General features: G+C 75.0%; 86 protein-coding genes, 3 tRNA genes, 1 other RNA gene and 1 pseudogene. 41 read left to right on the top strand and 50 right to left on the bottom strand.

The features are described from left to right. Positions 1 to 270 (bottom strand): annotated as a pseudogene (locus ACYVQV_RS14960) (MarR family transcriptional regulator); the annotation flags it as partial. Between the two features lie 145 nt (positions 271 to 415). Between ACYVQV_RS14960 and icmF the strand changes: the two are divergent. The 3 genes from icmF to ACYVQV_RS14945 all read left to right on the top strand — a co-directional run bounded on the left by icmF (position 416) and on the right by ACYVQV_RS14945 (position 6,597). Next, entirely contained in the window at positions 416 to 3,670 is a 3,255-nt protein-coding gene (icmF, locus tag ACYVQV_RS14955) for a fused isobutyryl-CoA mutase/GTPase IcmF (protein WP_461024102.1), read from the top strand. Between the two features lie 65 nt (positions 3,671 to 3,735). Beyond that, positions 3,736 to 5,727, top strand: a complete 1,992-nt coding sequence (locus ACYVQV_RS14950) for an acyl-CoA dehydrogenase family protein (RefSeq protein ID WP_461024101.1) — start codon at positions 3,736 to 3,738, stop codon at positions 5,725 to 5,727. 69 nt (positions 5,728 to 5,796) lie between these two features. Further along, positions 5,797 to 6,597 (top strand): lysophospholipid acyltransferase family protein, encoded by an 801-nt coding sequence (locus tag ACYVQV_RS14945; protein WP_461024100.1) that lies wholly within the window; start codon positions 5,797 to 5,799, stop codon positions 6,595 to 6,597. Positions 6,598 to 6,615: 18 nt separating this feature from the next. Here ACYVQV_RS14945 and ACYVQV_RS14940 read toward each other — a convergent pair whose 3' ends face one another. The 3 genes from ACYVQV_RS14940 to upp form a co-directional block, all read right to left on the bottom strand. Further along, positions 6,616 to 7,392, bottom strand: coding sequence for a PH domain-containing protein (locus tag ACYVQV_RS14940; protein WP_461024099.1), 777 nt, complete (start codon positions 7,390 to 7,392; stop codon positions 6,616 to 6,618). Positions 7,393 to 7,394: 2 nt separating this feature from the next. Beyond that, the gene (locus ACYVQV_RS14935; protein WP_461024098.1) at positions 7,395 to 7,562 is read right to left on the bottom strand and encodes a hypothetical protein; all 168 of its coding nucleotides are present in this window, start codon (positions 7,560 to 7,562) and stop codon (positions 7,395 to 7,397) included. 135 nt (positions 7,563 to 7,697) lie between these two features. After that, a complete protein-coding gene (gene upp, locus ACYVQV_RS14930) occupies positions 7,698 to 8,333 on the bottom strand; it encodes a uracil phosphoribosyltransferase (RefSeq protein WP_461024097.1) in 636 nt (211 codons plus the stop codon). A 106-nt stretch (positions 8,334 to 8,439) separates the two neighbouring features. Between upp and ACYVQV_RS14925 the strand changes: the two genes are divergently transcribed. The 3 genes from ACYVQV_RS14925 to ACYVQV_RS14915 all read left to right on the top strand — a co-directional run bounded on the left by ACYVQV_RS14925 (position 8,440) and on the right by ACYVQV_RS14915 (position 9,656). Beyond that, on the top strand, positions 8,440 to 9,018 hold the full coding sequence (locus tag ACYVQV_RS14925) for a tRNA adenosine deaminase-associated protein (RefSeq protein WP_461024096.1): 579 nt from the start codon (positions 8,440 to 8,442) through the stop codon (positions 9,016 to 9,018). 37 nt (positions 9,019 to 9,055) lie between these two features. Beyond that, positions 9,056 to 9,529 (top strand): tRNA adenosine(34) deaminase TadA, encoded by a 474-nt coding sequence (tadA, locus tag ACYVQV_RS14920; RefSeq protein WP_461024095.1) that lies wholly within the window; start codon positions 9,056 to 9,058, stop codon positions 9,527 to 9,529. Between the two features lie 37 nt (positions 9,530 to 9,566). Beyond that, positions 9,567 to 9,656, top strand: a tRNA-Ser gene (locus tag ACYVQV_RS14915). A gap of 204 nt (positions 9,657 to 9,860) precedes the next feature. Here ACYVQV_RS14915 and katG read toward each other — a convergent pair. The 3 genes from katG to ACYVQV_RS14900 form a co-directional block, all read right to left on the bottom strand. Continuing rightward, the gene (katG, locus tag ACYVQV_RS14910; RefSeq protein WP_461024094.1) at positions 9,861 to 12,056 is read right to left on the bottom strand and encodes a catalase/peroxidase HPI; all 2,196 of its coding nucleotides are present in this window, start codon (positions 12,054 to 12,056) and stop codon (positions 9,861 to 9,863) included. A 63-nt stretch (positions 12,057 to 12,119) separates the two neighbouring features. After that, positions 12,120 to 12,554, bottom strand: a complete 435-nt coding sequence (locus ACYVQV_RS14905; protein WP_461024093.1) for a Fur family transcriptional regulator — start codon at positions 12,552 to 12,554, stop codon at positions 12,120 to 12,122. Positions 12,555 to 12,585: 31 nt separating this feature from the next. Continuing rightward, a complete protein-coding gene (locus ACYVQV_RS14900; protein ID WP_461024092.1) occupies positions 12,586 to 14,088 on the bottom strand; it encodes a phosphatase PAP2 family protein in 1,503 nt (500 codons plus the stop codon). A 168-nt stretch (positions 14,089 to 14,256) separates the two neighbouring features. Between ACYVQV_RS14900 and ACYVQV_RS14895 the strand changes: the two genes are divergently transcribed. Next, the gene (locus ACYVQV_RS14895) at positions 14,257 to 14,862 is read left to right on the top strand and encodes a hypothetical protein (RefSeq protein WP_461024091.1); all 606 of its coding nucleotides are present in this window, start codon (positions 14,257 to 14,259) and stop codon (positions 14,860 to 14,862) included. 72 nt (positions 14,863 to 14,934) lie between these two features. On the opposite strand, the gene ACYVQV_RS14890 is transcribed toward ACYVQV_RS14895, so the two are convergent. Beyond that, a complete protein-coding gene (locus ACYVQV_RS14890) occupies positions 14,935 to 15,363 on the bottom strand; it encodes a TIGR03668 family PPOX class F420-dependent oxidoreductase (RefSeq protein WP_461024090.1) in 429 nt (142 codons plus the stop codon). A 94-nt stretch (positions 15,364 to 15,457) separates the two neighbouring features. Between ACYVQV_RS14890 and ACYVQV_RS14885 the strand changes: the two genes are divergently transcribed. Both ACYVQV_RS14885 and ACYVQV_RS14880 read left to right on the top strand, forming a co-directional pair. Beyond that, on the top strand, positions 15,458 to 16,585 hold the full coding sequence (locus ACYVQV_RS14885) for an alpha/beta hydrolase (RefSeq protein WP_461024089.1): 1,128 nt from the start codon (positions 15,458 to 15,460) through the stop codon (positions 16,583 to 16,585). Between the two features lie 52 nt (positions 16,586 to 16,637). Next, on the top strand, positions 16,638 to 16,853 hold the full coding sequence (locus tag ACYVQV_RS14880; RefSeq protein WP_461024088.1) for a hypothetical protein: 216 nt from the start codon (positions 16,638 to 16,640) through the stop codon (positions 16,851 to 16,853). Positions 16,854 to 16,866: 13 nt separating this feature from the next. Here ACYVQV_RS14880 and ACYVQV_RS14875 read toward each other — a convergent pair whose 3' ends face one another. The 4 genes from ACYVQV_RS14875 to ACYVQV_RS14860 all read right to left on the bottom strand — a co-directional run bounded on the left by ACYVQV_RS14875 (position 16,867) and on the right by ACYVQV_RS14860 (position 19,748). Continuing rightward, positions 16,867 to 17,559 carry a SemiSWEET transporter gene (locus ACYVQV_RS14875; RefSeq protein WP_461024087.1) on the bottom strand — a complete coding sequence of 231 codons (693 nt, stop codon included), beginning with the start codon at positions 17,557 to 17,559 and terminating at the stop codon, positions 16,867 to 16,869. 273 nt (positions 17,560 to 17,832) lie between these two features. Beyond that, on the bottom strand, positions 17,833 to 18,534 hold the full coding sequence (locus ACYVQV_RS14870; protein WP_461024086.1) for a hypothetical protein: 702 nt from the start codon (positions 18,532 to 18,534) through the stop codon (positions 17,833 to 17,835). A gap of 55 nt (positions 18,535 to 18,589) precedes the next feature. Then, positions 18,590 to 19,390 carry a LytR C-terminal domain-containing protein gene (locus ACYVQV_RS14865; RefSeq protein WP_461024085.1) on the bottom strand — a complete coding sequence of 267 codons (801 nt, stop codon included), beginning with the start codon at positions 19,388 to 19,390 and terminating at the stop codon, positions 18,590 to 18,592. Positions 19,391 to 19,448: 58 nt separating this feature from the next. Further along, a complete protein-coding gene (locus tag ACYVQV_RS14860; RefSeq protein ID WP_461024084.1) occupies positions 19,449 to 19,748 on the bottom strand; it encodes a type II toxin-antitoxin system VapB family antitoxin in 300 nt (99 codons plus the stop codon). 114 nt (positions 19,749 to 19,862) lie between these two features. Between ACYVQV_RS14860 and ACYVQV_RS14855 the strand changes: the two genes are divergently transcribed. Both ACYVQV_RS14855 and ACYVQV_RS14850 read left to right on the top strand, forming a co-directional pair. After that, a complete protein-coding gene (locus ACYVQV_RS14855) occupies positions 19,863 to 21,488 on the top strand; it encodes a helicase HerA-like domain-containing protein (RefSeq protein ID WP_461024083.1) in 1,626 nt (541 codons plus the stop codon). Between the two features lie 149 nt (positions 21,489 to 21,637). Beyond that, on the top strand, positions 21,638 to 23,203 hold the full coding sequence (locus ACYVQV_RS14850; protein WP_461024082.1) for a M20/M25/M40 family metallo-hydrolase: 1,566 nt from the start codon (positions 21,638 to 21,640) through the stop codon (positions 23,201 to 23,203). A 102-nt stretch (positions 23,204 to 23,305) separates the two neighbouring features. Here the strand turns inward: ACYVQV_RS14850 and ACYVQV_RS14845 are convergent, their stop codons facing one another. Further along, positions 23,306 to 23,524, bottom strand: a complete 219-nt coding sequence (locus tag ACYVQV_RS14845) for a hypothetical protein (protein ID WP_461024081.1) — start codon at positions 23,522 to 23,524, stop codon at positions 23,306 to 23,308. Positions 23,525 to 23,645: 121 nt separating this feature from the next. Then, positions 23,646 to 23,728 (bottom strand) — tRNA-Ser (locus ACYVQV_RS14840). A gap of 114 nt (positions 23,729 to 23,842) precedes the next feature. Here ACYVQV_RS14840 and ffs point away from each other — a divergent pair. Then, an RNA gene (gene ffs / locus ACYVQV_RS14835) (signal recognition particle sRNA small type) lies at positions 23,843 to 23,939 on the top strand. 26 nt (positions 23,940 to 23,965) lie between these two features. Here ffs and ACYVQV_RS14830 read toward each other — a convergent pair. Together ACYVQV_RS14830 and ACYVQV_RS14825 are read right to left on the bottom strand one after the other, a co-directional pair. Beyond that, entirely contained in the window at positions 23,966 to 24,523 is a 558-nt protein-coding gene (locus tag ACYVQV_RS14830) for a gluconokinase (RefSeq protein WP_461024108.1), read from the bottom strand. A gap of 50 nt (positions 24,524 to 24,573) precedes the next feature. After that, a complete protein-coding gene (locus ACYVQV_RS14825) occupies positions 24,574 to 25,941 on the bottom strand; it encodes a GntP family permease (protein ID WP_461024107.1) in 1,368 nt (455 codons plus the stop codon). 222 nt (positions 25,942 to 26,163) lie between these two features. Here ACYVQV_RS14825 and ACYVQV_RS14820 point away from each other — a divergent pair, with 222 nt between their 5' ends. From ACYVQV_RS14820 to ACYVQV_RS14805, 4 genes are all read left to right on the top strand, one after another. Further along, positions 26,164 to 28,545 (top strand): DNA polymerase III subunit gamma and tau, encoded by a 2,382-nt coding sequence (locus ACYVQV_RS14820; RefSeq protein WP_461024080.1) that lies wholly within the window; start codon positions 26,164 to 26,166, stop codon positions 28,543 to 28,545. A gap of 107 nt (positions 28,546 to 28,652) precedes the next feature. Further along, complete coding sequence (locus tag ACYVQV_RS14815; RefSeq protein WP_461024079.1) at positions 28,653 to 29,189, top strand: AMIN-like domain-containing (lipo)protein; 537 nt, start codon at positions 28,653 to 28,655, stop codon at positions 29,187 to 29,189. 94 nt (positions 29,190 to 29,283) lie between these two features. Beyond that, positions 29,284 to 29,883 (top strand): recombination mediator RecR, encoded by a 600-nt coding sequence (gene recR / locus ACYVQV_RS14810; RefSeq protein ID WP_461024078.1) that lies wholly within the window; start codon positions 29,284 to 29,286, stop codon positions 29,881 to 29,883. Further along, the gene (locus tag ACYVQV_RS14805) at positions 29,876 to 30,478 is read left to right on the top strand and encodes a DUF5063 domain-containing protein (RefSeq protein ID WP_461024077.1); all 603 of its coding nucleotides are present in this window, start codon (positions 29,876 to 29,878) and stop codon (positions 30,476 to 30,478) included. Before recR ends, ACYVQV_RS14805 begins: the two co-directional genes overlap by 8 nt. Before the next feature lie 47 nt (positions 30,479 to 30,525). On the opposite strand, the gene ACYVQV_RS14800 is transcribed toward ACYVQV_RS14805, so the two are convergent. Beyond that, positions 30,526 to 31,686, bottom strand: coding sequence for an ABC transporter permease (locus tag ACYVQV_RS14800; RefSeq protein ID WP_461024076.1), 1,161 nt, complete (start codon positions 31,684 to 31,686; stop codon positions 30,526 to 30,528). Then, positions 31,683 to 32,642 (bottom strand): ABC transporter ATP-binding protein, encoded by a 960-nt coding sequence (locus ACYVQV_RS14795; RefSeq protein ID WP_461024075.1) that lies wholly within the window; start codon positions 32,640 to 32,642, stop codon positions 31,683 to 31,685. The genes ACYVQV_RS14800 and ACYVQV_RS14795 overlap by 4 nt, the downstream gene beginning before the upstream one ends. A gap of 206 nt (positions 32,643 to 32,848) precedes the next feature. Here ACYVQV_RS14795 and ACYVQV_RS14790 point away from each other — a divergent pair, with 206 nt between their 5' ends. The 7 genes from ACYVQV_RS14790 to ACYVQV_RS14760 all read left to right on the top strand — a co-directional run bounded on the left by ACYVQV_RS14790 (position 32,849) and on the right by ACYVQV_RS14760 (position 41,603). After that, entirely contained in the window at positions 32,849 to 34,114 is a 1,266-nt protein-coding gene (locus ACYVQV_RS14790) for an aspartate kinase (protein WP_461024074.1), read from the top strand. Positions 34,115 to 34,161: 47 nt separating this feature from the next. Next, a complete protein-coding gene (locus tag ACYVQV_RS14785; RefSeq protein WP_461024073.1) occupies positions 34,162 to 35,220 on the top strand; it encodes an aspartate-semialdehyde dehydrogenase in 1,059 nt (352 codons plus the stop codon). 110 nt (positions 35,221 to 35,330) lie between these two features. Continuing rightward, complete coding sequence (locus ACYVQV_RS14780) at positions 35,331 to 36,059, top strand: hypothetical protein (RefSeq protein WP_461024072.1); 729 nt, start codon at positions 35,331 to 35,333, stop codon at positions 36,057 to 36,059. Positions 36,060 to 36,212: 153 nt separating this feature from the next. Further along, positions 36,213 to 37,103: a poly(ethylene terephthalate) hydrolase family protein gene (locus ACYVQV_RS14775; protein ID WP_461024071.1), complete on the top strand. Its 891-nt coding sequence runs from the start codon at positions 36,213 to 36,215 to the stop codon at positions 37,101 to 37,103. A gap of 304 nt (positions 37,104 to 37,407) precedes the next feature. Then, positions 37,408 to 38,607: a GGDEF domain-containing protein gene (locus ACYVQV_RS14770; protein WP_461024070.1), complete on the top strand. Its 1,200-nt coding sequence runs from the start codon at positions 37,408 to 37,410 to the stop codon at positions 38,605 to 38,607. A gap of 263 nt (positions 38,608 to 38,870) precedes the next feature. Next, positions 38,871 to 39,434, top strand: a complete 564-nt coding sequence (locus ACYVQV_RS14765) for a hypothetical protein (RefSeq protein ID WP_461024069.1) — start codon at positions 38,871 to 38,873, stop codon at positions 39,432 to 39,434. Positions 39,435 to 39,440: 6 nt separating this feature from the next. After that, positions 39,441 to 41,603, top strand: coding sequence for a hypothetical protein (locus ACYVQV_RS14760; protein ID WP_461024068.1), 2,163 nt, complete (start codon positions 39,441 to 39,443; stop codon positions 41,601 to 41,603). 174 nt (positions 41,604 to 41,777) lie between these two features. On the opposite strand, the gene ACYVQV_RS14755 is transcribed toward ACYVQV_RS14760, so the two are convergent. From ACYVQV_RS14755 to ACYVQV_RS14745, 3 genes are all read right to left on the bottom strand, one after another. Continuing rightward, positions 41,778 to 42,734, bottom strand: a complete 957-nt coding sequence (locus ACYVQV_RS14755) for an NAD(P)-dependent alcohol dehydrogenase (RefSeq protein WP_461024106.1) — start codon at positions 42,732 to 42,734, stop codon at positions 41,778 to 41,780. Between the two features lie 120 nt (positions 42,735 to 42,854). After that, positions 42,855 to 42,928: transfer RNA gene (locus ACYVQV_RS14750), tRNA-Pro, on the bottom strand. Positions 42,929 to 43,011: 83 nt separating this feature from the next. Next, positions 43,012 to 44,001 (bottom strand): metallophosphoesterase, encoded by a 990-nt coding sequence (locus ACYVQV_RS14745; protein WP_461024067.1) that lies wholly within the window; start codon positions 43,999 to 44,001, stop codon positions 43,012 to 43,014. Between ACYVQV_RS14745 and ACYVQV_RS14740 the strand changes: the two genes are divergently transcribed. Next, positions 44,000 to 44,479, top strand: coding sequence for a GatB/YqeY domain-containing protein (locus tag ACYVQV_RS14740; protein WP_461024066.1), 480 nt, complete (start codon positions 44,000 to 44,002; stop codon positions 44,477 to 44,479). The genes ACYVQV_RS14745 and ACYVQV_RS14740 overlap by 2 nt on opposite strands. Before the next feature lie 132 nt (positions 44,480 to 44,611). Here ACYVQV_RS14740 and ACYVQV_RS14735 read toward each other — a convergent pair whose 3' ends face one another. Further along, positions 44,612 to 47,068: a penicillin-binding protein gene (locus ACYVQV_RS14735; RefSeq protein ID WP_461024065.1), complete on the bottom strand. Its 2,457-nt coding sequence runs from the start codon at positions 47,066 to 47,068 to the stop codon at positions 44,612 to 44,614. 277 nt (positions 47,069 to 47,345) lie between these two features. On the opposite strand from ACYVQV_RS14735, the gene ACYVQV_RS14730 reads away from it, so the two are divergent. After that, positions 47,346 to 47,702 carry a WhiB family transcriptional regulator gene (locus ACYVQV_RS14730; protein ID WP_461024064.1) on the top strand — a complete coding sequence of 119 codons (357 nt, stop codon included), beginning with the start codon at positions 47,346 to 47,348 and terminating at the stop codon, positions 47,700 to 47,702. Positions 47,703 to 47,729: 27 nt separating this feature from the next. Here the strand turns inward: ACYVQV_RS14730 and ACYVQV_RS14725 are convergent, their stop codons facing one another. Together ACYVQV_RS14725 and ACYVQV_RS14720 are read right to left on the bottom strand one after the other, a co-directional pair. After that, positions 47,730 to 48,959: an ArsA family ATPase gene (locus ACYVQV_RS14725; RefSeq protein WP_461024063.1), complete on the bottom strand. Its 1,230-nt coding sequence runs from the start codon at positions 48,957 to 48,959 to the stop codon at positions 47,730 to 47,732. Beyond that, positions 48,956 to 49,981 carry an ArsA-related P-loop ATPase gene (locus ACYVQV_RS14720; protein WP_461024062.1) on the bottom strand — a complete coding sequence of 342 codons (1,026 nt, stop codon included), beginning with the start codon at positions 49,979 to 49,981 and terminating at the stop codon, positions 48,956 to 48,958. The genes ACYVQV_RS14725 and ACYVQV_RS14720 overlap by 4 nt, the downstream gene beginning before the upstream one ends. 73 nt (positions 49,982 to 50,054) lie before the next feature. Here ACYVQV_RS14720 and ACYVQV_RS14715 point away from each other — a divergent pair, with 73 nt between their 5' ends. Together ACYVQV_RS14715 and ACYVQV_RS14710 are read left to right on the top strand one after the other, a co-directional pair. Continuing rightward, the gene (locus tag ACYVQV_RS14715) at positions 50,055 to 50,210 is read left to right on the top strand and encodes a DUF4177 domain-containing protein (RefSeq protein WP_461024061.1); all 156 of its coding nucleotides are present in this window, start codon (positions 50,055 to 50,057) and stop codon (positions 50,208 to 50,210) included. A gap of 5 nt (positions 50,211 to 50,215) precedes the next feature. After that, positions 50,216 to 50,695, top strand: coding sequence for a RidA family protein (locus tag ACYVQV_RS14710; RefSeq protein ID WP_461024060.1), 480 nt, complete (start codon positions 50,216 to 50,218; stop codon positions 50,693 to 50,695). Here ACYVQV_RS14710 and ACYVQV_RS14705 read toward each other — a convergent pair. Next, a complete protein-coding gene (locus ACYVQV_RS14705; RefSeq protein WP_461024059.1) occupies positions 50,676 to 51,425 on the bottom strand; it encodes a helix-turn-helix domain-containing protein in 750 nt (249 codons plus the stop codon). The two genes, ACYVQV_RS14710 and ACYVQV_RS14705, sit on opposite strands and share 20 nt — an antisense overlap. A gap of 192 nt (positions 51,426 to 51,617) precedes the next feature. On the opposite strand from ACYVQV_RS14705, the gene ACYVQV_RS14700 reads away from it, so the two are divergent. Together ACYVQV_RS14700 and ACYVQV_RS14695 are read left to right on the top strand one after the other, a co-directional pair. Then, positions 51,618 to 52,520, top strand: a complete 903-nt coding sequence (locus ACYVQV_RS14700; RefSeq protein WP_461024058.1) for an NUDIX hydrolase — start codon at positions 51,618 to 51,620, stop codon at positions 52,518 to 52,520. 50 nt (positions 52,521 to 52,570) lie between these two features. Continuing rightward, on the top strand, positions 52,571 to 53,350 hold the full coding sequence (locus ACYVQV_RS14695) for an MBL fold metallo-hydrolase (RefSeq protein ID WP_461024105.1): 780 nt from the start codon (positions 52,571 to 52,573) through the stop codon (positions 53,348 to 53,350). Between the two features lie 301 nt (positions 53,351 to 53,651). On the opposite strand, the gene ACYVQV_RS14690 is transcribed toward ACYVQV_RS14695, so the two are convergent. Then, the gene (locus tag ACYVQV_RS14690) at positions 53,652 to 54,329 is read right to left on the bottom strand and encodes a Crp/Fnr family transcriptional regulator (RefSeq protein WP_461024057.1); all 678 of its coding nucleotides are present in this window, start codon (positions 54,327 to 54,329) and stop codon (positions 53,652 to 53,654) included. A 278-nt stretch (positions 54,330 to 54,607) separates the two neighbouring features. On the opposite strand from ACYVQV_RS14690, the gene nth reads away from it, so the two are divergent. From nth to ACYVQV_RS14675, 3 genes are read left to right on the top strand one after another with little or no spacing between them, the layout of a single operon-like run. Then, positions 54,608 to 55,312, top strand: coding sequence for an endonuclease III (nth, locus tag ACYVQV_RS14685; RefSeq protein WP_461024104.1), 705 nt, complete (start codon positions 54,608 to 54,610; stop codon positions 55,310 to 55,312). Further along, the gene (locus tag ACYVQV_RS14680) at positions 55,309 to 56,100 is read left to right on the top strand and encodes an NUDIX hydrolase (protein WP_461024056.1); all 792 of its coding nucleotides are present in this window, start codon (positions 55,309 to 55,311) and stop codon (positions 56,098 to 56,100) included. Before nth ends, ACYVQV_RS14680 begins: the two co-directional genes overlap by 4 nt. Then, positions 56,097 to 57,317, top strand: coding sequence for a MarP family serine protease (locus ACYVQV_RS14675; protein WP_461024055.1), 1,221 nt, complete (start codon positions 56,097 to 56,099; stop codon positions 57,315 to 57,317). Before ACYVQV_RS14680 ends, ACYVQV_RS14675 begins: the two co-directional genes overlap by 4 nt. Positions 57,318 to 57,377: 60 nt before the next feature. Here the strand turns inward: ACYVQV_RS14675 and ACYVQV_RS14670 are convergent, their stop codons facing one another. From ACYVQV_RS14670 to acs, 12 genes are all read right to left on the bottom strand, one after another. Beyond that, positions 57,378 to 58,157, bottom strand: a complete 780-nt coding sequence (locus ACYVQV_RS14670) for an SGNH/GDSL hydrolase family protein (protein ID WP_461024054.1) — start codon at positions 58,155 to 58,157, stop codon at positions 57,378 to 57,380. Between the two features lie 109 nt (positions 58,158 to 58,266). Further along, positions 58,267 to 58,809 (bottom strand): TetR/AcrR family transcriptional regulator, encoded by a 543-nt coding sequence (locus ACYVQV_RS14665; protein ID WP_461024053.1) that lies wholly within the window; start codon positions 58,807 to 58,809, stop codon positions 58,267 to 58,269. A 66-nt stretch (positions 58,810 to 58,875) separates the two neighbouring features. Next, on the bottom strand, positions 58,876 to 59,826 hold the full coding sequence (locus ACYVQV_RS14660) for an alpha/beta fold hydrolase (RefSeq protein WP_461024052.1): 951 nt from the start codon (positions 59,824 to 59,826) through the stop codon (positions 58,876 to 58,878). A gap of 49 nt (positions 59,827 to 59,875) precedes the next feature. After that, entirely contained in the window at positions 59,876 to 60,289 is a 414-nt protein-coding gene (locus ACYVQV_RS14655) for a phage holin family protein (RefSeq protein WP_461024051.1), read from the bottom strand. A gap of 43 nt (positions 60,290 to 60,332) precedes the next feature. Continuing rightward, on the bottom strand, positions 60,333 to 60,710 hold the full coding sequence (gene mnhG, locus ACYVQV_RS14650) for a monovalent cation/H(+) antiporter subunit G (RefSeq protein WP_461024050.1): 378 nt from the start codon (positions 60,708 to 60,710) through the stop codon (positions 60,333 to 60,335). Further along, complete coding sequence (locus ACYVQV_RS14645; RefSeq protein ID WP_461024049.1) at positions 60,710 to 60,970, bottom strand: monovalent cation/H+ antiporter complex subunit F; 261 nt, start codon at positions 60,968 to 60,970, stop codon at positions 60,710 to 60,712. The genes mnhG and ACYVQV_RS14645 overlap by 1 nt, the downstream gene beginning before the upstream one ends. Then, on the bottom strand, positions 60,967 to 61,515 hold the full coding sequence (locus tag ACYVQV_RS14640; protein ID WP_461024048.1) for a Na+/H+ antiporter subunit E: 549 nt from the start codon (positions 61,513 to 61,515) through the stop codon (positions 60,967 to 60,969). The genes ACYVQV_RS14645 and ACYVQV_RS14640 overlap by 4 nt, the downstream gene beginning before the upstream one ends. Before the next feature lie 71 nt (positions 61,516 to 61,586). Further along, the gene (locus tag ACYVQV_RS14635) at positions 61,587 to 63,158 is read right to left on the bottom strand and encodes a Na+/H+ antiporter subunit D (protein ID WP_461024047.1); all 1,572 of its coding nucleotides are present in this window, start codon (positions 63,156 to 63,158) and stop codon (positions 61,587 to 61,589) included. Further along, positions 63,155 to 63,610: a sodium:proton antiporter gene (locus ACYVQV_RS14630; protein ID WP_461024046.1), complete on the bottom strand. Its 456-nt coding sequence runs from the start codon at positions 63,608 to 63,610 to the stop codon at positions 63,155 to 63,157. Before ACYVQV_RS14630 ends, ACYVQV_RS14635 begins: the two co-directional genes overlap by 4 nt. After that, positions 63,607 to 64,095: an MnhB domain-containing protein gene (locus ACYVQV_RS14625; protein ID WP_461024045.1), complete on the bottom strand. Its 489-nt coding sequence runs from the start codon at positions 64,093 to 64,095 to the stop codon at positions 63,607 to 63,609. Before ACYVQV_RS14625 ends, ACYVQV_RS14630 begins: the two co-directional genes overlap by 4 nt. Continuing rightward, entirely contained in the window at positions 64,092 to 66,554 is a 2,463-nt protein-coding gene (gene mbhE / locus ACYVQV_RS14620; protein ID WP_461024044.1) for a hydrogen gas-evolving membrane-bound hydrogenase subunit E, read from the bottom strand. The genes ACYVQV_RS14625 and mbhE overlap by 4 nt, the downstream gene beginning before the upstream one ends. Before the next feature lie 246 nt (positions 66,555 to 66,800). After that, entirely contained in the window at positions 66,801 to 68,774 is a 1,974-nt protein-coding gene (gene acs, locus ACYVQV_RS14615; RefSeq protein ID WP_461024043.1) for an acetate--CoA ligase, read from the bottom strand. 252 nt (positions 68,775 to 69,026) lie between these two features. Between acs and ACYVQV_RS14610 the strand changes: the two genes are divergently transcribed. Beyond that, positions 69,027 to 69,740 carry a hypothetical protein gene (locus ACYVQV_RS14610; RefSeq protein WP_461024042.1) on the top strand — a complete coding sequence of 238 codons (714 nt, stop codon included), beginning with the start codon at positions 69,027 to 69,029 and terminating at the stop codon, positions 69,738 to 69,740. A 2-nt stretch (positions 69,741 to 69,742) separates the two neighbouring features. Here ACYVQV_RS14610 and ACYVQV_RS14605 read toward each other — a convergent pair whose 3' ends face one another. From ACYVQV_RS14605 to ACYVQV_RS14570, 8 genes are all read right to left on the bottom strand, one after another. Beyond that, positions 69,743 to 70,774: an OmpA family protein gene (locus ACYVQV_RS14605; protein ID WP_461024041.1), complete on the bottom strand. Its 1,032-nt coding sequence runs from the start codon at positions 70,772 to 70,774 to the stop codon at positions 69,743 to 69,745. Positions 70,775 to 70,987: 213 nt separating this feature from the next. Beyond that, positions 70,988 to 72,664, bottom strand: coding sequence for a solute symporter family protein (locus tag ACYVQV_RS14600; protein WP_461024040.1), 1,677 nt, complete (start codon positions 72,662 to 72,664; stop codon positions 70,988 to 70,990). Continuing rightward, the gene (locus tag ACYVQV_RS14595; protein WP_461024039.1) at positions 72,661 to 73,011 is read right to left on the bottom strand and encodes a DUF485 domain-containing protein; all 351 of its coding nucleotides are present in this window, start codon (positions 73,009 to 73,011) and stop codon (positions 72,661 to 72,663) included. The genes ACYVQV_RS14600 and ACYVQV_RS14595 overlap by 4 nt, the downstream gene beginning before the upstream one ends. A 185-nt stretch (positions 73,012 to 73,196) precedes the next feature. Next, entirely contained in the window at positions 73,197 to 74,963 is a 1,767-nt protein-coding gene (locus ACYVQV_RS14590) for a sodium/solute symporter (protein WP_461024103.1), read from the bottom strand. A gap of 23 nt (positions 74,964 to 74,986) precedes the next feature. Then, complete coding sequence (locus ACYVQV_RS14585; RefSeq protein WP_461024038.1) at positions 74,987 to 75,319, bottom strand: DUF485 domain-containing protein; 333 nt, start codon at positions 75,317 to 75,319, stop codon at positions 74,987 to 74,989. A 105-nt stretch (positions 75,320 to 75,424) separates the two neighbouring features. After that, positions 75,425 to 76,360 (bottom strand): endonuclease/exonuclease/phosphatase family protein, encoded by a 936-nt coding sequence (locus ACYVQV_RS14580; RefSeq protein ID WP_461024037.1) that lies wholly within the window; start codon positions 76,358 to 76,360, stop codon positions 75,425 to 75,427. Next, on the bottom strand, positions 76,357 to 77,112 hold the full coding sequence (locus ACYVQV_RS14575) for a LytR/AlgR family response regulator transcription factor (RefSeq protein ID WP_461024036.1): 756 nt from the start codon (positions 77,110 to 77,112) through the stop codon (positions 76,357 to 76,359). The genes ACYVQV_RS14580 and ACYVQV_RS14575 overlap by 4 nt, the downstream gene beginning before the upstream one ends. Positions 77,113 to 77,197: 85 nt before the next feature. Then, positions 77,198 to 78,382, bottom strand: a complete 1,185-nt coding sequence (locus ACYVQV_RS14570) for a sensor histidine kinase (protein WP_461024035.1) — start codon at positions 78,380 to 78,382, stop codon at positions 77,198 to 77,200. A 35-nt stretch (positions 78,383 to 78,417) separates the two neighbouring features. Between ACYVQV_RS14570 and ACYVQV_RS14565 the strand changes: the two genes are divergently transcribed. Then, complete coding sequence (locus ACYVQV_RS14565) at positions 78,418 to 79,344, top strand: Fic family protein (RefSeq protein WP_461024034.1); 927 nt, start codon at positions 78,418 to 78,420, stop codon at positions 79,342 to 79,344. Between the two features lie 45 nt (positions 79,345 to 79,389). Here the strand turns inward: ACYVQV_RS14565 and ACYVQV_RS14560 are convergent, their stop codons facing one another. Both ACYVQV_RS14560 and ACYVQV_RS14555 read right to left on the bottom strand, forming a co-directional pair. Further along, the gene (locus ACYVQV_RS14560) at positions 79,390 to 80,562 is read right to left on the bottom strand and encodes a hypothetical protein (RefSeq protein WP_461024033.1); all 1,173 of its coding nucleotides are present in this window, start codon (positions 80,560 to 80,562) and stop codon (positions 79,390 to 79,392) included. A gap of 239 nt (positions 80,563 to 80,801) precedes the next feature. Next, positions 80,802 to 81,653 carry an HAD family hydrolase gene (locus tag ACYVQV_RS14555; RefSeq protein ID WP_461024032.1) on the bottom strand — a complete coding sequence of 284 codons (852 nt, stop codon included), beginning with the start codon at positions 81,651 to 81,653 and terminating at the stop codon, positions 80,802 to 80,804. Between the two features lie 396 nt (positions 81,654 to 82,049). On the opposite strand from ACYVQV_RS14555, the gene ssd reads away from it, so the two are divergent. The 7 genes from ssd (at position 82,050) to ACYVQV_RS14520 (ending at position 87,090) form a co-directional block, all read left to right on the top strand. After that, complete coding sequence (ssd, locus tag ACYVQV_RS14550) at positions 82,050 to 83,111, top strand: septum site-determining protein Ssd (RefSeq protein ID WP_461024031.1); 1,062 nt, start codon at positions 82,050 to 82,052, stop codon at positions 83,109 to 83,111. After that, entirely contained in the window at positions 83,108 to 84,337 is a 1,230-nt protein-coding gene (locus tag ACYVQV_RS14545; protein ID WP_461024030.1) for a TadA family conjugal transfer-associated ATPase, read from the top strand. The genes ssd and ACYVQV_RS14545 overlap by 4 nt, the downstream gene beginning before the upstream one ends. 251 nt (positions 84,338 to 84,588) lie before the next feature. Further along, positions 84,589 to 85,125 (top strand): type II secretion system F family protein, encoded by a 537-nt coding sequence (locus ACYVQV_RS14540; RefSeq protein ID WP_461024029.1) that lies wholly within the window; start codon positions 84,589 to 84,591, stop codon positions 85,123 to 85,125. Beyond that, positions 85,122 to 85,757, top strand: coding sequence for a type II secretion system F family protein (locus ACYVQV_RS14535; RefSeq protein ID WP_461024028.1), 636 nt, complete (start codon positions 85,122 to 85,124; stop codon positions 85,755 to 85,757). The genes ACYVQV_RS14540 and ACYVQV_RS14535 overlap by 4 nt, the downstream gene beginning before the upstream one ends. Positions 85,758 to 85,991: 234 nt before the next feature. After that, entirely contained in the window at positions 85,992 to 86,327 is a 336-nt protein-coding gene (locus ACYVQV_RS14530; protein ID WP_461024027.1) for a DUF4244 domain-containing protein, read from the top strand. A gap of 5 nt (positions 86,328 to 86,332) precedes the next feature. Further along, the gene (locus tag ACYVQV_RS14525) at positions 86,333 to 86,710 is read left to right on the top strand and encodes a TadE family type IV pilus minor pilin (protein WP_461024026.1); all 378 of its coding nucleotides are present in this window, start codon (positions 86,333 to 86,335) and stop codon (positions 86,708 to 86,710) included. Beyond that, on the top strand, positions 86,707 to 87,090 hold the full coding sequence (locus ACYVQV_RS14520; protein WP_461024025.1) for an Rv3654c family TadE-like protein: 384 nt from the start codon (positions 86,707 to 86,709) through the stop codon (positions 87,088 to 87,090). Before ACYVQV_RS14525 ends, ACYVQV_RS14520 begins: the two co-directional genes overlap by 4 nt. Before the next feature lie 60 nt (positions 87,091 to 87,150). On the opposite strand, the gene ACYVQV_RS14515 is transcribed toward ACYVQV_RS14520, so the two are convergent. Together ACYVQV_RS14515 and ACYVQV_RS14510 are read right to left on the bottom strand one after the other, a co-directional pair. After that, positions 87,151 to 87,753 carry a hypothetical protein gene (locus ACYVQV_RS14515; RefSeq protein WP_461024024.1) on the bottom strand — a complete coding sequence of 201 codons (603 nt, stop codon included), beginning with the start codon at positions 87,751 to 87,753 and terminating at the stop codon, positions 87,151 to 87,153. A gap of 98 nt (positions 87,754 to 87,851) precedes the next feature. Then, the coding region (locus ACYVQV_RS14510) for a Zn-binding domain-containing protein (protein ID WP_461024023.1) at positions 87,852 to 88,036 on the bottom strand (185 nt) is incomplete at its 5' end.

Below are 88,036 nucleotides of genomic sequence, written 5' to 3'. Positions count from 1 at the left end.
CGAGGTCGGGTGCACCATGAGCCGCTCGCCGATCTTGCTCAGCGGCAGCGCCCCGGTCCGGCTGAACGTCAGCAGGACGAGCACCTCGTAGCGGGCGAAGGTGACGTCGAACGGCTTGAGCAGCGCGTCGAGCTCGGCGAGCAGCAGCTGCTGCACCCGCATCACGGAGGTGACGACGCGCATCGCGCCGGCGTCGCCGAAGTGCTCCTCCCAGAGCTCGCCAGCCCGGTCGATCGGGTCGAAGGCGAGCCGCACCTGCGGCGTCGGCATGCGGCGAGGCTAGCAACCGGCGGCTGGCCCCGACCGCCCGCCGGGTGATTCACTAGGACGTCCGAGTATCTGACGTCCGTCGATCCGCCAGGCCGCGACCCGGCCGCCCCGGACGGCGCGCACCCGGCGACCCGAGGAGCACTCGATGGCCACCCGCCAGGACCTGCACGTGCCGGTGAACCCGGTCCGCTTCGTCACCGCCGCGAGCCTGTTCGACGGCCACGACGCGTCGATCAACATCATGCGGCGGATCCTGCAGTCCCAGGGGGCGGAGGTCGTCCACCTCGGCCACAACCGGTCCGTCGAGGAGGTCGTCACCGCGGCGATCCAGGAGGACGTCCAGGGCGTGGCGATCAGCTCCTACCAGGGCGGCCACGTCGAGTACTTCAGCTACCTCGTCGAGCTGCTGCGCGAGCGCGGGTACGGGCACGTGCGCGTGTACGGCGGGGGTGGCGGCGTCATCGTCCCCGACGAGATCGCCCTGCTCCACGAGCGCGGCGTGGCCCGCATCTTCTCCCCGCACGACGGCCAGGAGCTCGGCCTGCCCGGGATGATCAACACGATGGTCGCGGAGTGCGACGCCGACCCCGCGTCGCTGCCCGCGCCGGCCGCCGCGGACGTCCTCGCCGGCGCGCACGCGGCGCTCGCCCGCCTGCTCACCCTCGTGGAGACCGGCGCGATCGACCGCCCCGAGCACGCCGGGCTCAAGGACGAGGTCGCGCAGGCCGCCGGTCGCCGTCGCGTCCCGGTCCTCGGCATCACCGGCACCGGCGGGTCGGGCAAGTCCTCCCTCACCGACGAGCTGGTCCGCCGGATCCGCCTGGACCAGGAGGACAAGCTGCGGGTCGCCGTCCTCGCGGTCGACCCGACGCGCCGCAAGGGCGGTGGGGCGCTGCTCGGCGACCGTATCCGGATGAACAGCCTCACCGGCGACACGGTGTTCTTCCGCAGCCTGGCCACCCGCGGCGCCGACCAGCAGCTGCCCGGCGGCCTGCCCGGCGCGATCGAGGCGTGCAAGGCCGCGGGGTTCGACCTCGTCGTCGTCGAGACGCCGGGCATCGGCCAGGGCGACGCGGCGATCGTGCCGTTCGTCGACGTCCCGCTGTACGTCATGACGCCGGAGTTCGGCGCGGCCAGCCAGCTCGAGAAGATCGACATGCTCGACTACGCCGAGGCCGTGGCGATCAACAAGTTCGAGCGTCGCGGTGCCGCGGACGCGCTGCGGGACGTCGCCCGCCAGCTCGTCCGGAACCGCGAGGCGTTCGGGGTCCCACCGGAGGAGATGCCCGTCTTCGGGACGAGCGCGGCGACGTTCAACGACGACGGCGTGACGGCGCTGTACCTGCACCTGCGGGACCTGCTCGCCGAGCACGGCCTGCCGGCGTCCGAGGGGCGCCTCGCTCCCGTCGGGACGAAGGTGTCGACGCGCACCGAGACGATCATCCCGCCGAACCGGGTCCGTTACCTGGCGGACGTCGCCGAGACGGTCCGCGGCTACCACCGGCGCACCCGCGACCAGGTGGCCGCGGCCCGCCGCCGTCAGCAGCTGCGGGCGGCCCGCGCCGCGCTCGTCGAGGCGGACGCCGACCTCGGCGGGCTGGACGACGTCCTCGCCGAGGCCGAGCGCGGGCTCGACCCGGACGCCGCCGCGCTGCTCGACCGCTGGCCGTCGGTCGTCGAGGACTACTCCGGTGACGAGTACGTCTTCACGGTGCGGGACAAGGAGATCCGCACCCCGCTCACGCGGACGACGCTGTCCGGCAACGACGTCCGGCGCGTCAGCCTGCCCAAGCACGAGGACGACGGCGAGCTGCTGCGCTTCCTGCGCAGCGAGAACCTGCCGGGCCACTTCCCGTTCACCGCAGGCGTGTTCCCGTTCAAGCGGGCGGGTGAGGACCCGGCCCGGATGTTCGCGGGGGAGGGCGACGCGTTCCGCACGAACCGGCGGTTCCGGTACCTGTCGAAGGAGTCCGACGCCAAGCGGCTGTCGACGGCGTTCGACTCGGTCACCCTGTACGGCCGCGACCCGGGCACCAGCCCGGACGTCTACGGCAAGGTCGGCACGTCGGGGGTGTCCATCGCGACGCTCGACGACATGAAGGCGCTGTACGACGGGTTCGACCTGACCAGCCCGACCACGTCGGTGTCGATGACGATCAACGGTCCGGCGCCGACGATCCTGGCGTTCTTCCTCAACACCGCGATCGACCAGCGGCTGGACGCCTTCCGGACCGAGCACGGTCGGGAGCCGACGCCCGACGAGGCGGCCGAGGTGCGGGCGCGGGCGCTGCGGGAGGTCCGCGGCACGGTGCAGGCCGACATCCTCAAGGAGGACCAGGGCCAGAACACGTGCATCTTCTCCACGGAGTTCAGCCTGAAGATGATGGCGGACATCCAGGAGTGGTTCATCGCCAACGAGGTCCGCAACTTCTACTCGGTGTCGATCTCCGGGTACCACATCGCCGAGGCCGGGGCGAACCCCATCAGCCAGCTCGCGTTCACGCTCGCCAACGGCTTCACGTACGTCGAGTCGTACCTGGCGCGCGGCATGTCGATCGACGACTTCGCGCCGAACCTGTCGTTCTTCTTCTCCAACGGGATGGACGCCGAGTACACGGTGATCGGCCGGGTGGCGCGTCGCATCTGGGCGGTCGCGATGCGGGAGCGGTACGGCGCGAACGAGCGGTCGCAGAAGCTGAAGTACCACGTGCAGACGTCGGGGCGGTCCCTGCACGCGCAGGAGATGGACTTCAACGACATCCGGACGACGCTGCAGGCGCTGTGCGCTTTGTACGACAACGCGAACAGCCTGCACACCAACGCCTACGACGAGGCGGTCACGACCCCCACCGAGGCGTCGGTGCGGCGGGCGCTGGCCATCCAGCTCATCATCAACCGCGAGTGGGGCCTGTCGATGAACGAGAACCCGTTGCAGGGCTCGTTCGTCGTGGAGGAGCTGACCGACCTGGTGGAGGAGGCGGTGCTCGCGGAGTTCGAGCGGATCTCCGACCGGGGAGGTGTCCTCGGGGCGATGGAGACCGGCTACCAGCGCGGCCGGATCCAGGACGAGTCGATGCTCTACGAGCAGCGCAAGCACGACGGCTCGCTCCCGCTGATCGGGGTCAACACGTTCCTCGCCGAGCACTCCACGGACGACGTGGAGGAGGTCGAGCTCGCCCGCGCCACCGAGGCGGAGAAGCAGTCCCAGCTCGACCGGCTGGAGCGGTTCCAGACCGAGCACCGCGACGAGGCGCAGGTCGCGCTGCGCCGGCTCCAGGACGCGGCGACGAGCGGCGAGAACGTCTTCGCCGTCCTCATGGACGCCGCGCGGGTCTGCTCGCTGGGCCAGGTCACCGAGGCGCTGTTCGAGGTCGGCGGCCAGTACCGGCGCAACGTCTGAGGCGCGCGGTCGCCCGACCGGCGGACGATGTGACCGTGATCCTCGGTAACGGGTAACCTCCGGGCATGTCGAGCGACACGAGCACCGACGTGACGACCGACAGGGCCGCCGAGGCGGGTCTGCGGACCGCGCTGCGGCGGCACCTGGACGGCCGGTGGGCGGACGTGCGGGACGACGTCCGGCGGCGCGCGGAGGGGACGACGCTGCCGGACCCGACCGCCGACCAGGCCACCTACCGGGCGCAGGTGCGTGACGGCGTCCACCAGCTCGCCGCCACCGGCCGTCCTCGTCTCGGGTTCTCCACCGCCCACGGCGGGCAGGGGGACGTCGGCGGGTCCGTCGTCAGCTTCGAGATGCTCGGGTTCGCCGACCTGTCCCTCGTCGTCCTGTCGGGGGTGCACTGGGGCCTGTTCGGCGGCGCCCTGCAGGCGCTCGGCACCGACCGGCACCACGACCGGCTGCTGGAGCAGGTCATGGACGCCGAGGTCCTCGGCTGCTTCGCGATGACCGAGACGGGCCACGGCTCCGACGTCCAGTCCCTGGGGACGACGGCCACGTACGACCCGTCCACGGGCGAGTTCGACCTGCACACCCCGGACGACCTGTCCCGCAAGGACTACATCGGCGGCGCCGCGCAGAACGCCACGTGGGCGGTCGTGTTCGCCCAGCTGGTCACGGCCGGCCCGGGGGAGGAGCCGCGCAGCCACGGCGTGCACGCCCTGCTGGTTCGGCTGCGCGACGACGACGGCACCGAGCGCGAGGGCATCACCATCACGGACTGCGGCCCCAAGGCGGGTCTGAACGGCGTGGACAACGGGCGGATCGCGTTCGACCACGTCCGGCTCCCGCGCGAGGCGCTGCTCAACCGGTACGGCGACGTCGCCCCCGACGGGTCGTACAGCAGCCCGATCCGCAGCGAGACGCGGCGCTTCTTCACGATGCTCGGCACCCTGGTGCGCGGGCGGATCAGCGTCGCCGGGAGCGCGGGGTCGGCCACGAAGAAGGCCCTGACGATCGCCGTCCGGTACGGGACGGTGCGCCGCCAGTTCCGCCAGCCCGGAGCCGCGGACGAGGTCGTCGTCCTGGACTACCTGGCCCACCAGCGCCGCCTGCTGCCCGCCCTGGCCCGCACGTACGCGCTGCACTTCGCCCAGTGCGACCTGGTCGAGACCCTGCACGAGGTGCACGGGGCGGGCGAGCCGGACGACGTCGCGCAGCGCGAGCTGGAGACCCGGGCCGCGGGGGTCAAGGCCCTGGCGACCTGGCACGCGTCCCGGACGATCCAGACCTGCCGGGAGGCGTGCGGGGGCGCCGGCTACCTGTCGGAGAACCAGCTCGACCGGCTGCGCGCCGACACCGACGTCTACACGACCTTCGAGGGCGACAACACGGTCCTGCTGCAGCTCGTCGCGAAGAGCCTGCTGACGGCGTACCGCGACCACGTCGGCGACCTCGACACCCTGGGGATGGTCCGGTTCGTCGCCGACCAGGTCGTGGAGACCGCGGTGGAGCGCACCGCCGTCCGGGGCCTGATCGGTCGGCTGCGGCGGGTGCGCGGCGGGACGCACGCCGGGATGCTCGACGCCGACTGGCACCTCGAGCTGCTCACCGACCGCGAGGAGCACGTGCTGGGGTCGGTCGCCCGCAGGCTGCGCCGGGCCGCGGGAGCGCAGGGCGCCGAGGCGTTCGACCTGTTCAACGCCGCCCAGGCGCACATGGTCGAGGCCGCGCGCTGCCACGTGGAGCGGGTGCTGCTGGAGGCGTTCACCGCAGCGGTGCGAGCCTGCCCGGACGCGCGGGCTCGGGACCTGCTGGAGAAGGTCCGGGCGCTGCACGCCCTGTCGGAGGTGGAGGAGCACCGGGCCTGGTTCCTCGAGCACGGCCGGATCACCCCTGCGCAGTCGAAGCAGGTCACCACGGCGGTCGACCGGCTGTGCGGGGAGCTGCGCCCGCACGCCCTCGACCTGGTCGAGGCGTTCGGCGTGCCCGAGCCGTGGCTGACCGCCCCCATCGCCACCGGCCGCCAGCCGGGGACGGAGCCGCTGGCGGACCTGTGACGGGGAGGTGACGCGCTCCACGGCGCGCTCGCCTGTCGCGCAGGCCCCGCCTCACCTACGCTCCCGTAGGTGGCCGAACTCGTGTACCCGCCGGTGATCGTCACCGCCAAGACCGCCTTCAAGGCCCTCGGCATGAGGTTCCAGATGTCGGGGTTGGAGAACGTCCCCGCCGAGGGTGGCGTGGTGCTGGCGAGCAACCACGTCAGCTACCTCGACTTCATCTTCGCCGGGCTGGCGCCGTGGGACGCCCACCACCGGCTGACCCGGTTCATGGCCAAGGACGTCGTGTTCGACCACAAGGTCTCCGGCCCGTTGATGCGCGGCATGCACCACATCCCCGTCGACCGCGAGGCCGGCTCGGCGTCGTTCCGCGCGGCGCTGAAGGCCCTGAAGTCCGGGGAGATCGTCGGGGTGTTCCCGGAGGCGACGATCAGCCGGTCGTTCACCGTCAAGGAGCTGAAGTCCGGCGCGGTGCGGATGTCCGCGGCGGCCCGGGTGCCGGTGCTGCCTGTCGCGGTGTGGGGCGGGCAGCGGTTTTGGACGAAGGGCCGGCCCAGGACCTTCCCGCGCGGCCAGACGATCTCCATCGCGGTCGGTGAGCCGTTCTCGGTCGGCACCCGCGACGACATGGACGCCGCGACCGCCGACCTGCGCACACGGCTGCAGGCGCTGCTGGACGGCGTCCAGGCCAGCCACCCGGCGACGGCCCGGCCGGGCCCGGAGGCGTGGTGGCTGCCCGCGCACCTCGGTGGCTCGGCCCCCACGCCGGAGGAGGCGCGGGTCGTGGAGGAGAGGGAGCGCACCGAGCGCGCCGCCCGCCGCGCCGCGCGAAGCGAGCCGGACGCCGGGACGGACGCGCCGCCGGCCTGACGGCCCCTGGTCGGGCCCTCAGTCGTCGCCGGGGTCGTAGTCGTGGTGCTCGGTGTACCGGCGCACGGTCCGTCGCGTCGTCGGCTCGTCCGGCGCGTCGTCGTCCCGGAGGTCTGAGACGTCGACCTCCTCGGTGAGCTGCTCGCCGGTGGAGCGCCGCGCCGGCCGCTCGGGTGGGGCGTCGGCCATCGCCCCGGCGCCGCCGGGACCCCTGGACACCCCCGGGCCGGGTCCGACGAGGACCGGCGTCCCGGTGCCGGGGATCCGGTGCTGCGCGGAGCCGAGGAAGATCTGCCCGCAGATCCGCCGGTACAGCTCGTCGGGGCTGGGCAGGAAGTTGACCGACCGCATCGCCTGGTCCTGGCCGGCGGACTCCAGCACGAACTCGCCGTACCCGAGCAGCCGGCCCGGCACCGACCGGTTGTAGGACAGGTCCGTCACCTTCGCCAGCGGCATCATCGCGACCTTCCGGGTGACGATCCCGTAGGTGAGGATCAGCCGCCGGTCCGTCCCGAGGAACCAGTCGTTGTGGTACTCGGCGAGCCGCCACAGGGCCCGGCCGACCAGGGCGAACCAGCCCCACCACAGCACGTCGACGACGTACGGCAGGTCCCGGGGCAGCGCGTCACCGACGACGGCGACGGCGAGCAGCCCGACGACGGCGGTCACGATGGGCTCGGCCACCACGACCGGGTGGCGGCGCACCGCGAGGACCACCTGCTCCTCGTCCAGCAGGTAGCGCTCGATGTGGCGCGGGGTGTCGAGCCGCTGCTGGCGCCCGGCGCGGCCGAGCACGGCTAACCGGCCAGGAGCGCGTCGAAGAACTCGCCGATGCCGCCGATGATGTCGGCCAGGCCGTTGAACGCCGACCGGACGATGTCAGCGGCCTGGTCGGGGCTCTTGAAGATCGCGTAGATGGCGAAGGCGATCAGGAACCACATGAGCACCTTGCGGGCGCGGTTCACGGGCCGCTCCTTCCAGCAGCAGGCGCACGGAGGGGAAGGTCCGCGCCGGGCCAGTGTGCCGTGCCCGGCGTTGGCCCGTTCGGGCGACGCGCCGCGCGGGCTCGATCGAGGGCCGACACGGATCCGTCGGAGCCCTCAGACGACCCCGTACAGCCGGTCCCCGGCGTCCCCGAGGCCCGGGACGATGTAGCCGAGCTCGTTGAGCCGCTCGTCCAGCGACGCGGTCACGACGGTGACCGGTGCCTCGGCGCCGAACCGGCCCTTGAGCACGTCCACACCCTCGGGAGCCGCGAGCAGGCAGATGGCGGTGACGTCGTCCGCGCCCCTCTCGAAGAGGAAGTCGCAGGCCGCGGCGAGCGTGCCGCCGGTGGCGAGCATCGGGTCCAGCACGTAGCACTGCCGACCGGACAGGTCCTCGGGCAGCCGGGTCGCGTACGTCTCCGCCTGGAGGGTCTGCTCGTCGCGGATCATGCCGAGGAAGCCGACCTCCGCCGTCGGCAGCAGCCGGACCATGCCGTCGAGCATGCCGAGCCCGGCGCGCAGGATCGGCACCACGAGCGGCTTCGGCGAGCTGAGCTTCACCCCGGTGGTCGGGCCCACGGGGGTGGTGATGTCGACGGGCTCGGTGCGCACGTCGCGGGTCGCCTCGTACGCCAGCAGCGTCACCAGCTCGTCCGCGAGCCGGCGGAACGTGGGGGAGTCGGTGCGCTCGTCCCGCAGGGCGGTGAGCTTGTGGGCGACGAGCGGGTGGTCCACGACGTGCAGGCGCATGGGCGCAACCTACCTCCCGGGGCGTGGTGGACGGGCGCGCGACGTGGGCGGGGCGGTGCGCCGGCGGGGGCTGGGCAACCGGGCCGGCATTTGCCACCATGCTGGCGTGTCCTACTTCACCGCGGTGATGGCCTCGGACGGCGACGGGTGGCGTACCCGCGACGTCGACGTCGAGGACGCGGCGAGCCTCGACGACCTCGCGGACTCGCTGCGCGGGCTGAGCCGGGAGGGCGAGCCGGTCCTGGCCGTCATCGAGCACGAGGACGAGTGGTTCGCCCTGGTGCGCGTCGACGGGGACGACGACCCGCGGGTCTTCGTGTCCGACGCGCTCGCGGCGTCCCGGGGGGCCTTCGCCGAGCTGCTGGCACCGGCCACCGACGTCGACGCGCCCTTCGCGGGGGCCGGCGACGACGAGGACGACGACGGGGTGGTCACGGTCGACGACGACGACCCGGACGGGACGGCAGCCGAGGCCGAGGAGGACGTCGACCTCGGGGACCTGGACGGCGACGACCCGGAGCCGCCGCCCCCGTGGGCGGGGCACACCGACCTGCTGGCCGACAAGGGGGTCGACCCCACCCACCTGGTGGACCTGTGCGAGAAGAACCCCGACGACCCGGCGGCCGTCCTGGCGGACATCGGCGAGCGGGCCGGCTTCGACGAGCTCCTGGAGGCGCTGCGGTGACCTCCGCCCGCCGTTCCGGGTGCGGCGGGCGGCGCCGGTGAGGGCGTCCACCTCGGACGACGCGCTGGTCGCCCTCGCCCTGGAGCGCGCCCGGTTGGCGGCGCTGACCGGCGACGTCCCGATCGGGGCCGTCGTCGTCACCGCCGACGGCGAGCTGGTCGGGGAGGGCGTCAACGCCCGGGAGGCCTGGGGCGACCCGACGGCCCACGCCGAGGTCGTCGCGATCCGCCAGGCCGCCCAGGCGCTCGGGTCGTGGCGGCTGGAGGGCTGCACCCTGGCGGTGACCCTGGAGCCGTGCACGATGTGCGCCGGCGCGATCGTCCTGGCCCGGGTGCCACGGCTGGTCCTCGGCGCGTGGGACCCGAAGGCGGGGGCGACGGGGTCGCTGTGGGACGTCGTCCGGGACCGCCGGCTCAACCACCGCGTCGAGGTCGTGGGCGGCGTCCGCGAGGCCGAGTGCGGGGCCCTGCTGCGGGACTTCTTCGCCACCCACCGGGACGCCGGCACCTGATTTCTGCTCCCGTCTGGGGACCGGTACCCTCGTCCGCGGTGGCGTGTCCGAGCGGCCTAAGGAGCGCGCCTCGAAAGCGCGTGTGGGTGCAAGCCCACCGTGGGTTCAAATCCCACCGCCACCGCCATGTGCGTCAGCCCCCGCCCCGGGTTCTGGGGCGGGGGCTGACGCACATCTCGCCGCTGGGGGATGTGGGAGAGCGAGCGTCAGCGAGCGACGGCTCGCACAGCCACCCGCCCGCCGGGCAACGCGAACGGCGCAGCTCCGGTGCCTGTGAGGCACCGGAACTGCGCCGTCGTTCGCGCTGCGCCCGGACCGGCCGGGCCGGTGGTCAGCGCAGGCCGGGGACGTCGAACCGGTCGAGGTTCATGACCTTGTCCCACGCCTGGACGAAGTCGCGCACGAACTTCTCCTGCGCGTCGTCCTGGGCGTAGACCTCGGCGATGGCCCGCAGCTGCGAGTTGGCACCGAAGACCAGGTCGACGGCGGTCGCCGTCCGGACGACCTCGCCGGTGGCGCGGTCGCGGCCCTCGAACACGTTCTCCTCGGCGGCGCCGTGCCACTCGACGCCCATGTCGAGCAGGGTGACGAAGAAGTCGTTCGTCAGGACGCCGGTGCGGTCGGTGAACACGCCGTGGGAGGTGCCACCGGTGTTCGCGCCGAGCGCCCGCATCCCGGCGACGAGCACGCTCATCTCCGGTGCGCTGAGCTCGAGCATGTTGGCGCGGTCGAGCAGCAGCGTCTCCGGCTGCAGCTTCTCGCCGGGCCTGAGGTAGTTGCGGAACCCGTCGGCCCGCGGCTCCATCACGGAGAACGACTCGACGTCCGTCTGGTCCTGGCTGGCGTCGGTGCGGCCGGGGGTGAACGGCACGGTGACGTCGACCCCGGCGTCGCGGGCGGCCTTCTCGACCGCTGCGCAGCCGCCGAGGACGATGAGGTCGGCCAGCGAGACCTTCGTGGCGCCCTGGGAGTCGAACTCGGTCTTGACGCCCTCGAGGGCGGCGACGACCGCGTCGATCTCGGCGGCGTCGTTGGACCCCCAGCTGCGCTGCGGCTCGAGCCGGATGCGGGCGCCGTTCGCTCCACCGCGCTTGTCGGTGGTGCGGTAGCTGGCGGCGGCGGCCCACGCGGTGCGGACCAGCGCCTGCGGGCTGACGCCGCTGGCGAGGACCTGCTCCTTGAGGCGGGCGACGTCCGCGTCGTCCACGAGCTCGTGGTCGACGGCCGGGACCGGGTCCTGCCAGATCTGCGGCTCGGGCACCCACGGTCCGAGGTAGCGGGAGACCGGGCCCATGTCGCGGTGCAGCAGCTTGAACCAGGCGCGGGCGAACGCGTCGCCGAAGGCGACGGGGTCGTCCTTGAAGCGCCGGGAGATCTTGTCGTACTCGGGGTCCATCCGCAGCGCCAGGTCGGACGTCAGCATCCGCGGCTCGCGGCGCGGGTCGCCCTCGTGCGCACCGGGCACCATGTCGGCGCCGGCCCCGTTCTTGGGCCGCCACTGCTTGGCGCCGGCGGGGGACTCCATGAGCTCCCACTCGTAGGCGTAGAGGATGTGGAAGAACTCGTTGTCCCAGCGGGTCGGGTGGTAGGTCCAGGTGACCTCGAGGCCGGAGGTGATCTGGTCCTTGCCCTTGCCGGTGCCGTAGCTGGACCGCCAGCCGAGGCCCTGCTCCTCCAGCGGGGCCGCCTCCGGCTCGGGGCCGACGTTCTCGGCCGGCCCGGCGCCGTGGGTCTTGCCGAAGGTGTGGCCGCCGGCGATGAGGGCGACGGTCTCCTCGTCGTTCATCGCCATCCGGCGGAACGTCTCGCGGATGTCGCGCGCGGACGCCAGCGGGTCGGGGTTGCCGTTGGGGCCCTCGGGGTTGACGTAGATCAGGCCCATCTGGACGGCGCCCAGCGGCCCGGAGAGCTCGCGGTCGCCGCTGTACCGCTCGTCGCCGAGCCAGGTGTCCTCGGGACCCCAGAAGATCTCCTCGGGCTCGAAGATGTCCTGGCGGCCGAAGCCGAAGCCGAAGGTGCGGAAGCCCATCGACTCCAGCGCCACGTTGCCGGCGAGGACGAGCAGGTCGGCCCACGAGATCTTGTTGCCGTACTTCTTCTTGACCGGCCACAGCAGGCGGCGGGCCTTGTCGAGGTTGACGTTGTCCGGCCAGCTGTTCAGCGGGGCGAACCGCTGGGAGCCGTCGCCGGCGCCGCCCCGGCCGTCCTCGATCCGGTAGGTGCCGGCGGCGTGCCAGCTGAGGCGGATCATCAGACCGCCGTAGTGGCCGAAGTCCGCCGGCCACCAGTCCTGCGAGTTCGTCATGACGGCCTCGACGTCGCGCTTGAGCTCCTCGACGTCGAGGGTGGCGAAGGCCGCCGCGTAGTCGAAGTCGTCACCGAGCGGGGTGGACCGCGGGGAGTGCTGGTGCAGCACCTTCAGGTCGAGCTGGTTGGGCCACCAGTCCCTGTTGGTGCGGGGGCGGTGCGCCTTCGGCTCGGGTGCCGGGATGGCTGGGTTCTCGCTCTCGCTGCCGTGCTCGGACACGTCGGCGGTCCTCTCTCGTGGGCTGGTGTGGAACTCGTGGTGCCGCCTGGGGGCGGCACCGGGTCAGGCGACGGTGTCGCCCGAGTCGCAGGTGGGGCACAGGCCCCAGTAGGTGACCTCGGCCTCGTCGACGCGGAAGCCGTTGCCGTCGGACGCCGTCAGGCAGGGTGCGTGCCCGACGGCGCAGTCCACGTCGGCGATCGCGCCGCAGGACCGGCACACGACGTGGTGGTGGTTGTCACCCACGCGGGTCTCGTAGCGTGCGACGGACCCGGCGGGCTGGATGCGGCGCAGCAGCCCGGCGGCGGTCAGTGCCCGCAGGACGTCGTACACGGCCTGGTGGGACACCTCCGGCAGGTTGCGCCGGACGGCGCCGATGACGGTGTCGGTGTCGGCGTGAGGCAGGTCGTGCACGACCTCCAGGACGGCCAGCCGCTGACGGGTGACGCGCAGGGACGCCTCCCGCAGCATCTGCTGGTAGTCGGTGGTGGTCGGCACGTGGCCACTATGGCCCAACATCTTGAACGAATCAAGATCGCGGGCTGCCTCCGACGTGCTCGCCGGTGTCCGCGGTCGGCAGGTGCCCGCGTGCGTCCCCGCGTGCCGTCCGGCCCGGACGGAGAACCGCCCACGTGACGGTCAGCCAGGCGCTGGCGTAGAGCAGGCTCCCCACGACGTCGGTCGGGTGGTGCACGCCCCGGTAGAGCCTCGACCAGGCCACGAGCACCACCGCGACCACCGCGACCACCGTCGCGACCCGTCCCACCGTGGAGCGGCCGAACGCCCGCACCAGGAGGGCGATGCCGCCGTAGGTCACCACCGCAGCGGCCACGTGCCCGGAGGGGAAGGAGGCCGTCGGGGGCAGGTCGGCGCTCAGGCGTTCGACGTCGGGACGGCTGCGGTCCACGATCGTCGACGCCGCGAGGAACAGGACGGTCTCCCCGACAGGCAGCAGCACCAGGAAGACGGAAGGGGTCCAACGCCGGGTCACGGCCAGGGCGATCGCCGTGGCGGCGACGGTGACCACGACGACCCCGCGAGTGCCTCCGAGGGCGCCCACGGCGACGGCCACGTCGTCGAGCACCGGCGTGCGGTGCTGCGCCAACCACGTGACCACCGTGTGGTCGAACGCCCCGAGCGTCGGCTGCAACGGCCCGGTGACGAGCAGCCCGACGCCGACCAGGGCACCCCAGACCAGGACCGCAGCCGCGACCAGCACGGCGGCGCTGCGCGCGCCGTGGGGCAGGACGTGCTCCCCGGCGGGCGCGGGGCGGAGCGTGGGCCGGGCCTCGACCTCCAGACCCTGGACGACGGCGGGCTGGTGCGCCTCGTCCGCGGGTTGCAGGTGGCGGAAGGCGGCCACGGTGACGGCGAGCCACACCACCCCCAGGCTCCAGCCACCGAGCACGTCGGAGGGGAAGTGCACGCCCAGCGCGATGCGCGTGAGGCCCACCGCGCCGACCATCGCGGCCGTGGCGGCGAAGGCCCATCCCCGGGCCCTGCGCGGCAGCAGCGGGAGGAAGACCAGGAGCAGGACCCCGTACGTCACCGTCGACCCGAGCGCGTGGCCGCTGGGGAAGCTCGGGTCGTGCGACATCGCGACGGGCTCGTCGACCACCGGTCGCACGCGCTCGACCAGGGCCTTGAGGCCGTTGCTCAGCACCGCGGCCCCCAGGCCGGTCCCGGCGACGTACAGCGCCAGCAGCGGGAGCCGGCGCAGCAGCAGCCACACCACCACCAGCGGCAGCACCAACCACGACGCCTCCGTGCCTCCCAGGTCGGTGACGAACCGCAGCGCGGTCACGAGCCACTCGCGACTGCTGACGACGGTGTTGAGCGCGTCGACGACGGCCTGGTCGAACCGGTACAGCGGCGCCCAGCCGGCGGCGACCAGAACCAGCAGCACGGTGAAGGTGACCGCAGCGAGGGCCACGGCGGCGCGCGCCGCGTGCACGCGCGGAGGCAGCGCCCCGGGTCCGCCCCGCCGGGGGGCGCCCTCGACGGCGGGTTCCGGTCGGTCCAGGCGGTCCACAGCTCCTCCACGCACCGGGTGGGGGTCGGTCCGACGGGCTCGATGGCCTCGCCAGCGTCGGCGGGCGGCTACCTCCACCCTGCCGGGCGACGCGCCGGGCCGCGATCCGGCCTGCTCCGTCGCGGTCGTGACGGTGCGACCGCTGCCACCGGTTGCTAGCGTCGAGGCATGACCCGACACGCGACCGGGGTGGTCGCGCTGGGTCTCGTCCTCGCCGCGTGCGGCGCGGAGGGCGACGGCGCACCCGCCCCCACCGAGACCACGACCACGGTGACGGCGACACCGACCGGGACCCCGACCACGACACCCACGCAGGACGGTCCGGAACTGACGCGGTGCGACAACCCCGAGGGGTTCAGCATCGCCTACCCCGAGGACTGGTCCACGAACAGCGGCGACGTGGTCGCGGCCTGCTCGCAGTTCCACCCCGAGCCGTTCGACGTCCCAGCGGGCACCGACGAACGCGTCGCCGCCGTGGTGGCCTACGTCGACCCCGTCCCCTTCGACGTCGCGACCGACCCCGGCGCCGCCACGGACGTCGACCGGACGCCGACCACCGTCGACGGCAGGCAGGCGGTGCGGCTGGAGTACACGGCCACGGGAGACGCCCTGTGGCCGGCGGGCACCCCCGTGACGCTGTACGCGGTCGACCTGACGACCGAGTCGCAGGATCGGACGCTGTTCCTCACGACGGTCGGGACGCCGGACATGCAGTACGAGCAGAACCAGGACGTCCTCGACCGCATGGTGGGGACGCTGGAGCTCGACGGCTGAGACCGGCCCCGGGGCGGTGGGCACAGCCGGTCCGCCGGAACGGCCACGACTCGCCGGTACCGCCCCGCAGTGTCATTGCGCGGACCACCCCACCCACCGCCGCACCGAGACGACGAGCACCGGTCCCTCGGGGCGACGAGCCCGGTACGGCGCGTGCCGGGCGACGAGGGCGTTCACGGCCGCAGCCGCCGTGGGGTCGTCGGGAGGCAGCACGACTCCCGTGCCGTCCGCGCGCACCCACCACAGGCGCGACCAGTCGTCGTCCCAGTGGTCGACCAGCAGGCTCACCCGGGGTTCGGCGGCGACGTTCCGCAGCCGCTGCAGGTCCGTCGCCCGCTTCGGCTTGTGGTCCACGGCGCTGACGACGACGTCGCGGCCCTCGGCGTCGACGTCCAGCGCGACGACGACGGGGACGGTGTGCGGTCCGCCGTCCGGCCGGACCGTCGCCAGCCGCGCGACCGGTGCCGCCCCGAAGCGTCGCCTCGCCTCCGCCTGCTCCACCCACTGATCGTCAGACCGTCCTGGGGGTGATCACCACCGGAACGGTCTGACGATCAGTCGCAGCAGGAGGGGACGGCGTGGTAGGAGAGTCGCCGTGCCCCTCTCCCAGACCGCCCTCGCCCTCGGCGTGCGCGCCCTGCTCGCCCTCCCGCCCCGCGTCCAGCTCGCGCTCGCGGGCGGCCGGCCACGCCGTGGGGACGACGGGGAGCTCGACCCCGGGCTGCAGCTCCTGCTCGCCGCCCAGTCCCGGCGCGGCCGCGAGGGCCTGACCCAGGCGGACGTCGCGCAGGCCCGCGCCGACCGCGCCGCGGACGGCGGGATGCTCGTACCGCGGCGCACCCCCGTCGGGTCGGTCCGCGACCTCACCGTGGACGGCGCGAGCGGGCCGCTGCCCGCCCGGCACTACCGGCCGCCCGTGGACGCCGCCCGTGAGCTCGTCGACGACCGGCCCGCTCCGCTGCTCGTCTACCTGCACGGCGGCGGCTTCGTCTTCGGCGACCTGGACGGCGTCGACGAGCCGTGCCGGCTGCTGTGCCGGCACGCCGGTGTGCACGTGCTGTCGGTCGACTACCGGCTGGCACCCGAGGACCCCTTCCCCGCCGGGCCGGACGACGCGGTCGCTGCCCTGCGCTGGGCACACGAGAACGCCGCCGCGCTCGGGGCCGACCCGTCGCGGGTCGGCGTCGGCGGTGACAGCGCGGGCGCCAACCTCGCCACCGTGGCCGCCCTCGACACCCGCGGCACGCCGTGGGCGCCGGTCGCGCAGGTGCTCGTCTACCCGGTGACGGACTCCTCCCGACGCCACCCGTCCCGGGAGCGGTTCGCCGAGGGCTTCCTGCTCACCGACGCCGACATGACGTGGTTCGAGGGGCACTACGAGGGCTCGTCGCAGGCCACCCACCCGCGGCGCTCGCCGCTGCTGACCGAGGACCTCGGGGGCGCCGCGCCGGCCGCGCTGGTCACGGCCGCGTTCGACCCGCTGCGGGACGAGGGCGAGGCGTACGCCGGCAGGCTGGCCGACGCCGGGGTCCCGGTGACCGCCTGGCGGGTGCCGTCGCTGGTGCACGGGTTCCTCGCGTTCGCCGCGGTCCACCGACCGTCGCGCGACGCGACGCTCCAGCTCGCCGGGGTGGTCCGGTCGCTGCTGCACGGTGGTGGTCGCGCCAGCACGGGAGCCGCCGGCACGGGCGCGGACGCCGCGCGTACCGGCGCAGCGGGGTGAGGGCGCCGGCCCGGGGCTGGTGCGGCGCCCGCCGCGCGACCAGGATGGGGCCATGACGACGCAGCCCGCCCACGAGAACCCGTTCGACGCCGTCGGGGTGGCCGACCCGGACCGGTTGTCCGCGGGGGGCAGCAACCAGTACGGCACGCTGCCGGCGTACTACCCGCTGGAGGAGACCGTCGCCGAGCACCCGGTCCCGGACCCGTCCGGTCCGGTGGGTGGGCCGGACGACGGCGGTGCCGGCGCCGCGGACGGGGACGGCGACTGACGGCGCGGCCGCGTCAGGCCGTGAGCGCGACGTCCTGCGCCGTGAGGCCGGCGTTCGGGACGACCAGCGCCGCCCCGACGCGGCGGCTGCGCGCGGTCACGAGCAGCACGCCGCAGACCACCAGCGCGGCGACGAGCGCGGTGGTCGCCGAGGTCCACACCGCCGGCTGCCCGGTGAGCACGCCGTAGACGAGCCAGGTGGTGTTCGCCGACGCACTGAGCACCCACCGCGCGGGGGACAGGCCCGATAGGTCCTGACCGGGGTCGCGCAGCAGCGCGAGCGGCTGCGGCACGCACGCGAGCGTGTTGACCGCCGAGATGACCAGACCGAACGTCAGCCCGACGGCGACCGGGTCGACACCCGGCAGCAGCGCGGCGACCAGCACGGCCGCTGCGCCGAGCAGCAGCAGCGCGGCACCCCCGCCGGAGAGCAGCAGCGAACGGGGCGAGCGCAGCGCCGGCTGCGTGACCAGCAGGGCGACGAGGATCGCCAGGCTCGCGACGAGCGCCGCCGCGTTCGTGGCGACCTGCGCGGTGTCCGAGAGCAGCACCCCGTACAGCAGCCAGCACGCGCTCAGCGCGACACCGAGCCAGCAGGCGGTCGCCGACAGGCCGGAGGTGCGGCGCTGCAGGCACGAGCGCCACACCTGGGGCCAGAGCAGGCTGATCGAGAGGGTGGTGGCGAGCCACCCGAGGAGCACGGTCACGACGGGTCCGTCCTGGGTCACGAGTCGGTGCGGGGAGGGGTGGTCGCCCCACGTCCCGGGGGCTCGGCGGCGGGCGCCCGGTGCGGCTGCGGACGCAGGCACGACGGACCCGCCGGAGCGTGCCGGCTCGAGATCGTGGGATGACCAGTCAGAGCATCGGCACACCGGCGTCGCAGTTCAGTGCAGGGCACTCTTTCGGCTCAGAGACGCCCGTCACACCGCGGGTGGGTGCCCGGACGTGAGCCGGGACGCCGGGCGGAACGTCGTGCCCCCTCAGTCCTTCTCGTCGCCCATCCGCTTGAGCAGCCCCACCCCGGGCAGGCCCAGGACGACGTCGCGCAGGTCGTCGACGACCTCGAGGATCGCGTGCACGTCCGGGCCCACCCGGTCGAGCTGGCGCAGCATCGGCAGGACGTCCTCGTCCAGGTGCGCCAGCAGGACGGGCAGCCGGTCCAGCAGCGCCACCGCGGCGTCCACCTCGTCGGGGCTCAGCGACTCCGCGACCCTGCGCAGGACGGGCAGCAGCTCCTCGCCCAGCGGCGTCAGGGTGCCGAGCAGGTGGTCGCCCCGGTGCAGCAGGCCGCTCCCGCCCTCGACGAGGCGGTCGGCCTTGGTCAGGACCGCGTCGCCGGTGCCGAGGAGGTCCGCGGCGCGACGGGCCGCGGCGTCGGACCGGCTGACCACCCCGCCGGCGTCCAGGGCCGTCTCCTGCGCCTGGTCCACCACGGCCTCGACACGCACCAGCAGCAGGTCCAGGGCGTCCAGGAGCCCATCGACCCGCGCCACCAGCGTCTCCGCCGTCGCCACCAGGGTCGCCGTCCGGGTCAGCAGGTCGGCGGTTCGTGGCACCAGGCCGGCAGCCGTGCTCACGGCGCCCAGGACGCCGCCGACCGTCGCGCCCGCCACCGTCGCGAGGGCGCCCACGGCACCGAGCGGGTCGCGGGCGACCGCGACGACGGACGGGACCGGCAGCATCCCGACAGTGTGGACCGGACCGCCCGTACCGGCCCGCCGAGCGGCGCCGTCACCCCTAACCGTCTGTGGGCTCCCCCTCCGCCGAGGGCTCGCCGGTCGCTGCCGGGTCGGTGGGTGCCGGGGCGGTCGCTGACGGTGTCCCGCAGCCCTCGGGCACGGGCGGCGCGGTGAGCCGCTCCGCCTCCTCGACCGGGGTCATCCCGGCGAACCCGGCGCCGATCGACAGCTCCACCACGGCGCCGCTGCGGCCGTCGTCCAGGAGCGTCGTACCCGACACGTGCGCCGCGACCGTGCGCGCGAAGGGCAGTCCCTGCGGGCCGTGCCGGACCTGCACGCCCGGGAAGACGCCGCTGCGGTCGTTGCCGATGTCGCGCACCGTCATCCCCCGGGCCTGCAGCTCCGCGGCCACCTGACCGGCGATCCCCGCGACGTCCGTGGCGTTGAGGACGACGACCGTGACGTCAGACTCCTGCGCCGCGGTCGGCGAGGGGGTCGGGCAGGGCTCCTCGGCCGTCGCCGCGTCCTGCCCACCGGGCCACTCCCAGCGCCCGGTCCAGACGCCGTACGCCCCGACCCCGACCGCCAGGACCGCCAGGACGACGACCCCGAAGGCGACCGCCTGCCTGCGCCGCCGGCGCAGCCGCACCCGCTCGGCCTCCCGGCGCGCCTGGTAGCGGCGCTCGTCCTCCTCGGTCCACTCGGCCTCGTCGTCCAGGCCGGGGTCGGGCACGCCCTCGACGTCGGTGTCCGGCCCGGGGCCGGTCAGGTCCCAGGGCCGGTCGACGTCCGGGTCGTCACCGGCACCCTCACCAGCACCGTCGTCGCTGCCGTCACGGCCCCATCCCCGTCCTGCCACGCGTCCCCTCCGTCCCGGACCCTGCCGGTCCCGCGTCCCGGACCGCCGTCGCGGTCCCTCAGCCGTCGACCACGAGCACCCTGGCGTGCAGGACCGGGCGCCCCCTCAGCGCCGCGCGCACCGCACGGTGCAGCCCGTCCTCCAGGTACATCACGCCGCGGAACTGGACGACGTGCGCGAACAGGTCCCCGAAGAAGGTCGAGTCCTCGGCGAGGAGCGTCTCGAGGTCCAGCATCCGCTTCGTCGTGACCAGCTCGTCCAGGCGCACCATCCGCGGTGGCACCTCGGCCCACTGCTTGGTCGTGGTCAGGCCGTGCTCCGGGTAGGGCCGGCCCTCACCCACTCCCTTGAAGATCACGCAGGCAGTCTAGGTGCGTCACGTCACGTCACGGCGGACGACGTGCGGCCCGTCCGCGACCGACACCAGTTCGTGACAGGGCGCCGGGACGCCCGCCGTCGCTACGGTGAGCGCGTGCCCGACGAACCCGCACCTGCCGGCGACGTGCCCGCGGCGGCGTCCGCGCTCGCCGCCGAGGTCCGCGCCGGGTACGCCACCGACGGCCCGGCCCTCGAGCTCGGCGCCCTGGTCGTCGACGGCACGACCGTCCCGGACGCCGGGGTCCGGCTGCCGCTGTCGGTCCTCAACCGCCACGGGCTGGTCGCCGGCGCCACCGGCACCGGCAAGACGCGCACCCTGCAGCTGCTCGCGGAGCAGCTCAGCGCGCACGGCGTCCCCGTCCTCGTGGCCGACGTCAAGGGCGACCTGTCCGGTCTGGCCGTCCCGGGTGAGCCCGGCGAGAAGCTGCTGCGCCGGGCGTCCGACGTGGGCCAGGACTGGCGTCCCGCCGCCTCCCCGGTCGACCTGCTGTCCCTCGGCGGCCGCGGCACCGGGGTCCCGGTGCGGGCGACCACCACGTCGTTCGGGCCGCAGCTGCTCAGCAAGGTCCTCGGCCTGACCCAGGTGCAGGCCTCGTCGCTGAACCTGGTGTTCCACTTCGCCGACCGGGCCGGTCTGCCGCTGCTCGACGTCAAGGACCTGCGCGCCGTCGTCCAGCACCTCGTGTCCGACGAGGGCGCCGAGGACCTCGAGGGACTCGGCGGCATCAGCCGGTCCACGGCCGGCGTGATCCTGCGCGAGCTCGTCGCGTTCAGTGACGCGGGGGCGGACGCGTTCTTCGGTGAGCCGGAGCTCGACCCGGCGGACCTCATGCGCACCACCGAGGACGGTCGCGGCGTGATCAGCTGCCTGGAGCTGCCCGAGGTCCAGGACCAGCCCCGGCTGTTCTCCACCTTCCTCGTGTGGCTGCTCGCCGAGCTGTTCCAGGAGCTGCCGGAGGTCGGGGACCTCGACCGGCCGAGGCTCGTGTTCTTCCTCGACGAGGCGCACCTGGTGTTCGACGACGCCCCGAAGGCGTTCGTCGACCAGGTGGCGCAGACCGTTCGGCTGATCCGGTCCAAGGGCGTCGGGGTGTTCTTCGTGACGCAGTCGCCCACCGACCTGCCGGCCGAGGTGCTCGGCCAGCTCGGCAGCCGCGTCCAGCACGCGCTGCGCGCGTTCACCCCGCAGGACGCGAAGGCGCTCCGGGCCACCGCGTCGACGTACCCCACGTCCGAGCACGTGGACGTCGCTGGGCTCCTGACCACCGTCGGGACCGGGGAGGCGGTCGTGACGGTGCTCGACGAGGAGGGCGTGCCCACCCCCGTCGCGTGGACGCGGCTGCGCGCGCCGCAGTCGTCGATGGCACCGGCGCCGGACGACGTCCAGGCCGAGCTCGTGCGGCGCTCGCCCCTGCTGGTCGAGTACGGGACGGCGGTCGACCGCGAGTCGGCGTACGAGCGGCTGGCCGCGAGGGTGCGGGAGGCCGAGGAGCAGGTCGCCGAGGAGGAGGCAGCCGAGGGGCGGGACGCCCTCGACCACGACGCCGGGGCGCCCGCGGGTCGTCGGCCGGTGCCTGAGGCGGAGCGGGCCGAGCCCTCCACGGCGCAGCGGGTGCTGTCCTCACCGGCGTTCCGCTCGTTCGTCCGGTCCGCGGCGACGGTGCTCGGCCGGGAGATCACCCGCGGCGTCCTGGGCACCGGACGTCGGCGCCGCCGCTGACGCCGGTCACGTCGCACCGGGCGAGCGTCGCGGGACCCCTTCCGGTAGCGGTCGGTTCGCCCTAGGTTGGCGGGCGCGCCGGCGTGGCTGACCGCGGTCACGTGGGTCGACGAGGACCCAGGCGCAGGCCCCCACGAGGAGGACAGTCCGTGAGAGCACGTCGCACTGCGCTGGCGCTCGCCACCGCCAGCACGCTCGCCGCCGGAGCGCTCGTCGCAGCGCCCGTGGCGGTCGCCAAGGGCAACCCGAACACCCCGGAGGGCTTCGCCGAGCGGATCCGCACCGAGGCGCTCGTCGACCACCTCGAGGCGTTCCAGAGGATCGCCGACGAGAACGACGGCAACCGCGCCGCCCTCACCGAGGGGTACGAGGAGAGCGCCCGGTACGTCGAGCGGACGCTCAAGCGCTCCGGCTACAAGACCGAGCGGGACTACTTCACGTTCGACCGGGAGATCGTCGAGGCCGCGTCCCTGACCGTCGCCGGCGGCGCCACCTACGAGGTGGACCAGATGGAGTACTCGCCGAGCACCCCGGTGGGTGGCGTGACGGCCGGTGCGGTGACACCCGGCACGAACGCCGAGGGCTGCGACGCGGCGGCCTGGGAGGGTTCCGACCCCACCGGCGGGATCGCCGTCGTCAGCCGCGGCAGCTGCTCGTTCGCGCAGAAGGCGCAGGTCGCCGAGGCCGCGGGTGCCGTCGGCGTCGTCGTCTACAACAACACCGAGGGCATGCTCTTCGGGACGCTCGGTGCCCCGGACGTGGTGTCGATCCCGGTGGCGGGCATGACCCAGGCCGACGGGCAGGCGCTCGCGGCGGCAGCCCAGGCGGGTGACGTGGAGGTCACCCTGGAGGTCCGCTTCCGCACCGAGGAGGTCGAGTCCTTCAACGTCATCGCCGAGACCCGCCGCGGCCGCGACGACAACGTCGTCATGCTCGGTGCGCACCTCGACGGCGTCGAGGACGGCGCCGGCATCAACGACAACGCGACCGGTTCCGCGGCGCTGCTCGAGGTCGCCGTCCAGCTCTCCCGCAGCAAGAACCACAACAACACCGTGCGGTTCGCCTGGTGGGGCGCCGAGGAGCTCGGCCTGATCGGGTCGACGGCGTACGTCGAGGAGCTGGCCGAGCAGGAGGGCGAGCTCGACCGGATCGCGACGTACCTGAACTTCGACATGATCGGCTCGCCGAACTACATCATCGGCGTGTACGACGCGGACCAGTCCACGTACCCGGCGCCGGTCCCCGTGCCGCCGGGCTCGGAGGAGACCGAGGACGTCTTCACCGAGTACTTCGACAGCATCGGCCAGCCGTGGGTGGACACCCAGTTCTCGGGGCGCTCCGACTACCAGGCCTTCATCGTCAACGGCGTCCCCGCCTCGGGTCTGTTCACGGGCGCGGACGGCGTGAAGACCGAGGAGGAGGTCGAGATGTTCGGCGGCACCGCCGGCATCACGTACGACCCGAACTACCACTCGCCCGAGGACGACATCGACAACGTCGACGTCGAGGCGCTGGGGATCATGAGCAAGGCCATCGGCTTCGCCACCCGAAGCCTGGCCGACGACACCTCCGCCATCAACGGGGTCTCGGGGCCGGGCAACGGCCGCCCGCTGCCGGGCCGTCCGGGCCTGCCGCGGGGTGACCACGGCAAGGGCCACCAGCTGAGCGAGGGCCTGCACGCCGGCCACGACCACGGCGAGGAGCTCGCCGCCTGACGTGACCGGGTGAGCCGGTCGACGCCGGCTCGCGAAGCGAGAGGACCCGGCACCCCCACGGGGGTGCCGGGTCCTCCGTCGTCCGGGGTGGGGCTGCGCCGGTCAGGCGCTGCGGGCCTCCAGCGGTGCGAGGCCCACGACCACGACGGTGCCGCAGCCCACGCAGATCCGGTCGGGGCAGTCGTCGTCGTGACCGTCGGCGCACGGCAGCGCCTCGAAGGGCATCGGCTCGCCGCAGGTGGAGCAGTCCCACGCCTCGACGGCGGCCCACAGCAGCGCGTCGTCCTCGCGGCGGGAGCGGGTCGTCCTGGTGGTGGCCATGACCCGAGGTTCGCACCCGTCACCGACACCGGCCAAGCAGCCGCGCCGCAGGTACCGCGGGACCCGGCCTGACCGGGTACGCGCGAGGGGCCCGCGACGACGTCACGGGCCCCTCGGCCGGCGGAGGATGGGGGATTCGAACCCCCGAGGGTTTCCCCAACCCGCTTTCCAAGCGAGCGCCCTAGGCCACTAGGCGAATCCTCCGCCGAGAAGGGTACCCGAGTCGCCGCGGTGCTCCGAGACCGGTGCGCGCCGCACGCTCGTCGCGACCGCGGGACGGCCGGTCGGGAGCACCCCGCGGTGGTTGTTACAGTGGTCGCAGACCCCTCGTGCGGCGTCAACCAGCTGAACTCCCCCAGGGCCGGAAGGCAGCAAGGGTAGGCAGGCTCTGTCGGGTGCACGAGGGGTCCTTCGCGTCCTGCGGCGGCGTCGGCACGGCCGTCAGCCCCCGGTCCGCTCCCCGCCGTCCGCGTCGTCGTCCTGGTCGTCGTCCTGGTCGTCGTCCTGGTCGTCGTCGAGTGGCAGCCCGAGCCGGTGGATCGCCTCCTCGACGAGCTCGTCCGGCGTCCGCGCGAGGTCAAGGACGACGCCGTCCTCGTCGTCCTGCAGCGGTTCGAGGGTGTCGAGCTGGGACTGCAGCAGGGACGCCGGCATGAAGTGCCCCTTCCGGCTGCCCATCCGCTGCCGGATCAGCTCGGGGTCGCCGTGCAGGTGGACGAACTGCAGGCCGGGCGGGCCGTCGCGCAGCACGTCGCGGTACGAGCGCTTGAGCGCCGAGCACGCGATCACCGTGGAGAACCCCTGGGCGGACTGCGCGGCCATCCACGCCGCGAGCTCGCGCAGCCACGGCCAGCGGTCGTCGTCCGTCAGTGGCGTGCCGCCCTCCATCTTCGCGATGTTCTCCGGCGGGTGGAACCGGTCCGCCTCGCCGTAGGGCAGGCCGGTGCGCTCGCTGATGCCCTGCGCGACGGTCGTCTTGCCGCAGCCGGACACGCCCATCACCACGACGTGCTGGGTGACGTGCTCGGCCGACGGCACGGGTGGTGGGGTCACAGCAGCAGGCTCCCGACGAGGGCGATGACGAACCCGATCGTGCCGAGCAGCGTCTCCATCACGGTCCACGTCCTGAAGGTGGTCTTCACGTCCATGTCCAGGAACCGGCCGACCAGCCAGAACCCGGAGTCGTTGACGTGCGACAGGACGGTCGCGCCGCAGGCGATCGCGATGACGATGAAGCACAGGTCCAGGCTGCTCAGCCCGGACGTCGCCTCCACCGTGGGGGCCATCAGCCCGGCCGTCGTGGTCAGCGCGACGGTCGCCGAGCCCTGCGCGACGCGCAGCGCGGTGGAGACGGCGAACGCCGCGACGATGACGGGCAGCCCCGTCTCCTCCAGGCTCCCGGCGAGGGCCTCGCCGATGCCGCTGGTCCGCAGGACGCCGCCGAACATGCCGCCGGCGCCGGTGATGAGGATGATCGCGCAGACCGGCCCGAGGGCGTCGTTGACGATCTTCTCGACGTCCGCCCGCGACCGGCGTCCGCGGCCGAGCAGCAGCATCGCGTAGATGACCGTGATGAGCAGGGCCACCGGCGTCTGGCCGATCATCCGCAGCACGTTGACCCAGTCGGCGTCCCCGTCGACGGCCCCGGCCGTGGCCAGGGTGTTCAGGCCCGTGTTGAGGAAGATCAGGACGAGCGGCAGCAGCAGCACCGACAGGACGAGCCCGAACGCGGGCGGCCGTCCCTCGTTCTCGTCGGCCTCGGACCCGAGCAGCGCCGGGATCGGCAGGTCGAACCTCTTCCCCGCCCACAGACCGAACAGGTACGCGCCGAGGAACCAGGTCGGCAGCCCGATGACGAGTCCGACGAAGACGAGCAGGCCGATGTCGGCGCCGAGCAGCTCGGCCGCGGCGACCGGCCCCGGGTGCGGTGGGACGAAGGAGTGCATCACCGCGAACGCGCCGGCGGCGGGCAGCGCGTACAGGAGCACCGACCCGCCGAACCGGCGGGCGACGCTGAAGATGATCGGCAGCATCACGACGAGGCCGGCGTCGAAGAAGATCGGGAAGCCGAAGAGCAGGGAGGCGACGCCGAGCGCGAGGGGGGCGCGCTTCTCACCGAAGCGGTTGATCAGGGTGTCGGCGAGGACCTGCGCGCCGCCGGTCACCTCGAGCAGGCGGCCGATCATGGCGCCGAGGCCGACGAGCAGCGCGACGGCGGCCAGGGTCGAGCCGAACCCCGCGAGCAGCGTGGGGACGACGTCGGCGTACGGGATCTGCGTCACCAGCGCCGTGAGCAGGCTGACCAGGATGAGCGCCACGAACGCGTGCAGCTTGAAGCGGATGATGAGGACGAGCAGCACCAGGACGGCGGCTGCCGCGATGGCCAGCAGCGTCCCCGTGCCGTAGGCGGGCTCCATGGTCTCCACAGGACCTCCTGGGGTCTCGACGCGCGCTCCACCACGTACCGGACACTGTGGTGCAGATCACCGTCGCTCGCACGGGATGTGATCACGGGGCCTGCCGCCGGCCCTGTCGTCGGCCCTGTCGTCGGCCCTGTCGCTGGGCCCGGTCGCGGCACCGGGCGAGGCGGTCGCCGGTCCCGTCCACCCGGGTCGGTGGGGAGGGTTACTGTCTCGTGCGTGCCCACCGCGCTGTACCGCCGCTACCGGCCGGAGACCTTCGCCGACGTCATCGGCCAGGAGCACGTCACCGCCCCCCTCATGCAGGCGCTGCGCAGCGACCGGGTCAACCACGCGTACCTGTTCTCCGGCCCGCGCGGCTGCGGCAAGACGACGTCCGCCCGGATCCTCGCGCGCATCCTCAACTGCGCGCGGTGGGAGCCCGCCGCGGACGGCACCCGTCCGGACGCCCCCTGCGGGGAGTGCGACTCCTGCGTGGAGATGGCCCGGGGAGGCGCCGGCAGCCTGGACGTCGTCGAGATCGACGCGGCCAGCCACGGCGGTGTGGACGACGCGCGCGAGCTGCGCGAGCGCGCCACCTTCGCCCCCGCCCGGGACCGCTTCAAGATCTTCGTCATCGACGAGGCGCACATGGTGTCCCCGGCGGGCTTCAACGCCCTGCTGAAGATCGTCGAGGAGCCGCCGCCGCACGTGCGGTTCATCTTCGCCACCACCGAGCCGGACAAGGTCCTGCAGACCATCCGGTCCAGGACCCACCACTACCCGTTCCACCTCGTCCCGTCCGACCGGTTGCTCGCGTACCTCCAGGAGCTCTGCGAGAAGGAGCGGGTCCCCGTCGGCAAGGGCGTCCTGCCGCTCGTCGTCCGCGCCGGCGGGGGGTCCGTGCGCGACTCCCTGTCCGTCCTCGACCAGCTGATGGCGGGGGCCGGGCCCGACGGCGTCGACTACGAGATGGCCGTGGCGCTGCTCGGGTACACGCACGCGTCCCTGCTCGACGGCGCGGTGGACGCGCTCGCCGCGGGGGACGGGGCGAGCGCCTTCCGCGTCGTCGACAAGGTGATCGAGTCGGGCCACGACCCCCGACGCTTCGTCGAGGACCTGCTCGAGCGCTACCGCGACCTCATCGTCGTCCGCGCGGTCGGCGAGAACGCCCGGGCCGTGCTGCGGACGCTGCCGGAGGACCAGCTGGCGCGGATGGCGGGGCAGGCCGAGCGGCAGGGGCAGGCGGAGCTGTCCCGCGCGGCGGACATCTGCAACGCCGCGCTGACCGAGATGACCGGGGCGACGTCGCCCCGGCTCCACCTCGAGCTGCTCGTCGCCCGGCTGCTGCTGCCCGCCGCGGAGGCGGGGGAGCGCGGGCTCGGCGCGCGCGTCGACCGGCTGGAGCGCCGCGTCGGGGTGCCGGGCAGCGGCCACGTGCCCGTGGTCGGCGCCGTGTCGCCGCCCGCGCCGGCCGTCGCGCCGGCACCAGCCTCTGCACCGGCACCGGCCACTGCACCAGCCTCTGCACCGGCCTCTGCCTCGGCACCGGCCCCTGGGCCCGCTGCTGGGGCACCGGTGGCGGCTGGTGCCGCGGGTGCGTCGGCTCACGGGACCGGCGAGGTGGCGCCGGAGCCCACCGACCGACGGCCCGAGTCCCCGTCCGCCCGGCCCGACGCCGTCGCGGGTGCGGCGTCCTCCGAGCTGGACGCCGTCCGCCGGATGTGGCCCGACGTCCTGGACGTGCTCAGGGGGCTCAAGCGCACCACCTGGTCCACCCTGAGCCACGCGCACGTGCAGGACCTGTCCGGTGGGGTGCTGAGGCTCGGCTTCACCAACGCCGGTGCGCTCGGCATGTTCAACCGCGGTGCGCACCCGGACTACGTCCGGCAGGCCCTCGTCCAGGTCATCGGCCTGGACGTCAAGGTCGAGGGCGTCCCCGCCCAGGACGGGCCGGTCGCCCAGCCCGCGACCGAACCCACGACCGTGCCGACGGACGCCGCGCCGACCGAGCCGTCGGAGGCCGCACCGGAGGCCGCACGGGAGGCCGCACCGCCGAGATCGCCCGCCGACCCGACACCGCCGGGGCGCGACAGCGCTGCGTCGTCGCAGGCGGTCTCGCGGGAGGCGGCCCGTCCCGCGGGTGCACGGGGTGGAGCCCCCGACACCGCAGGCGCCCAGCGCCCCGACGACTGGGACGACGTCCCGCCCCCGCTCGACCCCGGCCCCGACCCGTGGGACGAGCCGGCGGCGCGGCGGGCGCCGCGCGACGACCAGCCGCCGCGCACGGAGCAGCCGCCGCGCCCAGAGCAGACGCCGCGCCCAGAGCAGACGCCGAGTCAGGGGCAGACGCCGCGTCACGAGCAGGGACCCGGCGACCGGGGCGCCGTCGCGCGCGGGGGTGCGGCGGCAGCGCGCGAGGCGGCGCGGCGTCGCGGCCCCGCCGGGAGCCCGGTCCCCGAGGGCCCGGACGACCGCCCGAGCCGGCCGTCCGTCGTGGCTCCGGAGCACGACGTCCCGGACTACGACGACCCGGACGCGGAGGACTCCGGGCTCGTCGGCACGCGCGTCGTCGAGCAGCTCCTCGGTGGGCGCGTCATCGACGTCGAACCCGGGTCCTGACGCCCCGGCGGACCTGGCCCGGCCGAAGCCCCGGTGTCAACGCCGGCGGCCCGCAGGACGTCTCCAGGGTGGGCCGCGCGCGCGGCCCCCAGCCCTGGAGGTGCACGATGCGACGACTCCTGCTGACCGTGGCCGCGATCCTCGGCCTCGTCGTCCCGATGGCGGTGACCGCGACGTCCGCGACGGCCGCGCCGTACTGCGGGATCCGGTGGGGCTCCCTGCCCAAGACGGCCCCGCTCGGCTCCGGCGACCCGCTCTTCGACGTCCGCACGGGCCGCCACCCCTGCTTCGACCGGCTGGTCCTCGACGTGGCCGGGGACGTCCGCGGCTACTCGGTCCAGTACGTGGACCGGCTCGTCCAGGACGGCTCGGGCACCACGGTGCCGGTCTCCGGTGGTGCCCGGATCGAGGTGACCGCGCGAGTCCCCGTGGTGCCCACGGACTCGTTCTTCACCGGCCGCGGCCGCGACGTCTCCGACGTGGCCGGCTACCGCGCCTTCCGCCAGGTGGTGTGGGTGGGGAGCTTCGAGGGCCAGAGCACGGTCGGGCTGGGGGTGCGCGCCCGGCTGCCGTTCCGGGTGTTCCTGCTCGACGGTCCGGGGGACGGCTCCCGGATGGTGGTCGACGTCGCCCACCGGTGGTGAGCCGGACCGCCCGACGAGGCGCGTCGCCGACCGGCACCCGACGACGGTGCGGGACCGGTCGGCGACGGTCCGTGGCCGCGGCTAGGCTCGTCGTGTGTACGAGGGCGTGGTCCAGGACCTGATCGACGAGCTCGGGCGGCTGCCCGGCGTCGGTCCCAAGAGCGCCCAGCGGATCGCGTTCCACCTGCTCGCCGCGGACGAGGCCGACGTCCGGCGCCTCGTGCAGGCGCTCACCGAGGTCAAGCAGCGGGTCCGCTTCTGCGCCACGTGCGGCAACGTCGCCGAGGACGAGCAGTGCCGGGTCTGCCGGGACCCGCGGCGGGACGGCGCGGTGCTGTGCGTCGTCGAGGAGTCCAAGGACGTCGTCGCGATCGAGCGCACCCGCGAGTTCCGCGGCCGGTACCACGTGCTCGGCGGGGCGATCAGCCCGATCGACGGCATCGGTCCGGACGACCTGCGCGTCAAGGAGCTCATGACGCGGCTGGCCTCCGGCGAGGTCACCGAGATCATCATCGCCACCGACCCGAACCTGGAGGGGGAGGCCACCGCGGCCTACCTCGCCCGGCTGCTCAAGCCGATGGGGCTGAAGGTGACGAGGCTGGCGTCCGGGCTGCCGGTCGGCGGCGACCTGGAGTACGCGGACGAGGTCACCCTCGGCCGGGCTTTCGAGGGCAGGAGGTTGCTCGATGTCTGACCCGACGCACGGCAGCGACCCGGTCGGGGCGCACGACACCGCCGACCCCGGACTGCGTCCCATCGCGGACGCCACCGCGACGGAGGTCCGCGGCTACCTGGGCGCCCTCACCGAGGTCGCGTCCGGGGAGAACCCCGACACCGCGATCCCGGTGCTCCTGCTGGCCGTGTCGCAGGTGCTCGGGACGGGCGCCCGGCTGGGCGCCATCACCGACGTCCTGCCCTCGGAGCGGTTCGAGCCCGACCCGGGCCCGGACGCCGACATCGACCCCGTGCGGGCCGGTCTGGCCAACCTGTTCGAGGGGATCGACGAGTACGTCGACGTCGTCGACCCGCTGACGTCCGGCGAGATCGTCCGCGGGTCGCTGTCCAACGACCTGGCGTCGGTCGCGGCGCCGCTCGTGCACGGGCTGCGGCACTACGAGGCGGGCCGCGTCGACGAGGCCATGTGGTGGTGGCAGTTCTCCTACCTGTCGACCTGGGGCGACCGCGCCGCCAGCGCCCTGCGCGTCCTGCACTCGGTGCTCAGCCACCTGCGCCTGGACGCCGACGACGAGACGGTCGCCGACGCGGAGTTCGACGCGCTGCACCCCTGACCGGGCGTCCCTCTGACGGGGCGTCCCCCTCACCGGCCTCGTGCGCGTCACGCGATCCGGGTACCCCGCGCGAGCCGGCCGACGGGCGTGCTGAGACGTCGCACCGCCGCGCCCACACCCACGCCCCCGAGGGCGAGGTAGGCCGCCAACCCGAACGGCCACACCGGCGAGGTGTCGCGGGCGCCCTCGTAGGTCAGGCCCTCGTCCGGCCACGCCGCCCAGCACTCGTCGACGACCTCGTCCGGACCATCCCGCATCTCGCGGACGCCGGCCTGCACGAGATGGAGCAGGTCCTCGTCCTGCTCCATCTCGTCCGTCGGGTCGGGATCGGCCGCCCGGGGGGCCGCGTCGGCCACGACGACGTAGGGGTTCGCCGCGAGCAGCCACCACGTCCACTCGCTGTGCAGCACCGTGCGCTCCTCCACGACCTCGACGCAGTCGTCGCGGGTGAGCTCCATCTCGAACGGGTCGCCGGCGGGGTGGGTGAGGACCCTCGTCGGCTCGTCGACGGCGACGAGGGGGAGCGACAGACCGAAGAAGACGAGGGTGAAGACCGACAGCCCGGCCACCGAGAGGTAGGTGAGCACCGCCGACGAGGCGGTCCGCGCGCAGACGGCGGACCAGCCGAGCGCTATCCCGCAGACCGTCAGGAGCACGAGCGCGACCGTGCCCAGCGCCACCACCACGCGCAGCAGGGACGTGCCGGGCAGCACCAGGGACAGCAGCACGAACGGCGACGCGGTCGCCAGCAGGACGAGCGACGTCACCCACGCCGCCGCGAGCTTGCCCACGGCGATCTCCGCGGGTGACAGCAGCGTCATCTGCAGCGGTGCGAGGGTGCCCGCTCCCCGGTCGCCGTTCACCGACGTCGCGGTGAGGGACGGTGCGACGACGAGGCCGAGGGTGAGCACGAGCACGACGACCACGGAGAACAGGACCGGTCCGCTGCGGTCGGAGCCCATGGCGGCGAAGGTGAGCCCGGTGATGCCCGCGATGAGCGCGAACCACAGCACCAGGACGACGACCCAGCGGCTGGAGCGGACACGCTGCCTGAGCTCGAGGGCGGCGACGAGGCGCACCCCGTGCCAGGACAGGGACCACGCACCACGGTCCGTGCGCGCCGCCACGCCCACGGGCAAGTCGGTCACGACCAGGTCGCCGGTCGGTGCGGCACGTCGGCCGTCGCCGCCGGCTCCGTCGCTTCTCACCGTCGCTCCTCCTCGAGGCCCAGGTAGACCTGCTCCAGCTGCCCCGCGGCGGGGGCGAAGGACACCACCGGCACGCCGTCGGCGACCAGGTCCCGCAGCAGGTCGGCCGCCGCCTGGTCGGACGGCAGCAGCACGTGCACGTCGCGACCGGGCGCCGACGCGGGGTCCGCGACCTCCCGGACCCCCCGTGAGGCCAGGGCGGCGCGCAGCAGGTCGACGTCCAGGGAGCGCACCTCCCACCGGCGCCACGCGCCCGTCGCCGCCTGCACGGCGGCCTCGTCGACGGTCCGTCCGCGGCTGACGAACACCGCCCGGTCGGCCAGCTCGTCGAGCTCGGAGAGCACGTGGCTGGAGACCAGCACCGCCTTGCCCTGCGCCGCGAGCCGGCGCAGCAGCACCCGCAGGTCCACGCGGCTGCGGGGGTCGAGGCCGGACGCCGGTTCGTCCAGGAGCAGCACCTGGGGGTCGTGCACCAGCGCGCGGGCCAACCCCAGCCGCTGCTTCTGCCCGCGCGAGAGCACCCGGGCCGGCGCGTCGGCGAGCTCGCGCAGGTGCAGCTCAGCCAGCAGCCAGTCGATCCGGTCCCGGGCCTGCGCGTCGGGCACCCGGTACGCGGCCGCGAAGGTGCCCAGCACCTCGCGGCACGTCAGCGACTCCCAGGTGCCGAGCACGTCCGGCATCCACCCCACGCGGGCGTGGACGGCGGCCGGATGCCGGACCGGGTCGGCGCCCGCGACGGTGACCGTCCCGGCGTCCGGGCGCAGCAGGCCGGCCAGGACCAGCAGCAGCGTCGTCTTGCCCGAGCCGTTCGGGCCCACGAGCGCGGTGACCGCGCCGGCGGGCACGTCCACGTCGGCGTGGTCGACGGCGACCACCGAGCCGAACGTGCGGCGCACCCCACGCGCCTGGACCCCTGCGTGCCCGCCGGCCGGTACCGGCACCGCCTGCCCCGTCATGACGGAGGAACGTAACGGCACGGCCCCCGGGCCGGACCCGACCTTCGGCGGAGGGAACGTGGAGATCGTGTGCACGTCGCAGGTCTCGTCATCCGGATCCACGGCGGTGGCGGTCACGACGCTCGTTACCATCGACCCGCCCACCCGACCGCGGGTGGACGCGGCGCCGCACGGCGTCGTCCGGACGAGCCGCGCAGGGAGTCGACGTGAGCCTGGTCGTGCAGAAGTACGGGGGTTCCTCCGTCGCCGACGCCCAGGGCATCAAGCGGGTCGCCAAGCGGATCGTCGAGACCCGCAAGGCCGGTGACGACGTCGTCGTGGTCGTCTCGGCGATGGGTGACACGACCGACGAGCTGCTCGACCTCGCCCAGCAGGTCAGCCCGCTGCCCCCCGGCCGCGAGATGGACATGCTGCTGACCAGCGGCGAGCGCATCTCGATGGCCCTGCTCGCCATGGCGATCGCCAACCTCGGCCACGAGGCCCGGTCGTTCACCGGCAGCCAGGCCGGCGTCATCACCGACTCGGTGCACGGCAGGGCGCGGATCATCGACGTCACCCCCGGCCGGATCCAGCAGGCGCTCGGCGACGGCGCGATCGCGATCGTCGCCGGGTTCCAGGGCGTCAGCCAGGACAGCAAGGACATCACCACGCTCGGGCGCGGCGGGTCCGACACCACGGCCGTCGCGCTGGCCGCGGCGCTGGAGGCCGACGTCTGCGAGATCTACACCGACGTCGACGGGGTGTTCACCGCCGACCCGCGGATCGTGCCGTCCGCGCGCCGGCTCGACACCGTCACCTACGAGGAGATGCTCGAGCTCGCCGCGTCCGGGGCGAAGGTGCTCATGCTGCGCTGCGTCGAGTACGGCCGCCGGTACGGCGTCCCGATCCACGTGCGGTCCTCGTTCTCGCCCAAGCCCGGCACGATCGTCAGCGGTTCGATGGAGGACCTCAGCATGGAGCACGCGATCATCAGCGGTGTCGCCCACGACCGCAGCGAGGCCAAGCTCACCGTCGTCGGCGTGCCCGACGTCCCGGGCAAGGCCGCGCAGATCTTCGAGGCCGTCGCCGCCGCCGGGATCAACATCGACATGATCGTGCAGAACGTGTCGACCGCCGGGACGGGGCGCACCGACGTGTCGTTCACGCTGCCGATGGCAGACGGCGCCACCGCCGTGCAGACGCTGACCGCGCTGCAGGACGCCGCAGGGTTCGAGTCCATCGAGTACGACGACCAGATCGGCAAGCTCTCCCTCGTCGGCGCCGGCATGCGCAGCAACCCGGGGGTCTCGGCGCAGTTCTTCCAGGCGCTGTCCCAGGCAGGCATCAACATCGAGATGATCTCCACCTCGGAGATCCGGATCTCCGTGGTGACGCGCGCCGACTCCCTGGACGAGGCCGTGCGCGCCGTCCACACGGCGTTCGACCTGGACGCCGAGGGCGAGGCCGTCGTGTACGGCGGCACGGGCCGATGACCGACCGTCGGCCGGACGGCGGTGCGCCCCGGCCGACGCTCGCGGTGGTGGGCGCCACGGGCCTGGCCGGGACGACGCTGCTGTCCGTGCTGTCGACGCGGGCCGACGTCTGGGGGGAGATCCGGCTCGTCGCGTCGACCCGCTCCGCCGGACGGCGGATGAGCGTGCGCGGCGAGGAGCTGACCGTGCTGCCCCTGTCCGCCGAGGTGTTCGACGGGGTCGACGTGGCGATGTTCGACCTGCCCGACGCCGAGACGGCGCGGTGGGCGCCGGTCGCGGTCGAGCGCGGCGCGGTGGTCGTCGACAACTCCAGCGCCTACCGGATGGACCCGGACGTCCCGCTCGTCGCCCCCGACACCAACCCGGCGCAGGTCGCGAACCGGCCCAAGGGCATCGTGGCCAACCCCGGCAGCGTCACCCTCACCGTCCTGGACGCGCTGTGCACCCTGCACCGGCAGTGGGGGCTGACCGAGCTCGTCGTCACCGCCCACCTCGCCGCGTCGGGGGCCGGCGCCGGGCAGCGGGGGGTCGACCGGCTGCAGGCCGAGACGTCGGCCGTCGCCGGCCACGGCGGGCTCGGCCAGCGCCCGGGTGACGTGCGCAGCGCCGTCCGCGACCGGCTGGTGGACGCGCCGTCACCGTTCCCCGCGCCGCTCGCCCTCAACGTCGTCCCGTGGGTCGGGGAGGCCGAGGTCGGCGGGTGGTCCAGCGAGGAGCAGAAGGTGCGGCGGGAGCTGCGCAAGATCCTCGGCCTGCCGACCCTGCGGGTCACCGCCACCTGCGTGCGCGTCCCCGTCCTGACCGGCTACTCCGTGGCCGCGCACGCCCGGTTCCAGCGCGACCTGACGGTCGCCGAGGCGCGCCAGGCGCTCGTCGAGGCGCCCAGCGTCGTGGTGCTCGACGACGTCGACGGCCGCGAGTTCCCCACCCCCGCGGACGTCGTCGGGTCCGACCCGGTGTTCGCCGGCCGGTTCCGCCAGCCCGACGACGAGCCCGACGCGCTCGCGTTCTTCGTGTGCGGGGACAACCTGCGCCGCGGCGCGGCCCTGAACACGGCCCGGGTCGGGGAGCTGGTCGCGGCCGACCTCGCGCTGCCCGTCGCCTGACCGCTGCGGGGTCGCCGGCGCGGACGGCACCGTCCCGGGGGGTCGCCACGCGGGCGGATCAGGCGCACACTGGTCGGCGTCGGTCCCGGCGGAGCGGGCAGGTGATGGCGGTGCGGGTGCAGCGAGCACGTCGACGCAACGAGCCGGACGGCGTCCCCGACGGCGTCCCCGTGCTGTCCCGCGGGCGGCACCGGTCACCTCGCAAGGGCGCGTGCTTCATGGAGCTCGCCGGCTACCTGGCGGGTGAGCGGTGGAGCGACCACCCGGCGTGCACCCACCCGCTGCTCGCTGGCCTGGCCCGGTGCGTCAACGACGTGACCACGGACGCCGGCCGGTGGCGGCTGGGCGCGCTCGTGCCGGCCGTGATCGGCCTGACGAGCGACGACCCGCACGTCGACCCGCGGCTGGCGCTGCTGTGTGCGCGGACGGCCCTGCCGGTGGTGTCGGTCGAGCGGCAGCGCGCCCTGGCGGTCGGGCTGCTGTCCTGCGAGCGCCGGCTCGCCCACCTCGACGGGCGCGACCCGGGGCACCTGGAGCCCGCGAGCCGCGCGGCGCTGGACGCCGTCCCGGACGCCGCGGTGTGGGCGGCCCGGTTCAGCCGCGACGTCAGCCCGGGGACGGCCACGGGGTTCCACCGGCACGCGGCACCGCGGATCGTGCGGTGCGCCACCCAGGGGATCGCGCTGGCGTGCGTGCCCGACCCCGACGCGGTGCTGCGCGACCTGCTCGAGGCGGGGATCGCCGAGGTCCGGGCGTGGGCCGCCGGGCCGCCCGTCGCGGTGGACGAGGGGTCGTGGGCGGACGCCGTCCGGCTGACGCGGGAGCGCGTGGCCGGGTGAGCCGCTGACGCGGCGGCCGACCGCGTCGACGGCCGGTCCCCGCTGGGTCGGGGCGGCGGGAACGGGCTCGGACCCGTGGTTCCACCGATGCGTGGACCCTCGGCCGGGTGGTGGCATGACGCGTCCCGTCCACCTCACCCACCTGAGGACCTCATGAGCACGCTCACTGCCACCACCCGCCGCTCCACCCGCCGCCTCGCGCAGCTCGCGGCCGGTGCCGTCGTCGCCTCCACCGCCCTCGTCGGCGGGTCGCTGCCCGCGCACGCCGCCAACCCCTATGAGCGCGGCCCGGCGCCGACGGAGGGCAGCATCGAGGCGCGCACCGGCCCGTTCCGGGTCGCCACCGAGAGCGTGTCGTCGTGGACCGCCCGCGGCTTCGGCGGCGGCACCATCTACTACCCGACGGACACCAGCCAGGGCACCTTCGGCGTGGTCGCCGTCTCCCCGGGCTTCACCGCCGGGGAGTCCTCGATCGCCTGGCTCGGCGACCGGATCGCCTCGCAGGGCTTCGTCGTCATCACGTTCGACACGAACTCCCGGTACGACCAGCCGGGCAGCCGCGCCGACCAGCTCCAGGCCGCGCTCGACCACGTGACCCAGCGCAGCGGCGTCCGCAACCGCGTGGACGCCAACCGCCAGGCCGTGATGGGTCACTCGATGGGTGGTGGCGGCTCCCTGGAGGCGTCGACCGAGCGCCGCACCCTGCGGGCGTCGGTGCCACTCACGCCGTGGCACACCACGAAGCGGTTCACGGTGTCCACCCCCCAGCTGATCGTCGGCGCGGAGAACGACTCGGTCGCCTCGGTGCGCAGCCACGCCATCCCGTTCTACGAGAACCTGCCGTCCACCACGAGCCGGGCCTACCTGGAGCTGGACGGCGCCAGCCACTTCGCGCCCAACACCTCCAACACCACCATCGCGAAGTTCTCCATCAGCTGGCTGAAGCGGTTCGTCGACGACGACACCCGCTACTCGCAGTTCCTCACCGGTGGTCCCAACCGGGACGACGACACCTCCGACTGGCGCACGGGCGGCGCGCTCTGACACGCCGTCACTGATCCGTCGTCCTTGACGCGGGGTCCCTGACCTCGGCGGCCGGCTCCCGGACCCGCGACTCCGACGAACACGCCGTGCGGCGATCGAGCCGCACGGCGTGTTCGTCCGTCTTGCGGCGGAAGCGAGTGCGGTGTCTCACCTATGCCGGGCGCCGAGGAACGCTCCGCCGACGCGGGTACCTGCCGATGGGCAGTGGTAGCGGCCGGCCGGGGCCCGACGCCGGTGCCGACGAGACGGCCGAGGACAGGTGGCGACGCGGATGACGGCACGGAGGCAGCCCCCTGGCGCGCGTGTGGGCAGCGTTCGAGACGCGGCGTCGCGTCTGCTCAAGGTCAGGCACCCCGACCCGCGGACGCGCCGGCGCGGACGGGTCCTCATCATCGTCGCCGCCACCAGCGTCGCCGTGTTCGTCCTGACGTCCGTCGCGCTGGTCGCGGTGCTGCCGGACTGGCCGCTCGCGCTGGTCCTGCTCGCCGGCATGGGACTGGCCAACATCGGCTCGATCGCACTCGCCCGGGCCGGGAGGGTGACCGCGGCCGCCGTGGTGCTCGTGTCCCTGACGTTCCTCGGCCCGGTCGGTGGCGTGCTCGCCGAGGGCCACGCCTCCAACTCGCCGCTCTTCCTCGTCTCGCTGGTGCTCCTGGCCGGGATGACCCTGCCGCCACGGGCGCTACCGGTGGCGCTGTTCACCATGTTCCTGGGGACGCTCACCATCCCGCTCGTGGTGGGCGGCCGGACGGAACCGGTCGGGTACGTCGAGCTCCTGTCGCTGACGACGGTCATCGCGACGTTCGCCGCGCTCATCGCCTCCGTGAACAACTGGGTGATGAACCGGTCCTTCGACGAGGCGGAGGAGCTCACCGCCGCCCTGCGGCGGGCGAACTCCGACCTGGAGACCCGGGTCGACGAGCGCACTGCCGAGCTGGCCACGGCACTCGCGCGGGCGCGGCGCCTGGCCGACCAGCTCGCGGAGCTGTCTGCCCGCGACCCGCTGACCGGCCTGTACAACCGGCGCCGTCTCGACGCGGAGCTGGACGGCGTCGCCGCGGACGTCCCCGGAGGCTCGCACCTGTCGCTGGCGCTGGCCGACCTCGACGACTTCAAGCGCGTCAACGACACGCTCGGGCACCACGTCGGTGACGTCGTCCTGCAGCGCGTCGCGGCCGCCCTGCTGAACGGCTGCCGTGAGACCGACGTGGTCGCGCGCACGGGCGGCGAGGAGTTCGTGCTGCTCATGCCCAGCACGCACCTCGACGAGGCGGTCGCCTGCTGCGAGCGGCTGCGCGCCGAGGTCGCCCGGTTGTCCTTCGACGACGTCGCGCCCGGCCTGCGGATGACCGTGAGCATCGGGGTGACGAGCAGCAGCCCCGCCAGTGCCTCGGGTGAGCAGCGCCAGGCGCTGCTGTCGCGCGCGGACGAGATGCTGTACGCCGCGAAGCGCGCGGGCAAGGACCGGGTGCTGTCGTGCACGTGGGAGCCGGTCGACGCCTGACCCTCCCGGGGCCGCGAGTCCGACGGACACGCCGTGCGGCTCGATCGCCCCGCGGCGTGTCCGTCCGACTCGGCGGCGGGTGAGGGAGCGCGCCGGCGGCTGGGTGAGGTGCCCGAGACGCTGTCCGTTCGGGTAGCGGGCCCCCGCCGGAGGTGCCGAGCGGGGCGGGTGCGCTCCTACGGTGGTTCGGCGCCGCGAACGGAGCGCGGCGCGAGCTCACCACAGATCGGCGTGCTGCGATGCCACCCCCGACACGACGGCCCGTGGTCCGGGAGGGAGCGGACGCGGGGGCCCGTGAGGCGGCCCGTGGGCCGGCCGCGCCACGCGGGGGAGCACGGCCTGCGTCGGCCGTCGGCCCGGGTGGGGCGGGCAACCGCGCCCTGACCACGGCCCTGACCCCGGGGCTGACCTCGGGGCTGACCGCGGGGGTGGGCGCACCGGGACCCGGTGCCGTCCCCGCCGTCGCGGTGGCTGCGGTCGCGGGGGCGGCGGGCAACACCGCCGCGGCGGGCCTCGCCGCCCCCGGACGGCAGGAGCCGCCGCTCACCCTCCCCGACGGCCGGACGGTCCCGAGCGGAACCGAGGCGCAGCGGCTGCTCGTGCACGGGCTCGTCGTCGACGGCGGGCTCGCGGCCGCGGAACGCCTCGTGGACGACGTCCGGCGGCACGCCCGGTCCCTGCGCGACGAGGCCGACGCGGCCGAGGTCTTCGCCGACCAGGTCGCGAGGTACGGCGCGCCACCGGCCGGCGTGCCGTGGAGCCCGCAGATGGTCGAGGAGGCACAGCAGGAGCTGGTCCGGCTGGACGAGGCGGAGGCGGGCCTGTGAGCCCACGTGGAGGCGACCCGCGGTCGGCACGACGCCTTCCGGCAGCTGGTCGCGGACGCGACCGCCCTGCGTCTGGAGGGCAACAGGGAGGCGCTGGCGGCGTGGCGGTCGTACGTGCGCGACCAGCTCTCGCCACGCCAGCTGGAGGACCAGGTGGCCGTGGAGCGCGAGCGGTCCCTCATCGCCACCGCCGCGTCGGGGCCGCGGCCCGGCGTCGCCCTCCCGGCGCTGGAGCGACGCTCCCGGCAGACCAGCTGGGCGCTGCGCGGCGTGGAGGAGCGGGTGGCCGAGAACCTCATCGGTGGGGGCTGCCAGTACTGCCACGAGGTGCAGCGGGCGATCAGCTTCGAGTACGACCACCCGGAGCTCTCCCAGCCCACGAGCACCCCCGGGGAGATGCTCGAGCGGGTCCTCGCGGCCGAGCGGACGGACCCCACGCCGCTGCCCGACTTCCTCGACGCGGCTCCGAGCACGGGACTGGACCCCGCCGCGCTGACCGGCTACCCCGGGGTCAGCGCCCAGGCCGCCGCCGTCGAGGCCGTCCGGCCGGTGCTCCGTCAGCTCGGGGACGACGGGTTCAAGGTCCTCGGGCCGGAGATCACCCGCGGTCGGCTCTCGGGCCCCGAGCTGCTGGCCGCCGTCGAGGGGGCCATCGAGACCCGGCGCACCAACTTCGCGCTGCTCGCGGCCCGCACCCGCCTCCCCGGGTTCGACTACCTGCTCCCGCGTCCGGTCCTGCGCGAGCTGCTGCCGCTCGCCGGCCCGGACGTCCGTCGGATGGTGCAGGACGACCTCACCCGCGCGGCCGAGGACGCCGAGGCCGAGTCGCTGGTCGTCGGCGTCGCGAGCGTCGGTGCGCTGCTGCTGACGATCTTCCCGCCGACGTCCGCGCTCGGGCTCGCCCTGGACGTCGGCCTCGCCGCGTACGGGGTGGCGCAGGGGTTCGAGGCGTACGAGCAGGGCGCCACGCTCAGCCTCGGCGTCGGCTCCACGGTGCTCGACCCGGCGCAGCAGGAGGCGGCGCACGGGTTGATGGCGATGGGGGCGCTGAACGTCGTGCTCAGCGCGGTCGGGGGGACCGTGTCGGGGCTGCAGGCGGTGCGGATGGTGCGGGTCGGCAGGGGCGCCGACGCCGTCCTCGAGGCGGTCGAGGCCCGGACGTCGGCCCAGCGCATCACCGTCAGCGACCTCAACACGAGCCGGCCGCGGGCCACGGTCACGGACGCGGACGGTGACGTCGTGCTCACCGGGTACCTGGACGAGCTCGCGCTCGGAGGTCCTGGCGGTGCACCCCGGGCGGCAGGAGGCGGGGGCGGCGGTGGCGGCGGTGGTCCGGCGGCCCCCGGCGGGGGCGCCGCCGGGGGTGTCCCCGGCCGCGTCCCGGACCTCCTCGACCTGCAGCAGGCCTCCGCGCTGCGCCAGCAGGCCGGCCGCCTGCAGGCGAGGGCCGCGCAGTACGAGGCGGACGCGGTCGACGCCGTCCTCCGGGGTCGCCCGGACCGGGCCATGACCTTCCGCCGGCTGGCCGAGGAGGCCGACGAGCTGGCCCGGGCGCGGTCCGCCCTCGCCGAGGAGTACCGGTCCGGCCGCCGCTCCGCACGCGCCGAGCTGCCCGGACCCGAGGACCTCGACCGGCTCTGGGAGGGCGCGGAGGGCTCCCTGGGCCCGGCCGCGAGCAGCGGGAACCTCGCCCGGATACCCCTCAGCGCCGCGGAGCGGGACCCCTCGGCCCTCGTCCGGCTCTCCCGGGAGCTCATGACCAGCAGCAGCGGGAACCGGGTGGTCTACCGCGTCGACGGGGGAGGCAGCCGGGCGCTGCTGACCGTCGACGGGGCCGGGAACGTCTCCGTGGCGCACGGGCGCACCATCGACCTGAACTTCGGGTCCCCGGAACGCGCGTACGAGTTCCTCAGCAAGCCCACGAAGGGTGGTGAGGGCGCGCGGCTCGTCCGGTTCGAGGTCTCCGAGGAGTGGGTGCGGTCCCTGCGCTCCGGGGCGGTGCCGGAGGGCGCCGGGCGGCTCGGGCGCACCCACCCCCAGCTCGTGGACGTCAAGTACGCCGACGACCAGATCAAGGTGCCCGGGTCCCTCACCCACGAGCTCGAGGACTTCATCATCCCGGGCAGCGGACGGGAGGTCGTCGTGGACAGCCTCAAGCCCGGTCAGTGAGAGGTGACCGGCACGGGTCGTCGCCGCCTCCCGGCCCGCGAGTCCGGCGAACACGCCGTGCCGCTCGATGACCGCACGGCGTGTTCGTCCGTCTCGGCGGGGTGCTGCGACCGCGGGGCAGGAGGGGGCGGGGGGATCGGGGTGGGACGGGGCGGAGGGCGGACGGGGGGAGGGTCAGGAGGCGAGGACGACGACCTTGCCGAGGGCCCTGCCCTCGCCGACGTGGGCGAGCGCCTCGGGCACCTCGTCCAGGGTGTACGTCCGCTCGACGTGGACGGCGACCTCACCGGCAGCGCACAGGTCCGCGAGCGGCTCGAAGTGGGCGGGGCCCTCGCGGACGGCGAGGACGCCGATCGACCGCCCCGTCACCCGGCCCACCGCCCACCCCGCGGTGAGCACCCGCAGCAGCGTCGGCACCGAGCCGCCGACGCACCGGTACGTCCCCCCGGGTGCGAGCGCTCGCCGGTAGGCCAGGACGGACCGGTGCGCGACGAGGTCGAGGACCAGGTCGTACGGCCGCCCGCTGCGGGTGAAGTCGTACCGTCGGTAGTCGACGACCTCGTCCGCGCCGACCGAGCGCATGAAGTCGAGCTTGGACGCGTTGTCGACGCCGGTCACGTGGGCGCCTGCCCGCTTGGCCAGCTGGATCGCGAAGGACCCGGACCCACCTCCCGCGCCGTTGACCAGCACGCGGTGACCCGCGGTCGCGGACGCCGTGCCCTGCAGGGCGATCGCTCCGGCCTGCGGGACGGTGGACGCCTCGACGAACGACAGGCCGGCCGGCTTGGGGGCGAGAGCCGCCTCCGGCGCGACCGCGTACTCCGCGAACCCGCCCTTCAGTGCGAGGTTGTCGCCGTACACCTCGTCCCCCGGCCGGAAGCGGGTGACGCCCGCGCCGACCTCGTCGACGACGCCCGCGACGTCCGATCCGAGGACGTGGCGGGCCGGTGACCGCAGACCGCCGATCCGCGCGTACGCCGGGGAGCCGCGCAGGCCCTCCCAGTCGGACAGGTTCACCGAGGTGGCGACGACGCGCAGGCGCACCTGGCCGGGTCCGGGGACGGGGACCGGGACGTCCTCGACCGTCAGGACGTCCGGTGGCCCGTAGCGGTCGTAGGTGACGGCCTTCATGCGACTCGCTGCGGTCCCGGGCACCGCGGCAGCGTAGCCACGTGAGCGCGTCGGAGACGCAGGAACCCGGACCCACAGTCGTGGGTCCGGGTTCCTCGACGTCCTGCGGACGTCACGCGGTCGGGGTGACAGGATTTGAACCTGCGGCCTCTTCGTCCCGAACGAAGCGCGCTACCAAGCTGCGCCACACCCCGGTGGAGCGGGGACAGCCTAGCCGAGCACCCGGCCCGCCACGAAACCGGTAGCCGGCCGGGGGACGGGTCGCTGCGGCGGCGGGTCAGGACGTGGTGGCTGCGTCCCGCCCGACGAGGGTGAGCAGGGTGGCCTCCGGCGGGCACGCGAACCGGATCGGCGCGTACGGCGACGTGCCGAGACCTGCTGACACGTGCAGCCACGTCGACGTCCCGTCAGGGCCGGCGCCGGACCCGCGGCGCGCGGTGCGCTCGCCCCGGCGGTCCGGCACGTGCCAGCGGTGCAGGCCCTTGGCGTAGCGGCGCGGCAGGTCGCAGTTCGTGACGAGCGCCCCCACGCCGGGGACGGCGACCTGGCCGCCGTGCGTGTGCCCGGCGAGGACGAGGTCCGCCCGGTCGGCCGTCATGGCGTCGAGCACGCGCAGGTACGGCGCGTGGGTGACGCCGAGGGTGAGGTCCGCCGCCGGGTCGGCCGGCCCGGCGACGTCCAGGTACCGGTCGCGCCGCAGGTGCGGGTCGTCGACGCCGACGAGGTCGACCCGGCGGCCGTCCACGGTGAGGGTGGCGCGCGCGTTCGTCAGGTCCGCCCACCCGGCGGCGGTCAGCGCGCCCGTGAGCTCCTCCGTGGGCAGGCGGGGGGCGGTCGCACGCACCCGGGACGGTCCTCCGAGGTACCCGAGCGGGTTCTTCGCCAGGGGGCCGAAGTAGTCGTTGCTGCCGAGGACGAACGCGCCGGGCAGGTCGAGCAGCGGGCGCAGCGTCCGGACGACGGCCGGGACGGCGTGCAGGTGCGCGAGGTTGTCGCCGGTGTCGACGACCAGGTCGGGCTCCAGCGCCGCCAGCCCGGCGACCCACGCCACCTTCGACTCCTGGTGCGGGGTCATGTGCAGGTCGGACAGGTGCAGCACCCGCAGCGGCGCGGCCCCGGGGGCGAGCACGGGGGCGGTGACGCGGCGCAGCCGGAACGACCTCACCTCGTACCCGGCCGCCCAGGCCAGGGCGCCGGCGCCCGCCAGCGCGCACCCGGCGGTAACTCGGGTGAGGGCACGGCGGCGGGTGGAGGACACTGGCGGCATGGTGACCACCGAAGCACATCTGAAGGACCGCATGCGCGCCGACCTCACCGAGGCCATCCGCGGGCGCGACGAGCTCACCGCCGCCACGCTGCGGATGGTGCTGACCGCCGTCCAGGTCGCCGAGGTCGCCGGCAGCGAGGCGCGCCAGCTCAGCGACGACGAGGTGCAGGCCGTGCTGCGCAGCGAGGCCAAGAAGCGCCGCGAGGCCGCCGAGGCGTTCGCGGGGGCGGGGCGGGCCGAGTCGGCCGAGCGCGAGCGGGCCGAGGAGCAGGTGATCGAGCGCTACCTGCCGGCGCAGATGGACGACGGGACGCTGGCGGCCCTCGTCGCCGAGGAGGTCGCGAAGGCCGCGGAGGCCGGTCGGACCGGGATGGCGGCGATGGGCTCGGTGATGGGCGCCGTGAAGCCGCGCGTCGGCCAGCAGGCCGAGGGTGGCCGGGTCGCGGCCGAGGTCAGGCGGCAGCTCGCGAGCGGCTGACGGCGAGCCTCACCCCGGACGGGAACGGCCCGGTGACGTCCTCGCGGACGTCACCGGGCCGTTCCGTGTGTCCCACCGGACCGCTCGTCTCGTCGGGCCGGCCAGGGGGAGCGGGCCGACGGGCCGGTGCGGTCAGTCGTCACCGGGCGGGTCGATGGGGACGACGCCGGGCTGGCCCGGTCCGCCGCCCGGGCCACCCCCGCCACCACCGGGGCCTCCCGGCGGCTCGGGCTGGCCGCCGCCGCCACCGCCGCCGCCTCCACCGCCGCCTCCACCGCCGCCACCGCCGCTGACGAGCAGCGTGATGGTGCTGCCGGGGCTGACGGACGAGCCGGGGCCCGGTTCGGTCGCCGCCACGCGGCCGCGCGGGACCTGGGAGCCGATGGTGCCGCCGACCCGGACGCTGAACCCGGCGCCCTCGAGGCGCTGCTCGGCGTCCTCCAGGGAGCGGCCGACGACGTCGGGGACGCGGGTCCGCTCGCCGTACTGGACGCGGTCGCTCGGGTCGGCGAAGTCCTGCACCGGCACCCCGGCGTGGACCCGCTCCATGTAATCGCTCCAGATCGGCGCGGAGAGCGTGCCGCCGTACATCCGCCGGTAGGTCTGGCCGTTGATCGTCGCGCCGTTGAGCGACCGGCTCTCGTTCGAGTAGCCGAGCCACACGGCGGTGGCGACCTGCGGCGTGTACCCGACGAACCAGGTCGCCCAGCTGCTGTTGGTCGTGCCGGTCTTGCCGGCGGCCGGGCGGCCGATGCCCTGCCCGCGGGCGGTCCCGCGGATCAGGGTGTTCTCCAGGGCCGACGTCACGCCGTTAGCGACGTCGGGCGTCAGCGCCGCGGCGCAGTCGCTGGACGGGACCTCGAGGGCGGTACCGGCGGCGTCCGTCACGCTGACGATCGCGGTCGGCTTGCAGAACTGACCCTGCGCGGCGAAGGCGGCGAACGCGCCGGCCATCGACAGGGGGGCGACCTCCTGCGACCCGAGGACCATCGACGGGTACGGGTCGATCTCCGTGCCGTTCTCACCTTCGACCTGAGACCGGTAGACCCCGAGCGAGTGCGCGGTGTCCCGGATCTCGCACAGGTCGAGGTCTAGCGCCATGTTGGCGTAGGCCGAGTTCACCGACCGGTACGTTCCTTCGAGCACGGAGATGGACCCGGACGTGTCGCCGTCACCGGCGTTGCGGACGTTCCAGACCTTCCCCGGGGCGTTGATCTCCTGACCGCAGCGCCGAAAGTTGGACTCGGGGTAGGCGCCCTCCCGCGTGCCGACACGCTCGTTGAGGGACTTGCCGGCCTTCAGCCAGGTGGCGAGCACGATCGGCTTGAACGTCGAGCCGGGCTGGAACCCGCGCGAGCCGCCGTACTCGTAGCTCGTGTTGTAGTTGATCGACGTCGTGCCCGGTGTGCCGTCCTGGCGCGGGTTGTACCACCGGTTCTGGGCCATCGCGAGGATGTGACCCGTGCCCGGCTGGACCGACACGATCGACCCGGCGACGCCGGACCCCTCGTTCGGCGGCACCTCGGTGTGGATCTCCTGGTGCGCGGCCGCCTGCATCGTCGGGTTCAGCGTCGTGGTGATCGTCAGGCCACCGCGGTACAGCATCCGCAGCCGGTCCTCGCGGGTGTCGCCGAACGTGGCGTCGTTGAGCAGCACCTTGGTGACGTAGTCGCAGAAGAACGCCGCCGAGCCGGCCTGCTCGCAGCCGTTCTGCGTGTCCTGGACCTTGACGTGCGCCTCGAGGGGGACGGCGACCGCCTCGTCGTGCTCCGCCTGCGTGACCATCCCGAGCTCGAGCATCCGTGCCAGGACGACGTTGCGCCGCTCCAGTGCGTTCTGGGGGTTCTGGGCGGGGTCGTAGCGGGTGGGGGACTGCAGCATCCCGGCGAGCAGCGCGGCGTCCGGCAGGGTCAGCTCGGCCGCGCTCTTGGAGAAGAAGTGCCGCGCCGCGGTCTCGACCCCGTACTGCCCGTCGCCGAAGAGGGCGATGTTCAGGTAGTTCTGGAGGATCTCGTCCTTCGTCAGCCGCTGCTCGGCGGAGATCGCGAGCTTGATCTCCCGGAGCTTGCGGCCGGTGTCGGGGTTCTGCAGCGCCTGCTGGGCCTCGACGTCGCCGTCCTGGATGGCCTTCTCGAGCAGGACGTTCTTGACCCACTGCTGGGTGAGGGTGGAGGCGCCCTGGGTGTCACCGCCGGAGGCGTTGTTCACCACCGCGCGCATGATCCCCTTGGGGTCGGCGCCGTGGTGCTCGTAGAAGCGGGAGTCCTCGATCGCGAGCACCGCTTGCCGCATGACGGGGGAGACGCTGCTCAAGGGCACGGAGATGCGGTTCTCGTAGAAGAACGTCGCCATCGGCGTGCCGTCGGCGTACAGGATGCGAGACTGCTGCGACAGCGGGCCGGCCTCGAGCTCCTCCGGCAGCGAGTCGAAGAAGTCCACGCTGTTGCGGGCGAGCGTGCCGGAGACGCCGACGGCAGGCATCAGCAGGCCGGCGCCCAGCACCCCGGCGACGACGGCGGTCGCGACGAAGCCCGCGAGCAGCGAGAAGGCGCGCCCGACGTCGCGGACGCGGTCAGAGGATCCACCCATGTCGGTCAGCGTACGTGCTGGGTGCCGGACGGCTGGCTGCTCGACGCCGGATCGTCACGGATCTGCACATGCTGTTCACCCAGCGTGCTGAAGTGGGCCTCGGGTGGCGGTGACTAGTCACCGGTGACTACGCCCAAATGGTCCGATCGCCCCTTACCACCTCAGGACCGCGCCCGTAGCGTCGATGGGGCTACCAGGACCGTCCGGGTGCCTGGGGCGGGGGGTGGCCAGCAACCGCGGCCACGCGACGCAGGGGGGTGTGGTGATGGAGGGTCGCATGACCGCGACGTCGACGCAGTGGGCCGAGCGCGGAGCCTGTCGCGCGAGCGACCCGGACGCGCTGTTCGTCCAGGGGGCCGCGCAGAACCGGGCGAAGACCGTCTGCCTGGGTTGCCCGGTGCGCACCGAGTGCCTGGCCGACGCCCTGGACAACCGGGTCGAGTTCGGCGTGTGGGGCGGGATGACCGAGCGCGAGCGACGCGCCCTGCTCAAGCGCCGCCCGAACGTCCAGTCGTGGCGCCGTCTCCTGGAGACCGCGCGCCACGAGCACGAGCGCGCCGTGCTGCGGCAGGACGCCGCCGTCTCGCAGGTGCCGGCGCAGCGCACCTCCGTGGACGTCGTCCGCTCGGCCTGAGGGCGCGAGGCGTCCGGGCCGGTCGGCTCAGACGCCGGAGGCCAGGTCCGCCGCGACGGACCGCAGGCCCTCGAGGTCGTGCACGTCGCCCGGGCGTACGGGAACCTGCGCGACCGGGACACCGGGGTGGGCGGCGAAGAACCGGCCCGCGACGGACTGCTCGCGGGCGATCCGGTGCATCCGGTGGGCGTGCAGCCGCAGCAGCCCCGCGGTCACCGGGTGGCCGCCGCCGTCCTCGAGCTGCTCCTCCAGCTGCTCGGCGCCCGCCGTCGCCCGCTCGGCGGTCAGCGTCGGCACCGGGGTGGTCTGCACCCGGTTGAGCACCAGCCCGGCCAGCGGCATCTTCTCCGCCCCCAGCCGCTCGACGAAGTAGGACGCCTCGCGCAGTGCGTCGGGGTCGGGGGAGGCGACGACGAGGAACGCGGTGCCGTCGTCCTGCAGCATCGAGTACGTCGCCTCGGCGCGCTCGCGGAACCCGCCGAACATCGTGTCCATCGCCGCCACGAACGTCTGGACGTCGTTGAGCACCTGGGCGCCGAGCAGCTTCGTCATGATCCCGGTGACCCCGCCGACCACGGACGTGAACGTCCTCACGTACGCGCGGCCGCCGGCCTTCGCCGGGGCCATCAGCAGCCGGATGAACCGCCCGTCGAGGAAGGACCCGAGCCGCCGCGGCGCGTCGAGGAAGTCCAGGGCGGACCGGCTCGGCGGGGTGTCCACGACGACCAGGTCCCACGGGTGCGACCCGTCCCCGCCCGGCACGGACGCGGTCGCGCGCAGCTGCCCGAGCTTCTCCATCGCCATGTACTCGCTGGTGCCCGCGAACGACGAGGACATCGCCTCGTAGAACGGGTTCGCCATGATCTGCGCGGCCTTGTCGGGGGTGGCGTGCGCCTCCACCACCTCGTCGAAGGTGCGCTTCATGTCCAGCATCATCGCGTCGAGGCTGCCGCCGGCCGAGGTGTCGACCCCCGCCACCGGCCGGGGCGTGTTGTCCAGCGACTCCAGACCCATCGACTGCGCCAGCCGGCGGGCCGGGTCGATCGTCAGGACGACGACCCGCCGCCCGCGCTCGGCCGCCCGGACAGCCAGCGCCGCGGCGGTCGTGGTCTTGCCGACCCCGCCGGAGCCGCAGCACACGAGGATCGACGTGGCCCGGTCGTCGAGCAGGTCGTCCACGGCCAGCGCGTGCGAGCTGCGGGCGGTGCGGGTGCCCGTGCCCGGGGTGCCCGTGGGCCGGCTGCTCGGCGCGCTCACGCCATCCCCTGCTCGCACAGGGACTCCGCCAGCTCGTACAGGCCGCCGAGGTCCACCCCGCCGGACAGCAGCGGCAGCTCGTACAGCGGGGTGCCGAGCCCCTGCAGGGTGCCCCGCTCCTGCTGCTGCAGGGCGACCCGCTCGGCGTGCTCGGCGGCCTCGGTCAGCAGCCCGTCGACCATCCGGGTCCCCGGCTGCGACGCCTTCACCACGCCCGCCGCGACCAGCCCCTCGCGCACGCCGGCGGCGTCCAGCTCGCCGCGGCCGGCGGCCGCCAGGGCGTCCGCGGGCAGCAGCTCCTCACGCACCTGGTTGACGACGACGGCGCCGACCGGCAGACCCGCCCGCTCCAGCTCGGCGACGCCGTCGCAGGTCTCCTGCACCGGCATCTCCTCGAGCAGCGTGACGAGGTGGACGGCCGTCGCTGGGGAGCGCAGCACCCGCATGATCGAGTCCGCCTGGTTGCGGATCGGCCCCACCCGGGCGATCCCGGAGACCTCGGTGTTGACGTTGAGGAACCGCGTGATCCGGCCCGTCGGCGGCGCGTCGAGCACCACCGCGTCGTACACCGGCCGGCCGCGCTCGGTGCGCTTGACCGCCTCGTAGACCTTCCCCGTCAGCAGGACGTCGCGCAGGCCCGGTGCGACGGTCGTGGCGAAGTCGACCGCGCCGAGCTTGTCGAGGACCCGGCCCGCGCGCTTGCCGAGCGTGTAGAAGATCTCCAGGTACTCCATCAGCGCCGCGCGCGGCTCGACCGCCAGCGCGTACAGCTCGCCGCCGTCCGGCGCGACCGCCACCGACCGCTCCTCGTACGGCAGCGGCGGGACGTCGAACAGCCGGGCGATGCCCTGCCGGTCCTCCACCTCGCACAGCAGCGTGCGGCGTCCGTGGGAGGCCAGCGCGAGCGCCAGCGCCGCGGCGACCGTCGTCTTGCCCGTGCCGCCCTTGCCGGTCACCACGTGCAGCCGGACACCCTCGTACGGGGTGTCCGACAGGTCGGGACGGCGGCGGGACGGCGGCACGCTTGGAGCGTAGTGAGCGCCGCGGGCCGCTGCCCGTCGGAGCCGGTCGCCCACCGCGGCTAGGGTGGCGCGCATGACGAAGTGGGAGTACGCGACCGTCCCCCTGATCGTGCACGCGACCAAGCAGATCCTCGACCAGTGGGGCGAGGACGGCTGGGAGCTCGTGCAGGTCGTCCCCGGCCCCGACGGCTCCGGCCTCGTGGCCTACCTCAAGCGGCCGAGGGGCTGAGCGCGGTGAGCGAGACGAGCGGCCGCGTCGACGCCCGGCTGGCCGAGCTGGGCCTGGAGCTGCCGGAGGTCGCGGCGCCCGTCGCCGCGTACGTCCCGGCGGTGGCGTTCGGGGACCTGGTGATGACGTCGGGCCAGCTCCCGATGGTGTCCGGCAGCCTCGCCGAGACCGGCAAGGTCGGTGAGGGCGACGGGCTGGTCAGCCCCGAGCGCGCGAAGGAGCTCGCCGCGACGTGCGCCCTCAACGCCCTGGCGGCGGTCAAGGCGCAGGTCGGCGACCTCGACCGGGTCCGCGTCGTCAAGGTCGTCGGGTTCGTCGCCAGCGTCCCCGAGTTCACCGGTCAGCCGCAGGTGGTCAACGGCGCGTCGGAGCTGCTCGGCCAGGTCCTCGGCGAGGACGGCGTGCACGCCCGCAGCGCCGTCGGCGTCGCGGTCCTGCCGTTGGACGCCCCCGTCGAGGTGGAGATCACCGTCCAGGTGCGCTGACCTCGTCGCGGCCCAGCAGGCGCCGCGACAGCGCGTCGGAGAACGCCACCGAGGCGAGCTGGACGGCGAGGCGGCGCAGCTCCTCCTGCGCCTCCGGGTCGTCGGCCAGCGGCTCGAGGCAGCCCTCGACCAGGTCGGCCAGCTCGTCCCGGCAGGCGCGCCCGGCCCGCGAGGCGATCGCTCCCACCCGGGCGCAGGTGACGTAGTCGCCCCCGCGGGCGGCGATCGCGCTGGTCAGGCCCATCGCGACGGCGTTGCCGACGTACGCGCCGTCGCGGCGCTCCAGCAGCTCGGACTCGACGAGGACCTGCAGCGCCTCCGGCTGCTCGCGGCTGAAGCGGGCCATGTCCGCGCTGTCCACCGGGACGCTCCCGGTGCTGCCGAACCCCTGGGTCAGGTCCTCGCGGGCGAGCCGCGCGAGCTCCTCGTCGGCCGTGCCCCGGGCCACGAGGTCCGCGATGACGCGCAGCGTGAGCCCCTGGGCGGCCAGCGCCTGCACCAGCCGCAGCCGGGCGACGTGCTCGCGGCCGTAGAGCGACCGCCGCCCCGCCCGCTCGGGCGCCGGCAGCAGGCCGCGGGCCTGGTACGCCCGGACGTTGCGCACGGTCATCCCCGTCGCCCGGGCCAGCTCCTCCAGCGTGAGCGGGGGCTGCTCCCGGGCGTCGACCGTCGCGGCGGGGCCGTCCGGGAGCGGCGCGCGGCCGGTGCGTCGTGAGCCGTGGCTGTCCACCCTGCGCCTCTCTCGTCGTCCCACCCTGCTCGCCGAGCTGCCACCCGAGCTGCCACCCGAGCTGCCACCCGAGCTGCCACCCGAGCTGCCACCCGGGCGGTCCCCGGGTCGCGTCCCGACGGGTCCGGTGCCTGCGACGTTACCCGCCGGCGCCGGCACGGCACCTCGACGCCGCACACGTACGCTGCTCGGGTGATCAGGGAGTTCGCCATGAACCAGGCGCTCGGCGGACGGGCGGCCGCGTGGCTCGACGGCGCCGTCGGCCCCGGGCCCGCCCCGCGCCCGTCGTCCACGGTGCTGCTCGTCCGTGACGCGGACGCGCCCCGCGACGGCGTCGAGCTGTTCATGATGCGCCGGCAGCCGACGATGGCGTTCGCCGCCGGGATGCACGTGTTCCCCGGCGGAGGGGTCGACCCGCGGGACGCCGACCACGACGTGCCGTGGGCCGGGCCGGAGCCCGCGGAGTGGGCACGGCTGCTGGGTGCCTCGACCGACGAAGCCCGTGAGCTCGTGTGCGCCGCCGTCCGCGAGACGTTCGAGGAGTCCGGCGTGCTGCTCGCCGGACCGGACGGCGACCGGGTCGTGGACGACGTGTCCGACGACGGCTGGGAGGCGGACCGGCAGGCGCTGCTCAGCCGCGACGTCGCCCTCTCCGAGCTGCTCGCCCGCCGCCGCCTGGTCCTGCGCAGCGACCTGCTGCGGCCGTGGGCGCACTGGGTCACCCCGGAGTTCGAGCCGCGTCGCTACGACACCCGGTTCTTCCTGGCCGCCGTCCCCCGCGGGCAGCGGGCCCGGCACGTCGAGGGGGGGGAGGCGACCGAGTCCGGCTGGTGGCCCGCCCGGGACGTGCTGTCCGGTCACGCCGACGGGCGCGTGGTCCTGCTGCCGCCGACCCTCGTCGGGGTCGAGGACGTCGCCGCGGCGTCGTCCGTCGCGGAGCTGCTGGCGGCCCGCAGGCAGGTGCGTCCCGTCCTGCCGTGGATCGAGCGGGCCGACGGGGTGGGCGACGGCACGGCGGTGGGCGGCACGGCGGTGGGCGGCACGGCGGCTGACGACGGCACGGTGGTCGCCCGGCTGCTGGCGGACCTGCCGTGAGCGGCCCGTCGCTCGGGGGCGGCCCCTGGCCCACGTCCTGGTCGACGCGCCTGGTCGGCTCGTGGGCGCACTGCGTGCTCGCGCCGAACCCCGGCCCGATGACGCTCGACGGCACGAACACGTGGGTCCTGCACGAGCCGGGCACCCCCGACGCCGTGGTCGTCGACCCCGGGCCGGAGCACGCCGGGCACCAGGGTGCCGTGCTGGACGCCGTCCGGGCCCGCGGCGCCCGCGTGCGGCAGGTGCTGCTCACCCACGGGCACGCCGACCACTCCGAGGGCGCGGCGTCGTTCGCTCAGCGCGCCGGCGCCGACGGCGTGCGGGCCCTCGACCCGCGTCACCGGCTGGGCTCGGAGGGACTGGCCGACGGTGACGTCGTCCCGGTCGGCGGGGGCGAGCTGCACGTCGTGGCCACGCCGGGCCACACGTCGGACTCGCTGTCCTTCCGGCTGGTCGGCCCGCCGGAGGTGCCGGCCGCCCTGCTCACCGGCGACACCGTCCTGGGTCGCGGGACGACGGTCGTCGCGCACCCCGACGGCCGCCTCGGGCCGTACCTGGACTCGCTGCGCCGGCTGCGCGACCTCGCCTCGTCGGCGGGGGCGACGGCCGTCTGGCCGGGGCACGGTCCCGTGCTGGACGACGCGCTCGCCGCGGTCGAGGGCTACCTCGCCCACCGCGAGCAGCGGCTCGAGCAGGTGCGCGACGCCGTCGACGCGGGCTGCGTGACGCCGCGCGCCGTCGTCGAGCGGGTGTACGCCGACGTCGACCCGGTGCTGTGGCCGGCGGCGGAGCTCAGCGTCCGGGCCCAGCTGGAGTACCTCGGCGTCTGAACCCGCACCTTTCCACCGACGTGCGGTCCCGGACGGCCGGAAACCCGCACCTTTCCACCAAGGTGCGGGTCCAGGCGCGCCGGATGGCGCACCTTTCCACCAAGGTGCGGGTCCAGGGGCGCCGGATGGCGCACCTTTCCACCAACGTGCGGGTCCGGGGGTGCCGGATGGGGCACCTTTCCACCAACGTGCGGTTCTGGACGGTCAGGAGACCGCACCTTTCCACCAACGTGCGGTCCCGGACGGTCAGGAGACCGCACCTTTCCACCAACGTGCGGGTCGAGGGGCCTCGGCGGCCGGGTCAGCGGGCGCGGCGGTGCAGGCGCTCGACGTCCAGCAGGACGACGGCGCGCGCCTCGAGCCGCAGCCAGCCGCGGGAGGCGAAGTCGGCCAGGGCCTTGTTCACCGTCTCCCGGGAGGCGCCGACGAGCTGGGCGAGCTCCTCCTGCGTCAGCTCGTGCGCGACGAGGACGCCCTGGTCGGTCTGCCGGCCGAACCGGCGGGACAGGTCCAGCAGCGCCTTCGCGACCCGGCCCGGCACGTCGGAGAAGACGAGGTCGGCCAGGTTCTCGTTGGTGCGCCGCAGCCGCTGGGTGAGCGCCTGGAGGAGGTGCTTGGCGACCTCGGGGCGGCCGGTCAGCCACGTCTGCAGGTCGGCGTTGCCGAGCCCGACGAGCCGGACGTCGGACACCGCGGTGGCGGTCATCGTCCGAGGGCCCGGGTCGAACAGCGACAGCTCGCCGAACATCTCGCCGGGACCGAGGACGGCGACGAGGTTCTCCCGGCCGTCGGGTGCGGTGCGACCGAGCTTGATCTTGCCGCTGGTGATGACGTAGAGCCGGTCACCGGGCTCGCCCTCGTGGAAGAGCACGTCGCCGCGGCCGATGGTGACCTCCTCCATGGAGGCCAGCAGGGCGGACGCGGCGTCGTCGTCCAGGGCGGCGAACAGGGGTGCGCGACGCACGACCTCGTCGTCCACGTCTCCTCCTCGTGACGGGGCCCGCGACGGGCCGGAGCAGCATCGACCGGGCCGCCGTGCGGCGACCGCCGGGGGCAGTCTGCCACTGCCGGGCGCTCGACCCGAGCCCGTCCGCCCTGCGGTACCCCGTCGGGGTGCACGTCCGCGGCCACGGGGCGGTCGTCGGGGCCGCTGGTTAGGCTTCCCGCGTGGTCGACAGCAACGGTGCCCCCCGTCCCCGGCGGCGCGCGCCGCGCCGTCCGGAGACCGTGATCGGGCTCAAGCGCCGCGCCCGCCGGATGCACCGCGAGCTGGCGGGGCGCTACCCGGACGCCCACTGCGAGCTCGACTTCCGCACCCCGCTGGAGCTGCTCGTCGCGACCATCCTGTCGGCCCAGAGCACGGACGTGCGGGTCAACCTCGTCACCCCGGCGCTGTTCGAGCGCTACCCGGACGCCGCCGCGTACGCCGCCGCCGACCGGGCCGAGCTCGAGGAGCTGATCCGGTCCACCGGGTTCTTCCGCGCCAAGTCCGACGCCCTGATGAAGCTGGGTGCGCGGCTCGTCGAGGAGTTCGGCGGGCAGGTGCCCGGCCGGTTGCAGGACCTCGTCACGCTGCCCGGCGTCGGGCGCAAGACCGCCAACGTCGTGCTCGGCAACGCCTTCGGCGTCCCCGGGATCACCGTCGACACCCACTTCGGCCGGCTCGTCCGACGGTTCGGGTGGACCGACGAGGAGGACCCGGTGAAGGTGGAGCACGCCGTCGGCGAGCTGTTCGACAAGCGCGACTGGACGATGCTGTCGCACCGCGTGATCTTCCACGGGCGGCGCACCTGCCACGCGCGCAAGCCGGCGTGCGGTGCCTGCCCGGTGGCCTCGGACTGCCCCTCCTACGGCGTCGGCGAGACGGACCCGGCCAGGGCGGCCCGGCTGCTGAGGTTCGAGCTGGCGCCCGCCGCCACGCGAGCCGACGGCGCGGACGTCGCCGCGGCGGCCTCACCGTGAGCAGCGGACCCGGTGGGCGGGACGGGCACCTGCCGTCGTGGATGCGACAGGTCGCGGACGTCGTCCCGCGGGTCCGGATGGAGGACCTCACCCGGATGCGCCCACCGGCGGGCGCGACGACCCGGCCCGCGGCCGTCCTGATGCAGTTCAGCGGCACCGACGCCTCCGACGCCGACGTGCTGCTCATCGAGCGCGCGTCGACCCTGCGGTCCCACCCCGGCCAGGCCGCCTTCCCGGGCGGCGCCGTCGACCCGGGCGACGACGGGCCGGTCGGTGCGGCGCTGCGCGAGGCGCACGAGGAGACCGGGCTGCCGCCGGACGGAGTCCGGGTCGTCGGCACGCTGCCGGCCCTGTGGCTGCCGCCGTCGGGCTTCGAGGTCACGCCGGTCGTGGGCTGGATGCCCGAGCCCGCGCCGGTGCGGGTCAACGACGTCGGCGAGGTCGCCCGTGTCCAGTGGCTGCGGCTCGAGGCGCTGCTGGACCCGCGGCACCGGTTCACCACCCGCCACCCGAGCGGGTACGTGGGTCCCGCCTTCGACGTGGACGGGCTGTTCGTCTGGGGTTTCACCGCCGGTCTGCTGTCGCGGCTGCTGGACGCAGCGGGCCTGACCGTCCCCTGGGACACCGCGCGCGTCGAGCCGCTGCCGGAGCGCTACGCCCGTCCGGACCGGCCCGGTGCGCCTCGACCGACCGGTTCCGGGGTGGGTGCCGCCGAGGGGTACGCCGACGGGGCGGGCGCGTCGGCCGCGGGGGGAGGGTCCGAGGACGAGACGGGCGTGGAGCCGTGAGCGGCGCCCTGCTGCTCGACGCCGTCCTCGTCCTGACCCTCGTCGCCTACGCCGTCACCGGCGCCCGGCACGGCCTGGTGCACGGCCTGCTGTCCCTCGGCGGCTTCGTCGTCGGCGGCCTCGTCGGCATCCGGCTGCTCCCGGTCGTGGTGGAGAACGTGTGGGACGGCGAGCCAGGGTCCGTGCTGGCTCCCGGGACGGGCCGCGTCGTCGTGGTGGTGATCGGCGTCCTGGTCCTGGCGTGGGCCGGCCAGCTGCTCGGCTCGCTGCTCGGCCGGGCCGTCCGCGACCGGCTGACGTGGGCACCCGCGCAGGTGGTCGACCGTGCGCTCGGCGCCGTCGCCGCCGTGGTGGCGGTGGCCCTCCTGTCCTGGTTCGTCGCCGGGGCGCTGCGCGCCAGCCCCGCCCCGTCGCTGTCGCGGGCGGTCGCCGAGTCGCGGGTCGTGCAGGCCCTCGACCGGGTCGTCCCGCCCGGCACCGGGGGGTTGGCCGGGGACCTGCGGGCGCTGCTGGAGTCCAGCGGGTTCCCCCGCGTGTTCGACCGGATCGGCCCGGAGATCATCCTGCCGGTCGACCCACCGGACCCCACGGCGGCGGCCGGGCCCGCCGGCGTCGCCGCGGGCGGCGTCGTCAAGGTCACCGGGATCGCCGACAGCTGCGCCCGCGGCCAGGAGGGCACCGGGTTCGTCGTCGCGGACGAACGGGTCGTCACCAACGCCCACGTCGTCGCGGGGGTCGAGGAGCCGGCCGTGCAGGTCACGGGCGAGGGCCGGCGGTGGCCGGCGCGGGTCGTCGTGATGGACGCGGACCGGGACCTGGCCGTGCTGGCCGTCGACGGCCTGCCCACCGCGCCGCTGCCGCTCGGCGAGGACCTGGAGCGGGGGGACGCCGCCGTGGTCGCGGGGTTCCCGCTGGACGGGCCGTACACGGCCGAGGCGGCGCGCGTGCGGCAGGTGCTCACCGCCCGGGGGGAGGACATCTACGGCAACCCCGGCGTGGAGCGTCGCGTGTACTCGCTGCACGCGCGGGTCGAGCCGGGCAACTCCGGGGGGCCCCTGCTGGACGCCGCGGGGCGGGTCGTGGGCGTCGTGTTCGCCAAGTCCCTGGACGACCCGAGCACGGGGTACGCCCTGACGCTCGCCGAGTCGGCCCCGGTGCTGTCGGCCGCGGCGACGGCGGAGCAGCCGGTGGACGTGGGGGCCTGCACCGTCGGCTGACGGTCCGGCTGACGCGTCGGCCGACGGTGCAGGTGGGGACGTGCCCGCGTTCCTGCTCGGTCAGCCGGTGACCGAGTTGAGCATCGTCAGGTAGCCGCGCGAGTAGCCGGCGGCGTTCGGGTGGAACGTCTCGACCAGCCCGTTGTAGATCGGGCCGTTCACCCAGGGCGACCACCCGCAGGCACCGTGCCCGGCGAACGTCTGCCGGGCGTCGACGTACGTGGCCCCGGCCGCGGCGGCGCGGTCGGCGATGATCCCGGCGAGCTCGTCGGCGCCGCGGTTCAGCGCCGCCCGCTTGGTGCTGCTCAGGCACCAGCCCCGCTGCTCGACCAGGCGCGGGTAGCCGAGGACGACGAGGCGGGCCCCCGGCGCGCGCGCGGCGACCGACGCGTACGTGCGGTCGAGCTTGCCGGGCAGCTCGGTGCGCGCCCGGACCGCCGCGCGGTCGACGGCGTCGGTGCAGCTGCGATCCGACCCGAGGATGCAGGTGAGCACGACGTCGAAGAACCCGACGTCGTTGCCGCCGATGGTGATGGTCACCAGGTCGGTCTCCGGGCGCAGCGCGTCGAGCTGGGGCCCGAGGTCGTCGGTGGTGGCGCCCCCGCACGCGACGAAGGCGAACGAGGACACGGCGTGGGTGTCCGCCCACAGCTGGGCGTAGCTGCGGGAGCTGCGGTAGCACGAGCCGCTCTGGTACGGCGGGGCCCCGGTCCCCGAGGAGTAGGAGTCGCCGAGGGCGACGTAGTCGACGGGTTCGGCGGCCTGCGCCGGTGCGGCTGCGAGGGAGACGGCGGCCGCGACGGCGGCCAGGACGAACGCGAGACGACGCTGTCTGCGCATGGTGTGCCTTCCGACGGTCGGGCGGGCCCGACGGTTCGCCCGCGGGACCCACGGGCCGGGTGTCCGGAGGCTAGGAAGGCGTTGCGAGACAAGGAAGGGGGTCGTCGTCTCACACGCCGGTGGCGCCCGGGTGGAACAGGCCGTCGAGGACGACGTCCACGAGCCGCTGGCCGGCCGGGTCGGGATGCGGTGCGGCGGGACGCGAGTGCAGCATCTCCAGCACCACCAGCACGACGTCGGGAGCGACGTCCGGTCGCAGCTGCCCCGCGGACTGGGCCGCGCGGAACGCGGGCGCCAGCAGCGTCACGAGCAGCCGTTCGTGCCGTCGCTGCTCGGACTCGGGCATCTCGCGCAGCAGGCAGAACAGCGAGCGCATCGTCAGGCTCGTCGACAGCGTCGCGCGCAGAACGTCCCGCAGCGGAGGCGCCGGCTGCGAGCGCAGGGCCCGTTCGAGCCGGCCGAGGGCGCGGGTCGCGACGGCGGCCGCCAGGGCGTGCCGGTGGGGGAAGTAGCGGTAGACGGTGGCCCGGCCGACACCGGCGCAGCGCGCGACCTCGTGCAGCGGGGGCGGGGTCGGGCGGGCGGCGAAGAGCTGGTCGGCGACCCGCAGGATCGTCTCCCTGGTCCGCAGCCCGTCCTCCTGCCGGGTCACGTCCCGGATCGTGACACGCGTCACATGCTCCGGCAAGCAGCGGGGACGTGACGTCAGGTGGTGACGTCAGGCTGTGACGTCGTCCAGCCAGTCCAGCAGGACCGCGGTCAGCCGCTCGGGGGCCTCCTCCGCGGGGTAGTGCCCCACGCCGTCCAGGAGCTCCCACCGGTACGGCCCGGCCACCCACCGCGAGGACGTCCTCGCCCGACCGGGCAGCGTGCAGCGGTCCGCGCTCCCGTGCACCTGCAGGACGGGCACGCCCACCCGCCGGCGGACCGCCGAGACGAACCGGCGGCCGTCCCGGCGGGGCAGGGAGCGCACCCCCCAGCGGTAGTACTCCAGGCTGCTGTGGGCGACCGACGGCACCCGCATCGCGTCGGCGTACAGCGAGGACTCGTGCGCCGACGGCCACCCGGGTCCGGCCCACCGGCCCAGCAGCTCCGGCACCGTCGCCGGGTCCTGCAGCCGCCGTTCGGGCAGCACGGGCACCTGGAAGCCCAGGACGTACGACAGCGACGGCACCTGCCGTGGGTCCGCGGCCGCCCGGTACGTCTGCAGCGGGTGGGCGGCGGACACCGCGGCGACGGCCCGGACCGTGCGCGGCTGCAGGGCGGGGCACGACCAGGCGATCCAGCCCCCCAGGTCGTGGCCGACCAGGACGGCGTCACGCTCGCCGAGGCTGCGGACGACGCCGGCGACGTCCGCGGCCGACGTCATCGTGTCGTAGCCGCGCGGCGGCTTGTCGGAGGCGCCGAAGCCGCGCAGGTCCATCGCGGCGACGCGGTAGCCGGCCCCGGCCAGGTCGCGCAGCTGGTGCCGCCACGCCCACCACATCTGCGGGAAGCCGTGCAGGAGCAGGACGAGTGGCGCGCCGTCACGCGCCGTCCCCTCGTGCGGTTCGGCGACGGCGACGTGGAAGCGCGCGCCGTTGGCCGCGACGAAGCGGTGCTGCCAGGGCCCGTCGAGCAGGACGGCGGAGGAGTCGACGGCGGCGCGGCGGGTGCGGCTCAGCGCCACACCCCCGCGGGGTGGCACCGGGCGGCGGGGTGCGCGGTGTGGGGGGTGGTCACTGCGCGCCGGTGCGGGCCACGGACGCCTCGACCGGGCCCTGGCCCTTGAGCGCGGCGACGGTGTCCTTGCTCGTGGCGATGGTCCGCTCCGGCGGGTTGATCTTCGTGAGCTGCTTCTTGCCGACGAGCGCGAGCACACCCGCGACGACGACGAGCACCGCGAAGACGATGAGGAACGCCAGCCACTCGTCGAGGCCTGCGGCCACCAGGCCGTAGGCGCCGGCGAAGCACAGGATGAAGAAGGCCACGACGCCGAGGAAGGCGGCACCGGCGAGCAGGCCCGCGCCCGCGCCGCCCTTCGTCACGTCGCGCTTCAGCTCGGACTTGGCGAGCGCGATCTCGTGGCGCACCAGCGCGGTGAGGTCCTGCTGGATGTCCGCGACGAGCTGCCCGATCGTGCGTTCCGTCATGAGGGGCTCCTCTTCGGTGGGGGTCGGCCCGACCCTCGGCAGCCTACGGCTGATCGTCGTCCTCGGCGTCCCGACGGCCGGCGCCCAGCCGGCCGCTCGCGGCGAGGTCGTCGCGGGCGAGCACCGAGTCGTCGGACTCGCCGGCGCGGTGCGCGGCGCGACCGATCATGTGCGCCCCCACGGGGGCGGTGAGCACCTGGAACGCCGCCACCAGCACCAGCGTCGCGGTGAGCCCGGGGTGCCTGGTGGTGGCGGCCACCCCGGCGAGCACGAGCAGCAGCCCGAGCACGGCGGGCTTGGTCTGCGCGTGCATGCGCGTCAGCACGTCGGGGAAGCGCAGCACGCCGACACCGGCCAGCAGGGTCAGGCCCACCCCGAGCAGCAGCAGGGCGGCGCCGACGACGTCCAGGACGGTGTCCATCAGCCCTCCCGGCGCTCGATGAAACGGGCCACCGCGACGGTGCCCACGAACGCCAGCAGCGACACCACGACGAGGATCCCGCCGAACCGCGGGGTGTCCAGCCGCGCGATCTCGATGGCGACGCCGGCGACGACGACGAGCAGCAGCGTGTCGAGGGCGACGATGCGGTCGCTCGCGGTGGGGCCCTTGAGCAGCCGCAGCAGGATCGCCAGGCCCGCGAGGGTCAGACCCAGCTGGCTGATGACGTAGACCGTGGTCACGCGTCCTCCTCGGGTCCGGGGGCGGCGTCACCGGGCCGCACCGTGTCGCCCGTACCGGCTCCCGGCTGGGCGTCCAGGTCGACGCGCAGCACCGCGGCGGCGCGGCGCTCGAGCTGCCGCGTCGTGGCCACGACCTCCTCGACGTCGTCGCCCTCGAGGTGCAGCAGGTGGATCCAGAGCCGGCCGGTCCCGGCGTCCACCTCCAGGGTGAGCGTGCCCGGGGTCAGGGTGATCGTGTTGGCCACCAGCGACAGCAGGCCCGGGTCCCGCCCGGCGAGGGGCACCTCGACGACCGCGGGGCGCAGCCGGTCGACGGGCCAGAAGACCTGCCGTGCGACCTCGAGCGTCGCGACCCACAGGTCCCGGGCGAACAGCACCGCGTACACGGCCAGCGCCGGGAGGGAGACGCGCCGCCGGGGGGCCCGGCGCTCCGGCAGCCGCACCGCCCACAGCAGCAGGACGGCGACGGCGACCCCGCCGAGGACGTTCCCGACGGACAGGTCCCCCCACAGCGCCAGCCACACGGCTGTGATCCACAGGACCATGCCGAGATGCTGGCCCGTGCGCCGCGACGACGTCCTGCCCTGCGACCCGTGGCCCGACGTGCTCACCGCGCTCACCCGCCCAGCACCGCGGTCACGTACGGCTGCACCGCGACCAGGTCGGTCGCGGCCCGCGCGCACAGGGCGTACAGCGGCCCGCCGAGGACGGGGATGGCCAGGCCGACCCCGACGACGGCGGCGGTGGCACCGGTCATCAGCGGCGGCACGGTCCGGACGCCGACCCGCAGGTCGTCGGTGACGTCCTCGTCCGGGACAGCGCGGCTGGGGGTGCCCCAGAACGCCGAACCCCACACCACCGCCATCGCGTAGACGGTCAGGAGGCTGACCCCGATCGCGACGGCGACGATCGCCCACGACCCGACGGCCGTCCCGGCCTCGACGAGGGCGACCTTGCCGAGGAAGCCGGAGAACGGCGGGAAGCCCGCGAGGGACAGCGCGGGCAGGGCGAACAGCGCCGCGATCATCGGCGAGCTGCGCGCCAGGCCGCTGATCCGGTTGAGCTCACCGGTCCCGGTGCGGCGCTCGACGAGCCCCTCCACGCAGAAGAGGGTGGTCTGGATGACGATGTGGTGGACGACGTAGAAGACCGCACCGGCCACGCCCGCGACCGTGAAGAACCCCAGGCCCATCACCATGAAGCCGATGTGGCTGACGATCGTGAAGGACAGCACCCGCTTGATCTCGTTCTGCGCGATCGCGCCGAGGATGCCGAAGAGCAACGTCGCGCCGGCGAGGGCGAGCAGCACCGGGCCGACGACGTCGTGGTCGTCGGGGAACAGCAGCGTCTGGGTGCGGATGATCGCGTAGACGCCGACCTTGGTGAGCAGCCCGGCGAAGACCGCGGTGACCGGCGCGGGGGCGACCGGGTAGGAGTCGGGCAGCCAGAAGTACAGCGGGAACAGCGCGGCCTTCACACCGAAGACCACGAGCATCAGCAGCGCGAGCGCGAGGCGCAGGCCGTCCGGCAGCTCGGCGAGCGCGCCGCTGAGGTCGGCCATGTTCACGGTGCCGGTCGCGGCGTAGACCAGGCCGACGGTGACGACGAACAGGGCCGACGCGAGCAGCGACACGACGATGTACGTCATCGCCGAGCGCACGCCCTTCGGCCCCGCCTGCAACGTGATGAGCACGTAGCTGGCGGTCAGCATCACCTCGAACGCGACGAACAGGTTGAACAGGTCGCCGGTGAGGAAGGCGAAGCACACGCCGGAGGCCAGCACGAGGTACGCCGGGTAGAACACGAACCGGACCCGGGCGCGGTCGGCCTGACGGCCCTCGGCGACGCCCTGGCCGATCGAGTAGGCCAGCACGACGAGCAGGACGACGACGGACACCAGGACCAGCAGGGCGGCGAGCCGGTCGGCGACCAGCGTGATGCCGTACGGCGCCGCCCACGCCCCGGCCTGGACGGCGATCGGGCCGTCCGCGTCGGCGCGCAGCAGCACCAGGACCCCGTTGAGCCCGAGCAGCGTCAGCGTCGCGAAGGCCACGGTCCGCTGGGCGACCGGGTGCCGCACGAGGATCGCCACCGCGGCGGCCAGCATCGGCGCCACCACCGGCAGCGCCACCGCGGCACCGGCGGGCAGCGCGCGGGCGAGGTCGAGCAGGGTCTCGTGCGGGTTCACGCGCGTTCACCCCGCTCCGCGGCCTCGGCGATCCGGCGGTCCTCCACGTCGTCCTGGACGACGTCGTCGTGGGTGAGCACCCAGCTGCGGTACGCCAGGGCGAGCAGCAGCGCGCTGACGGCGAACGCGATGACGATCGCGGTGAGCGCCATCGCCTGCGGCAGCGGGTCGGCGACCCCGCCCTCGGGCAGGGTGCCGTCGAGGTCGACGAACGGCACCAGGCCGACGTGGCCGCCGGCGACCAGCAGCAGCAGGTTCGCCGCGTGGGTGAGCAGCGTCAGGCCGATGAGGATGCGGGTGAGCGACCGCTGCATGAGCAGGTAGGTGCCGGTCGCGAACACCACGCCGATCACCACCGCCATCACCAGGGTCGGGCCGCTGGCGGCGAGGACGCCGCCCGTCCCGTCGACGTCGACCGGCGCGGTCACCAGGGTCACGGGCGCGGCGCTCACCGGGCGTCCTCCTCGGGCTCGATCTCACCGATCGCGGCGTCCTCACGCGACCCCAGCGTGTCCAGCAGCAGCAGGACGAGGCCGACGACGATGAGGAAGACGCCGGTGTCGAAGGCCAGGACGCTCGTCAGGGGCAGGGTCCCGACCACCGGCAGGTCCAGCGGTGCGTACCCGCTCTCGAGCACCTGCCCGCCGGCGAACCACGGGACCACGGCCGTGCCGGCGGCCACCACCAGCCCGGTGCCGAGCACGGTCGTCGGCGCCACCCGCAGCCGGCCGATGCCGTTCTCGCCGCCGACGAGGTAGCGCAGCACGAACGCCGTCCCCGCGACGAGGCCGCCGATGAACCCGCCGCCGGGGGCGTTGTGCCCGGCGAACAGGAAGAACAGGGCGGTGGCGGCGATGGCGTGGAACACCAGCCGCAGCGCGGTCTGCAGGACGACGGACTCGCGCAGCCGCGGGGTCCCGGCGGGGGACGCGCTCACGACGACCTCCCGTCCTGCGACCGGCCGCGGGTCGGTACCGGCTCGTCGGCCCGGTCCTGGACGCGGTCCTGGCCGCGGTCCTCGGTGCCGTCGGCGTGGTCCTCGGCCGGCGCGGTCGGGCGTGGGGCCCGGACGGTGAGGACGAGCGCCGCGATGCCGAGCGCCGCGGTCAGGACGACGGTCACCTCACCGAGGGTGTCCAGGCCGCGGAAGTCCACGAGGATGACGTTGACGACGTTCTTGCCGTGGCCCTCGGGGTAGGAGCGGGCGACGAGCTCCTCGGCCACGCTGGGGCGGGTGCGGGCGCTCGCCGCCACGAGCGTGAAGACGGTGACGACGGCGCCCGCCGCGACGGCGACGAGGGCGCGCAGCACCTGCGGTCGGCGCCGCGGGGTCGGCGCGAACCGCTTCGGGAGCAGCCGCAGCACGAGCAGGAAGATGACGACCGACAGCGTCTCGACGAGGAACTGGGTCAGGGCCAGGTCCGCCCCGCCCTGCAGCACGTACAGCAGCGCGACGCCGTAGCCGACCGCCCCGACGAGCAGCACGGCCGGCAGGCGGGAGCGCGTGAACGCGGCCCCGACCGCGGCGACGGCGACGAGGATCGCGATGCCGGCCTGCGCCGGGACGTCGTACAGCCGCAGGCCGCTGACGTCGGCGCCGCGCAGCAGCAGCGCCGAGGCCGGCAGCGCCGCGGCGGTCGCGCTGATCACGCCGAGGTACACCGGCAGGGAGCCGGTCTGCGTGCGGCCGGTGACGGCGTCCGCGGTCGTCTCGACCCCGTCGACGGCCCGGCGGTACCCCAGGTCGGCGTCCAGCGCGGCGGGCAGCCAGCGGCCGACGGCGTCCTGGGCGCGGGTCACGGCGCGGCGGGCGAGGAACACGGCGACACCGGCGGCCAGGGCCGTGAGCGAGAGCAGCAGCGCCGTGTTGACCCCGTGCCACAGCGCCAGCCCGGCACCCTCGGACGCGTCCGCCGGGTCCTCCAGGTACGGCGCCGACACCTGCGCCACGAGCGGGTCGACGAGCTGCGGCGCGACCCCCAGCACGACGCTGAGCAGGGCCAGCGCCGCGACGGGGACGACCAGCCCCGCCGAGGGCGCCGGGACGTCGGCGCCGACCGGACGGGCGCCCCGCGGCAGCGCGTCGGGGTCCCCGGCGGGCAGGTCCTTCGTGCCGAAGGCGCCCCACCAGAACCGCAGCGCGTACCCGAGCGTCAGCGCGCTGCCGACCGCCAGGCCCGCGACGACGAGGAGGGGGAACGCGCCGTCCTCGTACAGGACGGCCGCGTACACCTCCTCCTTGGCGATGAAGCCGAGCAGGAGGGGCACGCCGCCCATCGACAGCGCGGCGACCCCGGCGGCCCCGGCGAGCACCGGCATCCGGCGCGCGAGCCCGGTCAGCTCACGCAGGTCGCGCGAGTGGGCCTGGTGGTCGACGGCGCCCAGCGTGAGGAAGAGGGCTGCCTTCGCGAAGCCGTGGGCGAGCAGGAGCGTGCCCGTCGCCACCGCGGACTCGTGCGTGCCCCAGCCGGCGACGGCGGTGAGGAAGCCGAGCTGGCTGACGGTCGAGAACGCCAGCAGCCGCTTGAGGTCGTGCTGGCGCAGGGCCCGCCAGCCGCCGACGAGCATGGTGGCGACGCCGACGACCGCGACGACGGGCCGCCACCACTCGACGTCCGCGGCGACCGGCGACAGCCGCGCGACCAGGTAGATGCCGGCCTTCACCATCGCCGCGGCGTGCAGGTACGCGCTGACGGGGGTGGGGGCGGCCATCGCGGCCGGCAGCCAGGGGTGGAACGGCACCTGCGCGGACTTGGAGAAGGCGCCGACGAGGACGAGCACCAGCGCCGCGGGGACGGTCGCGCCACTCGGCGGGTCCGCGACGATCTCCGAGATCCGGGTCGTGCCCGCGGCCTGCGACAGCAGGATCAGCCCGACCAGCATCGTCAGGCCGCCGAGGGTGGTCACGAGCAGCGCCTGCATGGCGGACCGGCGGCTCGCAGCGTCCTCGTCGCTGAGCCCGACGAGCAGGTAGGAGGTGACGGTCGTCAGCTCCCAGAAGACGTACAGCAGGATGACGTCGTCGGCGAGCACCAGCCCGAACATCGCCCCGGCGAACCCGGTGAGGGTGGCGACGAAGCGCACCAGCTGCGGCCCGCGCTCGGCGTACCAGGCGCAGTAGGTGAAGATCAGCAGACCGACGCCGCTGACGAGGACGAGCATGAGCAGCGACAGCGCGTCCAGGCGCAGGGCCAGCGACAGGTCCATCCCGGGCACCCACGGGACGGTCGTCTCCCACGCGCCGCCGTCCAGGACGGTCGGCGCCGCGGCGACCGCGAGGACGACACCGGCCAGCGGGGCCAGCGCTGCGACGAGGAAGGCGCGGGGGCCGACGGTGCGTGCGAGCCGGCCTGCGAGCGCGGCGAGGGCCACGTGCAGGAGCAGGACGACGAGCACGCGCGGCTCCCTCCTTCGGCCGGGTCGGGTCAGGACGAGGGGTGCCGCCGCGACCGGGGTCGTCGACGGCACCTGCCGACCAGACTTCCCGGCGCGCCGGTCCGAACCCTACCGGGCGTGACGCCGTCCCTCCTGTCGGTGTCCGGCTCGCGGGCACCTTCGCCTGACGACGGGCCCGACGCGCGGAAGTGCATGATCACCACCCGGTGGCGGTGATCATGCACTTCCGCGCGTGCGGGGCGGCGGTCAGCCCTCGTCGGTCGAGGCGGGCTTGTCCAGACCCGTGCGGATCAGGTCCATCACGGTGTTGTCGGCCAGCGTGGTGACGTCCCCGACCTCGCGATGCTCGGCGACGTCCTTGAGCAGCCGGCGCATGATCTTGCCGGAGCGCGTCTTCGGCAGCTCGGGGACGACCATGATCTGCCGCGGCTTGGCGATCGGGCCGATCTCCTTGCCGACGTGGTCGCGCAGCTCCTTGACGATGTCGTCGCCCTCCTCCGCGCCGCCGCGCAGGATGACGAACGCGCACACCGCCTGGCCGGTGGTCTCGTCGGCCGCGCCCACGACGGCCGCCTCCGCGACCTTGGGGTGCGACACCAGCGCCGACTCGATCTCCGTCGTGGACAGCCGGTGGCCGGAGACGTTCATGACGTCGTCGACCCGGCCTAGCAGCCAGATGTCGCCGTCCTCGTCCTTCTTGGCGCCGTCCCCGGCGAAGTAGACGTTCTCGAACCGCGACCAGTACGTCTCCCGGTACCGCTCGGGGTCGCCCCAGATGCCACGCAGCATCGACGGCCACGGCTCGCTGAGGACGAGGTACCCGCCGCCGCCGTCCGGCACCGGCTTGGCCTCGTCGTCCACGACGTCGGCGACGATCCCGGGCAGCGGCACCTGCGCCGACCCCGGCTTGGCCGCGGTGACACCGGGCAGCGGGCTGATCATGATCGCGCCGGTCTCGGTCTGCCACCACGTGTCGACGACGGGGGTGCGGTCGCCGCCGATGACGCGGCGGTACCAGACCCACGCCTCGGGGTTGATCGGCTCGCCGACGCTGCCGAGGACCCGCAGGCTCGACAGGTCGTGCTTGCCCGGCAGGTCCTCGCCCCACTTCATGAAGGTCCGGATCGCCGTGGGCGCGGTGTAGAGGATGGTCACGCCGTACCGGGCGACGACCTCCCACCAGCGGTCCTTGCCGGGGGTGTCCGGCGTCCCCTCGTACATCACCTGCGTGGCGCCGTTGGCGAGCGGGCCGTACACGACGTAGCTGTGCCCGGTGACCCAGCCGATGTCGGCGGTGCACCAGTAGACGTCCGTCTCCGGCTTGAGGTCGAAGACGTTCCTGTGCGTGTACGCGCACTGCGTCAGGTAGCCGCCGCTGGTGTGCAGGATGCCCTTCGGCTTACCGGTGGTGCCGGAGGTGTAGAGGATGAACAGCGGGTGCTCGGCGTCGTGCGGCTGCGCCTCGTGCTCCTCGCTGGCCGCGTCCACGACGTCGTGCCACCACACGTCGCGGCCGTCGGTCCACTCGACGTCCTGCTCGGTGCGGCGGACGACGAGGACGTGCTCGACGCTGTCGGCGCCCTTCGCGAGGGCCGCGTCCACGGCCGGCTTGAGCGCGGACGGCGCCCCCCGGCGGTACCCGCCGTCGGCGGTGACGACGACCTTGGCCTCCGCGTCGTTGATGCGGCTGTTCAGGGCGTCGGCGCTGAACCCGCCGAACACCACGCTGTGCGGGGCGCCGATCCGGGCGCACGCCAGCATCGTGATCGCGGCCTCGGGGATCATCGGCAGGTAGATCGCGACGCGGTCGCCCGTGCGGACGCCGAGCTGCTCGAGGGCGTTGGCGGCCTTCTTCACCTCGGTGGTCAGCTGCGCGTAGGTGTACGAGCGGCGGTCGCCGGGCTCGCCCTCGAAGTGGATGGCGACGCGGTCGCCGCGGCCGGCCTCGACGTGCCGGTCCAGGCAGTTCCAGGCGACGTTGAGCTGCCCCCCGACGAACCACTTCGCGAACGGGGCCTCGCTCCAGTCGAGCGTCTCGGAGAAGTCGGTGGACCAGGTGACCAGCTCACGCGCCTGCTTCGCCCAGAAGGCCAGCCGGTCCGCCGCGGCCTCGTCGTACAGGTCGGCCGTCGCGACGGCCTGGCGGGCGAAGTCCTCGCTCGGGGGGAAGCGCCGCTCCTCGTGCAGCAGGTTGGACAGTCCGGTGCTGGTCTCGGTCATCGTTCCTCCGCGGGCGTGGGGGCAGACGTGGACGGGGCCTGCTCCCGACCCTAGTGAGCGGCGTCACCCCTGCCCAGGCGGACGGCGGCCGGCGCGGTGAGCGGTCGGGTGCCGTCGCCGGGCGGCGTCACCGGGGAGGGTCCGGGTGCAGGCTCGTGGCGGCCTCCCATCCGCGTCCCAGCCTGCTCCCAGATTCGAGGCGCACGCTCGACGCACCGGGCGAGGAACCCGGACCAGGACCGGGAGGACGCGATGGCGAGGACGGGACGGCGAACCGCGGCGGTGGTGGCCGGTGCGGTCGGTCTGACGGTGGTGGCGGGGGCTGCGGTCGCCGCCCCCCGGGCAGGGGCGGGTCCGGTCGGTGCGGTGATCGCCGCGGCGACCCGGGGCGCCGACGAGGACGCCCCCGGTGGTGGCGCCGGGGTCCCCGAGGAGCTGCGGGAGAGCAGGCTCGCGCACGTGGCGGAGCGGCTCGGCGAGGCGCTGGCCGGTCTCGTGGACGACGGGACGATCACGCAGGAGCAGGCGGACGCGGTGGCCGAGCACCTGGCCGAGCGGGGCCCGGGCGGCCACGGGATGGGCGGCCACGGGATGGGCGGCCACGGGACGGGCATCCTGGGCGCCGGCCTGACGGCCGCGGCCGACGAGCTCGGGATGGACGTGGACGCGCTGCGCGACGCGCTGCGCGAGGGGTCGACGCTCGGTGAGGTCGCGGACGCGCAGGGCGTGGACCGCGACGACCTGGTGGACGGGCTCGTCGCCCGGGCGACCGAGCGGGTCGCCGACCTCGTCCGGGACGGCCGGCTCACCCGGGGACAGGCCGACGAGCTGCTGGCGGACCTGCCCGACCGCGTGACCGCGCTGCTGGACGCCGAGGCGCCGGCGGCGGGCGGCCCGGGTCACCGGCCGGGGCACGGACACGGTGACGGACCGCGCGGGTGGAGCGGGAGCGACGGCGACGCCTGAGGTCAGCGCCGGAACTCGATGGTGACGCGCCGGTTCTGGGCGCGCCCGCGCGGGTCGTCGTCCCCGGTCGGGGTCGTGTTGGGAGCGACCGGCTGGCTCTCGCCCGCGCCTTCCGCGGTGAGCTGGACCGCGGCACCGAGCCGCGCCCCGAGCGCCGCGACGACGGCCGCGGCGCGGCGCTGCGAGAGGTCGAGGTTGTAGGCGTCGCTGCCCATCGAGTCGGTGTGCCCGGTCACCGTCACCGGGCCCTTGGCCGCCGAGCGGATCATCTGCGCGGCGTGGTCGACCACGGCCTCGGCCTCGGGGGTCAGGCGGTCGGAGTCGAACTCGAACAGCACGTCGCCGGCGAGGTCGATCGTCATCGTGCCGCCGATGCCGCAGACGCTGAAGCGCCCGACCGGCTGGACCCCCGCGGCGGCGTCCGCCCCCACCGCGGTCGACCGTCCGGTGCCGTCCAGCGCCAGGACGCCGGAGGGTCCGGTCGACACGGCGGCCCCCGTGGCGCTGACCACCTGGACGCCCTGCGCGCCGACGCACACGACGCTGCCGTCGGAGTCGACGGTGATGGTCCCCTCGGAGTCCACGACGGTCCCGGAGCCGTCGGGCATCCGCGTCGTCACCGCGCCGGAGGTGTCGACGTGCGTGGCGGAACCGTCGGGGGAGATGGTCGTGAGACCCGCCGCCGACGTGATCAGCGCGTCCTGACCCGCCGTCAGCGCCCTGACGGGGTCGGTGCCACCGGCGGACGGCCCGGTCTCCACCTCGTAGCGCAGACCGTTGCGGAACACCAGCGTGAGGGTCCCGCCGTCGAGGACGACGCCACCCGCACCGTCCTGCATCAGCTCGAACCGGTCCGCACCGGCGCCGTCCGGCCCGATCGGCTCCTCGGACGCCGAGGGCGAGGGCGAGGGCTCGGCGCTCGGCGTGCCGGCGGAGACGGTCTCGGCATCGGCCGACGGCTCGGCCGGCTGCGCACCGCAGGCGGTGAGCGCGAGTGCGACGACGACGGCGAGCGAAGACGTTCCCCGGTGCATGTGCTGCAGATCCCCCTGGTCGTGACGGCTCGGACGTCCCGCCCGGCCGCCGCGACCCTAGCGGTCACCATGATCACGCCCAAACCGTCATCTGTCGTCGGGGGCGGGCCGAGGCGGCACGGGAACGCCCACCCGCGCAGGCTGAGCCGTCCGCGGGTGGGCGCGTCCCGTGCCCCGGCCGGCCGCGTCGAGGCGGCCGGCCGGGGGGAGCGGTCAGTGCATGACCGCCTTCTCGGCGCCGTGACCGGTCAGCGAGCGGACCTCCATCTCGGCGGCCATCGCGTCGTGGTTGGCCTCCGGCCTGCTGGTGACCGTGCCGATCCAGCCGAGCAGGAACGCCAGCGGGATGGACACCAGACCGGGGTTGTCCAGCGGGAACCAGGAGAAGTCGATGCCCGTGTCCTTGATCATCGAGCGGCTCTCGCCGGTGACCGCGTCGACCTTGCCGCTGACGACCGGCGAGAAGATGATCAGCACGATGCAGGTGGCCAGGCCGCCGTACATGCTCCACAGGGCGCCGCGGGTGTTGAAGCGCTTCCAGAAGAGCGAGTAGACGATCGTCGGCAGGTTCGCGCTGGCCGCCACCGCGAACGCCAGGGCGACGAGGAACGCGATGTTCTGCCCGATCGCGAACATCCCGCCGAGGATGGACAGGACGCCGATCACCACGACCGTGCGGCGCGCGACCTTCACCTCGCCGTCCGGGTCGACCTCGCCGTGCTTGATGACGTTGGCGTAGATGTCGTGCGCGAACGACGCCGCGGCCGTGATCGTCAGCCCGGCCACCACCGCGAGGATCGTGGCGAACGCGACGGCCGCGATGATCCCGAGCAGGATGGTGCCGCCGAGCTCGAACGCCAGCAGCGGTGCCGCCGAGTTGACCCCGCCGGGGGCGCCGCGGATCTCCGTCGGGCCGACGAGCGCACCCGCCCCGTAACCCAGCACCAGGCTGAACAGGTAGAACAGGCCGATCAGCCAGATCGCCCACACGACGCTGCGCCGGGCCTCCTTGGCCGAGGGCACCGTGTAGAAGCGCATCAGCACGTGCGGCAGCCCGGCGGTGCCGAGCACCAGGGCCAGTGACAGGGAGATGAAGTCCAGCTTCGTCAGCGTCGAGGTGCCGTACTGCTTGCCGGGCTCGAGGAGCGCGCCGGCGTTCTCCACGCCCTCGGCGGTGGCCCGCTCGACGGACGCGCCGAGCAGCTCGGACAGGTTCAGCCCGTACTTGGCCAGCACCCACAGGGTCATGATCCCGGCGCCCGCGATGAGCAGCACGGCCTTGACGATCTGCACCCAGGTGGTGCCCTTCATGCCGCCCACGAGGACGTACACGATCATCAGGACGCCGACCACGGCGACGACCGCGTACTGGCCGGCCTGGCCCTCGATCCCCAGCAGCAGGGCGACGAGGCCGCCGGCTCCCGCCATCTGCGCCAGCAGGTAGAAGAAGCAGACGCTGAGCGTGGCCAGCGCCGCCGCCATCCGGATCGGACGCTGCTTGAGCCGGAAGCTCAGCACGTCGGCCATCGTGAACTTGCCGGTGTTGCGCAGCAGCTCGGCGACGAGCAGCAGGGCCACCAGCCAGGCGACGAGGAAGCCGATCGAGTAGAGGAAGCCGTCGTAGCCGTTGACGGCGATCGCGCCGGCGATGCCGAGGAAGCTCGCGGCGGACAGGTAGTCGCCGGCGATGGCGGTGCCGTTCTGCGGTCCGGTGAAGGAGCGGCCGCCGGCGTAGAAGTCCGCCGCGGAGGCGTTGTTGCGCGAGGCGCGGATGACGATCGCCAGCGTCACGACGACGAACAGGCCGAAGATCGAGATGTTGAACCAGGGGTTGCCGATGTCCAGCGTGCTGGCCTGCGCCGCGAGACCGGTCGTCAGGCCGGGGCTCATCGGGCACCTCCCTCGATGTGCTCGCGCAGCTGCGCGGCGGCCGGGTCGAACTTCTTGTCGGCCCAGGAGCGGTACAGCATCGTGATCGCGAACGTGGAGACGAACTGGCCCAGCCCGAACAGCAGGCCGACGTTGATGTTGCCGACCACCTGGGTGCCCATGAAGCCCGGCGCGAACGCCGCGAGCAGCACGTAGAGGAAGTACCAGGCGAGGAACAGCGCGGTCATCGGGAAGATGAACGACCGGAACCGGCGCCGCAGGTCGGCGAACTCGGGGCTGTCCTGCAGCTCCTGGTGCGGGGTGCGTCCACCCCCCGTCGCGTGGGTGACGGGCTCGGGTCTGGGCACGGGACCTCCTGGGGATCCGACGGCGTGACGCCGTCCGGCCGGGCACGGGGGCGGGACACGCCGACTGTGACGCCGCTCACGCGCTGACCGGAAGGCGCTCCGGGCCCGCTGCGCCGGGCGGGCGCCGCCGGGCGACGTGCGGAACCCTCGCGTGCGCCGAGCGGTCGGTCCGCCGCGACGAGCGGTCAGCCGCGCCGGTCGACGTCCAGGCCCTCGGGGGCGTGCAGGCGCACCATGATCCGCCCGACCCGGCCCGGCGGCAGGCCGCGCGTCAGCCGGGACACGACCACCATGACGGCGAACGCCAGGGGCACGGTCCACGCGGCCGGCTGCGCCAGCAGCGCCCCGGGCCAACCGTCCAGGGGGCCGGCCACCATCGTCACCAGCACCGCGGCGCTCGCCGTCCCCCCGCCGGCGGCCAGGCCGGCGACCGCGCCGGCCGCGGTCAGGCCGCGCCACCAGATGCCCAGCACCAGCAGCGGGCAGAAGGTGGACGCGGCGACCGCGAACGCCAGGCCGACCGTGTCGGCCAGGCCGACCCGGGTCGAGAACAGGCTGAGGGCCAGCGGCACGAGCACCGCCAGCAGCGCGGCGACGCGGAACCTGGGCACCGACCGGCCCGACCCGGGACGGCGGCCGGCCCCCGGGCGCAGGGCGTCACGGTGCATGAGGTCCTGGCTCAGCACGCCCGCGACGGACACCACGAGCCCCGATGACGTCGACAGGAACGCCGCGAACGCGCCCGCCACGAGCAGCGCCGACAGCGCGTCACCCCACGGCTCGCCGAGCACCCGGCCGGGCAGGGCGAGCACGACCGTGTCGGTGCGCCCTGTCAGCAGCAGGTCCGGGGCGTACACCCGGCCCAGGGCGCCGTACACGGGCGGGAACACGTAGAACGCCCCGAGCAGGCCGATGACGACCGCCGTCGTGCGCCGCGCCGCCCGTCCGTCGGGGTTGGTGTAGAAGCGCACCAGCACGTGCGGCAGGCCCATCGTCCCGAAGAACAGGGCCAGCACCAGCGAGTACGTCGCGTACAGCGGGTGGTCCCGGCCGCCGGCACCGGACAGCGGGGTGACCCAGGTGGGCCCGTCCGCGCTGAGCACCGGGTCGGCGTGCGGCACCGGGGTCCCGGCAGGCACGAGCACCACCGACCCCTCCTCCACGGTGACGGGCCGGTCCGCCGGCAGGCGCACCGGCCCGTCGACCGCCGCGCCGTCCACGACCCCGCGCACCTCGACCGTCGTCGGCTCCGCCACCGTGAGCGCCATCGTGCGGGCCAGCGTCGCGCTGACCGGCGCCCGGGTCGTGGGGACGCCGCCCGCGCTGGGGTCGGGCGCGCCGTCCCCCACCCAGGCGCCGAGCAGGAACACGACCGGGAAGGCGATGGCCGTCAGCTTCAGCCAGTACTGGAAGGCCTGCACGAACGTGATCGAGCGCATCCCGCCGGCGAGCACGTTGAGGACGACCACGGCGGCCACGAGCACCGCCCCGACGGCGGGCGGGAAGCCGGTCACCGTCCGCAGCGCCAGACCCGCACCCTGGAACTGGGGGAGCAGGTACAGCCAGCCGATCCCGACGACGAGCACCGACGCGGTCCACCGCACCCGGACCGAACCGAGGCGGATCTCCGCGAAGTCCGGCAGCGTGTACGCCCCGGAGCGGCGCAGCGGCGCCGCCACCAGCACGAGCAGCACCAGGTAGCCGGCGGTGTAGCCGAGCGGGAACCAGAGCATGTCGGTGCCGCCCACCAGCACGAGCCCGGCCACGCCGAGGAAGCTGGCGGCCGACAGGTACTCCCCGCCGATGGCCGAGGCGTTCCACCGCGGTGACACCGTCCGGCTGGCGACGTAGAAGTCGCTGGTGGTGCGGGAGAGCCGGAACCCGACCGACCCGACGCCGATCGTGGCGACCGTGACCAGGACGACCGCCGCCGCACCCCACACCGGGTGCAGGACGCTGTCCGGGTCGAGCGGCGTCACCGTCCCCCCAGCAGGTCGGCGAAGTCGCGCTCGGCGCGCTCGGCGGCCCGCGTGTACGCCCACGCGGCGAAACCGATCGACGGGTAGGCGACCACCGCGAGCAGCAGCCAGGGCAACGGGACCCCGAGCAGCTCCACGGTGCGTACGGCGGGCGCCAGCGCGAAGAGCAGCGGCAGCCCGCACCACGACAGCGCGAACGCCCCGAGGACGCCGAGGCCGAGGCGCAGCTGGCTGCGGACCAGCGAGCGCATGTAGACCTCGCCGATCCCGGTGAGCTCGTCGATGTCGTCCGTGGCCGCCCGGCGGGGCCCGGGGGCCGCCGCCCGCATCCGCGGGCTCGTCACCCGCACGCGGCGGGGTGGGGGTGCCCCCTCAGCGGGGGCGTCGCCGCTCCGTGCGCCCGGCCGCTCGTCCACGGCGCGAGCATGCCACCGTCAGGGGGCCAACCGCGCCCACACCGCCGCGTGGTCGCTCCCGGGCAGGTCGACCTGCCCGGCGGACACGACGTCGAGGTCCTGCACCAGCACGTGGTCCAGGTGCGCCCACGCCGGCACGAGACCCCAGCTGGTGGGCCAGGTCCGCACCCAGCCCGACCCGGCGGCCTCGTGGGCGTCGGTCATGCCGCGGGACACCTCCCGGTAGCCGGGGTGGTACGAGCCGGCGTTGAAGTCACCGGCGACGACCAACGGGCCCTCCTTGCCGTCCCGCCACGCGGCGACCCGGTCGAGGTCGTCCCGCCACGCGGACGTCGTCGGTGCCGCCGCGTGCACGGCCGCGACCGTGAACGTCCCCGACGGGGACTCCACCTGCACGACCGGCTGGTGGAACGTCGCCTCGATCGGCGCCTCGACGACCAGCGGGAAGCTGCTCAGCACCATGGTGCCCATCACCCCCTCCGCCGGGGTGCCGGCGCGGTGGGGGAGCAGCGCGTCAAGCCCCGCGCCGTCGAGGGCGGTGACGACCTGCGGGGTGACCTCGGTGAGCACGAGGACGTCGACCCCGTCCTCGTAGACGACGTCGGCGAGGGCGTCGGTGTCGGCCTGGCCCTGCTGGAGGTTGGCGGCCACGACGACCACGTCGTCCGGGCCGGCGTCCACCGTGCTGGGCAGGACGTGCGGCGCGGCGATCGCCAGCTGCAGCGCGGAGACGCCGCCCGCGACGGCGGCCAGGCCCCAGCGCTGGGTCAGCAGCGTGACGACGAGCACGACCGCGGCGACCACCCCCGCGACGGGGCTGAGCGACTGCAGTGCGGGCACGACGACCGGGGACCCGACGTCGACCCACCGCAGGAGCGTGACGACGGCCGCCCCGCCCACGACCACGGCGAGTGCGGCGCCGAGGACGCGGCCTCCCGGCGCGCCGGCGCTCACCGGTCCCTGCCCAGGCTGCGGAGCCTGACGAGCCGGTCCCTCAGCTCGCGTGTGTGCCTTCTGCTGACCTGCAGGACGTCCTCCCCGAGTCGGACCGTGCAACGCCCGCCGTCGACGCGTACCTCGTCGACGTGGTGGAGAGCGACGAGCGTCGAGCGGTGGATGCGTGCGAAACCTGAGGGCCCCCAACGCTCCTCGAGCGTGGAGAGCGGGATGCGGACCAGGTGGCTGCCGGTGTCGGTGTGCAGCCGGGCGTAGTCGCCGTGGGCCTCCACGTACCGCACCGACGAGCGCTGGACGAAGCGCGTGACGCCGCCGAGCTCGACCGGGATCGTCTCGTCGTCCTCGGCGTCGTCGACGCCCGCCCCGGCGTCCAGGACCCGGCGCACCGCCTCCGCCAGGCGCTCGGGACGCACCGGCTTCATCACGTAGTCGGTCGCCTGCACCTCGAACGCGTCGACCGCGTGGGTGTCGTAGGCGGTGACGAACACGACCTGCGGGCGCTGGGCGAAGCGGCTGAGCACCCGGGCCAGGTCCAGGCCCGTCAGGCCCGGCATCTTGATGTCGGAGAAGACGACGTCGACACCGCCGTCCTCGAGCGCGACGAGGGCCTGCTCGGCGCTGCCGGCCGTGCGCACGGTGGCGACGCGGTCGTCCCGGCCGAGCAGGTAGGCGAGCTCCGCCAGGGCCGGTTCCTCGTCGTCCACGACGAGCACGCGCAGGCCCGGCGGGCGCTCGGCGGTCGGGCTCACGGCGGTGAGGGTAGCCCCAGGTGAGGGGGTGGTCCGAACGCGTTGGCGCGTCGACGCCGGACCGTCGCTGGGTGTGCTCCGAGGGTCACCCGACGTGGACGTTCGGGGCGAACTTCGGCACCCGGAACGACACCTTCGTCCCGGCACCGGGGGCCGTCTCCACGACCAGGCCGTGGTCGTCCCCGAACACCTGGCGCAACCGGGCGTCGACGTTGCCCAGACCCACCGAGTCGGCGTCGGACTCCCCGGCCAGCACCCGCCGCACCAGCTCGGGGTCGCTGCCCACGCCGTCGTCCTCGACCGAGATCAGCGCCTCGGCGCCCAGGTCCTCGGCCACCAGGGTCACGTGCCCCGTCCCGACCGCCCCCTCGAGCCCGTGCCGGACCGCGTTCTCCACCAGCGGCTGCACGGCCAGGAACGGGACGGCGACCGGCAGCACCTCCGGCGCGATCCGCAGCCGCACCTGCAGCCGCTCGCCGAACCGGGCCTTCTCCAGGACCAGGTAGCGCTCGATGTTGCGCAGCTCGTCCGACAGGGTCGTGAACTCCCCACCGCGGCGGAAGGCGTACCGGGTGAAGTCCGCGAACTCCAGCAGCAGCTCGCGCGCCCGCTCCGGGTCGGTCCGCACGAACGAGGCGATCGCCGCCAGCGAGTTGTAGACGAAGTGCGGGCTGATCTGGGCCCGCAGCGCCCGCAGCTCGGCCTCGATGGCGCGGGTGCGGGAACGGTCCAGCTCGGCCAGCTCGATGTTCGCCGACACCCACCGGCCGACCTCGTCGGTGGCACGCACCAGGCCGGCGGACGTCTGCGTCCCGTACGCCGCCAGCGTGCCGACGACCCGGCCCTCGGCGACCAGGGGGACGACCACCGCGTGCTGGATCGGGCAGGTCGGGTCCGGGCAGGCGACGTCCTTGCGGCCCAGCACCGCGGCGCGACCCGACCCGAGGACCGGCTCCGCGTGCCGGGCGGCCGCGGCCACGTGCCCTGCGCCGCCCGCGCCGTCCCACGCGAGCGTCCGTCCGCTCACGCAGATCGCCACGGCCGGCGTGCCCAGCAGCGCCCGCAGGTGCCGGGCCGCGCGCTGCGCCCCGGACGGCGTCAGCCCCTCCCGCAGGTGCGGGGCGGCCAGCGACGCGGTGTGCAGCGTCGTGAACGTCGCACGGTCGACGGGGGAGCCCAGGTCGCCGCGGCGGCGCACGGACCGCAGCGCCAGCAGGAGGCCGGTGACGAGCAGCACGCCACCGGCGACGAGCGCCTCGGTCCCGGTCACACCCGCGAACCTAGCCGCGACTACGCTCGACGGTCGTGAGCACCAGCCGTGGCGCGACCCCCGGTGGGTCCGCCGGCCGACCTGCCGGCCGACCTGCCGGGCGACCCGACGAGACGGACCCGCTGCTCGACCTGGCGTCGCTGCCCGGCGTCGAGGACGCCGTCGCCGCGGCCCGGACGGCCTGCGAGCAGCTGCGCTGGCACCCGGCGATGCGCCGCCGCTCCGCCGAGGTGCGGGTGGAGGCCGGGGTGCAGGCGGCCCGTGCGTCGGCCGCCCTCGAGGGCGCCCGGCTGCCCGCCGAGGTCGTCAGGGACGCCGCCCGCGGGGCCGCCGAGCTGCCGGACGACGCCGTCGGGCGCGTCGTGCGCGGGGCGGTGCGCGCGCACGCCGAGGCCGAGCACCTCAGCGCCGACGGCGGCCGCTCCCTGACCAGCGCCCCCTGGCAGGCGCTCGCGCGGCTCCAGGTGGCGGCCGCCGCCGACCTGCTCGACGCCGACGAGCTCGGCCGGCCGCGCCGCGACGACGAGCAGCCCGTCGACGACACGGTGCTGGCCGGTCACGACGCCCCCACCGGCCCGGCGCTCGCCGCCCGCCTCGAGGGGCTGGCGCAGCTGCTGGCGCGACCGACGTCCGCCCCCGTGGCCGTGGTCGCCGCGGTCGCCCAGGCGGAGGTCCTCGCGCTGCGGCCGTTCCGCGCGGGCAACGGCGTCGTCGCCCGCGCCCTGTCGCGGGCGCTGGTCGTCGGCCGCGGCCTCGACCCGATGGGGGCCGTCGTCCCCGAGCTGGCGCAGCTCACCGACCCGGCGTCGGTCGGCTCGGCGCTGAGGGCGTACCTCACCGGGACGCCGGACGGTGTCGCCGCGTGGCTCGTGCACGTCGCCCGGTCGGTCGAGGAGGGCGCCGCACAGGGTGGGATGGTGGCCGACGCCGTCGTCGCCGGCCGCTTCCCGACGTCCCGCTGAGGCCGCCGCGCCGGTGAGGTCAGGACCGGCCACCCAGCCCGCGGATCAGCCGCCCGGGCGGTCGCAGGTCAGCGCGACCTGGCGGGCGAACCACCCCGACAGCAGCGACAGGTCGACCGGGAGCTGGCTGCTGCGCCCGTCCGGGGTGCGCCACCCAACGTCGTCCGCGGCGTCGGGGCGCTGCGCCGCCGCGGTGCAGCGGTCCACCTCGACGGCCAGCCGCACGAACACGCTGTCCCGCCCGGCGATCGCCACGGACTCCTGGCCGTCGACGGTGAGCCGGGTGCCGGTCGGGGCGGTGAGGGCCACGTCGAGCCGCTCGTCCCCGGTGTTGGCCAGCCGCACCGCCAGCGTGCCGTCGTCCTGCGCCGTCGCCGTCCACACCCGCAGCGGCAGCTCGTCGCCGTACAGGTCGCACAACCACCACAGCGGCGTCATCGGCGACGTCCAGCCGCCACCCTGGCCCAGACCGCCCGGTTCCACCGTGCGGGTTCGCCCGTCCTCGGTGCGGACGTCGAGCACCAGGGTCCGCGGTCGCGGCCCGTCGCAGCGCAGCCGCACCTGCACGGGGACCTGGACGGTCGCCCCCGCGGGGACGAGGACCTCCTCGGCCACGTCCAGGCTCGTGCCGGGGCCGGAGGGCGAGCCGGGGCGGTCCTGCGGCTCCGGCGCGTGCGCCGACAGGACGCGCACCGGGTCGAGGCCCGCGTTGTAGACGGCCATGCTCAGGTCGATCGGCCGCTCGCCGGAACGCACCGCGTCCAGGTCGCCGGAGCCCGAGATCGACACGTCGGTGCCCACGTCCGCGAGCAGCCGGACACCGGCCAGGCGCTCCTGGGTGTGCAGGTCCTGCAGCACCCCGGCGGTCACGAGCCCGGCGACGAGAGCGCCCGCCGCGGCGGCCGCGACCAGTGGCCACGCCGAGCGCAGGTCCCGGGGGAGGTGGCGCCGCAGACCGGTCGGCGTCGGACCGGCTCCGTCGGCTCCGTCTGCCCCGTCGGTTCGGTCGGGCTGACCGGCAACGGCCGATGCCGTGCCGGACGCCTCCGCCGCGTCCGGCGCCGTGGACGGCCGGCCCCGCTCGCGCGCGGCGGCGTCGGGGGCGGGGTCGGGCTGGTCCAGCAGGACGACGTCGGCCCTGGCCTCCGCGGAGGGTGAGCCGACACCCGCCCCTGCCGGCGGCTCGCCGTCCGCGGCTCCCAGCACCTCCCGGCTCATCCGGCCTCCCAGCGACCAGCCGCGGCCCGTGCGCCCCAGCGGCTCCGGTGCCGACAGGACAGCGGCGCCCCCCTGCGGGGACGCCGCCGCCGACACGGTGCCGCCGGCTACCAAGCGTGCACTGTGCTGCGTCGAGGGGACGAGCCCCGGCGACGCCGGTCCCTACGAGGACTGGCCGCGCGTGGGTACCTGCTGCACCGTGTGGTTCCGCGGACCGGCCGGGGCCGGTCCGAAGACCCTCACGTCCTTGGTACCTCGTTACGCCCCGGAAGGGAAGGGGTAGCCGGTCCCGCGCCGTCCTGGCGTCCGCGCCTGCGGCCGACCGCCCAGGCGACACCCGCGACGGCGGTGACCGCGCCCACCGCCGTCGCGGCGCGGGCCGCGGGCGTGCTGGGCACCCGCGGACGCCGGCGCAGCGGCACCGGGTGCACGAAGTCGCGAACCGGCCAGCCGCGGCGGGCCGCCTCGCGCCGCAGCGCGCGGTCCGGGTTGACGACGACCGGGTGGCCGACCGCCTCGAGCATCGGCAGGTCGGTGACCGAGTCCGAGTACGCCCAGCTCGCCGCCAGGTCGTACCCGTGCTCCGCGGCGAGCTCGCGCATCGCCTCCGCCTTGGCGGGGCCGTACGCGTAGAACTCCAGCTCACCGGTGTACCGGCCGTCCTCGACGACCAGGCGGGTGCCGACGACGCGGTCGGCGCCGAGCATCCGCCCGATCGGCTCGACGAGCTCCTGACCGGAGGAGGACACGATGACGACGTCGCGCCCGGCGGCGTGGTGCTCGGCGACGAGGTCGGCGGCCTCGGCGTACACCATCGGCTCGACGACGGCCGTCAGCGTCTCGGCGACGATCTCCCGGACCTGCGCGACGTCCCAGCCCGTCACGAGGGAGGTGAGGTACTGGCGCATCCGCTCCATCTGGTCGTGGTCGGCGCCGCCGGCCAGGTAGACGAACTGCGCGTAGGCGCCGCGCAGCACGGCGCGACGGTTGATCAGCCCGCCGGCGTACAGCGGGCGGGAGAACGCGAGGGTGCTCGACCTCGCGATGATGGTCTTGTCGAGGTCGAAGAACGCCGCCGCACGTCCGGTCACGAACCAATCCAACCAAGTGCTTTCCCCCGGCGGCTACTCAGGGTAAGGTTCCTCGCGCCTGTCCGCCTGCCCCCCCGGGCGTCGACAGGCGGCCACGCCGGCTCCTCCCCCCCGAGCCGGACGGCACCGGACGGCCCCCGCTCCCCCCGGCGGGGGCCGTCCCCCGTCCCGGCCCCCGCCTCGTCGGTGCTCGGCCGATCCCGAGCGGCGGTGTGCCGGGTCTGTGCCGGTTTCCCCGTCCACAGGTGCGTCCGGTCGGCGCGTCGTCCACAGCCGCGCGCTCCTGACCTGGCGTCCGGGGCCGCCCTGCGGTGCCCTGCTGGTGACGCGGTCACCCGACCGCTCGTCACGGTGAGCAGGAAGAGGTGCCCGAGAGTGGCCGCGGACGTCCTTCTAGTGACGGAGAGTAGTGAGCTGGTCGACGCGGTGCGTCCGGTCGCGGCCGCCGTCGGGGTCACCGTGGCGACCAGCAGCACCGTCGGCCGCGGCCGGTCGTGGACCACGAGCGCCCTGGTGCTGCTCGGCGACGACCTGGCGGCCCGGGGCGTGCCGGGTCGCCGTGCCGGTGTCGTCGTCGTGGGTCTGGCCGGCGGCGAGCGCTTCTGGCGCTCGGCCGTGGACGCCGGCGCCGAGCAGGCACTGGTGCTGCCCCAGGACGGCGAGCGGCTGGTCCACGTGCTGGCCGCCGTGGCCGACGGAGATCACGTGCCCGGGAGCGTCGTGGCCGTGCTCGGTGGCTGCGGTGGGGCAGGGGCCACCGCGGTGGCCGCGTGCCTGGCCGCCCGGTCCGCCCGGGACCGACCCACCGTCCTGGTCGACCTCGACCCGCTGGGTGCGGGCGCCGACGCGCTCCTCGGCTGCGACGACGCGCCGGGTCTGCGCTGGTCCGACCTCCTGGACCTCGACGGACCGGTCCGCGCCGAGCTGCTCCGCGAGGCCCTGCCGCGGGCCGGGGACCTGCCCGTGCTGGGGTTCGGCCCCACGTCCTCGGCCGTGGACCCCCCGACCGCCGCCGTGGAGTCGGTCCTGGACGCCGCCCGTCGTCGCAGCCGCCTCGTCGTCGTCGACCTCCCGCGGCACACCGGCCCCGGCGCGCTGGCCGCGATCGCGCGCTCCGACACCGTGGTCCTCGTCGTCCCCGCGCTCGTGCGGGCCGTCGTGGCCGCGCGCCGGGTCCTGGACAGGGTCGAGCCGCTCGCCGCCGACGTGCGGCTCGTCGTCCGCGGCCCCGCGCCCACCGGCCTCGACCCCCTGGACGCCGCCGACGCGCTCGGCGTGCCGCTCGACGCGTGGTGGCCGGACCGGCGGGGCCGACAGGCCGCCGACCTCGACCGCGGTGCGCTGCCCGGCCCGCGCTCACCGCTCGGTCGCTGGTGCGACGCGGTGCTCGCCTCGTTGGAGCCGTCCGGGGCCCGGCCGGCCGCGGGTGCGAACGGCCGACCCGGTGGTGCCGCGTGAGCCGCCGTCCCGTGCACGCCTCGGCCGGCCTGCTCGAGCAGGTCCGAGGCACCCTCGCCGGCACCGGCCGCCCACCCACCCCCGAGGCGGTCGCCGAGGCGCTCGCCGGGTCCGGGCCGGTGCTCGGGGGCTCGGGCGTCCTGCGCAGCCTGGGGCCCGTGGGTGCCGCGCTGGTCGGCGCGGGTCCGCTGCAGCACCTGCTCGACGACCCGGACGTCACCGACGTGCTCGTCAACGGCCCCGGCCAGGTCTGGGTGGACCGCGGCGACGGGCCGCAGCGGGTGCCGGGTGGGCCGCGCACCGAGGACGAGCTGCGGGCCCTGGCGGTGCGGTTGGCGGCCGCGACCGGCCGCAGGCTCGACGACGCGACGCCGTACGTCGACGCGCGGCTGCCCGACGGGGTGCGGTTGCACGCCGTCCTGCCACCCGTCTCACCGGGCGGCACCCTGCTGTCGCTGCGGGTGCCCTCCCGGCTCGACCTGTCGCTCGAGGACCTCGTCCGGGGCGGCAGCGTGCCGGCCGCGTGGGCGCCGGTGCTACGGGCCGTCGTCCGGCGACGGCTGTCCTTCCTCGTCTCGGGCGGGACGGGGTGCGGCAAGACGACCGTGCTGGCGTCCCTGCTCGGCGCGGCCGACCCCGCCGAGCGCGTGCTGCTCGTCGAGGACTCCTGCGAGCTGAGGCCGCCGCTGCCGCACGTCGTGCGGCTGGAGGCCCGGCACGGCAACGTCGAGGGCGCCGGCGAGGTCACCCTGCGCGAGCTCGTCCGGCAGGCGCTGAGGATGCGCCCCGACCGGGTCGTCGTGGGGGAGTGCCGAGGGCCCGAGGTGCAGGACCTGCTGGCGGCGCTCAACACCGGCCACGACGGCGGCTGCGGGACCGTCCACGCCAACACCGCGGCCGACGTCCCGGCCCGGCTCGAGGCCCTCGGGGCGATGGCGGGCATGAGCCGCGACGCGGTCACCAGCCAGGCGGCCAGCGCGATCGACGTCGTGGTGCACCTGCACCGCCGCGGGCGGCTGCGCCTCGTCGCGCAGGTCGGGGTGGTCCAGCGCGACGGCGACCGGCTGGTGGTGCGCACCGCGCTGGAGCGCGGCGACGACCCCACGACCTGGACGACGGGACCGGGGTGGCCGGCCCTGGCGCGCCGCACCGGGGCGGACCCCGACCGCCCGCCGGCGGATCCACCCGGGCGAGGCGACGGTGCCGCGCCGGGGTCGGGCGCGTGAGCGGCGTCGGTCCGGAGGCGACCGACTGGGTGGTCGCGCTCGCGGCGGCGTGCGGCGTGCTGCTGCTGGGGCGCGGGCGGCGCCGCGCCGGCACCGGCCACCGGCTGCCGACGGCGCGGTTCGGTCCCCTCGGTCGGCGACGGGCGACCGCGACAGGGCCTGCTGGTCGGCCTGCTGGTCGGGCCGGTGGTCGGCCCGGTGGTCGGGCCGGTGGCCGGCCAGGTGCCGCCGGAGACGACCCGGCGCGGTCGGTGTCCGAGCTGGCGTCCCTGCTGGCCGCGGGGCTGCCCGCGGCACGGGCCTGGGCGGCGCTGCCGCCGGGCGGGTCCGGCCCCTGGGGGCGGGCGCTGGCGGACGCGGCCCAGGCGGCTGCTCGGGGCGGCGACATCGCGTCCGCGCTGCGTGCGTCGTCCGACGGCGGCGGACGACGGGGACGGGACGACGCGCACGCCCGCGCGAGGTGGGCCCTCGCCGCCGCCTGGGAGGTCGCGGACCGGTCCGGTGCGCCACCGGCCGAGGTGCTGGAGCGGCTGGCCGAGGCCCTGCGGCGCGCCGAGGAGGTCGGCGGAGCCCGGGACGCCGCGCTCGCGGGGCCCCGGGCGACCGCCCGGTTGCTCGCGTGGCTGCCCGCCGGGGGCCTGCTCGTCGGTGAGCTGATGGGCGCCTCGCCCCTGGCGGTGCTCGTCGGCACGCCCGCGGGTCGGCTCTGCGCGCTGCTCGGGGGCGTGCTCACCGCCGCCGGGGCCGTGTGGACCCGCTCGCTCGTGCGTGCCGCGGAGCGGTCGTGACGGTCGGCCCCCTGACGGCCGCCGGCGTCGCGCTGCTGCTGGGGTGCGCCGTCCTGCTGGTGACCTCCCCGGCGCCGTGGTCGCGGCCGTCGCAGAGTCAGGCAGCGCGGCCGTCGCGGACGCAGGCAGTGCGGTGGGCAGCGCGGTGGGGGCGCGGGCGGTCCGGCCGCCCACTGGTCGCCGGCGGAGCGGAGCCGGACGTCGCGCTCGTCGTCGACCTGGTGGCGGCGGTCCTGACGACCGGCGCCCCACCGCACACCGCCCTCGAGGTCGTGGGACGCGCAGTCGGCGGTGAGGCGGGCGGCGACGTGGGCGCGGCGATGCTGCGGGTCGCCGCCCGCACCCGGCTGGGCGCCGTGGGCGACCGTGCCTGGGACGGCGACGCGGACCTCCTGGAGCTGCTGCGCCGCCCGCTCGACCTGGCCCGCGACACGGGTGCTCCCGCGGCGGCGCTGCTGCGCCAGGCCGCGGCGGACCTGCGCGGGCAGCGGCACCGGCGTGCCCAGGCGGCGGCGGGGCGCCTCGGCGTGCGGCTCGTGCTGCCCCTCGGGCTGTGCTCGCTGCCCGCCTTCGTGGCCTGGGCGGTCGTCCCGGTCGTGCTGTCCCTCGCCGAGGGGCTCCTCGGCTCCTGACGCCGCTCCTGACGCCGCTCCTGAGCAGCGGTGGGCGACGTGGACGCACCCGGTGGTCGTGGCCTCCCCACGTGCCGCGGTGCCGCGCTCGTGCGGGACGAGCCGTCCACAGGCAGGCCGGGTCGGCGTTTCGTCCACCGGCGCGGACGAGCGGCGGGTCGCCTCGAGCCGGTCCGGCGCAGGCTCGACCCGACGGTCCCGGCACCGGCCGGGGCCCCGACGAAGGGACGACGCATGACCCAGCTCTCCACCACCGAACCGGCCACCGGCGACCACGCCGCGACCCGCGCCGTCGGCCACGCGACCGCTCGCACCTCCGCCGACCACGGATTCGCCGACCACACCGGCGCCCGCGCCGCCCGGCGCACGGCCGCGCGAGGCGGGTTCCCGGCCGCCCGCCGGCTGCAGCGGGTCACCACGACGTCGGAGGCGGGGATGGCCACCGCCGAGTACGCCATCGCGACCCTGGCCGCGTGCGGTTTCGCCGGCCTGCTCGTCGCCATCCTCAGCGGCGGCGAGGTCCGCGGCCTGCTCCTGGCGATCATCCAGCGCGCGCTCGACCTCGGGTGACCGCGGTGCGCGCACCGGCCGCAGGCCGCCGCGGGGGCGACCGCGGCAGCGTCACCGCCGAGCTCGCGGTCGCCACGGTGGCGGCGGTGCTGCTCCTCGGTGCGCTGCTGGGGTGCGCCGTCGCGGCCGTGGGGCACGTGCGGGCCGTCGACGCGGCCGCCGCCGGTGCGCGTGCCGCAGCCCGGGGGGAGGGCCCGGCCGAGGTGGCGGCCCGGGCCCGGCACCTGGCCGGTCCGGGGGCACGCGTCCGCGTCACCCGCGCCAGCGCTGACGTCGTCGTGGACGTGCGGGTGCCCGTCCGGCTCCCCCTGCCGGGATCACCGGGCGTCACCGTCGGCGGGTCGTCGCGCGTGCCGGTCGAACCCCACCTCGGTGCGCCGTGACCGGCGTCGGTGCCGTGGGCCGGCTGCGGGCCTGGCGCGGGGACACCGGGTCGGGAACGGTGCTGGTCGTCGGCGTGGTCGCCGCGCTCGGGATCGTGCTGGCCTCGCTCGTCGGGTTGGTCTCGGTCGTGTCCGCTCGGCACGGCGCGCAGGCCGCTTCCGACCTGGCGGCCCTGGCCGCAGCGGACGTCAGCACCGGCCGGCGGCCGGGGGACCCGTGCGCCGTGGCGGCCGCGGTCTCCGGACGCAACGGTGCCGCGCTCGCCGGCTGCCGGGTCGACGGGGCCGACGTCCACGTCCAGGTCGAGGTCAGGCCCGCGGGCCTCGCCGGGGCGCTCGGCCCGGCGCGGGCGCGGGCCACGGCCGGTCCGGCCCCGTGACGACCGGGGGCGCGTCTCCCGTCCGGACCGCGCGGGCTCAGCAAATCGCTCCGCGCGGTCTCAGGCAGCGCCGGGACGGCCGCCTTCGGGGTCGTCCTGGCTCGACGGCGGCGGGGCGACCGGGCGCTCCTGCGCGGCCGGATGGGAGCGCCCCGTGCCGGAGGTCTCGTCCCGCAGGTCGACCACCCGGTGGCCGTCGGCCGGCGGGGCGACCGCCCTACCGGCCGCCTCCGCGCCGGTGGCGCCGACCGGCCGCGACCCCGCGTCCGCGCCGGGCGAGGGGGCGTCATGGTCGCCCGCCCTGGCCGTGGCACCGCCCTCGCCACGGGCGCCGCGGGAACGGTGGTCGCCCCGGCCGTGGTGGCGCTCCTGCGACGCGCGGCGCTCCTCCTCGGCCTCCCGCAGGCGCTTCAGCTCCTTGCGCCGGGCAGCGGACCGGCGGGCTCCCGCCCGCAGCAGCGCGAGGGCCGCCGCGACCAGCATCAGGCACAGCGCCCCCAGCAGGAACACCACGAGCACGGACGGCCGCCAGTCGACGTTGACGAGGTCGTTGGTGAGCTGGACCTGCTCGTTCGCACCGCTGACGGCGACGAAGAGCACCACCGCCGCGACGACCAGCAGGAGCAGGACGGCGACGACGATCATGTCCACTCCCGTGCTCACGGGCCCCCTGGTGGGAGCCCTGCCTAGGTTCACGACCCTAGTGACGTCGCAGGTGGACGGCCCGTCGAGGGGGCCCCGAGGTCCCCGGCGGGGGCGACTCAGGGGTCGGACGGCGGGGCCTGCTCGAGGGTGGCGCGCAGCAGCCGCACCGCACCCGCCTTGTCCAGCGGCTCGTTCCCGTTGCCGCACTTGGGGGACTGCACGCAGGAGGGGCAGCCGGTGTCGCACTCGCACGACGCGACGGCCCTCAGGGTCGCCCTCAGCCACGTGCCGGCCGCCTCCC

The organism is Thalassiella azotivora, from assembly GCF_054781695.1.
This window is presented reverse-complemented; position numbering and strand designations above follow the sequence as displayed.

Coding starts and splice junctions, on each gene's coding strand:
- ACYVQV_RS14600 (WP_461024040.1), bottom strand. CDS start 72,664: ATGAGCCCCGGCCTGACGACCGGTCTCGCGGCGCAGGCCAGCACGCTG.
- ACYVQV_RS14730 (WP_461024064.1), top strand. CDS start 47,346: ATGACCGCGACGTCGACGCAGTGGGCCGAGCGCGGAGCCTGTCGCGCG.
- acs (WP_461024043.1), bottom strand. CDS start 68,774: ATGACCGAGACCAGCACCGGACTGTCCAACCTGCTGCACGAGGAGCGG.
- ACYVQV_RS14775 (WP_461024071.1), top strand. CDS start 36,213: ATGAGCACGCTCACTGCCACCACCCGCCGCTCCACCCGCCGCCTCGCG.
- nth (WP_461024104.1), top strand. CDS start 54,608: ATGCACCGCGAGCTGGCGGGGCGCTACCCGGACGCCCACTGCGAGCTC.
- ACYVQV_RS14815 (WP_461024079.1), top strand. CDS start 28,653: ATGCGACGACTCCTGCTGACCGTGGCCGCGATCCTCGGCCTCGTCGTC.
- ACYVQV_RS14715 (WP_461024061.1), top strand. CDS start 50,055: ATGACGAAGTGGGAGTACGCGACCGTCCCCCTGATCGTGCACGCGACC.
- ACYVQV_RS14755 (WP_461024106.1), bottom strand. CDS start 42,734: ATGAAGGCCGTCACCTACGACCGCTACGGGCCACCGGACGTCCTGACG.
- ACYVQV_RS14670 (WP_461024054.1), bottom strand. CDS start 58,157: ATGCGCAGACAGCGTCGTCTCGCGTTCGTCCTGGCCGCCGTCGCGGCC.
- ACYVQV_RS14740 (WP_461024066.1), top strand. CDS start 44,000: ATGGTGACCACCGAAGCACATCTGAAGGACCGCATGCGCGCCGACCTC.
- mnhG (WP_461024050.1), bottom strand. CDS start 60,710: ATGGACACCGTCCTGGACGTCGTCGGCGCCGCCCTGCTGCTGCTCGGG.
- ACYVQV_RS14735 (WP_461024065.1), bottom strand. CDS start 47,068: ATGGGTGGATCCTCTGACCGCGTCCGCGACGTCGGGCGCGCCTTCTCG.
- ACYVQV_RS14745 (WP_461024067.1), bottom strand. CDS start 44,001: ATGCCGCCAGTGTCCTCCACCCGCCGCCGTGCCCTCACCCGAGTTACC.
- ACYVQV_RS14585 (WP_461024038.1), bottom strand. CDS start 75,319: ATGCGGGCGGCGGCCCCCGGGCCCCGCCGGGCGGCCACGGACGACATC.
- ACYVQV_RS14825 (WP_461024107.1), bottom strand. CDS start 25,941: ATGGAGCCCGCCTACGGCACGGGGACGCTGCTGGCCATCGCGGCAGCC.
- ACYVQV_RS14610 (WP_461024042.1), top strand. CDS start 69,027: ATGGCGAGGACGGGACGGCGAACCGCGGCGGTGGTGGCCGGTGCGGTC.
- ACYVQV_RS14870 (WP_461024086.1), bottom strand. CDS start 18,534: ATGCTGCCGGTCCCGTCCGTCGTCGCGGTCGCCCGCGACCCGCTCGGT.
- ACYVQV_RS14795 (WP_461024075.1), bottom strand. CDS start 32,642: ATGACGGGGCAGGCGGTGCCGGTACCGGCCGGCGGGCACGCAGGGGTC.
- ACYVQV_RS14640 (WP_461024048.1), bottom strand. CDS start 61,515: ATGGTCCTGTGGATCACAGCCGTGTGGCTGGCGCTGTGGGGGGACCTG.
- upp (WP_461024097.1), bottom strand. CDS start 8,333: ATGCGCCTGCACGTCGTGGACCACCCGCTCGTCGCCCACAAGCTCACC.
- ACYVQV_RS14830 (WP_461024108.1), bottom strand. CDS start 24,523: ATGGGCGTGTCCGGCTGCGGCAAGACGACCGTCGCGCAGGGCATCAGC.
- icmF (WP_461024102.1), top strand. CDS start 416: ATGGCCACCCGCCAGGACCTGCACGTGCCGGTGAACCCGGTCCGCTTC.
- ACYVQV_RS14655 (WP_461024051.1), bottom strand. CDS start 60,289: ATGACGGAACGCACGATCGGGCAGCTCGTCGCGGACATCCAGCAGGAC.
- ACYVQV_RS14845 (WP_461024081.1), bottom strand. CDS start 23,524: ATGGCCACCACCAGGACGACCCGCTCCCGCCGCGAGGACGACGCGCTG.
- ACYVQV_RS14560 (WP_461024033.1), bottom strand. CDS start 80,562: ATGAGCCGGGAGGTGCTGGGAGCCGCGGACGGCGAGCCGCCGGCAGGG.
- ACYVQV_RS14950 (WP_461024101.1), top strand. CDS start 3,736: ATGTCGAGCGACACGAGCACCGACGTGACGACCGACAGGGCCGCCGAG.
- ACYVQV_RS14530 (WP_461024027.1), top strand. CDS start 85,992: ATGACCCAGCTCTCCACCACCGAACCGGCCACCGGCGACCACGCCGCG.
- ACYVQV_RS14605 (WP_461024041.1), bottom strand. CDS start 70,774: ATGCACCGGGGAACGTCTTCGCTCGCCGTCGTCGTCGCACTCGCGCTC.
- ACYVQV_RS14880 (WP_461024088.1), top strand. CDS start 16,638: ATGACGACGCAGCCCGCCCACGAGAACCCGTTCGACGCCGTCGGGGTG.
- ACYVQV_RS14805 (WP_461024077.1), top strand. CDS start 29,876: ATGTCTGACCCGACGCACGGCAGCGACCCGGTCGGGGCGCACGACACC.
- ACYVQV_RS14895 (WP_461024091.1), top strand. CDS start 14,257: ATGACCCGACACGCGACCGGGGTGGTCGCGCTGGGTCTCGTCCTCGCC.